This is a genomic window from Bradyrhizobium sp. SZCCHNRI3052 (assembly GCF_032484895.1).
Classification (GTDB): domain Bacteria; phylum Pseudomonadota; class Alphaproteobacteria; order Rhizobiales; family Xanthobacteraceae; genus Bradyrhizobium.
Window position 1 is genome coordinate 1 of the sequence record NZ_JAUETW010000006.1, and the last position, 115,343, is coordinate 115,343.

Annotated in this window: 98 protein-coding genes and 1 tRNA gene (1 of these 99 running past the window's edge); 51 read left to right on the forward strand and 48 right to left on the reverse strand. The window is 66.3% G+C overall.

The window, feature by feature from the left end; all coding sequences use genetic code 11:
* Nucleotides 1–526: 526 nt before the first annotated feature.
* Complete coding sequence (gene flhA, locus QW887_RS17765) at nt 527–2,653, forward strand: flagellar biosynthesis protein FlhA (RefSeq protein WP_315714040.1); 2,127 nt, start codon at nt 527–529, stop codon at nt 2,651–2,653.
* 372 nt (nt 2,654–3,025) lie between these two features.
* Nucleotides 3,026–3,226, forward strand: a complete 201-nt coding sequence (locus QW887_RS17770) for a hypothetical protein (protein WP_315714039.1) — start codon at nt 3,026–3,028, stop codon at nt 3,224–3,226.
* A 131-nt stretch (nt 3,227–3,357) separates the two neighbouring features.
* Here the strand turns inward: QW887_RS17770 and QW887_RS17775 are convergent, their stop codons facing one another.
* The 4 genes from QW887_RS17775 to fliI all read right to left on the reverse strand — a co-directional run bounded on the left by QW887_RS17775 (nt 3,358) and on the right by fliI (nt 6,955).
* Complete coding sequence (locus QW887_RS17775) at nt 3,358–4,350, reverse strand: anti-sigma factor domain-containing protein (RefSeq protein WP_315714038.1); 993 nt, start codon at nt 4,348–4,350, stop codon at nt 3,358–3,360.
* A 51-nt stretch (nt 4,351–4,401) separates the two neighbouring features.
* Nucleotides 4,402–4,950 (reverse strand): sigma-70 family RNA polymerase sigma factor, encoded by a 549-nt coding sequence (locus QW887_RS17780; protein ID WP_315714037.1) that lies wholly within the window; start codon nt 4,948–4,950, stop codon nt 4,402–4,404.
* A 153-nt stretch (nt 4,951–5,103) separates the two neighbouring features.
* Nucleotides 5,104–5,523 (reverse strand): flagellar export protein FliJ, encoded by a 420-nt coding sequence (gene fliJ / locus QW887_RS17785; RefSeq protein ID WP_315714036.1) that lies wholly within the window; start codon nt 5,521–5,523, stop codon nt 5,104–5,106.
* Nucleotides 5,524–5,632: 109 nt separating this feature from the next.
* Nucleotides 5,633–6,955 (reverse strand): flagellar protein export ATPase FliI, encoded by a 1,323-nt coding sequence (gene fliI / locus QW887_RS17790; protein ID WP_315714035.1) that lies wholly within the window; start codon nt 6,953–6,955, stop codon nt 5,633–5,635.
* Between the two features lie 423 nt (nt 6,956–7,378).
* Between fliI and ctrA the strand changes: the two genes are divergently transcribed.
* The 5 genes from ctrA (at nt 7,379) to QW887_RS17815 (ending at nt 13,245) form a co-directional block, all read left to right on the forward strand.
* Nucleotides 7,379–8,080 (forward strand): response regulator transcription factor CtrA, encoded by a 702-nt coding sequence (ctrA, locus tag QW887_RS17795; RefSeq protein WP_012046382.1) that lies wholly within the window; start codon nt 7,379–7,381, stop codon nt 8,078–8,080.
* A gap of 953 nt (nt 8,081–9,033) precedes the next feature.
* Entirely contained in the window at nt 9,034–9,387 is a 354-nt protein-coding gene (locus QW887_RS17800) for a hypothetical protein (RefSeq protein ID WP_315767794.1), read from the forward strand.
* Between the two features lie 50 nt (nt 9,388–9,437).
* Complete coding sequence (locus tag QW887_RS17805; RefSeq protein ID WP_315714033.1) at nt 9,438–9,842, forward strand: hypothetical protein; 405 nt, start codon at nt 9,438–9,440, stop codon at nt 9,840–9,842.
* A 697-nt stretch (nt 9,843–10,539) separates the two neighbouring features.
* A complete protein-coding gene (locus tag QW887_RS17810) occupies nt 10,540–12,231 on the forward strand; it encodes an alginate export family protein (RefSeq protein WP_316194764.1) in 1,692 nt (563 codons plus the stop codon).
* A 12-nt stretch (nt 12,232–12,243) separates the two neighbouring features.
* Complete coding sequence (locus tag QW887_RS17815; RefSeq protein WP_316194765.1) at nt 12,244–13,245, forward strand: SDR family NAD(P)-dependent oxidoreductase; 1,002 nt, start codon at nt 12,244–12,246, stop codon at nt 13,243–13,245.
* Nucleotides 13,246–13,444: 199 nt separating this feature from the next.
* On the opposite strand, the gene QW887_RS17820 is transcribed toward QW887_RS17815, so the two are convergent.
* From QW887_RS17820 to QW887_RS17845, 6 genes are all read right to left on the reverse strand, one after another.
* Nucleotides 13,445–15,592 (reverse strand): phospholipase D-like domain-containing protein, encoded by a 2,148-nt coding sequence (locus QW887_RS17820; protein WP_316194766.1) that lies wholly within the window; start codon nt 15,590–15,592, stop codon nt 13,445–13,447.
* Nucleotides 15,593–16,189: 597 nt separating this feature from the next.
* Nucleotides 16,190–17,668 carry a dihydropyrimidinase gene (gene hydA, locus QW887_RS17825; protein ID WP_316194767.1) on the reverse strand — a complete coding sequence of 493 codons (1,479 nt, stop codon included), beginning with the start codon at nt 17,666–17,668 and terminating at the stop codon, nt 16,190–16,192.
* A complete protein-coding gene (locus QW887_RS17830; protein WP_315752686.1) occupies nt 17,619–18,347 on the reverse strand; it encodes an aspartate/glutamate racemase family protein in 729 nt (242 codons plus the stop codon). The genes hydA and QW887_RS17830 overlap by 50 nt, the downstream gene beginning before the upstream one ends.
* Nucleotides 18,348–18,584: 237 nt before the next feature.
* Nucleotides 18,585–19,361 carry an ABC transporter ATP-binding protein gene (locus QW887_RS17835; RefSeq protein ID WP_316194768.1) on the reverse strand — a complete coding sequence of 259 codons (777 nt, stop codon included), beginning with the start codon at nt 19,359–19,361 and terminating at the stop codon, nt 18,585–18,587.
* Nucleotides 19,362–19,363: 2 nt separating this feature from the next.
* Complete coding sequence (locus tag QW887_RS17840) at nt 19,364–20,173, reverse strand: ABC transporter permease (protein WP_315767806.1); 810 nt, start codon at nt 20,171–20,173, stop codon at nt 19,364–19,366.
* A 1-nt stretch (nt 20,174) separates the two neighbouring features.
* Nucleotides 20,175–21,176 (reverse strand): ABC transporter substrate-binding protein, encoded by a 1,002-nt coding sequence (locus QW887_RS17845; protein ID WP_316194838.1) that lies wholly within the window; start codon nt 21,174–21,176, stop codon nt 20,175–20,177.
* Between the two features lie 204 nt (nt 21,177–21,380).
* Here QW887_RS17845 and QW887_RS17850 point away from each other — a divergent pair, with 204 nt between their 5' ends.
* The 6 genes from QW887_RS17850 to QW887_RS17875 all read left to right on the forward strand — a co-directional run bounded on the left by QW887_RS17850 (nt 21,381) and on the right by QW887_RS17875 (nt 26,176).
* Nucleotides 21,381–22,136 carry a GntR family transcriptional regulator gene (locus QW887_RS17850; RefSeq protein ID WP_315767808.1) on the forward strand — a complete coding sequence of 252 codons (756 nt, stop codon included), beginning with the start codon at nt 21,381–21,383 and terminating at the stop codon, nt 22,134–22,136.
* 69 nt (nt 22,137–22,205) lie between these two features.
* A complete protein-coding gene (locus tag QW887_RS17855; RefSeq protein ID WP_315714024.1) occupies nt 22,206–22,610 on the forward strand; it encodes a DUF350 domain-containing protein in 405 nt (134 codons plus the stop codon).
* A gap of 2 nt (nt 22,611–22,612) precedes the next feature.
* Nucleotides 22,613–23,005, forward strand: a complete 393-nt coding sequence (locus QW887_RS17860; protein WP_316194769.1) for a hypothetical protein — start codon at nt 22,613–22,615, stop codon at nt 23,003–23,005.
* A gap of 339 nt (nt 23,006–23,344) precedes the next feature.
* Nucleotides 23,345–24,508 (forward strand): glutathionylspermidine synthase family protein, encoded by a 1,164-nt coding sequence (locus QW887_RS17865; RefSeq protein ID WP_316166475.1) that lies wholly within the window; start codon nt 23,345–23,347, stop codon nt 24,506–24,508.
* Between the two features lie 117 nt (nt 24,509–24,625).
* Complete coding sequence (locus QW887_RS17870; RefSeq protein WP_315714020.1) at nt 24,626–25,018, forward strand: hypothetical protein; 393 nt, start codon at nt 24,626–24,628, stop codon at nt 25,016–25,018.
* A gap of 36 nt (nt 25,019–25,054) precedes the next feature.
* Nucleotides 25,055–26,176, forward strand: a complete 1,122-nt coding sequence (locus tag QW887_RS17875; protein WP_315826146.1) for a DUF2252 family protein — start codon at nt 25,055–25,057, stop codon at nt 26,174–26,176.
* A 13-nt stretch (nt 26,177–26,189) separates the two neighbouring features.
* Here QW887_RS17875 and QW887_RS17880 read toward each other — a convergent pair whose 3' ends face one another.
* From QW887_RS17880 to chpT, 9 genes are all read right to left on the reverse strand, one after another.
* Nucleotides 26,190–27,677: an HWE histidine kinase domain-containing protein gene (locus QW887_RS17880; protein ID WP_316166474.1), complete on the reverse strand. Its 1,488-nt coding sequence runs from the start codon at nt 27,675–27,677 to the stop codon at nt 26,190–26,192.
* 11 nt (nt 27,678–27,688) lie between these two features.
* Nucleotides 27,689–27,985, reverse strand: coding sequence for a circadian clock KaiB family protein (locus QW887_RS17885; RefSeq protein WP_012046401.1), 297 nt, complete (start codon nt 27,983–27,985; stop codon nt 27,689–27,691).
* Nucleotides 27,982–29,736 carry a circadian clock protein KaiC gene (gene kaiC / locus QW887_RS17890; protein ID WP_316166473.1) on the reverse strand — a complete coding sequence of 585 codons (1,755 nt, stop codon included), beginning with the start codon at nt 29,734–29,736 and terminating at the stop codon, nt 27,982–27,984. Before kaiC ends, QW887_RS17885 begins: the two co-directional genes overlap by 4 nt.
* A gap of 223 nt (nt 29,737–29,959) precedes the next feature.
* Entirely contained in the window at nt 29,960–30,829 is an 870-nt protein-coding gene (locus QW887_RS17895; RefSeq protein WP_315752677.1) for a protein-glutamate O-methyltransferase CheR, read from the reverse strand.
* Nucleotides 30,826–32,016 carry a chemotaxis response regulator protein-glutamate methylesterase gene (locus QW887_RS17900; RefSeq protein WP_316193546.1) on the reverse strand — a complete coding sequence of 397 codons (1,191 nt, stop codon included), beginning with the start codon at nt 32,014–32,016 and terminating at the stop codon, nt 30,826–30,828. Before QW887_RS17900 ends, QW887_RS17895 begins: the two co-directional genes overlap by 4 nt.
* A 74-nt stretch (nt 32,017–32,090) precedes the next feature.
* The gene (locus tag QW887_RS17905; protein WP_006613312.1) at nt 32,091–32,456 is read right to left on the reverse strand and encodes a PleD family two-component system response regulator; all 366 of its coding nucleotides are present in this window, start codon (nt 32,454–32,456) and stop codon (nt 32,091–32,093) included.
* A gap of 68 nt (nt 32,457–32,524) precedes the next feature.
* Entirely contained in the window at nt 32,525–32,995 is a 471-nt protein-coding gene (locus QW887_RS17910) for a chemotaxis protein CheW (RefSeq protein WP_316194770.1), read from the reverse strand.
* Nucleotides 32,996–33,021: 26 nt separating this feature from the next.
* Nucleotides 33,022–35,790, reverse strand: a complete 2,769-nt coding sequence (locus tag QW887_RS17915; protein WP_315714011.1) for a hybrid sensor histidine kinase/response regulator — start codon at nt 35,788–35,790, stop codon at nt 33,022–33,024.
* Between the two features lie 243 nt (nt 35,791–36,033).
* Nucleotides 36,034–36,696 (reverse strand): histidine phosphotransferase ChpT, encoded by a 663-nt coding sequence (chpT, locus tag QW887_RS17920; RefSeq protein WP_315752676.1) that lies wholly within the window; start codon nt 36,694–36,696, stop codon nt 36,034–36,036.
* 232 nt (nt 36,697–36,928) lie between these two features.
* Here chpT and cysQ point away from each other — a divergent pair, with 232 nt between their 5' ends.
* Nucleotides 36,929–37,762, forward strand: a complete 834-nt coding sequence (cysQ, locus tag QW887_RS17925; RefSeq protein ID WP_315714009.1) for a 3'(2'),5'-bisphosphate nucleotidase CysQ — start codon at nt 36,929–36,931, stop codon at nt 37,760–37,762.
* A 15-nt stretch (nt 37,763–37,777) separates the two neighbouring features.
* Here the strand turns inward: cysQ and QW887_RS17930 are convergent, their stop codons facing one another.
* Nucleotides 37,778–38,284, reverse strand: a complete 507-nt coding sequence (locus QW887_RS17930) for a YHS domain-containing (seleno)protein (RefSeq protein WP_315714008.1) — start codon at nt 38,282–38,284, stop codon at nt 37,778–37,780.
* A 119-nt stretch (nt 38,285–38,403) separates the two neighbouring features.
* Between QW887_RS17930 and QW887_RS17935 the strand changes: the two genes are divergently transcribed.
* The 11 genes from QW887_RS17935 to QW887_RS17985 all read left to right on the forward strand — a co-directional run bounded on the left by QW887_RS17935 (nt 38,404) and on the right by QW887_RS17985 (nt 49,742).
* Entirely contained in the window at nt 38,404–39,030 is a 627-nt protein-coding gene (locus QW887_RS17935) for a DUF1134 domain-containing protein (protein ID WP_315714007.1), read from the forward strand.
* A 144-nt stretch (nt 39,031–39,174) separates the two neighbouring features.
* Nucleotides 39,175–40,461, forward strand: coding sequence for a hypothetical protein (locus tag QW887_RS17940; RefSeq protein ID WP_316194771.1), 1,287 nt, complete (start codon nt 39,175–39,177; stop codon nt 40,459–40,461).
* 238 nt (nt 40,462–40,699) lie between these two features.
* Nucleotides 40,700–40,774: transfer RNA gene (locus QW887_RS17945), tRNA-Val, on the forward strand.
* Between the two features lie 171 nt (nt 40,775–40,945).
* The gene (locus QW887_RS17950) at nt 40,946–41,311 is read left to right on the forward strand and encodes a hypothetical protein (RefSeq protein ID WP_315714375.1); all 366 of its coding nucleotides are present in this window, start codon (nt 40,946–40,948) and stop codon (nt 41,309–41,311) included.
* Nucleotides 41,312–41,406: 95 nt separating this feature from the next.
* Nucleotides 41,407–41,799 carry a FixH family protein gene (locus tag QW887_RS17955; RefSeq protein WP_315714005.1) on the forward strand — a complete coding sequence of 131 codons (393 nt, stop codon included), beginning with the start codon at nt 41,407–41,409 and terminating at the stop codon, nt 41,797–41,799.
* A gap of 76 nt (nt 41,800–41,875) precedes the next feature.
* Nucleotides 41,876–43,300 carry an efflux RND transporter periplasmic adaptor subunit gene (locus tag QW887_RS17960; protein WP_316194772.1) on the forward strand — a complete coding sequence of 475 codons (1,425 nt, stop codon included), beginning with the start codon at nt 41,876–41,878 and terminating at the stop codon, nt 43,298–43,300.
* Nucleotides 43,297–46,467 (forward strand): efflux RND transporter permease subunit, encoded by a 3,171-nt coding sequence (locus QW887_RS17965; protein WP_315714003.1) that lies wholly within the window; start codon nt 43,297–43,299, stop codon nt 46,465–46,467. Before QW887_RS17960 ends, QW887_RS17965 begins: the two co-directional genes overlap by 4 nt.
* A gap of 153 nt (nt 46,468–46,620) precedes the next feature.
* The gene (locus QW887_RS17970; RefSeq protein WP_315714002.1) at nt 46,621–47,337 is read left to right on the forward strand and encodes a Spy/CpxP family protein refolding chaperone; all 717 of its coding nucleotides are present in this window, start codon (nt 46,621–46,623) and stop codon (nt 47,335–47,337) included.
* Between the two features lie 217 nt (nt 47,338–47,554).
* Nucleotides 47,555–47,833, forward strand: coding sequence for a metal/formaldehyde-sensitive transcriptional repressor (locus QW887_RS17975; protein WP_315714001.1), 279 nt, complete (start codon nt 47,555–47,557; stop codon nt 47,831–47,833).
* A gap of 7 nt (nt 47,834–47,840) precedes the next feature.
* Nucleotides 47,841–48,911, forward strand: coding sequence for a nickel/cobalt efflux transporter (locus QW887_RS17980; protein ID WP_315714000.1), 1,071 nt, complete (start codon nt 47,841–47,843; stop codon nt 48,909–48,911).
* A 276-nt stretch (nt 48,912–49,187) separates the two neighbouring features.
* The gene (locus QW887_RS17985) at nt 49,188–49,742 is read left to right on the forward strand and encodes a hypothetical protein (RefSeq protein ID WP_315713999.1); all 555 of its coding nucleotides are present in this window, start codon (nt 49,188–49,190) and stop codon (nt 49,740–49,742) included.
* 119 nt (nt 49,743–49,861) lie between these two features.
* On the opposite strand, the gene QW887_RS17990 is transcribed toward QW887_RS17985, so the two are convergent.
* Together QW887_RS17990 and QW887_RS17995 are read right to left on the reverse strand one after the other, a co-directional pair.
* Complete coding sequence (locus QW887_RS17990; protein ID WP_315713998.1) at nt 49,862–50,377, reverse strand: hypothetical protein; 516 nt, start codon at nt 50,375–50,377, stop codon at nt 49,862–49,864.
* Nucleotides 50,378–50,507: 130 nt separating this feature from the next.
* On the reverse strand, nt 50,508–52,055 hold the full coding sequence (locus tag QW887_RS17995) for an acetolactate synthase large subunit (protein WP_315713997.1): 1,548 nt from the start codon (nt 52,053–52,055) through the stop codon (nt 50,508–50,510).
* Nucleotides 52,056–52,333: 278 nt separating this feature from the next.
* Between QW887_RS17995 and QW887_RS18000 the strand changes: the two genes are divergently transcribed.
* Nucleotides 52,334–52,906, forward strand: a complete 573-nt coding sequence (locus QW887_RS18000) for a L,D-transpeptidase (RefSeq protein WP_315713996.1) — start codon at nt 52,334–52,336, stop codon at nt 52,904–52,906.
* A 21-nt stretch (nt 52,907–52,927) separates the two neighbouring features.
* Entirely contained in the window at nt 52,928–53,770 is an 843-nt protein-coding gene (locus tag QW887_RS18005) for a DUF2927 domain-containing protein (protein ID WP_315713995.1), read from the forward strand.
* Between the two features lie 267 nt (nt 53,771–54,037).
* On the opposite strand, the gene QW887_RS18010 is transcribed toward QW887_RS18005, so the two are convergent.
* The 3 genes from QW887_RS18010 to QW887_RS18020 all read right to left on the reverse strand — a co-directional run bounded on the left by QW887_RS18010 (nt 54,038) and on the right by QW887_RS18020 (nt 57,671).
* Entirely contained in the window at nt 54,038–55,183 is a 1,146-nt protein-coding gene (locus QW887_RS18010; RefSeq protein WP_315713994.1) for a M48 family metallopeptidase, read from the reverse strand.
* Entirely contained in the window at nt 55,158–56,291 is a 1,134-nt protein-coding gene (locus QW887_RS18015) for a DUF898 family protein (RefSeq protein WP_315714374.1), read from the reverse strand. The genes QW887_RS18010 and QW887_RS18015 overlap by 26 nt, the downstream gene beginning before the upstream one ends.
* 207 nt (nt 56,292–56,498) lie before the next feature.
* Nucleotides 56,499–57,671, reverse strand: coding sequence for an isovaleryl-CoA dehydrogenase (locus QW887_RS18020; protein WP_315713993.1), 1,173 nt, complete (start codon nt 57,669–57,671; stop codon nt 56,499–56,501).
* A 217-nt stretch (nt 57,672–57,888) separates the two neighbouring features.
* Between QW887_RS18020 and QW887_RS18025 the strand changes: the two genes are divergently transcribed.
* The 10 genes from QW887_RS18025 (at nt 57,889) to QW887_RS18070 (ending at nt 69,259) form a co-directional block, all read left to right on the forward strand.
* The gene (locus QW887_RS18025; RefSeq protein ID WP_315767816.1) at nt 57,889–59,184 is read left to right on the forward strand and encodes a cytochrome P450; all 1,296 of its coding nucleotides are present in this window, start codon (nt 57,889–57,891) and stop codon (nt 59,182–59,184) included.
* 183 nt (nt 59,185–59,367) lie between these two features.
* On the forward strand, nt 59,368–60,639 hold the full coding sequence (locus QW887_RS18030) for a cytochrome P450 (protein ID WP_315713991.1): 1,272 nt from the start codon (nt 59,368–59,370) through the stop codon (nt 60,637–60,639).
* 276 nt (nt 60,640–60,915) lie between these two features.
* Nucleotides 60,916–61,455, forward strand: a complete 540-nt coding sequence (locus QW887_RS18035; protein ID WP_315752662.1) for a thiamine pyrophosphate-binding protein — start codon at nt 60,916–60,918, stop codon at nt 61,453–61,455.
* Nucleotides 61,455–62,036, forward strand: a complete 582-nt coding sequence (locus tag QW887_RS18040; RefSeq protein ID WP_315713989.1) for a thiamine pyrophosphate-dependent enzyme — start codon at nt 61,455–61,457, stop codon at nt 62,034–62,036. The genes QW887_RS18035 and QW887_RS18040 overlap by 1 nt, the downstream gene beginning before the upstream one ends.
* A 162-nt stretch (nt 62,037–62,198) precedes the next feature.
* A complete protein-coding gene (locus QW887_RS18045; RefSeq protein WP_315713988.1) occupies nt 62,199–63,365 on the forward strand; it encodes an acyl-CoA dehydrogenase family protein in 1,167 nt (388 codons plus the stop codon).
* A 9-nt stretch (nt 63,366–63,374) separates the two neighbouring features.
* Complete coding sequence (locus QW887_RS18050) at nt 63,375–64,487, forward strand: CaiB/BaiF CoA-transferase family protein (RefSeq protein WP_316194773.1); 1,113 nt, start codon at nt 63,375–63,377, stop codon at nt 64,485–64,487.
* 2 nt (nt 64,488–64,489) lie between these two features.
* Nucleotides 64,490–65,338, forward strand: coding sequence for a MaoC family dehydratase N-terminal domain-containing protein (locus tag QW887_RS18055; protein ID WP_316194774.1), 849 nt, complete (start codon nt 64,490–64,492; stop codon nt 65,336–65,338).
* 175 nt (nt 65,339–65,513) lie between these two features.
* Entirely contained in the window at nt 65,514–67,136 is a 1,623-nt protein-coding gene (mdlC, locus tag QW887_RS18060) for a benzoylformate decarboxylase (RefSeq protein WP_316194775.1), read from the forward strand.
* Nucleotides 67,137–67,179: 43 nt separating this feature from the next.
* Nucleotides 67,180–67,455, forward strand: coding sequence for a hypothetical protein (locus QW887_RS18065; RefSeq protein WP_316194776.1), 276 nt, complete (start codon nt 67,180–67,182; stop codon nt 67,453–67,455).
* Between the two features lie 4 nt (nt 67,456–67,459).
* Complete coding sequence (locus tag QW887_RS18070) at nt 67,460–69,259, forward strand: hypothetical protein (RefSeq protein ID WP_316194777.1); 1,800 nt, start codon at nt 67,460–67,462, stop codon at nt 69,257–69,259.
* A gap of 395 nt (nt 69,260–69,654) precedes the next feature.
* Here QW887_RS18070 and QW887_RS18075 read toward each other — a convergent pair whose 3' ends face one another.
* The 4 genes from QW887_RS18075 to trhA all read right to left on the reverse strand — a co-directional run bounded on the left by QW887_RS18075 (nt 69,655) and on the right by trhA (nt 74,452).
* Entirely contained in the window at nt 69,655–71,349 is a 1,695-nt protein-coding gene (locus QW887_RS18075) for an outer membrane beta-barrel protein (protein WP_315713982.1), read from the reverse strand.
* A 285-nt stretch (nt 71,350–71,634) separates the two neighbouring features.
* A complete protein-coding gene (locus tag QW887_RS34935; protein ID WP_410052613.1) occupies nt 71,635–72,288 on the reverse strand; it encodes a hypothetical protein in 654 nt (217 codons plus the stop codon).
* A 649-nt stretch (nt 72,289–72,937) separates the two neighbouring features.
* Nucleotides 72,938–73,732, reverse strand: a complete 795-nt coding sequence (locus QW887_RS18085; protein ID WP_316194778.1) for an SDR family oxidoreductase — start codon at nt 73,730–73,732, stop codon at nt 72,938–72,940.
* Between the two features lie 24 nt (nt 73,733–73,756).
* Nucleotides 73,757–74,452, reverse strand: a complete 696-nt coding sequence (gene trhA / locus QW887_RS18090; protein ID WP_316194779.1) for a PAQR family membrane homeostasis protein TrhA — start codon at nt 74,450–74,452, stop codon at nt 73,757–73,759.
* Nucleotides 74,453–74,643: 191 nt separating this feature from the next.
* On the opposite strand from trhA, the gene QW887_RS18095 reads away from it, so the two are divergent.
* Together QW887_RS18095 and QW887_RS18100 are read left to right on the forward strand one after the other, a co-directional pair.
* Nucleotides 74,644–76,107, forward strand: coding sequence for a YcjX family protein (locus QW887_RS18095; RefSeq protein ID WP_316194780.1), 1,464 nt, complete (start codon nt 74,644–74,646; stop codon nt 76,105–76,107).
* Nucleotides 76,104–77,129 carry a TIGR01620 family protein gene (locus tag QW887_RS18100; protein WP_316194781.1) on the forward strand — a complete coding sequence of 342 codons (1,026 nt, stop codon included), beginning with the start codon at nt 76,104–76,106 and terminating at the stop codon, nt 77,127–77,129. Before QW887_RS18095 ends, QW887_RS18100 begins: the two co-directional genes overlap by 4 nt.
* A gap of 6 nt (nt 77,130–77,135) precedes the next feature.
* Here the strand turns inward: QW887_RS18100 and QW887_RS18105 are convergent, their stop codons facing one another.
* The gene (locus QW887_RS18105) at nt 77,136–78,641 is read right to left on the reverse strand and encodes a glycosyltransferase family 39 protein (protein WP_316194782.1); all 1,506 of its coding nucleotides are present in this window, start codon (nt 78,639–78,641) and stop codon (nt 77,136–77,138) included.
* Between the two features lie 224 nt (nt 78,642–78,865).
* Here QW887_RS18105 and QW887_RS18110 point away from each other — a divergent pair, with 224 nt between their 5' ends.
* From QW887_RS18110 to QW887_RS18120, 3 genes are all read left to right on the forward strand, one after another.
* Nucleotides 78,866–80,593 carry an adenylate/guanylate cyclase domain-containing protein gene (locus QW887_RS18110; RefSeq protein ID WP_315713976.1) on the forward strand — a complete coding sequence of 576 codons (1,728 nt, stop codon included), beginning with the start codon at nt 78,866–78,868 and terminating at the stop codon, nt 80,591–80,593.
* Nucleotides 80,594–80,845: 252 nt separating this feature from the next.
* A complete protein-coding gene (locus QW887_RS18115) occupies nt 80,846–81,046 on the forward strand; it encodes a cold-shock protein (RefSeq protein WP_315713975.1) in 201 nt (66 codons plus the stop codon).
* 252 nt (nt 81,047–81,298) lie between these two features.
* Nucleotides 81,299–82,507, forward strand: coding sequence for a CoA transferase (locus QW887_RS18120; protein ID WP_315713974.1), 1,209 nt, complete (start codon nt 81,299–81,301; stop codon nt 82,505–82,507).
* A 1-nt stretch (nt 82,508) separates the two neighbouring features.
* Here the strand turns inward: QW887_RS18120 and QW887_RS18125 are convergent, their stop codons facing one another.
* Both QW887_RS18125 and QW887_RS18130 read right to left on the reverse strand, forming a co-directional pair.
* On the reverse strand, nt 82,509–84,083 hold the full coding sequence (locus QW887_RS18125) for a hypothetical protein (RefSeq protein ID WP_409977922.1): 1,575 nt from the start codon (nt 84,081–84,083) through the stop codon (nt 82,509–82,511).
* 128 nt (nt 84,084–84,211) lie between these two features.
* Entirely contained in the window at nt 84,212–86,143 is a 1,932-nt protein-coding gene (locus QW887_RS18130; protein ID WP_315713973.1) for a hypothetical protein, read from the reverse strand.
* A 1,003-nt stretch (nt 86,144–87,146) separates the two neighbouring features.
* On the opposite strand from QW887_RS18130, the gene QW887_RS18135 reads away from it, so the two are divergent.
* Together QW887_RS18135 and QW887_RS18140 are read left to right on the forward strand one after the other, a co-directional pair.
* Nucleotides 87,147–87,452, forward strand: coding sequence for a hypothetical protein (locus QW887_RS18135; protein WP_315713972.1), 306 nt, complete (start codon nt 87,147–87,149; stop codon nt 87,450–87,452).
* Complete coding sequence (locus tag QW887_RS18140; protein ID WP_315713971.1) at nt 87,449–88,006, forward strand: hypothetical protein; 558 nt, start codon at nt 87,449–87,451, stop codon at nt 88,004–88,006. The genes QW887_RS18135 and QW887_RS18140 overlap by 4 nt, the downstream gene beginning before the upstream one ends.
* Nucleotides 88,007–88,123: 117 nt before the next feature.
* On the opposite strand, the gene QW887_RS18145 is transcribed toward QW887_RS18140, so the two are convergent.
* Entirely contained in the window at nt 88,124–88,768 is a 645-nt protein-coding gene (locus QW887_RS18145; protein WP_315713970.1) for a glutathione S-transferase family protein, read from the reverse strand.
* An 86-nt stretch (nt 88,769–88,854) separates the two neighbouring features.
* Here QW887_RS18145 and QW887_RS18150 point away from each other — a divergent pair, with 86 nt between their 5' ends.
* Nucleotides 88,855–89,823 (forward strand): YafY family protein, encoded by a 969-nt coding sequence (locus QW887_RS18150; protein WP_315826052.1) that lies wholly within the window; start codon nt 88,855–88,857, stop codon nt 89,821–89,823.
* A 120-nt stretch (nt 89,824–89,943) separates the two neighbouring features.
* Here the strand turns inward: QW887_RS18150 and QW887_RS18155 are convergent, their stop codons facing one another.
* The 6 genes from QW887_RS18155 to QW887_RS18180 all read right to left on the reverse strand — a co-directional run bounded on the left by QW887_RS18155 (nt 89,944) and on the right by QW887_RS18180 (nt 94,997).
* Nucleotides 89,944–90,441 carry a TPM domain-containing protein gene (locus tag QW887_RS18155; protein ID WP_315713968.1) on the reverse strand — a complete coding sequence of 166 codons (498 nt, stop codon included), beginning with the start codon at nt 90,439–90,441 and terminating at the stop codon, nt 89,944–89,946.
* Between the two features lie 17 nt (nt 90,442–90,458).
* Complete coding sequence (locus QW887_RS18160) at nt 90,459–91,361, reverse strand: YgcG family protein (protein WP_316165732.1); 903 nt, start codon at nt 91,359–91,361, stop codon at nt 90,459–90,461.
* A gap of 15 nt (nt 91,362–91,376) precedes the next feature.
* A complete protein-coding gene (locus QW887_RS18165; RefSeq protein WP_315713966.1) occupies nt 91,377–91,988 on the reverse strand; it encodes a LemA family protein in 612 nt (203 codons plus the stop codon).
* Nucleotides 91,989–92,277: 289 nt separating this feature from the next.
* On the reverse strand, nt 92,278–93,294 hold the full coding sequence (locus QW887_RS18170; protein WP_315713965.1) for an ABC transporter substrate-binding protein: 1,017 nt from the start codon (nt 93,292–93,294) through the stop codon (nt 92,278–92,280).
* A gap of 40 nt (nt 93,295–93,334) precedes the next feature.
* Entirely contained in the window at nt 93,335–94,201 is an 867-nt protein-coding gene (locus QW887_RS18175) for an ABC transporter permease (protein ID WP_316169448.1), read from the reverse strand.
* A 16-nt stretch (nt 94,202–94,217) separates the two neighbouring features.
* Nucleotides 94,218–94,997: an ABC transporter ATP-binding protein gene (locus QW887_RS18180; protein WP_315713963.1), complete on the reverse strand. Its 780-nt coding sequence runs from the start codon at nt 94,995–94,997 to the stop codon at nt 94,218–94,220.
* 119 nt (nt 94,998–95,116) lie between these two features.
* Here QW887_RS18180 and QW887_RS18185 point away from each other — a divergent pair, with 119 nt between their 5' ends.
* The 3 genes from QW887_RS18185 (at nt 95,117) to QW887_RS18195 (ending at nt 97,710) form a co-directional block, all read left to right on the forward strand.
* Nucleotides 95,117–95,782 (forward strand): response regulator transcription factor, encoded by a 666-nt coding sequence (locus tag QW887_RS18185; RefSeq protein ID WP_315713962.1) that lies wholly within the window; start codon nt 95,117–95,119, stop codon nt 95,780–95,782.
* Nucleotides 95,757–97,181 carry a sensor histidine kinase gene (locus QW887_RS18190; protein WP_316194783.1) on the forward strand — a complete coding sequence of 475 codons (1,425 nt, stop codon included), beginning with the start codon at nt 95,757–95,759 and terminating at the stop codon, nt 97,179–97,181. The genes QW887_RS18185 and QW887_RS18190 overlap by 26 nt, the downstream gene beginning before the upstream one ends.
* Before the next feature lie 211 nt (nt 97,182–97,392).
* Nucleotides 97,393–97,710, forward strand: a complete 318-nt coding sequence (locus QW887_RS18195; protein ID WP_315713960.1) for a multidrug efflux SMR transporter — start codon at nt 97,393–97,395, stop codon at nt 97,708–97,710.
* A 12-nt stretch (nt 97,711–97,722) separates the two neighbouring features.
* Here QW887_RS18195 and QW887_RS18200 read toward each other — a convergent pair whose 3' ends face one another.
* From QW887_RS18200 to QW887_RS18220, 4 genes are all read right to left on the reverse strand, one after another.
* The gene (locus QW887_RS18200; RefSeq protein ID WP_316194784.1) at nt 97,723–98,841 is read right to left on the reverse strand and encodes an amidinotransferase; all 1,119 of its coding nucleotides are present in this window, start codon (nt 98,839–98,841) and stop codon (nt 97,723–97,725) included.
* A gap of 241 nt (nt 98,842–99,082) precedes the next feature.
* On the reverse strand, nt 99,083–100,111 hold the full coding sequence (locus tag QW887_RS18205) for a linear amide C-N hydrolase (RefSeq protein ID WP_316194785.1): 1,029 nt from the start codon (nt 100,109–100,111) through the stop codon (nt 99,083–99,085).
* Between the two features lie 419 nt (nt 100,112–100,530).
* Nucleotides 100,531–102,870 carry a xanthine dehydrogenase family protein molybdopterin-binding subunit gene (locus QW887_RS18215; protein WP_316194786.1) on the reverse strand — a complete coding sequence of 780 codons (2,340 nt, stop codon included), beginning with the start codon at nt 102,868–102,870 and terminating at the stop codon, nt 100,531–100,533.
* A 277-nt stretch (nt 102,871–103,147) separates the two neighbouring features.
* The gene (locus QW887_RS18220; RefSeq protein WP_316165739.1) at nt 103,148–104,023 is read right to left on the reverse strand and encodes a dihydrodipicolinate synthase family protein; all 876 of its coding nucleotides are present in this window, start codon (nt 104,021–104,023) and stop codon (nt 103,148–103,150) included.
* A 491-nt stretch (nt 104,024–104,514) separates the two neighbouring features.
* On the opposite strand from QW887_RS18220, the gene QW887_RS18225 reads away from it, so the two are divergent.
* Both QW887_RS18225 and QW887_RS18230 read left to right on the forward strand, forming a co-directional pair.
* Nucleotides 104,515–105,585 carry a J domain-containing protein gene (locus tag QW887_RS18225; RefSeq protein WP_315713954.1) on the forward strand — a complete coding sequence of 357 codons (1,071 nt, stop codon included), beginning with the start codon at nt 104,515–104,517 and terminating at the stop codon, nt 105,583–105,585.
* 93 nt (nt 105,586–105,678) lie between these two features.
* The gene (locus QW887_RS18230; protein WP_315713953.1) at nt 105,679–106,815 is read left to right on the forward strand and encodes a GGDEF domain-containing protein; all 1,137 of its coding nucleotides are present in this window, start codon (nt 105,679–105,681) and stop codon (nt 106,813–106,815) included.
* Between the two features lie 16 nt (nt 106,816–106,831).
* Here QW887_RS18230 and QW887_RS18235 read toward each other — a convergent pair whose 3' ends face one another.
* On the reverse strand, nt 106,832–107,761 hold the full coding sequence (locus tag QW887_RS18235; protein WP_316169454.1) for a GTP-binding protein: 930 nt from the start codon (nt 107,759–107,761) through the stop codon (nt 106,832–106,834).
* Nucleotides 107,758–109,251, reverse strand: coding sequence for an amidohydrolase family protein (locus QW887_RS18240; RefSeq protein WP_315826045.1), 1,494 nt, complete (start codon nt 109,249–109,251; stop codon nt 107,758–107,760). Before QW887_RS18240 ends, QW887_RS18235 begins: the two co-directional genes overlap by 4 nt.
* A 216-nt stretch (nt 109,252–109,467) precedes the next feature.
* On the opposite strand from QW887_RS18240, the gene ggt reads away from it, so the two are divergent.
* Nucleotides 109,468–111,141, forward strand: a complete 1,674-nt coding sequence (gene ggt / locus QW887_RS18245) for a gamma-glutamyltransferase (protein WP_316169455.1) — start codon at nt 109,468–109,470, stop codon at nt 111,139–111,141.
* Between the two features lie 3 nt (nt 111,142–111,144).
* Here the strand turns inward: ggt and QW887_RS18250 are convergent, their stop codons facing one another.
* The 3 genes from QW887_RS18250 to QW887_RS18260 form a co-directional block, all read right to left on the reverse strand.
* A complete protein-coding gene (locus QW887_RS18250) occupies nt 111,145–112,695 on the reverse strand; it encodes a GMC family oxidoreductase (RefSeq protein ID WP_316194787.1) in 1,551 nt (516 codons plus the stop codon).
* Nucleotides 112,696–112,781: 86 nt separating this feature from the next.
* Complete coding sequence (locus QW887_RS18255) at nt 112,782–114,116, reverse strand: acyclic terpene utilization AtuA family protein (protein WP_316169457.1); 1,335 nt, start codon at nt 114,114–114,116, stop codon at nt 112,782–112,784.
* Nucleotides 114,117–114,229: 113 nt separating this feature from the next.
* Nucleotides 114,230–115,343 carry the 3' portion of a GGDEF domain-containing protein gene (locus QW887_RS18260; protein ID WP_316194788.1) on the reverse strand. Its footprint extends 11 nt past the window's final position, so 1,114 of the gene's 1,125 nt are visible here — the last part of the coding sequence; its start codon lies off the right edge, out of view; the stop codon is at nt 114,230–114,232.

The following is a 115,343-nucleotide window of genomic DNA, read 5'->3' on the forward strand; positions in this document are numbered from 1 at the left end:
CCCGCGTTGACCGTTTCTTTCGAATGCCCATCGCAACCTCCTCATCGAGTGTTGCGACGACCAATTGAATCCGCCGGGTGATTCGGCCAGACCTGTGGTGACTGCCGCCTGCTTTTTTTGCTGCAGGCGGGCCACGGGCGCGGCCAGCGCCCGGCCTTCCCTGCGCCCTCCACCTGATTTGAGGGCAGACCTGACGCACAACTCGGGCGCGCGGCGCCGCGAGACCGCGGGCGCACGCCAACCAAGCCGATGCAGGAGACCGACCGATGCAGACCAGCGCCTAGCTTGCCAAGTGCGCCCGCTCTCCTGCCCCCGCAACCCTTTGTTAACCGCCATTAACCGAACGCTAACCAACCACCGGGCAAAAATTGCCGGGTGGAATGTGCGTGTCGTGGTTGGGTGCAGTTGACGGAGGAGACCTTCCGTGGACGCCGGCGCGGTACCTCAGTTTCGGAACGGCGGCCCTGCGGCCGTCGCGCAGTCGTTTGGGGCCGGCACACGCGGCCCGCGGGAAGGGGCGAAAGCCATGGTCGACGTCACGGCGGGTCAGGGGGTCGGATCTCCGGCCGGCGGGTTCTCATTCGCTGACCTCAAGACAGCCGTCCTGCGCGGCGACATCGCGCTGGCGCTCGGCATCCTCACCATCCTGGTGGTGCTGATCCTGCCGCTGCCCTCGCTGGTGCTCGATCTGTTCCTGGCGATCTCGATCACCCTGTCGATCCTGATCCTGATGACCGCCTTGTTCATCCAGGCGCCGCTGGAATTCTCCTCCTTCCCGACCATCCTCCTGATCTCCACGATGCTGCGGCTGTCGCTCAACCTGGCCTCGACCCGGCTGATCCTGTCGCGTGGCCACGAGGGCACCGATGCCGCCGGCCACGTCATCGAGGCGTTCGGCAACTTCGTGATGAGCGGCAATTTCGTCATCGGCATCATCGTGTTCGCGATCCTGGTGACGGTGAACTTCGTCGTCATCACCAAGGGTTCGGGCCGCATCGCCGAGGTCGCGGCGCGCTTCCATCTGGACTCCATGCCCGGCAAGCAGATGGCGATCGACGCCGACCTCTCCGCCGGCCTGATCGACGAGAAGGTCGCCAAGATCAGGCGCAAGGAGCTGGAGGACGAAAGCGGCTTCTTCGGCGCCATGGACGGTGCCTCCAAATTCGTCCGCGGCGACGCGGTCGCCGGCCTGCTCGTCGTCTTCATCAACATCATCGGCGGCATCATCATCGGCGTCGCCCAGCAGGGTCTCGGCTTTGCCGAGGCCGCCCGCACCTACACCACGCTGACCGTCGGCGACGGCCTCGTGACCCAGGTGCCGGCGCTGATCGTCTCGACCGCCGCGGGCCTCCTGGTCTCCAAGGCCGGCGTCAGCGGTGCCGCCGACAAGGCGCTGATCAAGCAGTTCTCGGGCTATCCGCAGGCGCTCGGCATGTCGGCTGCCGTGATGCTGGTGCTGGCGCTGCTGCCGGGCATCCCGACCCTTCCGTTCCTGGCGCTCGGCGGCGGCGCCGCCGCGCTCGCCCTCAAGGCGCGCAAGCAGAAGGAGGTCGCGAAGGCCGAGGAGGTCGCCGCGGCTGCAGCGCCGGCAGCGGCTGCCACCGCCGCGGCCGCCGAGGAGCCGATCTCGGCCGCGCTCAAGATCGACGACCTCAAGATCGAGCTCGGCTATGCGCTGCTGCCGCTCGTGAACGCACCCGACGGCACCGACCGCCTGACCGACCAGATCAAGGCGCTGCGCCGGTCGCTGGCGATCGAGATGGGTTTCGTGATGCCGTCGGTGCGCATCCTCGACAACGTGCAGCTCGAGGCCAACACCTACATCATCAAGATCAAGGAGGTCGACGCCGGCTCCGGCAAGATCTGGCCGAGCCAGTTCATGGTCATGGACCCCGGCGGCAACCAGGTCGCGGTGCCCGGCATCCACACGACGGAGCCGACCTTCGGCCTGCCCGCCACCTGGGTCGACGCCGGCCTGAAGGAAGAGGCGACGCTCAAGGGCTACACGGTCGTCGACGCGGCGACCGTGCTGTCGACGCACCTGACCGAGCTGCTCAAGGCCAATATGAGCGACCTGCTGTCCTACGGCGAGGTGCAGAAGCTCCTGAAGGAGCTGCCGAAGGAGCAGAGCGAGCTGGTCAAGGACATCGTGCCGACGCAGATCACGATTTCCGGCATCCAGCGCGTGCTGCAACTGCTGTTGTCGGAGCGCATCTCGATCCGCGACCTCTCGACCATCCTCGAAGGCATCGCCGACGCGCTCGCGTTCTCGCGCAACCCGGCAACGATCGTCGAGCACGTGCGCGCCCGCCTCGCCCGCCAGATCTGCGCCCAGAACACCTCGCCGATGGGCTACCTGCCGCTGATCGCGCTGTCGGCCAGGTGGGAGCAGGCGTTTGCGGAATCGCTGATCGGCCAAGGCGAGGAGCGGAGCCTCGCGATGCAGCCGTCGAAGCTGTCGGAGTTCATGACCGCCACGCGCGATGCCTTCGAGCGCGCCGCACGCGAAGGCGAATCGCCGGTGCTGGTGACGTCGGCGGCGATCCGGCCGTTCGTCCGCTCGCTGGTCGAGCGCTTCCGGGCCCAGACCACGGTGCTGTCGCAGGCCGAGATCCATCCGCGCGCGCGGCTGAAGACGGTGGGGAGCGTGTGACGGCTGACGTTGCGGAACCGCAGAATTCCGGGCGCGTTTGATCGGCGGGGCCGGCGCGAGGCGTCGGCTTTTGCCGTTTTTACCGGCGGACCACCCCTTGCTTTACCGCCACAGGCAAACGAATTCTTAATTTTGCGTTAGGTGGCTGAAATTTCATCCGCATACCGAACAACCAATCAAACCTTTGATATAACTACATGAATTTGGATTTCATCGACTTTCGATCGCGAGACATCACGCCTTATCACACACTTGTGATGTGGTCTACGAAACAGAATTGAGGTTTCCTACGTTAGTTCACGCGAGACGATGAACCGGAAAGCCCCCGGCTCACACGAATCAGCGAAGGACGGAAGACGGCAGGAGGCTTCCATGAACCACTCGATTTACAGCGCGGATCGTACGACCCACCTCAAGATTGTGGTGGTTGCGCTCGTGGCTGGCATCGCAGTGGCCGGCCTCGGCATCTCCGCCCGACTGAATGCGGAGCCGAACTACGCGCAGACGGCAAAGGTCCTCAAGGCCGGCAAGCCGGTCGTGGTGACGAGCTCGGAGATGTCGGTGGTTCGCTGACAGGAATTCCCGGAATTCACGCGGTTCTCACAGCCCCCCAACTGGCCGCGTGGATATGTAGTAGACCCAACCCCAAGTCGACTACTGAAAACGCCCGCTCCCCACGGGCGTTTTCTCTTTTGGGCGTTGAATCACCGCGCCGACGGCACCGTCTCGATCAGCTTGCCGGTAAAAACGATCGGCCCGGTCGCCTGCCCGGTCGGCGACCCGCCCTCCGGCTCGACCGTGACGGCGTAGGTCGCGCGGTTGACTGTGTCGGCGTCGTAGGACGAGAGAACGGGACGGCTGGTGAAGTCGCTGCCGCCGATCACGCCGAGCGAGCGCGGCTTCTGCAGCTTGTCGGACACGAGCCACAGCTCGAAGCTCTTGCCCGGCTCCGGCGCGGCGCCGACCCGGCGCACGGTGTAGCTCTTGCTGGCGGCATCGACGGTCAGGATGAACGCCGGCGACGCCGCGTCCTTCTGCAGGAGGGCAACGAACTGGGCGGAGGGTTGCGCGACCGGCACCTTGACCTCGACAGTCTGGATCCGCGGCTTCGGCTGCAATGGCCGCGGCAGGAGGTCGGGGCGGTAAACCTGGACAACGACCAGCGCGAGCAGCACGGCCGCGAGCGCGGTCATGATGTTGGCGACCGCGCGCAATTGCCGGACCTTGGACGAGAGCTGAACGACATTGGTGTCGTCGTTCGCGATCTCGCCAGCCGCGGACGTGCTGCGTGTCGGCGTGATGACCGGCGCCGCGACCTCAGGCTCTGGTTCGCTGACGGGAGACGCATGGATCGGCGCAGCTTCCGCTTCGACAAGCGGGACCTCGGGAGGCGCGGGCTCGGGCTGAGCGGCAACGACCGGAGCCTCGACGATCGTCACCTGTGCAGCCGGCGCGCTCTCGGCGTTCGCGCGCAACCGCGCAATCTCGGCCTTGATGCGCTCCCACAGTTCGGGACGCGGCTCGACCAGCCCGACCATCTGATTGAGCGGACCGAGGCGAAATTCCCACGCGTGGACCAGCGCGACAAAATCCTTGTCGACCGCCATCATGGTCTCGACCTGCGCCCGTTCGGCGGCGTCGAGCGTCCCGAGCGCGTATTCCGCCGCCAGCGCGATATGGTCTTCGCTATACGCCATCACAGGTCCAGGTCACGTCCTACAAGGTCTCTCGCCGGTCCGAACAGCACCTCATCCGAGACCGAGGCATTGGCGGATGTCCATCATGCTCCGCCTCAGCCAGGTCTTCACCGTGTTCACCGGCGCCTCGAACTTGGTCGCCAATTGCTCGCGGCTCCAGCCGTTATAGTAGGCAAGCAGCACGAGCTTCTGGCGGTCGGGCTCGAGCTGGCCGACGCATTCCAAAAGACGCTTGAGCTCCTCCGACATCTCGCGGCGCGCCAGCGGATCCGGCGTCTCGGCCGCAACCTCCAGCGCGGAGGGCTCATCCTCCAAAGACAGCTCACCGCGCTTGCGCACCAGATCGATGGCGCGGTTGCGGGCGATGGCGGCCATCCAGGTGATCGGGGAAGAAACGGCCGGGTTGAACTGTGCGGCGTTGTTCCAGACCTTCACATAGGTCTCCTGGACGACCTCCTCGGCGAGGTCCTGTCGGTGCAAGATACGGAGCACGACGCCATAGAGTTTCGCGCGCGTCGCCGCGTAGAGGCGCTCGAAGGCAGCCTCGTCCCCTTTGGCAACAGCGGCAAGCAACCAGACCAGCTCTGCCGGCGTCAGCATTCAGCGTCCCCGAAAATCGCCCCACTCCCTCGTTCGAGCCTACGTCCTCCCGTAGCACAAGTCCTGGGCAACTCTCCACCGGGGTGGGCACGACGAAAAACCCGGACCTCGCGGCCCGGGTTTTCGAAAGCGACAGCCGTGACGGCGACAGGCTCAGGCGATGACGCCGAGCCGGGCGCGCATCAGGCCGATAGAGTCCATGTCGGCCTGCTCGCGGGCGCTCTCCTCGGCCTTCTCGCGGGCCTGGTCACGCTCGTCGAGCAGCTCGACCTTCTTCATTTCCTCGAACGCCTCGGACAACGCGGCCTTGGCGTCCTCGAGCTGGGTGCGCAGCTCGTCGGCCGAGCGCGTCAGGTTTTCCCGGCGCTGGATCGCGGCCTTGGCGTAGGTCGGATAGGCAAAATGGGTCGGGTCGTTGATGCCGGCCCGCTCCTGCTCGGTCTGGATCTCCCGCTCGAGCTCGGCCGACATGCGCTGGAAGTCAGCGATCATGCCCTCGATCTGCGTCACCCGGCGGCGTTTCTCATCCACCTGAAATTTCTTCAGACGGATCAGCGTTTCGCGCGACTTCATCGACTCATACTCCCCAGAAGTCCCGTGTACGGCGCGGGACAGGGCCGGCCGCCCTTGCTGGGCTCGCCGACTAGGCTCATTACATGGAGGGGATGATTACCCGACAAAGTTAGCTTTCCGTTTCCAAGCGCCCCAGGATCTGTTCCAGCTCCCGATACCCGTTCTGCAGCGTCGAGACCTCGTCCTTGCGCTGGCGCAGGAACGCCTCCAGCGGCTCGTGCAGCCGGATCGCCTCGTCGACCTCCGGACTGGAACCGGCGCGATAGGCACCGAGCCGGATCAGTTCCTCCATGTCGGCATAGGTCGCCATCACCTGGCGCGCGCGCATGATCGTCGGCAAGAATACGGGGTCGGCCGATTTCGGCATCGTGCGCGATACCGATTTCAGGACGTTGATCGCCGGATAGCGGCCGCGTTCGGCGATCGAACGCTGCATCACCACGTGGCCGTCGAGAATGCCGCGCACCGCATCCGCCACCGGCTCGTTGTGATCGTCGCCATCGACCAGCACCGTGAAGATCCCGGTGATGGTGCCCTCGCCGCTGCCCGGCCCCGCCCGCTCGAGCAGCTTCGGCAGCTCGGTGAACACCGTCGGCGTGTAGCCCTTCGCGGTCGGTGGTTCGCCGGCCGACAGCCCGATCTCGCGCTGCGCCATCGCAAAGCGCGTGACCGAGTCCATCAGACAAAGGACATCCTTGCCCTCGTCGCGAAAATATTCCGAGATCGCGAGCGTCAGATACGCCGCCTGTCTTCGCATCAGCGCCGGCTCGTCGGACGTCGCGACCACGACGACCGAGCGCGCGAGGCCCTCCTCGCCGAGATCGTCCTGCAGGAACTCCTGCACCTCACGGCCGCGCTCGCCGATCAGCCCGATCACCGACACCGCCGCGTCGACGTTGCGCGCCAGCATCGACAGCAGCACCGATTTGCCGACGCCGGAACCGGCGAAGATGCCGAGTCGCTGGCCGCGGCAACAGGTGAGAAAGGTGTTCAATGCGCGGACGCCGAGATCGAGCGGCGAGCCGACGCGCCGGCGCGAATGCGCTGGCGGCGGATTGTTCCGATAAGGAACCGGTGAGGCGCCCTGCGGCAGCGGCCCCTTGCCGTCGATCGGCTCGCCCATCGCATTGATGACTCGGCCGAGCCAGGCCGGCGACGGCCGCACCTGATTGGCGGCATTGGCGATCACGGCGCGGCAGCCGCGGCGCACGCCCTCCAGCCCGGCGAACGGCATCACCACGGCATTCTTGCCGGAGAAACCGATCACTTCGGCAGGGATGTAATTGTTGCCGGTCTCGATCACGATGCGCGCGCCGACCGACATCGCATGAATCGGCCCGGCGATCTCCACCATGAGTCCCTTCACGCCGACGACACGCCCATAGGTGTTCACGGCGTCGATGTCGCTGATCTGCTCGGCCAGAGCCTTCATTGCCAAAGCGCCTTCATTGCGAGAGAGCTGTCATTGGGCCAGAGCCTTCATTGCGAAAACCTTAAGTAGGGGCAGATTCGCGTCGTCGGCTTAACTCTGTGTTTACTCGCATCATTAATCATTACGTCATGGTCTGGAGTGACTGACGTGCTTCGCTTTGCCGCCCTCAAAAAGCGGTGAGATCCGAGAGTCGGTTAGGTCCATCTCTTAACATGGAGCTTGAACGAGAGCGGCTAAGAAAAACTGCTTCATCGCAACACCTTACGGCGATTCGATAAAAATTGCACGGATAGAGCTTGCGGAGGGGAATCAGGATTTGTTAACCATCTCTCGTCAGGATCCGAATCAGTTGTTCAAAGGCGTTTTGAGTGCCGCAGATGGCGGCCGACCTGACGCCCGGAGCGGCGACTATGGGGAACTGGCATGCGCGTTTTGCTGATTGAGGATGACAGCGCCGTCGCGCAGTCGATCGAACTGATGTTGAAGTCCGAAAGCTTCAATGTCTACACGACTGACCTGGGCGAAGAAGGCGTCGACCTCGGCAAGTTGTACGACTACGACATCATCCTTCTCGACCTCAATCTGCCCGACATGTCCGGTTACGACGTGCTGAAGCAGCTGCGTGTCTCGAAGATCAAGACGCCGATCCTCATCCTGTCCGGCCTCGCCGGCATCGAGGACAAGGTCAAGGGTCTCGGCTTCGGCGCCGACGACTACATGACCAAGCCGTTCCACAAGGACGAGCTGATCGCCCGCATCCACGCGATCGTCCGCCGTTCCAAGGGCCACGCCCAGTCGGTCATCCAGACCGGCGACCTCGTCGTCAACCTCGACACCAAGACGGTCGAAGTCGGCGGCCAGCGCGTGCATCTGACCGGCAAGGAATACCAGATGCTGGAGCTGCTCTCGCTGCGCAAAGGCACCACCCTGACCAAGGAGATGTTCCTCAACCATCTCTACGGCGGCATGGACGAGCCCGAGCTGAAGATCATCGACGTCTTCATCTGCAAGCTGCGCAAGAAGCTCGCCAACGCCTCCGAAGGCCGCAACTTCATCGAGACCGTCTGGGGCCGCGGCTACGTGCTGCGCGAGCCGCACGACATGGACGAGCGCATCCCCGCCTGAGCTTTCACTGGGTCCACCGGCGAGCCTCACGGCTTGCTCCTCCCAGACTGGGCCCCGCCGCGAATGGCGGGGTTTTTGTTTGTGGGCTGGGTCGATCGAGGCGAAGAACGTCGCGCACAGGCTGCGGCTTCGCGAACATTGCGCTCCCTTCTCCGGCGGTTGCGGCGCATCGCCTGTCCCGGCAGGGCAAGCCTGGCAGTCGGGCGCGATCTGCTGCCCCCCATCTCCGTCATTGCGAGGAGCGAAGCGACGAAGCAATCCAGAGTACCACCCTGGCCCCTGGATTGCTTCGCTGCGCTCGCAATGACGCCCGGGGGCGACGTTCAACCCGAGAAGCACGCACGACATCTACGGATGCACCTTATGCGACCCTGCGGACAAACCCTCGCGATCTCGCGGCGCCCAGCGCCCGAGCTATGTGCCATTCTCACCGCCCTCTCCTAACCGAGGGCGCAGGGAAGGCCGGGCGCTGGCCGCGCCCGTGGCCCGCCTGCAGAAAAGAAAGCAGGCGGCAGTCACCACAGGTCTGGCCGAAACACCCGGCCCTCCCTGCGCGATGGCTTTACGATTTATACGCGATCTCCCTGGGGACCGGCTGTCTTGCCCCCATCACCCGCAGGCAGCTCATCAGCAACGCCCACAGGCTCGACCTCAGCACCGGGAGGCCAGGACCACGCGACTTCACCGTGCGCCCGGGATCGTTCGTCGGCACGGCGAACCATGCTGCGATCCCAAGCGCCCATCGCATCCCACACCCGACGTCCGTGACGACCGCGAAGCGTCCCCTCGTTGGGGCGGGACGCGCGGAGTAAAGCACATTTTTCGTAAAAACAAAATAGAATTTCGATAAACAGAAATCATATTTCTTCCAGCCGTTCGAACGGCCACCGTCAAGGCTTGCGTTCCCGATCGAGACTCTGTCGAACGCTCCTGTTTCGGATCGACGATCTGCCATGTGCGGCTTCGCGCAAGTCACCTGCGATGCCCATGCGGCGCAGAGATCGGTCCCAATTCTGATCACCACGCTCGGCGGGGTGGTGTCGACCAGTTGCCGGAACGTGCTGAGCGGCGATCGGCTTCTGGTCGACATGACGACCGGCGTTTCGCAAGTCGAAGTCGATAGCGGTACGGTGAAGGCATCGGTCAAACCCGTCGTCAGAGGCATGTTGCGGAGCGACATCGGCTCCGCCGGGCACCGCACCAGAGCCGAAGAAATGATGCCAAAAGTTGTGCGGACCGTGACGTCGCACCCGCCTTATTACCTTGAGTTGCATCAAAGACGGTCAACAATTTCCGTGGCAGGCTAGCATTGACGGCGTATCCGTCATCAATGGTCCTTCAACGTGAGGAGTTCACTATGGCTAGAAGCATTGCTGTTGGTCTTGCTATTCTCGCCGTCTCTACATCTGCGGCCTTGGCAGGACATCGTACTCATCATGCAAAAGGTACTCATGCAAAAGCCAGTGCGGCTCAGCAGGTCGGGGCGAGCAAAAGTGATCGCGACCAATATGGAAATATGCAGGTCAATCCCGGAACTCCGGGCCTGAGCGGCAGCAACGCTGCCCTACATGCAAAAACGCATCGCGATTCCGGCTACGGGCCGAAGAGTGACTACAATGCAGACGGGACCATGCGGGTTGATAGCGGAACTCCGGGCGTAAGCGGCAGCAACGCTGCCCTACATCGTAGAACGCACCGCGATTCCGGTTACAATCCCAAGAGTGACTACAACGCGGACGGGACCCTGCGGGTGCATCAATAGTCGTTTCTTGCGACCACGTGATTGGCCCGGAGCGTTCCGCGCACCGGGCTTTCACGTCCACGAAAACTAGCGGTCCTTGCATTGACCGACAGCGATTACGGTGACGCTGCTCGACTGCACAAAACTATCATCTCGGTCGTTGTGTAACGGCGGGCCCATGAGTCTGGCCGGTCGCGCTGGCGGCACCGTACGCGCGGACGCCATGTAGGAGCTAGTCGCAAAGATACTGTTCCTGCTGTCGTCCGAGGCGTCGAACCTGACCGGCGCGTTCTACGCGACGGACGGCGGATGGACGGCCTATTGAACCCGCTTCCAGTCCGCTGAGGACTGGAACGATCGTTCACCCACGATCAGCTTCGAGCAAAGAGACGAGATCATGATGCGATCCCGCGGACCCGCATCATGATCTCAGAGTCTCGGAAGAGCCGCGGACCTAGCGGCACTCCTTGATTACGGTGACGCTGCAGAAAACTATCGGAAAACTACCGCGCGATCCTCCTCCAACGGCGAGCCTCGCCAAAAGCACGTCCATGAGTCCGTCCGGTCGCTCTCGCTGCAGCGGCGCGGACCGGATGGGTGGCCTGCGGCACATTTCGCTCTGGTTGATCAAGATCAATCGCGCTACCTTGGCCTCGCCGATCATCGGACCACGCAATGAGCTGGTGGCAGAGCCATGCCGGACGGCAGACGTCTCCCAATGCGCGGAGGCCTCGGTCCGCACCTGGCGGCGTGGCTGTTCTCGCTGCTGCTCGTTTCTGCCGCCGGCGCCCAGGCACTGGGGCCCACGTTCGAGAACCGGCCGATCGAGTCGGTGCGTCTGGTGCTGTCGGGCGTGGTGCCCAGTGGGGCGCAGCGGGTCGCGTTCGAGGATCGCATTCGGCGGGCACTCAACATCTATCCGGGGTCGCAGCTTCACGACCTGATGGTCGATTTCGGGCTCGGCAAGGTGAAGCGCATCCCCGGCGTGGCCACGGCCTCGATCAACTACGTCGACGGCAACACCGGCGGCGTTGCGGTCGAGCTCAGCGTCGTCGTCGGCGACCGGCTGCAGGCGGATCCGGGCCGCGTCGATTTCCCCTATCTTCATCAGGGCGACGACAGCCTGCTGAAGCTCAAGCTGACGGCCGCGACGCTCGGCTACGCCAATCACGATGCCTGGTATGGCCGGCCGCAGGCCTTCGTCGGCGCCAATCCACTCGCCAAGGGACCGGCCGGCGCCGGCTGGTCGTCGTTCGGCGAAGCCGCGCTGGAGGGCGGGCTGCAGGGCATCGGACCGGTCGGCAACAACATCTATGCCTATGGCAGCCTCTCCTATCTGGCCAGCGGCTCGACCGGCACGGACCTGTTCGTCACCGGCCCGCGCCGCCATGGCGCGATCGAGGACGCCTATGCGGGCCTCGTCACGGGGATCACGGGCGACGACGGCTCGCGGCTGGTGATCAACCTGTCCGGCGGACGGCAGCCGTTCCAGATTGCCGACGGCATGCTGATCAGGATCACGGCAGCCAACGGTTTTGACCGCGCCGCGCTGCAGCTCAATCCGCGCTGGGCTGCCGACAGTTTGTTCCTCGCGCAGGCTCGCTACAACACCACGAAATTCGAGGCCTTCCGTCTCGCCCCCGACGAGCTGCCGGCGATCGATACCCACACCGTCATCGCCGGTGCGAACCTCGAGACGGGCCTGGGCACGCCGCATCAGCTCGGACTGACCTATCTGACCGTGCCGCGCTCCGACTACGGCTGGTACACGGCGACGGCGCAGGGCACGCGCCAGGGGCTGCAGGTCGCCGACGTGCGCTATTACTGGACGCCGGCCATCGGCGCGTCCGGTCCCTATGCGAAGACGGAGCTGGCGTTGCAATGGAACGACCGCAACGCGTTTCCGATGCGCGCCTGGGGCGGCTATGTCGAGGCGGGCTACACCTTCAACGAGGCGCTGTGGCGCCCCACTTTGAGCTATCGGCTGTCCGGATTCAGCGGCGACAATCCGGCGACGCGGACCTATGAGCGCTGGGATCCGCTGTTGTCGGGCGGCACCGGCGAGGAATGGGTGCAGGGGCTGAACCACTACAAGCTGTTTCAGGACACCAACCTGATCGCCCATCGCCTGCAGGCGATCCTGCGGCCGGCGCCGCAATGGGAGCTCGTGCCGCAGGCCTGGCTGTTCCAGGCGCAGCAGCTCAACAATATCGGCGGCACCACCTCGACGCTGGCCGGGCATCTGCTCGGCTACGAGGTCAATTTGACGGTGAAGTATTTCATGAGCCGCAACGTGATGTTCCAGTCGGGCGTCGCGCTGACGGCGCCGCTGTCCGGCGTCAGCCAGGCCGTTGCCGGCAACACCCGCCCGTGGTTCAGCGCGATGTCGCTGGCCCGGATCAGCTTCTGAGGGGAGATGTCGATGGATCGCCGCAGCATGTTGCAGAGCCTGGGTTCGGGGGCCGTGACGATTCCGCTGGCGCAACTGCTTCCGGGAGGCGCTGAGGCGGCTGAGCCCGTCGGCCCGGCCAACCTCGCGATCAGCCCGATCGATCCGGACTACTTCATCAAGGATCGCTTCAAGTCACGCACGATCGCCATCACCGGATTTGCCCGCGGCATGGGCCGCGCCGCCGCGCTGCGGGCGGCGCGCGAGGGAGCGAACATCGTCGGGATCGACTGGCTGCCGGACATGGCGCGCGACACGGCGGCCATGATCCAGCGCGAGGGTGGCGCGATCGAATTTCTCGTCGGCGATGTCGCGAAGGGCGACACCTGCGACATGATGGTCAGGCGGGCGGTCGAGAAGTTCGGCGGACTGGATTTTGCCATCAACAATGCCGGCGTCATGGACGGCGTGTTTTCCGGGGAGGCATTCGACTACGACAAGCAGAAGGATCTGCTGTTCGCGCCGATCCACGAAGCCTCCGATGCCTATTGGGACAATGTCCTCGCCACCAACGCCACCGGCGTGTTCCGCGCCATGCGGGCCGAGCTGCGGCAGATGGTCGCGCAGAAGCGCGGCGGGGCGATCGTCAACGTGGCCTCGATCGCCGGCCTGACCGGACTGGCCGGCAATCCGGCCTATGTCGCCAGCAAGCACGCCGTCAACGGATTGACCGCCAACGCCGCGGTCGACTACGCGCCCCACGGCATTCGCATCAACTCGGTCAACATGGCGGCGACGGACACGCCGATGATCGCGCGGGCCGCGCAGGCCGTCGCGGCCAAGATGCAGCGGTCGCCGGCCGACGGCGGCATGGGACGGCTGAAGACAAACTCGATCCTCAGCTATGCCGATCCCAGGCATCGTCCGGCCACCGTGTGGGAGCAGGTCGCGGTGATGCTGTTCCTGCTGTCGCCCGAGGCGTCGAACCTGACCGGCGCGTTCTACGCGACGGATGGCGGATGGACGGCCTACTGAGCCCGCTTCAAGACGGCTAGAGCATGATCTTTTCGGAAAACCGGTTTCCAATTTTTTGGATCATGCTCTGAGGACTGGAACGCTCGTGTGCCCGCGATCCGCTTCGGGCAAGAGACGAGATCAGGATGCGATCCCGCGGACTCGCATCACGACCCCATGGCCTCGTCTGCGCGGCGACGGTTCAGCGCGGGCGCAACGCTCAGCGCCCTTTCCTCTTGGCGCTCGTCTTGGCTCGCCTGGCGGTCTTGGTCGCGGTCTTCTTCGCCGGACGCTTGGCCGCCGTCTTGGTCGCCTTGGCCTTCGCCTTCTTCGCTGAGGCGGCACGCTGGCTTGCCGTTTTCGACGCCTTCTTCGCGACCTTCTTTGTCGTGCTTGTCTTGCGGCCGGCCGAGGTCTTGGCTGCAGCGGCGGTCTTCTTTTGGGCCTTCTTGGCCGGCTTGGTCGACGGCCTCGCGGGCTTCGTCGTCGCAGCCGGTGTCTTGGCCGGCTTGGTGGTGCCGGTTGGCTTGGCGGGCTTCTTCGGCGTCGGTGGCGTTTCGACCGCCCCGCCGCCACCCGCCGCCGACAGCCAGAACCGCAGCTCCGGCGATTTCTCCTCGGCGCCCTTGATGTAGCGGTCCTGCCAGCTGTCGTCGGATTGCAGCGGCTTGCCGAAGATCTCCGGGTGCTGCTGCAACAGGAAGCGCCAGGCGTAGTGGTCGTAGAGGTCGAGGACGTGGCAGGCATAGGCCTCGGCGAGGCCGCGGTGGCCGCGGATGATCAGCATGTTCTCGTCGTTGTTGTGCGAGGCGCGGAAGCCGAGATTGTGCGAGCCGGTGACGACGACGCAGTCGTCGCTGAACGGATCGATCACCACGATCTTGCTGTGGATGATGGCGAAGCCGTATTTGCCGAGCTCCCTCTCCCACTTGCCGAACGCGTCCTGCACCGCGCCGGCCGGCACGGCGCGGAAATCGATGCTGCCCTTGGCGCCCGGCTTCTTCGGCTTGCCGGCCTCGCCGACCACCGTCACCTGGGGCGCGGTGTCGTCCGCTCCCTCCTCCGCCGGCACCTCCGAATGGCCGCCGGAATGCAGCGCGGCGGAGAAGTTCGTCGCGCGCACCGGGCTGGTCAGCGCGCCCCGCACGAACAGATCGGGCTTGTCCTTGAGCAACTGGCCGGCGACGTCGAGGATCGAGTTGTTGCCGGGATCGAAGGCCAGGAACAGCACGGCGTGCTTGGCCGATCGCATCAGCTCGAACACGCGGCCCATGTCACCGGGCGTATCGGGATTCTTGCCGAGCTTGCCCGGCGTGTTCGGCGAGAACATCGGCTCGATGGTGACGCCGTGGCCGAGATCGATCGGCGTCGCGATCGAGCTGGCATTGTTGGCGCGGGCGAAGTCGCGCAAGGTCTTCGACTGCAGCGCCGACTTGTCGCCGGCGGCGGCGTCGACGTCAGCCTTCAGCGCGTTCCAATAGCCGACATAGCGCTGCGCCAGCGCTGGGCTCTCCACCACCAGCGCGTTGTTGGTCTGGGTGCACAGGCCGGTCGAGGTCCAGTTGGTCGAGCCGGACAGCACCGCGCTCGGCTCGCCGTTCTCGGTGAGCACCATGAACTTGTTGTGCGGGATGCTGCCCTTGCCGAGGATGCGGTCGATCACGGCGACGCCGGCCGCCTTCAGATTGGCGCGGTTCTCGGCGTCGGCATCGTCAGAGTCCTTGCCCTGCTCGTTGCCGAGGATGACCGTGCGGCTCGCGGGGTTCTGGTGGAGCTGCTTCTCCAGTCCGTCGGGATCGTTGAGCTCGTAGAGGGCGGCATGGATGGCGCCGCCGCCGGCATCGGCACGCGCGAGCAGCGAGGTCAGGCCGTCTTGAAGCTGGCCCATCAGGCGGATGCGAATGGGATCGGCAGGATCGAGGATGTGCGGGGCCAGCGCCGACACGCTCGGCTTGTCGTTCAGCGCATGGCTGAGCGCCTGGGTCGCGGTGATGCCGCGGTTGAAATAGACCTGGAACGGCGGCCGGTCCGGCGTGAGGGTGACGGCGTTGCTTTCCAGCGGATCGACACCGGCGAGCGGCGTCAGCGGCTGGCCGGGTGTCCCACCCATCGGCACCACGCGATATTTGTAGGTGTGGCCGCGTTTGGCGAACAGGTCCTTCCACCAGAATTTCTGGATCGGCGCCTGCGCGGTGGTGAGCTTGTCGGCGGTCTGCCCGGCGAACCGCGCCAGCGCCGGCAGCACGGTGTCGGTGCCCGCGGTGATGTCGATCTGGTGGATGGCGAAGCCGAGACAGCCGTCGAGGCGGCGGTCGAAGGTCCAGGCGACGACGGCCATATCATTGTTGGAAAAGGCAAGCGCGGGCATGGCGGCACTCCTTGTCTGACAAGGATATGTCGTGCGGTTGTGACAAGGGTTCGACACATCCAGAACAGGAAGTGGATCGTCGGAGGTCGCGAGGGAAGATGGTGCGGTGCGGGAGGGCAGTGGCTCGACCGGATCGCTGCTCACCCTCCCCCGGAGAGCCGGGGCGGGGGACAGACTACCCACACATGAGGTGAATGAGATGGATTGGCGAGGAAGCTTTCCGGATGGACGACGCGCGTAGCCTCACCCTCCCGGGCAGAGCGATCGCATATGGCCCCCTACGTACTGCTCTCGTCTGTTTCCACGTCGTCATGGCCGGGCTCGTCCCGACCATCCACGTCGTCCGGCGCCCTGGGAGCAACGTGGATGCCCGGGACAAGCCCGGCCATGACGGAGTAACTAGCCGGCAGGCGTCGCTGCCGCGCTTGTCGCATTCGTCATATGCGATCGCCCTGCCGTCCAGGGGAGGGTGGGCACCCGTGTCCAACTCGTCATTGCGATGAGCGCAGCGACGAAGCAATCCAGAGTCCCGTTCACGACTCTGGATTGCTTCGCTTCGCTCGCAAATGACGCGTCGAGAGAGCGCGCTCAGGCCGCTCAGGCCAGGCCGCCCGGCTTGCCGCGGGTGACGTAGCGGCCACTGCCCTTGGCGCCGATCAACTTGCCGTCGCGCACGACGAATTTTCCGCGCAGCATGGTCGCCACCGGCCAGCCGGTGATCTCGATGCCTTCATAGGGCGTGTAGTCGGAGCCGTGGTGCAGGCCGGACTGGCTGATCTTCGCGGTCTTCGCCGGGTCCCACAGCGCGATGTCGGCGTCGTAGCCGATGGCGATGGAGCCCTTGCCCTTCAGGCCGTAGGTCTTGGCATGGTTGGTGGCGGTGAAGGCGACGAACTGGTTCAGGGTGATGCGGCCCTTGCTGACGCCTTCGGAGAACAGGATCGGCAGCCGGGTCTCCACGCCGGGGATGCCGTTCGGTACCCAGCGAAAGCTGGTGCGGCCCTTCGGCGTCAGCTTGCCGGCCTCGTCGTCGTAGCGGAACGGGCAGTGGTCGCTGGAGAACAGCGAGAACACGCCCTGCTGCAGGCCCTCCCAGCAGGCCTCCTGGCTGGCCTTGTCGCGCGGCGGCGGCGAGCAGACATATTTGGCGCCTTCCATGTTGAGGCCCTGCATGTCCTCCTCCGTCAGCACCAGATATTGCGGGCAGGTCTCGCCATGGATCTTCAGACCCCGAGCCTGCGCGCGGCGGATCTCCTCCATCGCCTCGCGGTTGGAGACGTGGACGATCACGATCGGCACGTCGATCAGCTCGGCCAGCGAGATCGCGCGATGCGTTGCCTCGCGCTCGACCGGAATCGGGCGCGACTTGCCGTGATAGTACGGCGCGATGTGGCCGGCACGCTCGAGGCGATCGGTGAGGAAGCGGATCGCGTCGTAGTTCTCGGCGTGGATCTGCACCAGGGCCCCCCGCTCGCGCGCGACCTGCAGCACGCCGAGGATCTCGTAGTCGTTCAGCGCGAGCCCCTCATAGGTCATGAAGATCTTCAGCGACGAATAGCCGTCGGCGACCAGCGCCGGCAGCTCCTGGCCGAGCACGGCGTCGGTGGGATCGGCGATGATGAGATGGAAGGAGTGATCGACGTAGCAGGCGTTGTCGGCGAGCGCGTGATAGTCCTTCAGCGCTGATCGCAAGGGCTGGCCCTTCTCCTGCAGGCAATACGGCATGACGAACGTGTTGCCGCCGAAGGCGGCGGCGCGCGTCGCGCTCTCGAAATCGTCGGCCATGACGATGCCGGGGCCGGAGGGCTGGCTGATATGGACATGGCTGTCGATGCCGCCCGGCAGCACCAGCAGGCCCGTGGCATCGACGATCTCGTCGGCATCGGTGATGGCCTCGCCGATCGCGACGATGCGGCCGCTCTTGATGGCGACATCGGCCTTGAACGTATCGCTCGCGGTGGCGACGGTGCCGTTGCGGATGACGGTGTCGAAGGCAGCCATGTGACGCGCTCTCCCTAGTCCAGATTCAAGCGAATTTCTGAAACAGCGATCCCCACCCGCTGACGCCGCTGACATCGACCCCTGCCAGTTTCAGCGATTTCCATACCACGGTGGCGATGGTGTCGAGAATGGGAATGCCGGTCTCCAGCTCGAGCCGCGCGACCAGCGGCGCGGCGCGCATGTTGGTGCAGACCACCGCGATCGCATCCGGCTTCTCGCGCGCGACCTCGCGGATCATGGTCTCGATCTCGGACGGCGTCACTTCCGCGAAGGAGAAATTGTCCTGCAGGTTGAGGTGCCGGTCGCCGCGGCAGGCGATGCCGAGCCTGTCGTAGTTGGCGATGATGCGCGCCTGGACGTCGTCGCGGTAGGGCGTGACGAGGCCAAGCGAGGTGACCTTCGCCGCCGCCAGGATCTCGTTCAGCGCCAGCATCGAGGTGGTCGCAGGGATGCCGGTGGCTGCGGTGATATGCTCGCACAGTTTCACGTCGGCCTCGAAGCCGAGCCAGCCCGACGAGGTGCCGTTCCAGCCGATGACGTCGACCTTGGCATGCGCCAGCAGCTCGGCGGCGCGCAGGATGTTGGAAATGTCGAACTGCGCGAGCGCGTCGGACGAGAGCGCGATCTCGGTGACCTTGAAGCGCGAGAAATGCGCGGAGACGTTGGGCAGGCTCGCGACCATCGCCGAGGTGATCGGCTCCAGCGCGGTGTTGGACGACGGCGTGAGCATGCCGAGCAGCGTGCGTTTGGTCATGGGTGAACGACCTCGTTCGATCGCGGATGGCGAGCGGGAGAGCCTCCCCCGCTTGCGGGGGGGCCGGATCGCATCGCAGATGCGATCCGGGTGGGGGAACTCTCTCCGCTCGGGCAGCGCGCCGTGCGGCGCCCCCACCCCAGCCCTCCCCCGCAAGCGGGAGAGGGGGCGCACTGCCGTTGTGGCGAGGGCTGGACCTGAACATGCAGCGCTTGGGCGGGCGCGATTGAGCAGCAATCATGCACTCGCCCCCTGCTCCGCCCGCTCGCCACGCAACAACGCCAGGATATGCCGCTTCAACTCATTGAACTGCGGTGACGTGATATCACGCGGCCGCGGCAGATCGATCGGGATGATCTCGACGATGCGCCCCGGCCGTGCGCTCATCACCGCAACATGCGTGCCCAAGGTCAGCGCCTCGTCGATGCCATGGGTGACGAACACGATCGTGCCCTGGTGCTGCTGCCAGATCCGCACCAGCTCGGTCTGCATGTCCATGCGGGTCTGTTCGTCGAGCGCGCCGAACGGCTCGTCCATCAGGATCACCTGCGGATTCATCAGCAGCGCCCGGGCAATGCCGACGCGCTGGTTCATGCCGCCCGACAGTTCCGACGGATAGTGGTTCTCGAAGCCGGTCAGCCCGACCATGTCGATATAGACCTGCGCCTTCGCCCGGCGCTCGGCCTTCTGGCCTCCGCCGAGCAAGAGATGAAAGGCGACGTTCTCCCACACCGGCAGCCACGGCATCAGATTGGCATGCTGGAACACGACGCCGCGATCGGCGCCGGGCGCGGTCACCGGCCGGTCGTCGACGGTGATGTTGCCGGCGCTCGGCTTCTCGAAGCCGGCAATCATGTTGAGCAATGTCGACTTGCCGCAGCCGGAGGGACCGAGCAGGCAGACGAGCTCGTTGCGGGCAATGGACAGATTGATGTCGGCGAGCGCGGTGACGTCGGCGTTGCGCTTCTTGTCGGTGAAGATCTTGGTGACGCCGGAGATCTCGATCGTGGCCATCGTCATTCTCCGCCACGAAGCGTGGTGTTGCGCTGCCAGTGCAGCACACGCGCCATCACGAAGCGGATGGCGAGATCGCTGCAGAAGCCGAGCAGGCCGATACTCGCCATCGCCGCCAGCACCAGATCGTAGCGCAGGAAGTAGTAGGAATCCCACAGCACGTAGCCGAGCCCGCTCTTCACCGCGACCATTTCGGCCGTCACCGTCAGCATCCACGCCGAGCCGATGCCGATGCGAAGCCCTGCAAAGATGCTCGGCATCGCCGCGGGCACGACGATGTAGCGCAGCAGCTTGCGCTCGCTGCCGCCGACCATGGCGCCGGCGCGGATCAGATTGCGGTCGCAGGTCTTCACGCCGTGGATGGTGTTGAGCAGGATCGGAAAGAACGCGCCGAGGAACACCAGGAAGATCGCCGGCTTGTTGGCGATGCCGAACCAGATGATGGCGAGCGGGATCCACGACACCGGCGGGATCGGCCGCAGCATCTGAAGCGTCGGCTCGATCACGATCTCTATCTTGCGCGACCACCCGATGGCGACTCCGAGCGAGACGCCGAGCACGGTGGCAATCGCAAAGCCGGCGGCAACGCGCGACAGGCTCGCCAGCATGTCGGCGAGCCAATGGCCGCTGTAGGTCTGGGTGTTGCCGTCGGTGCCGACCAGCCAGTCCGCCCATGCCCACACGACCGTCGACGGCGCCGGCAGCAGCGCTGCCGGCAGCGCGCCGGAGCGCGAGAACGCCTCCCAGCCGGCGAGCACGAGCACCGGCACGACATAGCGGTCGAGCTTCCTGAGCTGGGCGAGCGCCGTCATCTCAGTAGCCGAGCTCGGTCTTCGGCTTGCCCGTGGCCGCTTCCAGGAAGCGGTAGTCGAGGTTCTTCTCGACGGCGGCCGTGACGTCCGAGTTGATGTATTTCAGGTCGCGCATCATCGCGGCGATGGCGAGCGCCGAGGCGCGGTACATCTTCGGGTCGGGATCGAGATTCTCGACCGCGCCGGTCGCGATCGCCTTGTCGAGGCCGGTGATCTTGGAGATGACCTCGATCAGCGCCGGCTTGTCGGCGGCGATGTGCGCATCGACCTTGACGACCGCGCGCACCACGCCCTCCAGCGCCTTCGGGTTCGACGCGATGACGTCGGAGCGGGTCAGGATCAGGTTGGTCAGCTTGCCGGCGGCCTGGTCATAGGGGAAACCGAAGAACTTCGCCGCCTTGGCCTGCATGATCTGGGTCGCGAACGGCTCGACGGTGCAGATCAGCTCGACCTCGCCGCGGCGCAGCGCCTGCAGATGGTCGGACGGATTGGGGATGTTGACGAACTGCACGTCCTTGTTGATGTCGATGCCCTGCTTGGCGAAGGCGCCGCGCATGTGGATGTCCTGCGCATTGCCGCGCGAGGCGGCGACGCGGAACGGCTTTCCGTCGGCCTTGTATTTGGCGATGAGCGCCTTCAGCGCGCTCCAATCGCCCGGCGCGACCTCGAGATCGTTGCCGAGCAGGATCGCCGAGCCGCCATTGACCTGGCCGGAGATCGCGACCACGTCGAAGCCTTTGTCGAGCGCGATGGCGTAATGCAGATAGGTCACCTGCGCGACGTCGATGTTCTTCGAGACCAGCGCGGTCAGCGCGTCCGTGCCGGTGTTGAAGCTGACGGCATCGATCGCGACGCCTTCCGCGAATTGCGGCGTCAGCGACATCGGCGTGCAATGCGCGCATTTGGCGTAGCCGAGTTTGATCTTGGCGGCGTCGTCGGCGAAGCTGAGCGAGGGCAGCGCGAGCAGGGCGAGAATGAGCAGCACGAAACGTTTCAAATCCATCTCCAGGGCAGGTCGATCCACGGGCTTGTCTCTCATGGCTTGTGCTCTCATCAGCAAGCGGCATGCCAACTGGATGCGATATGCAATATTGCTTTTATACAATAAAATCAGTATCTAACGACCATTCAATCTTGAGGGATCTGCCTGATCCGCGGGCGCATCGCCCGAATTTCAGGCATCTCGCAGCGGAGCAGCCGCGCCCACATGACCCCACCAGCACCCCGGCCCAGACTGAAGACGCGCTTCAAGCCGGCGCGGCTGAAGCTGTCGTCCGACCACTCCAAGCGGCCGCTCGAGCGGCTGTCGCTGCACGATCAGGTCGTCGCCAGGGTGCGCGAGATGATCGTGGACGGCGAGCTCGCCGCCGGCGCTGCCTTGCCCGAGCGCATGCTATGCGAGACTTTCGGCGTGTCGCGCACGCCGCTGCGCGAGGCCTTCAAGATCCTCGCCGCCGAGGGCCTCATCGAGCTGCGGCCGCATCGCACGCCCGTGGTGGCGCCGATCGACGCCCGCGAGATCGCCGAGATCTTCGACGTGATGGTGTCGCTCGATGCCGCCGCGGGCCGCGCCGCGGCCGCGCGTGCGACGGCGGACGACCTCGCCAGGCTTGACGCCATGCATGCCGAGCTGGTGGCGCTGCATCGTGCCGCCGAGCGCGCCGCCTATTTCCGGCTCAACCAGCAGATCCATGCCGAGATCACCAAGCTCGCCGGCAACGCCGTGCTGCTCAACATGTGGGGCACGCTGCACGCGAGCGTCTTCCGCGCCCGCGCCGTGGCCAATTACGATGCGCGGCGCTGGGACGAGTCGATCCGGGAGCACGAGGCCTTCATGGCGTTGCTGCGGGCCCGAGACGGCGACGGCTTCGCGCAGGCGCTCTCCGAGCACACCCGCAAGACCGGGGATTCGGTGCTGCAGATGCTGGACCAGGCCAGCCAGGAACTGGCGAAGGGCGGATAGACTTTGTTCACGTCGAACCGGGCATGCTGGCATCGCGACAGATGAGAGCTCCACACGCTTGGCCTGATCATGATCCTGCAATCGCTCGCCGGCCTGCCGGCCTTTCTGGTGTACTTCTGTACCGCGCTGGCCGCGGTGACGGCTTACCTGTTCGTCTACACCCGCGTCACGCCCTACAATGAATTCCAGCTGATCCGGGACAATCACCCCTCGGCCGCGATCGCGCTCGGCCTCAGCCTGCTCGGCTTCACCCTGCCGCTGGTCAGCGCCATCGCCCATTCCGCCAACGTGCTGGACTGCCTGGTCTGGGCGCTGGTCGCGCTGATCGTCCAGGTGATCGTCTATTACCTCGTCCGCATCCCGGTGCCGGATCTCGCCCAGCGCATCGTCGCCGGCGAGCTGGCTTCGGCGATCTGGCTCGGTCTCGCGTCGCTCTCGGCCGGCGCGCTGAACGCCGCCTCGATGATCATCTGACCATGGCCGAGAAACGCCGCGAATTCGGCAAGCGCCGGCCGATGCCGCCCCCGCCCGCGACGCCGCCGGTGAAGCGCTCCGGCCATGTCGCGCTGCTCTTGATGGGCACGCTCGCCGTCGGCAGCACTGCCTATGCGCTGATGCCGCGGCAGCAGAGCTGCCCGCAGCCAGGCGCCGAGACGCCGACCATGGCCGGCCAGCCGCAGACGGGCGAATGCACGACGCGCCGCTCGAGCGGCGGTGGCGGCGGCAGCGGCTCCGGCCGCTGGGGATTTTCCAGCGGCGACAGCGATTCCAGAAGCAGCGGATCGAGCCATGTCGCCGAGGCCTCCTCCGCACATGTCTCGCGCGGCGGCTTTGGCTCGTTCGGACACGGCTTCGGAGGCGGCGGCTGATTTTCGTCGCGCCGGCGCCGTGAAAACACCGCGTTCATGCTGTTATCTCGGATTCGGATCTTTGACACAGACTCAAAATCATAAAAAACTGGCCTACCTACTGATCGGAAGCGATCCGATGCAATGTCGGCACCTGATGGTGCCGGCGACGATGAGGGCTGCGGCGACCGCCGCCGCCTCGCAGCAATCTGCTGGCAGGCGATCGCGTGGTCGCCGGCGCGGGATGGCGCCGGGACCGCGCGGACGTGATCATGGCCGCATCATTGATGGCGGCCGCGGTCGTGCTGCGCCCTGTTGCCACGGGCACGGCTTGTTCGCTGCTGCCTTAGGCTGACGCCGATGCAGCGCATCCCCTGTCCCGAACGTGACGACTGGCGCGAGACCGCGGCACGATGCGGATTCGACTTCTACGAACTCGACGGCGAGCGCTATTGGGACGAGCGCGCCTACTACGCATTCACGATCGCCGAGATCGAGCTCGGCATCGAGGAGCCGACGGCCGAGCTCGAGCAGATGTGCCTCGCGCTGGTCGCGCGCGTCGTCGGTGACGAGGCGCTGCTGCGCCGGCTGAAGATCCCGCAAGCGGTCTGGCCGCTGCTGGCGGAGAGCTGGCGCCGGAGGGACGGCAGCCTCTATGGGCGGTTCGACCTCAGCTATCAGGGCGGCCGTACGCCAGCGAAGCTGCTCGAATACAACGCCGACACGCCGACGTCGATCTTCGAGGCCGCGGTCTTCCAATGGACGTGGCTCGAGCAGGCGATCGAGCGCCGCATTCTGCCGGGGCGCGCGGACCAGTACAACTCGATCCATGAGCGCCTGATCGAACGCTGGCGCGCCCTCGGCAAGCGGCGCCGCGTGCATCTGGCCGGGCTGACCGCCAACGCCGAGGACGCCACGACCCTGGCCTATCTGGCCGACACGGCTGCCCAAGCGGGCCTGTCGACAACCATCCTTGACGTCGCCGACATCGGCTGGCGCGAGAGCGGCGGCGGCTTCGTCGATCTCGAGGACGGCGACATCGCGCTCGCCTTCAAGTTGTATCCCTGGGAATGGATGTTTCGCGATGCGTTCGGCGTCAAGCTCGCGCAGGCGCCGACGCAATGGATCGAGCCGCCGTGGAAGGCCATCCTGTCCAACAAGGGCATCCTGCCCCTGCTCTGGCAGATGCACGAAGGCCATCCGAACCTGCTGCCGGCCTATTTCGAGGACGATCCGAAGGCCGCCGGCCTCGGCCCGAGCTTCGTGCGCAAGCCGATCTACTCGCGCGAGGGCGCCAATGTCAGCCTGGTGTCCGACGGCGTCGCCGTCTCTACGCAGGAGGGTCCCTACGGCGCCGAAGGCTTCATCCGCCAGGCGCCGGCGCCGCTGCCGGATTTCGGCGGTGTGTTCCCGGTGATCGGCAGCTGGCTCGTCGACCATCAGCCCTGCGGCCTGTCGATCCGCGAAGACACGAGCCCGATCACGGGCAACCGCTCGCGCTTTTTGCCGCACGCAATCCTGTAGGATATTAACGACCGCCGACGAAAACGCCTCGACACGCCGGTCGAGAGGATTAGATAGACCGAGGGTGAACTCCCTGCGCGATGGGCGCGCATGACCGGGACATGACCGGGACGAGGCATGGCGACGGACAAACCCGAACTCGAAGGCTTGCGTATCCTGGTCGCCGAGGACGAGGGCCTGATCGCGCTCGAGCTGGAAACGGTGTTGCAGGGATTCGGCTGCGAGGTGGTTGGTCCCGTCTCGCGCGTCGGCGACGTGCTGCGCGAGGCCGAGCGCGGCGGCCTGGACGGCGCGCTGCTCGACGTCAACCTGCGCGGCGAGCAGATCTTCGCCGTCCTGCCGCAGCTGATCGCGCGCGAGCTCAAGATCGTGATCACCTCCGGCTATGACGATGCGACGCTGTTTCCGCCGGAGTTCCGCAGCCTGGCCCGGCTCGCCAAGCCGTTCGACGAGCGCGCGCTGCGCGCGATGTGCGAGGCCACGTTCGTTCGGCGTCAACGCAACTCATAACGCCTCGCTCACGCCCGGCGCATCGGGAGGCATCGCGTGTCCATCATCGAAGATACCGCGGCCTACGAGGCCTGGCTTCGCAGCCAATGCAAAGTGGTCGAGGACGACCTTCTCGCCAAGCACCAGCGGATGCGAAAGTCTCCGTTCGCCCTGCTGCGCGCCACCTATTATCGCTGGGCGCGGCGCATCGAGGAGATCTGCCCGGAGCTGGCCGAGGCGCCGGTCGCGCTGTGCGTCGGCGACATCCATCTGGAGAATTTCGGCACGTGGCGTGATGCCGACGGGCGCTGGGTGTGGGGCGTCAACGATTTCGACGAGGCTGCGAGGATGCCCTACGCCTTCGATCTGGTCCGGCTCACGACCAGCATCGAGCTCGCGCCCGACATGGCAATCGACAGCCGCGACGCCGCAGACGCGATCCTCCAAGGCTATCGCGACGGTCTCAAACACCCGCGGCCGGCGCTGCTCGACGAACACGAGATCTGGATCAGGCCCTACGTCAAATGCTCGGATGATTGCCGCCGCGCGTTCTGGGAGGAGATCAACGGCCTCGCGGCCGCCGATGCGATTCCATCCGCGGTGCGGAAGCTGCTCACCGCCAGCCTTCCGGAGCAGGCGAAGAATGCCGCATTCTTCCATCGCTTCGCCGGCGGCGGCAGCCGCGGACGTCCGCGCTACGTCGTCGTCGCGACATGGCGCGGCGGCCGCGTCGTCCGCGAGGCCAAGGCGCTGGTCCCTTCGGCCTGGACCTGGGCCAAGAACAGGACGAAGGGCAGGATGCAACCAAAGCCGGCGCCGCCGCACAGATTCGTCGAGCTGTCGACCGGGACCTATCGCGCGCCCGATCCATTCCTGCACGTTCACAGAACCAATGACGGGGACTACGTGGTCCGACGCCTGTCGGCGGATTCACGCAAGATCGATCTCGGCGAGGAAGCCGGCGCCGATCTCAAGCTGGAGCTTCTGCGCGGCATGGGCACCGACCTCGCCTCCATCCATGCCGCCGACCGCCGCGCCGGCGCCGGGATCGCGGCGGACCTGAAGCAGCGCGGTTCAGGCTGGCTGCGCCGAGCAGCGCGCGCCGCGCGTGAGGCGACGGAAAGGGACCACGACGTCTGGCGCCGCAAGGCGGCACGCTCCGTTCCGATCGCGCGCTGAGGCGGGCATCCGATCAGTCCGGCTGCACGGCCGATGCCGGCAGATGCTCGGGGGTCGTCTCCGCGGTCAGCGCAAAGGTCAGCGAGCAGCGAATGCCCGCGGGCTCGAAGTCGAGCAGGGCTTCGCCCTCGAGATCGAAGCGGACGACGCGGTCGATCAGCGTGGTGCCGAAGCCGCGCCCGCCGCCGCCTTCGATCAGCGGTCCGCCGCGCTCGAGCCAGACCAGCTCCAGCCGGCGGCCATCGTCGCGCAGGCGCCAGGAGATCGTGACCTGGCCGTGGGAGGCGGACAACGCGCCATATTTGGAGGCGTTGGTCGCAAGCTCGTGCAGCACCATCGAAAGCGGCAGCACCAGCCGTGCCTCCAGCAGCACCGGAGGGCCGTCGATGGCGATCCGCCCTTCGCCGATGCCGTAGGGCGCCAGCACGGTGGTGAGCAGTTCGTTCAGTCCGATGCCGATCCAACGGGTCTGCGTCAGGATGTCATGCGCGATCGAGACCGCCTGGATGCGCCCGGAGAACGCCTTGTTGAAGGCCGGCAGCGACGGTGAGGTCCGCAAGGTCTGCCCCGCCACCGACTGCACGATCGCCAGGATGTTCTTCACCCGGTGATTGAGCTCGGCGACCAGCACGGTCTGCTGCTCTTCCGCGCGCTTGCGTTCGGTGATGTCGGTCAGGGTGACGATCGAGCCGACCGTCTCCTTGAGATCGTTCACCAGGGGCCCGCCGGACAGCAGGAACGACCGCCCCGACGCCTGCGCGTTGCGCAAGGCGACCTCGACGCCATGGAAGGGCTTGGTCGCCAGCGCCTGATCAAGGCTCTCGCGCGAGAAGCGCGTCAACGTGCCTCGCTGGCTGGCGCTCTGCCCATCGAGCGGGAACGCCTCAGAAAACAACTGGCCGACCGGCGGTCGTTCCGCGAGCTGCTCCGCGACCCAGCTCGCATGGGTGATCCGGCCGTCGAGCGCCAGCACCACGACCGCATCGGTCGCCTGCTCCAGGATCGAGCGCGCAAAGCGCTCGGCATTGGCGACCTCCTCGGCGCGCCGCTGAATCGACATGTCGGTCAGCGTCACGAGCGTGGCCACCACGCCGCCCATCGCCATCTGGCGCATCCACACCGACACCGGCAGCTGGCCGCCGTCAGCGCGGCACAGTTGAGCGTCGGTTGCCGCATCGTCGGCGCGCTGCTCGGGCACCGCTCCCGCAAACAGCGAGGCAAAGCTGCGTCCCACCAATTGCTGTACGCCGAGGCCGGTCAGCGCGCACAGCCTGGAATTGACATAGACGATGCAGCCGTCGGCATCGAGCGTCAGCGCGCCGTCGCTCATGCGCTCGACCAGAACATGATAGGGCGCGTCCGCGCCCTGCAGCATGATGACCTGGGGTCCGGCCGGGCCCTGCACCACCACGGCATCGACGTTGCCGCGATGAATGGCCTCGACCGTCTCCTCCGCCTCGTTACGCGGCCGTCCCGCCTGCATCGCGTCTGTTGATGCCACGCGTCCTCCGTTCAGCTCGGTGCGATGTCCAGACCAACCAGCACCTTCTCCGCATTGGAGAGATCGCCGATGATTCGCTTGAGGGGCTCGGGCAGTTGACGGATCAAGGTCGGGATTGCGACGATCTGATCTCGTTGTGCGAGGGCCGGATCCTTCATCAGGTCGATCACCTCGATCGTGTAGCGGCCCGGCAGATGCGTCTCGCACAGCTTCTTGAGGTTGGCGAGCGCCGCCAGCGATTTCGGCGTCTGACCGGCGACATAGAGCCGGAGATTGTAGCCATCCTGTTCCATCGGAGCCGCCGTCATTTGCTGGATGTCAGCGGGTTGGCTGGGGAGCTCGGACGAGGCCTGGACGAGCGGCTCTCGATCTGCGCGAGGCGAGCGGCTGCGCGCTGATCCTCGCGGGCAGCGCCTTCCAGATTGATGAGCTCCATCTCGCTCTCCTCGTTGGCCAGCTGAGCCTTGAGCGTTTCGATCTGAGCCGCGAGGTCGCGGCGGCGACGTTCGATCTCGCGCGCGCGTCGTTCCGTATCCTGCATGCGCAGCAGGCGCTCGACGCGATCTCTCGCCTCCTGCGCCACCCTGGCCGATCCCGTGAGCACGCCCTCCGGGCCGACATAGACCTCGCGCAGCGAGATGCCGTCGGCACTCATCAGGAATTCGCGGACCTGGTTGGAATGCGCCATGCCGCGCGACTTCAGCAGATAGAGCTGGCGGTTGTGCTCGCCGTTGCTCTCGCGATTGTAGAGCAGCAGCCAGGTGTCGGTGAGCGACGAGATCTGCATCTCCGTGGTCGCCGTCTCCGCGCTGCCGGCGCCGAGATTGGTGAACAGCGCCGTGACGCCGCGCGCCTTCAGGAAATCGATGAGGCGCAACGTCATCGAATGCACGTCGCCGGCAATGCCGGCGCCCATGAGCGCCGAGATGGGATCGACCACGACGGCGGCGGGATCGAACTCCTTGACCTCGCGATGCATGGCGGCGAGATGCGTTTCCAGTCCGTACAGATTGGGGCGCCGGGCCGAAAACCGCAGCAGGCCGCGATCGACCCATTGCTGCAGGTCGAGACCGACCGACTTCATGTTGCGGATGATCTGCTGCGGGGATTCCTCCAGCGCGAAATAGATGCAGCGTTGCCCGCTCTTGCAGATCGAATTGGCGAAGTGTGCCGACACCGTCGACTTGCCCGAGCCGGCCATGCCCGAGATCAGGATGCTCGACCCTTTGTAGTAGCCCTGGCCTTCGAGCATGTCGTCGAGATCGGCAATGCCGGTGGAGACCCGCTCCGTCCACGCATCATGCGCGAGCCCCGACGAGGTGATCGGCATCACCGTGATGCCTTCCTGGTCGATGATGAAGGGGTATTCGTTGGTGCCATGCGCCGTGCCGCGATACTTCACGACGCGCAGCCGGCGGGTCGAGAGCTGATCGTGCACGCGGTTGTCGAGCAGGATGACGCAGTCGGCGACGTATTCCTCGAGGCCGTAGCGCGTCAGCGTACCATCACCGCGCTCGCCGGTGATGATGGCGGTGACGCCCTTGCTCTTCAGCCATTCGAACAGCCGGCGCAACTCGGAGCGCAGCACCGCCTGATTGTCGAGGCCGCCGAACAGGGTCTCGATCGTATCGATCACGACGCGCTTGGCGCCGATCGAATCGATCGCGAAGCCGATGCGGATGAACAGGCCGTCGAGATCGTAGTCGCCGGCCTCCTCGATCTCGTTGCGATCGAGATGGATGTGATCGACCACGATCTTCTTCTGCTCGATCAGCCTATCGATGTCGTAGCTGAGCGAGCCGACGTTCTTGATCAGGTCCTCGGGCTGCTCCTCGAACGCGATGAACACGCCCGGCTCGTCGTAGGCGACCGCGCCATTGTAGAGAAACGTCATCGCAAACAACGTCTTGCCGCAACCGGCCGCGCCGCACAGCAGCGTCGGCCGCCCTTGCGGCAGGCCACCGAAGGTGACCTCGTCGAGGCCGTCGATCCCGGTCGGCGATTTGGCGATGACAGGGAGATCCCGCGTCACGATTCGAGGACGCACACTCGTTTTCATCCAATCCCCCGCCACCAATTCAACACGCGTGAGTCCACACCAAGGCGTGAATAGACGCGTCAGGAACCGAAAAGTTCCATGGGTCGGCGAGATTTGCTTCGGAAGGAGGCCTGCGGGCGCAGAAAGGACCGGCCGCCCGCGCGGGACGGACGCAAGCGGGACGGAACGGCCGACCGCCCGACCGGTCGAAGCGCCCCCCGGTCACAGACGGCTCCGGCCGGCGTCAGCGCGCCGCGACCACCTTGAGGCCGGGCAGCAGCGCCGCGCCGCCGCGCGGGCTGCGCACCGGATTGATCTGGTACAGACCCCGCCGCTCCTGGTTGGGCCGGAACGCGTCGGTGATGCCGACGACCGATTCGGCGGCTCCCAGCAACAGCGTGCCGTCCGGCTCCATCACCTTGGCCATTCGCTCGAAGATCGAGGCCTTGGTCTCCTGATCGAAATAGATCAGCACGTTGCGGCAGAAGATGATGTCGAACTTGCCGAGATGCGAGAAGTCCTGCAGCAGATTGAGCTGGCGATGCTGGACCATGCCGCGGATGTCGGCGCTGAGCTGCCAGAGCTCGCCGAGCTGCGTGAAATATTTCACCAGCAGCTGGATCGGCAATCCACGCTGCACCTCGAACTGGCTGTAGAGGCCGGCCTTCGATTTCTCCAGCACCTCCTGCGACAGGTCGGTGGCAACGATCTCGATGCGCCAGCCCGCCAGAGCGGGACCGAATTCGCGCAGGCACATCGCGATCGAATACGGCTCCTGTCCGGTCGAGCAGGCGGCCGACCAGATGCGCAGGGAACGACGATTGGCGCGCGACTGGATCAGCGCCGGCAGGATGCCCTCACGGAGATGATCGAACGGAATCTTGTCGCGAAAGAAGAACGTCTCGTTGGTGGTCATCGCCTCGACCACCTGCGTCGTGAGCTGCTCCGCGCCGCTCTTGATCTTCTGCACCAGCTCCGTGATGCCCGGCAGGTTGGAGCGGCGGGCCAGCGGCAGCAACCGGCTTTCGACCAGGTACTGCTTATCGGCCGACAGATCGAGGCCGGAGCGATCCTTCAGGACCTTACGCAAGAACTCATAGTCCAGGGGTGTCACGAACGGTCTCCAGCAAACAGACGAACCAGCTTCGGTCCAATCTGATTCAAGGGAAGGACGGCCGCGCAGATGCCGGCATTGGCTGCTGCGCCCGGCATGCCCCAGACCACGCTGGTCGCCTCGTCCTGCGCGATCACGCTGCCGCCGGCGGCGACGATGTCCTTGCCGCCGCGCATGCCGTCGGATCCCATGCCGGTCAGGATCACGGCCAGGGTCGAGCCCTGCCAGACCTCGATCGCCGACATGAACAAGGGATCGACGGCGGGCTTGCAGAAATTGACCGGAGGACCGTTGTCCAGCGCGATCACCACATCGGCGCCATGGCGCGCCACACGCATGTGGCGGCCGCCGGGGGCAAGGTAGATCTGACCCGGCTTCACCACTTCACCGTCGACGGCCTCATGGGCCGGCCTGCGGCTCGAGCGCGCCAGATGCTCGGCGAGGATGGTGGTGAAGGTCGGCGGCATATGCTGGGTGATCAGCACCGGAAAGCGGTCGATCACGGGACCGAGCTCGGTCACCAGCGACATCAGCGCCTGCGGGCCGCCGGTCGACGATCCGATCAGCAGCACCTTCGGCATCTGCGTGCTGAAGGAGCGGCGCGCCAGCTGGGCCGGCGCGGCGGGCGCCACGGGAGCGACCATCGGCCGCGCCGTTGGCGCAGGCCGGAGCCCCTGGACTTGCGGGACGATCGGCGAGGCGGCCGGCGCATGCGGGGCGGGAGCGGCGCGGCGCGCCTTGGCGCCGAGATTGCGGATCTTCTGAATCAAATCGTAGTGGAAATTGTCGGCCGCCGACGCCTCGCGCGTGCTCTCGGGTTTCGGAATGTAGTCGGCCGCGCCGAGCGACAGCGCCTTGAAGCTGATCTCCGCGTTGCGGCGGGTCAGCGTCGACGCCATGATGACGGCGAGGTTCTTCTTCTTGGCAAGCAGCTTCGGCAGCGCGGCGATGCCGTCGAGCTCGGGCATCTCGATGTCGAGCACGGCGACGTCGGGATTGACGCGATCGATCTGGTTCACGGCTTCGAGGCCCGTGCGCAGCGACGCCGCCACGACCATGTCGGGCTCAGACGCGATCCAGCGCGAGATCATGCCGCGAATGACCACGGAATCGTCCACGACCATCACGCGGAGAGGTTCCTGCCTGGTCGAACTTGGGATCGAAGAACTGGCCAACGCGACGCTCATAGTTCACCAACAGGACAGAGGCACGGGGTGACGGCAAGCCCGGACGACCACGGGACCGACGCACGCGACGGAGATCAGATCAGCCCGACTTCCTGAAACTTCGCCGTCACGATGTCCTTGTCGAAGGGCTTCATGATGTACTCGTTGGCGCCGGCGTGCAGCGCGCGCGCGATGTGCGCGACATCGTTCTCGGTCGTGCAGAACACCACCTTCGGCGCGTCGCCGCCGGGCATGCGCCGGAGATTGCCGAGGAACTCGTAGCCGTCCATGACGGGCATGTTCCAGTCGAGCAGCACCGCATCCGGGAGGCCCCGCTTGCAGATCTCCAGCGCCTGCTCGCCGTCCTCCGCTTCCACGATCTGGAAATCCAGACCTTCCAGAATCCGTCGCGCCACCTTTCGAATGACGCTGGAATCGTCAACTACCAGACACGTTCTCATATCAGCCTCACGAGATCAGGATCCAATGCAACGACGCATGATGCGCCGCTGCCCGCACGTTGCAGTGTTCAGGCCGCCATCTTGTCGGCGGCGAGCTCGAGCACGCGATCGACGTCGAGAATGACCATCAGCTGGCCGTCGAGGCGGTGCACGCCGCCGGCAAGCTTCGCCATGCGCGGGTCGAGATTGACGGGGTTCTCCTCCCGGCCCTCCTCGGACAGCCGCAGCACCTCGCCGATCTGGTCGATCAGGAGACCGTAGGACTCGCCGCGCAGATCGACGCCGACCGCCATCGGCGGCTTGCCGTCCTCGGCGCGGGCAAGGCCGAGCCGCGCCCGCATGTCGACGACGGTCACGATGCGGCCGCGCAGGTTCAGGACCCCGGCGATCTCCGCCGATGACAGCGGCACCCGCGTCACCCGCTCCGGCATGAACACGTCCTGTACCCGGGAGATCGGCAGGCCGAACAGCTGGCCGCCGATCATCGCAGTGACGTATTCGACGGCGGCGCCCTCGGTGGTTTCGATCTTGCTGCTCATCGCACGCTACTCCTGTCCGCTTGCTGTCACGCGGCCCGCCGGTTGGCTTCGGCGCGGGCCCGTTCCTCGATCTGTTCCTTCAGCGCCGCGATCAGGCCTGGCCGGTCGAACTTGGCGATGTAGTCGTAGAGGCCCGCCTGGCGGCCGCGCTCGATCGCCGCCGGCGACACCAGCGACGACACCGCGATGACCGGCATCTGGCTCAGGTTCTGGTCGGCGCGGATCGCCTCGGTGAACTCGAAGCCGTTCATCTCCGGCATCTCGATGTCGGTGACGACGATGTCGAAGCTGTGCCCGGAGCGCAGCGTGGCCAGGCCCTCGATCGCCGAGGCCGCCGTGCGCACCTTGTAGCCGGCCGACTTCAACACCGGCGCCAGCATGTTGCGGAAGAACGGCGAGTCGTCGACCAGCAGCACCGACTGCGTCTGCGCGTCGGTGTGCATCTCCTTGCGGATGAACCAGTCGGCGAAGGCCATCGGCAGGAAGTGGCCGACGTCGATCACCTCGGTCGCCTGGCCCTTGATCACCGCCGAGCCGAGGATGCCGTCCTTGGCGCCGGAGACCTGGATGTTGAGCCGCTCCTCGACGATGTCGATGATCTCGTCGACCACGAGGCCCATCGCGCGGGTCTCGTCGGCGAACACCAGGATCGGCTGCGAGCCCGACGTCTGCACCGACACGCCTTCCATCTGCACCAAGGGCATCAGCTGGTCGCGGTACTGCACCATGTAGCGGCCGTTGGAGATCTCGATCTTGTCGGCCGCGATCTCCTCCAGGCGCGTGACCAGCGCCAGCGGCACCGCCTTGGGCTGCGCCGTGCCGGCGCGGAACACCAGCAGCGAGGTGAGCTGCTCGCCGCCGATGGCGTGATGCGCGGCGTGCTCGTCGGACACCGCCTGCGAGGCCGAGCCGGCGGCGCCGAGCGCTTTCGCAATGCCGTTCGGATCGATGATCATGATCACGGCGCCGTCGCCCAGGATGGTGTTGCCCGAGAACATGTCGATGTGACGCAGCTTGGTCGACATCGGCTTGACCACGATTTCCTCGGTGTGGAACACGCAGTCGACCACGATGCCGAAGGTCTGGTTGCCGACCTGCGTCACCACGATGAAGCCGTTCTCCGGATCGGTCGACGAGCCGTCGTCGATCTTCAGGAGCTTCTTCAGATGCATCAGCGGCAGCAGCTTGTTGCGCAAGCGCAAGACCGCGGTGTCCTTGATGCGCTCGATGCGATGCTCGGAGTTGGCGCGCGCACGCACCAACTCGACGACCGACAATTGCGGGATCGCGAAGCGGTCGCCGCCGGCTTCGACGATCAGCGCCGAGACGATCGCGAGCGTCAGCGGGATCTTGATGGTGACCGAGGTGCCCTCGCCGAGCACCGACTTGATGTCGATGGTGCCGCCGATCTGGTCGATGTTGGTGCGCACCACGTCCATGCCGACGCCGCGGCCCGAGACCGAGGTGACGGCGGCCGCGGTCGAGAAGCCCGGCTCGAAGATGAACTTGTGGATCTGCGCTTCCGTCATCTTCTCGAGCTCGGCCTCGGTGACGAGGCCGTTCGCCAAGGCCTTGGCCTTGATGCGCTCGGTGTTGAGGCCGCGGCCGTTGTCGGCGATGCAGATGATGATATGGCCGCCTTCGTGATAGGCGGACAGCCGGATGGTGCCCTGCTCGGCCTTGCCGGCCGCGGCGCGCTCGGCCATCGTCTCCAGGCCGTGATCGGCGGAGTTGCGCACCATGTGGGTGAGCGGGTCCTTGATCAGGTCGAGCACCTGGCGGTCGAGCTCGGTGTCGGCGCCGTGCATCTCGAGCTCGATCTGCTTGCCGAGTTCGGTGGCGAGGTCGCGGACGATGCGCGGCAGCTTCTGCCAGGCATTGCCGATCGGCTGCATGCGCGTCTTCATGACGCCCTCCTGCAGCTCGGCGGTGACGTTGGACAGCCGCTGCAGCGGCACCTTGAACTCGGTGTCCTCGTTGCGGCGGGCGATCTCCAGGAGCTGGTTGCGCGTCAGCACCAGCTCCGAGACCATCGTCATCAGATGTTCGAGCGTGTCGACGTTGACGCGGATCGACTGGTTGGCGACCTTGTCGTTCTCGTGCACCTCGCCGTCGGCATTGACCTTCGGCCGCGCCGCCTTCTTCGGCTCGGCCTTGGCCTCTGCTTCCGCCTTGGCAGGCCCGGCCTTGGCGACCGGCGCCGGGGCAGCGGCCTTGGGCTCAGGCGCCTTCTCATGCGCGGGCGGCAACTCGATCGCGGTCTCGCGGAAGGCCCGCTCGAGCTCGTCGAGCGACACTTCGCCCGGACGCAGCGGACGCTCCAGCGTCTGGTCGATCAGCGAGCCGTGCGTCACCGCGGGGGCGGGCGGCGCGGCCGGCACCAGCGGCGGGGCCGCCTCGCCGGCGGCCATCGCCGCCATGCCGCGCTCGACCATCGCCTCGAGCTCGCTGATGAGGTCGCGGTCCTCGCCCTCGGGCTCGGCCTCGTTGGCCTCGAGCTGTCCCAGGATGTCCTTGATGCGGTCGATCGTGGTCAGGATCAGCGTCACGGCCTCGCCGGTCACCGGCATGCCGTCGCGGAATTTGCCCATCAATGTTTCGGCGGCGTGCGCCAGCGCCTCGAGCCGCGGCAGGCCGAGGAAACCGCAGGTCCCCTTGATCGTGTGCACCAGCCGGAAGATGTTATCGAGGATCTTGGCGTTGTTCGGCTCCTGCTCGAACCGCACCAATTGATTGTCGACGGTGTCCAGGCTCTCGCTGGTCTCCGTCAGGAACTCACGCAACAGATCGTCCATGAAACTGGCCTTCGCACGCAACGGAACGCGACATGACGCGCCCTTCAAACCGTGGCCAGTTTCGGTGCAAAGCGTTTAATATTAGTTGAGTAAGCGCAAATGAACGGACTCAACAAAGAGATAAGATGCATCCGGACAAGTTCGGACACATCGGCAAGGCTTGATTAACCATGGTGAATGGATTGTTGCGTCTGTCCCACGACACGAGGTCGCAGGGACTGACGCGGCAGGACGTCCGCCCGATCAGGCCGCCTGCACGACCATCGCATTGCCGTCGGCGGTGAGCGTCACCTTGAGGCCGCAGGCATCGGCGAGCAGACGGGTGTAGTAGGGCTGCACCGCGTGGGCATCGATGGTCGATTGCAAGTCGCCACCGAGCAGATTGACGATGTTCTGCGGCAGCCGGGCATTGAGCCCGGTGGCGGCGACGCGGAAGCTCATGGTCTCGCCATCGCCGATCGGGTCGACCGTCAGCATGCCGCCGCGCGGGATCGTCTGCTGCGCCACCACCATCATGTTGAGCAGCAGCTTGACCCGGTTCTTGGGCAACAGCAGCCGCGGCAGATTCCAGGTGATCGAGGTCTTGGCGTCCTCGATGTGGCCGCGCGCCATGGTCTGGGCGTCGCCGAGATCGATCTGCGCGCCCGCAGAGCCGGCCGCACCAAAGGCGAGGCGGCAGAATTGCAGCCGGGCCGACGCCGTCTTGGCGCTCTTGCGGATCAGCTCCAGCGCGAAGTCGCGATCCTCCGGCTTCGGATTGTCGTCGAGCACCTCGAGCCCATTGACGATGGCGCCGACCGGACTAATCAGGTCGTGGCAGACCTTCGAGCAGAGCAGAGCGGCAAGTTCGAGCGTATCGGGAGCGGGAATCGGATTGGCGATCTCGGGAGAGGACGTGCCGGACATTCGATGTTCCTGAAATCCGCGAACCTGGGCGAATCATGCTTGCGTTAACGCTTGATACACTGCGAAAGCATGGACCGCCACCGAACTGAGAGCGGGACACGGGAAAGTACGTAGCGGTTTTCCCGGCAGCCGCAATGAACGTGCGAACGGCCGTACCCGGATGCGCCGGGCGCCAGAACAGGGATACGATGATGCCAGCTGCGTACGGAACGGCCGGAAGGAGCACCGCGCAATGACGACGGCACCGACTGCAGGAACCGTCGGGGTCGAGGCCGCCGCGGCGCTGATGACGCCCCTGACGGAGCTCGTCGTCGAGGCGGCCTACGCGATCCTCGCCGTCAACCGGCGCGCCATGGCCGTCACCGACAAATCCGACGGCTCGCCGGTCACCGAGGCCGATCTTGCCGCCGACCGGGTCATTGCCGAGGGGCTGGCGCGGCTGGCGCCCGCGATCCCCGCGCTGTCGGAGGAGCGGGTCGGAACGAGCGCAGGACCGTTCGAGGGCAGCTTCTTCCTGATCGATCCGCTCGACGGCACCAAGGAGTTCGTCGCCGGGCGCGGCGAGTTCACGGTCAATCTGGCGCTGGTTACCGACGGCAGCCCGCTGCTCGGCATCGTCTGCGCGCCGGCCATCGGCCAGATCTGGCGCGGCCTGGTCGGCCGTGGCGCCGAGCGGCTGTCGTTCACGGAGGCGGGTCTGGCGGCCGCCGAGCCGATCCGCACCCGGCCGATGCCGCCGCAAGGCGCGGCATGGGTCGCCGCGGTCAGCCGGTCGCATGGCGATGCCCGCACCGAAGCCTTCATTGCGGCGCGTCCGGGCGCGGTGCGCCTGCCGCTCGGCTCGGCCGTGAAGTTCGGGCGGCTCGCCGAAGGTCTGGCCGACATCTATCCGCGGCTCGGCCCGACCTCGGAATGGGACGTGGCGGCAGGCCATGCCGTGGTCGCAGCCGCCGGCGGCACCGTCACCAGCGAGACCGGCGCGCCGTTGCGCTATGGCGAGCGCCCCGACGGCTTCATCGTGCCGTCCTTCATCGCCTGGGGCGACCCGGCTGCGGTGAAGGTTTGAGACAGCGCTGCCGCGCTATTGCGGCAGGTCGCCCTCGAGCGCCGGCCAACGGGCCTCCGCACCCGGCAGATAGCGGCTCGGGTCGGCCGCGAAAGCGTCGCGGCTCTCTTCTCGGTTGAACAGGAACAGCCGTTCCTCGACCACGACGAAGAAGCGCGGGTTGCCGGCCACCGTTACGCCGCGAGCCACATCGGTCGGGTCGTAGCCGCCGAATTGCGGGCCGTAGACCTCCGGATGGGCCAGGAACGAGGCGCGATTGCCCTCGTTGCGAAACCGCCAGACCACTCCACCCTGGGACGCCTCGAAATCCGGCAGCCCCGGCATGGCCCTGCCATCCACGAAATAGGAAACAGGGTCGAAGCCGTCGATCGCCAGCCCGCTGAAGCGGTCGGAGATGATGCGCTGCGTCGTGGCCGCCGGCGCGCCGACCGGCGGCAGCCCAGCGAGCGCGATAGCGGCAATTACAAGGCGAAACAGCGACTTTGACCCGGTCTGGGGCGGTTGTTGCCGTTGTGCGGTCATAGTTGGTGCCGATAACATGAGAGTCGCAGGGGCATCGCCCCTCGCCCGACAATCGCCCGATGTGGTTGGCGTCAGGTTAAGGCGAGGCTCGGGCAGCCGATAGCAGGGGATTTCCATCGATGAGTTTCGCATCCCGCCTTGCCGCCACGACGTTCGCGGCCGTGCTGGCCATGACCGCGTCGGTCGCCGCGCAGCAGGCGCCCCCGCCTGCCGCGCCGCCGTATCAGCAGCCCGCACCCCCGCCGCGCCCTGCGCCGAGCCCGGACAGCTTCAACCCGGACGAGCTCGTCAATGCCGGCCACCGCTTCTTCGGCAACGTTTCGCGCGGCCTCGCCTCGGTGATCGAGCGCGCCGTCAGCCAATGGGGCCTGCCGAATGGCTACATCCTGGGTGAGGAAGGCGCCGGTGCCTTCGTCGCCGGTCTCCGTTACGGCGAAGGCACGCTCTACACCAAGAACGCCGGCGACCTCCGCGTCTATTGGCAGGGCCCCTCGCTCGGCTTCGACTGGGGCGGCGACGGCGCCCGCACCATGACGCTGGTCTACAATCTGCCGGCCACCAGCGCGATCTACCAGCGCTTCGTCGGCATCGACGGCTCGGCCTATATCGTCGGCGGCTTCGGCATGACGGCGCTCACCGCCAACAACATCGTGCTGGTCCCGATCAGGTCCGGCATCGGCCTGCGGCTCGGCGCCAATGTCGGCTACCTCAAGTTCACGCCGAGCGCGACCTGGAACCCGTTCTGAGGCCGCCGCCGATACCGCCAATTGATGCCGCGAGGACACGTTCTCCCGTGACGGATCAAGGTTAACACGGCATTGGGCTGGCGTTGAATCAGCCCGCCGTGCATTGTGATTCCGTTAATCATTTCTGACCGGGAGTTGTGCGTCATGGTCGAGCCGATCATGTATTTTGCGATCGGTTTTCTGATCGCCATGCTCTGTGCGCTGATGATCGTGCCGCTGGTGCACAATCGTGCGGTGCGGCTGACGACGCGCCGGCTCGAGGCGGCGACGCCGCTGTCGATGGCCGAGATCCAGGCCGACAAGGACCAGCTGCGCGCGGAGTTCGCGATGTCGGCGCGGCGGCTGGAGATGAGCGTCGACGCGCTCAAGAACAAGGCCACCGGCCAGCTCGCCGACCTCGGCAAGAAGACCGACGCCATCAACCGCATGAAGATCGAGCTCGGCGAGAAGAACGCCGCGATCTTTGCGCTGGAGGCGCGCGAGAAGGCGCTGAAGGATCAGCTGCGCGCCACCGAGGAAGAATTCGCCGCCAAGACGGAGGCGCTGCGCGCCGCCGAGCAGGCGCTGAAGGAGAAGCAGGCCGAGCAGGTGCGCCTGACTGCCGAGCTCAACGACAAGGCTCTGCTGGCCGACAGCCGGCAGGTCGAGCTGGTGTCGGTCAGGACCCAGGTCGAGGAGCTGCGCAGCCGCGTGGCCGACGCCGAGAAGGAATTCTCCGCGACCCAGACGCGGCTCGCGCTGGAGCGCGACGAATCCGACACCGCGACCAAGGCGCTCAACGACGCCCGCGCGCGGGTCGAGAATCTCAGCCAGCGCGTCACCGAGCTCGACCGCCAGCTGATCGTCCAGGTCAAGGAAGCCGAGATGCTGGCGAGCCGCGTCGCCGACCTCGAGGGCCGGCTGTCGACCCAGGGCAAGCTGCTTGCCGAACGTGATTTCGAGAACAACCAGCTGCGCGAGGCCAACGTGGCCGCCGACCGCGCCTTGAAGGAGCTGCGCGAGGAGCTGGCCGGCATGGGCAGCGGCAAGTCGGCCGCGTTCGAGCGGCTCAAATCCGAGAAGGCCGCCCTCGAACAGCAGCTGCAGGCCGCCCGCGACGAGCGCACCAAGCTGCAGCGCGAGATGAACGCCATCCAGCAGCATGCCGAGAGCACCTGGGCCCAGGAGCGGATGGAGAACGCGCTGTTGCGCGAACGTATCAACGACATCGCCGCCGAGGTCGCCAAGCTCGCGATGCAGATCGAGGGCCCGAACTCGACGATCGAGGCCATGCTGGCCGCCGAGCCGGCCCCCGCCAAGCCTGCCAACGCCAATGGCGTCGCCGCGGCGCCGGCTGCTGCGGCCGGCGGTGCGCCCCAGGGCGGTACCCTGGCCGACCGCATCCGCGCGCTGCAGTCTCATGCCTCGCGAGCACGGCAGCTCGGGGCCTGAGGCCGCCGGATCGGAGCCGAGTGCGGCGGATATCTGCCCCTCGCTTCAGTATGGAGGCTGGCCCGCGAGAGGGCCGGTTTCGGCCCCGATCGAGGACGGGCCACCGCACCCCGGCAGTTTTCCTCGCCATCTCCGCCGCAAATCCTTGACACCCCCTGCCCGCGCTTCGTAAATCGCGGGCTCCGACGGACTGCTTCGGCGGCTCGCTGGCTCACAGCCACGACCGCCACCGGCAACCGGGCGCATAGCTCAGCGGGAGAGCGTTCCCTTCACACGGGAGAGGTCCAAGGTTCGATCCCTTGTGCGCCCACCATTTGCCGTCGCCATCCTTTTCCTTTCATGCGATCGCTTGTGCTGGTCTGGCCCGTCGTCATGCCTCCGGCGACGCGATGGTCACGCAGGATTGAGCGGGATCAACGACTGCGTCGGCGCCTGGCTTATGTTAGCTGTCTTGCTCTGCGACCGGAAAGGTAACTCCATCTCGATGCGGCTCGTCCGTACCATCCTGGCGTTCGCGATTGCCCTGTCCGTGGCGATGCTGCCGATCGGCGCATCGGCGGCTGTGATGGCGTCGTCGGACGAGATGCAGACGAGCATGCAGATGGACGACGGGGCCGGCATGTCGATGGACGAATGCTGCCCCGACGACATGAAGGGCACCGGCTCCCCGTCGCACAACACCAAATGCAGCATGGGTTTCTGCTGCGCGGGAGGGACGGTTGCGCTCGGCGATGTCAGGACCGTTGCCTTCGCGCCCCTCGCCGTGAGCGCGACCAGGATCGCCATTCCCGCCGATCAGGTCGCTTCTCTTCACAGCGGCAGTCCTCCGTTCCGACCTCCTCGAGTCTGATCTCGCACGAGCCGACGCGCACAATGTCTGCGCGCCGATGACTGACGTGCGCGCCGCGGGCGCCACGGCCGAGATCCATTCATGAGGACAGGACCATGCTTTCCAGAATCAGCACCGCGGCCCTCGCCGCCACCCTTTCGCTTGCCGCACCGGCCGCCATCGCCGGCGCCGCCGACTACAGCTTCGAGCCCGTCACGGCCGAGATGAAGAAGGGCGACGACGTCACGGTCGCCGTTCGTCTCACCCATAAGCAGACCGGCAAGGCCGTAACTGACGCGGTCATTTTCAAGACACGCGTCGACATGGCGCCGGATGGGATGGCCGACATGGTGTCGGAGGTGGCGCCGCTGCCGTCCAAGGAGCCCGGCGTCTACGCCTTCAAGACCGACCTGCCGATGGCCGGGCGCTACCAGGTCACACTCTCCGCGAAGGTGCAGGGCGAGCCGGAGACGGTCACCGGCAAGGTCGTCGTCAAGGCGACGAAGTGAGCCTGCGGGGCGCTCCCCGACGAGCGCCCCGCCCTTCCCAACGGATCGCGCGCGTCGCGCGCCTCACGGTGATGTCATGAACACATTGCGTCTGCTCGCGGCCGTTACGCTCGGCGCCGGCCTTGGTTTGGGTGGTCTCTGGTCGATCCAGACATCGCCGCCGTCGCTCCGCCCCCATCTTGCCGCCACGGCGGCGGAGCGGATGCCGCTGTATTATCGCGATCCCAGCGGCGCCCCTGCCTGGTCGGCAGGCCCCAGGAAGGACGAGCGCGGGCGGGACTACCTGCCGGTCTACGACGACGATCAAGCCGCGCCCGCCCCCGCCAAGCCGAAGCAGCAGGCGGACTCCTCGCGCCGGATTCTCTACTACCGCAATCCCATGGGCCTACCTGACACGTCGCCTTCTCCGAAGAAGGACCCGATGGGAATGGACTACGTTCCCGTCTACGAGGGCGACGATGCCGAGGATGGCGTGGTGAAGCTGTCGCCCGGCAAGATCCAGCGGACGGGCGTGAGATCCACGCCGGTCGAGCGGCGCACGCTCCGCATCGCCGTCAAGGCACCGGGAACGATCCAGCTCGACGAGCGCCGAGTCTCCGTGATCGCGATGCGGGCCGAAAGCTTCGTGCAGAAGGTCGCCGACGTGACCACGGGCACGCGCGTGAAGGCGGGCCAGCCGCTGATGGAGATCTACAGCTCGGCGATGGCCGCGGCCGCAGCCGAGTATCTCTCCACCATCAATTCCAACATCGTCGGCGGCAACGCAGCCTACGGCCGCGGCGCGCGCCAGCGCTTGACCAATCTGGACGTCCCGGAGCCGGTGATCATGGCGATGGAGAGGTCGCGCGTCGCACCGATCACGGTTCAATGGTCAGCGCCGCGCGATGGCGTCGTGCTGGAGCGCAATGCGACCGAAGGCATGCGCGCCAATCCGGGCGACGTGCTGTTCCGGATCGCCGACATCTCGACGGTCTGGGCCTTGGTCGATGTCGCCGAACGCGACCTCGGCAGCATCGCCGTCGGACAGCCCGTGACGATCCATGCGCGCAGCTTCGCGGGCCGAACCTTCGCCGGCACGATCGCAGTCGTCTATCCCCAGGTGAACAAGGACACGCGGACGGCGCGCCTACGGATCGAGCTCGCCAATCCGGACCTCGCGCTGCTCCCCGACATGTATGTCGATGCCGAGATCGACACCGCGGACCCGGCGCCGCTCTTGGCCGTGCCCGCTGGTGCCGTGCTCGACACCGGCAGGCGCCAGGCGGTCCTCATCGACAAGGGCGGCGGCCGCTACGAGCCGCGCGCCGTGACGCTCGGCCGGCGCGGCGCCGGCTATGTCGAGGTGCGCGATGGCCTGTCGGATGGCGAGGCGGTCGTCACCTCGGCCAACTTCCTGATCGACGCCGAAAGCAACCTGAAGGCCGCGCTGAAGAGCTTCGCGGACTCCGACGAAGCGCAATCCGCCGGCAGCGACCACGCCGGCATGGGAGACCACAAATGATCGCCCGCATCATTGCCTGGTCGGCGCGCAACCTGCTGCTGGTCCTGTTCGGGACCGGCTTCGCCGCAGCAGCCGGGCTCTACGCACTCATTCACCTGCCGCTCGACGCAATTCCCGATCTGTCGGACACCCAGGTGATCGTCTACACCGAGTATCCCGGTCAGGCGCCTGAGGTCATCGAAGACCAGGTCACCTATCCCCTGACGACCGCGATGCTCACGGTGCCGAAGTCGAAGGTCGTGCGCGGCTTCTCGTTCTTCGGCGTGTCGTTCGTCTACGTCATCTTCGAAGACGGCACCGACATCTACTGGGCGCGCTCGCGCGTGATGGAGTTCCTGAACAGCGCCGCCTCGCGGCTTCCGGCGGGGGTCACGCCGACGATCGGGCCGGACGCGACCGGCGTCGGCTGGGTCTATCAATACGCCGTCATGTCGAAGGAGCTGAATCTCGCCGACACCCGCACGATCCAGGACTGGAACCTGAAGTTCGCGCTCGCCAAGGCCGAGGGTGTCGCCGAGGTCGCGAGCATCGGCGGCTTCGTCAAGCAGTACAACGTCGTGCTCGATCCGCAGCGCATGCGCGACCGCGGCATCAGCCTGCAGAAGATCCGCGACGCGATCCGCGCCAGCAATGCCGATGTCGGCGGCCGGACGGTCGAGCTGTCCGAGTTCGAATACGTCATCCGCGGCAAGGGCTATCTGAAGAGCATCAACGATCTCGGCAACATCGTGCTCAAGAGCTCAGGCGGCACGCCCGTGCTGCTGCGCGACGTCGCCAATGTCGAGCTTGGCCCCGACGAACGGCGCGGCATCGCCGAGCTCAATGGCGAGGGCGAGGTCGCCAGCGGCATCGTACTACAGCGCTTCGGCGTCAACGCGCTCGACGTGATCGAGAACGTCAAGAAGCGCCTGCATGAGATCGCGAGCAGCCTGCCCAAATCGGTCGAGATCGTTCCGGTCTACGACCGCTCGAACCTGATCTATGCCGCCATCGACACGCTGAAGCACACGCTGCTCGAGGAGAGCATCGTCGTCGCCTTCGTCTGCATCGTGTTCCTGCTGCACGTCCGCAGCGCCCTGGTCGCCATCCTGATGTTGCCGGTCGGCGTGCTGATGGCGTTCGGCGCGATGAAGCTGCTCGGACTCGGCTCGAACATCATGAGCCTGGGGGGCATCGCGATTGCGATCGGCGCCATGGTGGATGCCGCGATCGTCATGATCGAGAACGCCCACAAGCATCTGGAGCGTGCCGAGCCCGACGCATCACGCGTCCAGATCCTGATCGACGCGGCCGCGGAGGTCGGTCCCGCCCTGTTCTTCAGCCTGCTGATCATCACCGTGTCGTTCATGCCGATCTTCACGTTGGAATCGCAGGAAGGCCGGCTGTTCAGCCCGCTCGCCTTCACCAAGACGTTCTCGATGGCGGCAGCGGCGCTACTCTCGGTGACGCTGGTGCCGGCGCTGATGGTGATCTTCGTGCGCGGCAGGATCGTTCCCGAGCATCGCAATCCGATCAACCGCTTGCTGATCTGGATCTACCGGCCGGTCATCAAGGGTGTGCTGCGGGCCAAGACGCTCGTGATCCTCGCCGCGGCCGCCGTGCTCGCCATCACCGTCTGGCCGGCACGCCAGCTCGGCACCGAATTCATGCCGAGCCTGAACGAGGGCACGCTGCTCTACATGCCGACCACCCTGCCCGGCATCTCCGTCACCAAGGCCGCCGAGCTGATGCAGATGCAGGATCGGATCATCAAGTCGTTCCCCGAGGTCGCCTCTGTCTACGGCAAGGCCGGGCGGGCGGCGACCGCCACCGACCCCGCGCCGACCGAGATGTTCGAGACGGTCGTCAACCTCAAGCCCAGGGAGCAGTGGCGTCCCGGCGTCACGATCGACAGCCTCGTTGCCGAGATGGACAAGGCGCTGCAATTCCCCGGCGTCTCCAACGCCTGGACGATGCCGATCAAGGCGCGCATCGACATGCTCTCGACCGGCATCCGCACGCCGATCGGCGTCAAGGTAATAGGCACGGACCTGACCGAGATCGATCGTCTGGCCAAGCAGATCGAGCGGGTGATCAAGACCGTCCCCGGAACCTCCTCGGCCTATGCCGAGCGCGGCATCGGCGGCTATTACCTCGAGATCACCCCCGACCGCGAGGCCCTCGCCCGCTACGGACTCCTGGTCCAGGACGTCCAGGATACGATCGCGGCCGCGCTCGGCGGCCAGACGGTCACCACGACGGTGGAGGGCCGGCAGCGCTTCAGCGTGAACATGCGCTATCCGCGCGATCTCCGCGACAATCCGAAGGCCATCGCCAGCGATGTCCTGGTGCCGATGCCCTCAGGCGGCGCCGTGCCGCTCGGCGAGGTCGCGAAGGTCGAGCCGGCCAGGGGCCCCACCTCGATCCGCACCGAGAACGGCCAGCTCGCGACCTACATCTATGTCGACATCCGCGACCGCGACATCGGCAGCTACGTCGCGGACGCACAGCGCGCCGTCACCGAGAGCATCCAGTTTCCGGCCGGCACCTATGTACTCTGGAGCGGGCAGTATGAGTATCTGCAACGCGCGACTGCCCGGCTCAAGATCGTCATTCCGGTGACGCTCACCATCATCTTCCTGCTGCTGTATCTGAACTTCAGGGCCATGACCGAAACCCTGATCGTGATGCTGTCGCTGCCGTTCGCGCTGGTGGGCGGCATCTGGATGATGTGGTGGCTCGGCTTCAATCTGTCGGTCGCCGTCGCCGTCGGCTTCATTGCGCTTGCCGGCGTCGCCGCAGAGACCGGCGTCGTGATGCTGATCTATCTCGATCACGCGCTGGCCGCGGTGAAGGCGAGGCGCAGCGTCGAAGGCTGTCCGGTGAATCGGCAGGATCTCCAGGACGCGATCATGGAAGGCGCGGTCGAGCGCGTGCGCCCGAAGATGATGACCGTTGTCGCGATCATGGCGGGCCTGCTGCCGATCATGTGGAGTACGGGCACAGGGTCAGAGATCATGCAGCGCATCGCCGTGCCGATGATCGGCGGCATGATTTCGTCGACCCTGCTCACCCTGATCGTGATTCCGGCCATCTTCGGTCTGGTCAAGGGACGCAGCCTGTCGACCAGAACCGGGACGGCGGCAAGCGCTTCGAGCGGGTCGCAGGACGTGCAAAGGGCAGCTTGATCCACCGACAGCGAGAGGAGAGACGATGAGAAATTTCGCGACAGGAGCTCCGGTGGTCGCGGCGGCGCGGCGAAGGCGCCCGATCACGGTCAGCGACTAGCCGTACCGGCGCTGACAACGAACGATCGTCACCCCTGAGCCCGCCGACCGTTGATGTGGATCAACCTGAATGGCCCACGTCTGGCCATTGTTGATCGCCCCCTGAAGGAGGACTTGGTCATGCAAAAATTGCCCCTGGCTTTTCTGTTGGCGTTTTCTGCTTTGGCGCATCCCGCCTTTGCTCAATCCTCTAGTGACCATTCGGCCCATCATCCTGATCAGAAGGAAGCGCCAGCAACTGATGCCGGCAAATCGACCAGCGGGGCGAGTTCGTCACAGACCATGATGGGCGGCGGCATGATGAAGATGATGGACGGCATGCCGATGTCCAACATGATGCCGATGATGTCCGGCATGACGCGGCCGTCCGACGATTGTACGGGCTGCATGGAGGTGCTCGATCATGTGGAGGGACGAATCGCATTCCTGCGGGCGGAGCTCAAGATCACGGACGCCCAGATGCCGGCATGGAACGGCTTCGCCGACGCGTTTCGCGCGCGTGCGAAGACGCTCGGCGATCTGCGGACTGCGATGATGTCGCAGGCCGGCTCGGAGACGGTGCTCGACCAGCTGACCGCACAGGAAAAATCGCTATCGGCTCGCCTCGACGCCACGCGAGCGATCAAGACCGCCCTGAGCGACCTCGTCGCAACCTTTTCCGACGAGCAGCGAAAGGTGGCCGACGAACTGCTCGCGCCCAATCTCGGCATGCCGCCGATGGGGATGCGGGGCGGCCGAATGAGCTCCATGCGGATGCAGCGGGGCCATTAGGAGAGGACCTGCTCCATGAAGCCGTCGACTCCGCCTCCGCCTGGCAGTCGTCAATCCGAACGGGGGATCCGCGGCGCTCGTCGGTTTCGTGCAATGACCGGTACGACGGGGCTGCCGGGGGCCGATCGGCAAGCGGATACGCCGCGAGCGTCGCATTCGACGTCTGCGGTCGACATGGGAAGTTGACCTATATAGGGTACCCCCCTATATTATTCCGATGTCGCACACCATCAAACACAAGTCCAAGCTCCTCGCACGGGTCCGGCGCATCAAGGGCCAGATCGATGCGGTGGAGCGCGCGCTCGAAGCGGAGTTGGGCTGCGCCGACGTGCTCATGCTCGTCGCGTCGGTCAGGGGCGCAATCGGAGGCCTGACCACCGAGCTGCTGGAAGATCACATCCGGCACCATGTCGTGGACCCCGCCCACGAAAGCGATCCCGACAAGGCCAAGGGCGCCGCCGACCTGATCGAAGTGGTCCGGACCTATCTGAAGTGAGACTGGCATGACCGATCTGTCTCAACTGCTCCAGCAAGGCAGCGCGCATGCGTGGCTGTTCGTGCCCAGCGCGATTGCCCTGGGTGCGCTGCATGGCCTGGAGCCCGGTCATTCCAAGACCATGATGGCCGCCTTCATCGTCGCAATCCGCGGCACCGTCCTGCAGGCCGTGCTGCTCGGCCTCTCGGCGACCATCTCCCACACCGCGATCGTATGGGTGATCGCACTCGCCGGTCTTCACTTCGGTCAGGAGCTTTCGGGCGAGCGCAGCGAAGCCCTTCTGCAACTGATCTCGGCCGTCGTCATCATCGGCATCGCGGCCTGGATGGTCTGGCGCACCTGGCGGGACCAGAGTGGACACCATGACCATGACCATCATCACCATCACGACGCGCTGCGATCGGTCGCGCTTGCCGGCCACGCGCTGTCGGTGGAGATCTTCGAAGATGGCGTGCCGCCGCGTTGGCGGATCCGGAATGAGACCGGCGCACTCCCACCCGCCGATACGCTCCACGTCACGACCGTTCGTGGAGACGGCCACGAGCAGCAGTTCAGTTTCCGGGCCAGCGGCGACGCCTTGGAGAGCATCGAGGAGATCCCGGAGCCGCACGCGTTCAAGGCACGCATCACGCTTGCTGGCGCCTCCGTCGAGATTCTGTTCGAGGAGCACACCCACGATCACATGGACCTCGGCGACGAGGACGATGCCCATGCGCGCGCCCACGCCGACGACATTCGACGGCGCTTCGCCGGCCGTACGGTCACGACCGCACAGATCGTCCTCTTCGGACTGAGCGGCGGTCTGATCCCTTGCCCCGCCGCCATCACGGTCCTGCTGTTGTGCCTTCAACTGAAGCAGTTCAGCCTGGGCTTCATCCTGGTGCTCTGCTTCGGCATCGGCCTGGCCATCACCATGGTGTCCGTCGGTGTTCTGGCCGCACTCAGCCTTCGGCATGTCGAGCGCCACTGGTCCGGCTTCAGCCGCCTCGCGCACCAGGCGCCCTATCTCTCGGCTGCTCTGATCGTACTGGTCGGGACCTATACGGGTTGGCTGGGACTGCACCAACTGATGACTTGAGGCGAAAGCGCGACCTAAGCCGATGCGGCGCCACAGAGGATTCATGGGCGAATTTGTCCCTGAATGTCGGCCGGACTAGCCTCTCATCGGCAGATCGAACCGCCGCCGATCGATCGCCTCGCGCTCCGACAGTCCCGCCGCCCGCGCAGAGATCCGGCGCGTAGATCTGACAGCGGCGCTCCTGGCTCTCCGTAGCGGCGTCGATGCGAGATCATCGATGTCGCGCGCAGCTTCCAGGCAGCGCCCGAGCTTGGCGGGAATGCCGAGGTCCTGGTCGTGGGCTCGAGCGACCTCCGCCAGGATCTCGGCACCGCGCTGAGGCCGATTGGCATGACATTCATTCCCATGACGCCGCGAGCCCACCGCATCGCGATGAGAGCCCGAAGCTCGCAGCCGCAGTTGGAGGCTGCTGCGTCGATGCACTGGGCCAAATTGGCCTCGCTCACCCGCGCATGGGCTCCCTGCGTCCGGCACAATCGTCACAGAATGCCCTCGCCGCTGCCCGTGCCGCCGGTGCAAGTCGGCTTTTGCGGGGCGGAACTCTCACGTTTTCCTGATTCCTGCGTCAGAACGCCGCTGGTCGAATTCGCCTATGGTCCGGCGCGTTTCCAACCCACGGAGGTTTTCCGCATGCGTAAACTGATCATCGCTACCGCCGCCCTCGCGTTCGTCTCGTCGGCCGCTCTTGCCCAGTCCACCGAGAAGCCGATGACGACCACCGGCCAGTCGGCGAAGAGCGGCGACGCCATGGGCGGGGGCGACGACATGAAGATGAGCAAGACGAAGAAGAAGTCGGCGAAGAAGTCGTCCGGCGACGCCATGTCGAAGTAAGGCGTGGGAGCGCCTGTCCGCAGGCTCCACATGCGCGACGAGATCGGGCCGCTCCTCTCAGGGGCGGCCCTTGTTCATTCGCGTCGACCGGCGATCGCGCACCTCTTCTGCGAGATGTCTCAGCCGGCGGCGAGTCCCATCTGCTGCAATCGCCCCGCGAACCAGGCCGACAAGACCGGATCGATCCGGGCGCCGACATAGACCTCCGGCGTGATCACGCTGCGGCGGTCGAGAATCACCAGCACGCCGATCCAATAGGCGAACCACAGATGCGGATCGGTCAGCGCCATCAGCTTGTGGCGGTCATGCGCCAGCGGCTGGTGGTTGCCGGCCTTGCGGACCTCGATCGCCAGCAGATTGTCGGGCACGGCACGCTTGTGCACGACGATGTCCGGGTAGACCGATTTTCCCAGCTCGTCGTCGGTCGAGACGATGGTGCCACGCGGCAGCAGCATGGCGCGGTCGCCGAGCCGGTTGTAATCGCAATCGACGTCCCACCCCAGGAAGTTGCGTTCGAGATGCACCGCCAGCCGATGCGTCAAGGCGCGCTCGCCGAGATCACGGTCGAGGATGAAGCGCTCGCGCGCATAGAACTCCTGCAGCGCAGAGATCAGCCGGTTCAATTCACTGTGCATGCCGCTCAGATACAGGAGAGAAGGACACCTCACCATCAACACGCGATCGGCGTGAGTCGCCAACCCCATAAATGAGGCGATGCGCCTTCCCTCGGCCGGCGGCCGTTTTGCGGCCGCCAGCGTTGCGGATTTACATCTGCACTTCGATCAGGCGCGGACCGTATTCGGCGTTCGCCTCGGCCAGCGCGGCGTTGAACTCCTCGGCCGTGGCGACGGCGCGGCCGGGGACGCCCATGCCCTTGGCCATGGCGACGAAGTCGAGCGTCGGACGGTCGATCTTGAGCATGTCCTGGGCGCGCTGGCCGGGCTCGCCGGCGCCGACGCCGTCGAACTCGCCGCGCAGGATCTGGTAGATCCTGTTGGCGAACACCACCGTGACGACGTTGAGGTTCTCGCGCGCCTGGGTCCACAGCGACTGGATCGTGTACATCGCGCTGCCGTCGCCCACGAGGCACATGACCTTGCGGTCCGGGCAGGCCACCGCGGCGCCGGTCGCGACCGGGGTCGAGAAGCCGATCGAGCCGCCCATGTTCTGCAGCCAGTCATGCGGCTTGGCGGCCGCCGTCGGCGGGAAGAAGCCGCGGCCCGTGGTGATGGATTCGTCGACGACGATCGCGTTCTCGGGGATCGCATAGGCGATCGCCTGGGCGATGGTGGTGTGGTTGAGCGCCCCTAGCGGCTTGATCAGCTCGGCGAGCGGCTGCGGCTTCACGTCGGCCGGCTTGGCGCCGAGATGGCCGGCCAGCGCCTCGAGCGCCGCAGCCGAGTTCTCGCCCCAGGCGGTCATGCGGTGTACCTCGGTGCCCTCGGCCTTGAGCATGCTCGGCTTGTTCGGATAGGCGAAGAAGGCGACGGGGTCGTTGGCCTCGACCAGCACGATGTGCTTGTAGTTCTTCAGGATCGGCAGCGCCTGCTCGATCACGTAAGGAATGCGGTCGATCGAGAAGCGGCCGGCGCCGCGCGCCATGCGCGGGTGATAGGTCTGGCCCATCACGCGGCAGCCGGTCTTGCCGGCAATCTGCTGGGCGAAGGTCAGCGCCTGCTCGGTCAGCGCGCCCGCCGTCATCAGCACCAGGGTCTCGGGGCCGTGGGCATGCAGGATCTTGGCCGCCTTCTCCACCGCGTCAGCCGAATAGCTCGGGCGCTGCGCCTCTCCCGGAACCTGGGCAATGCCGTCGGCCTCGTTCCAGGCGGTGTCGGCGGGCAGGATCAGGGTGGCGATCTGCGGCGGCGCGCTCTTGGCGGCGGCGATCGCGGCGGCGCCGTCGGCGGCCACGGCCTTGGCGCTCGGCGAGGTCCGCACCCAGTCCGACATCGGCCGCGCCAGGCCCTCGATGTCCGAGGTCAGCGGCGCGTTGAAGCCGATGTGGTAGGTGGCGTGCTGGCCGACGATGTTGACGATGCCCGAGCGGGCCTTCTTGGCGTTGTGCAAATTGGCAAGGCCGTTGGCGAGGCCGGGGCCGAGATGGAGAAGCGTCGAGGCCGGCGTGCCCTTCATGCGGAAATAGCCGTCGGCGGCGCCGGTCACCACGCCTTCGAACAGGCCGAGCACGCAGCGCATGCCCTCGACACGGTCGAGCGCGGCGACGAAGTGCATCTCGGAGGTGCCCGGATTGGTAAAGCAGACGTCAACGCCGCCCGCGACCAGGGTCCGCACCAGGCTTTCCGCACCGTTCATCCTATTCTCCTGCTGATTCCGCGCGCCATTTGCAATGCTGGGCAGATCAATCATTGTTCGCCCGCGGCGTCAAAGGGGCTGGCCGCATTGCTGCCATCGCCGCGGTGCTCATGCGCGGGCTTGGCTAACAGGATGTTGGTCCAGGACGCGCGCGATTTTCCGTGGGATTTGGGTCACGGACCGTCGCCACATACCGGCCTCACGCCGCCGTGGGTTGCGAAGTGCAACCGTTTATGGCCTGTCTGCGAACGGAATTTGATGTTTGCCAGGGGATGGAAATGAAGCGCTGTTTGGCTTTGGGAATTGCTGCGGTCGCGTCGGTGGCAAGCGCCGGGATGGCGCGGGCGGAAATGTTCGACACCAGGGACCTCTTCGGCGGCGGGCCGAACTTCTACCAGAGCGGCGTGAGCCCGATTCCGCGCCAGACCGTGATGTTCCAGAGCCAGTATGCGCCCGGCACCATCATCGTGAACACCAGCGAGCGCCGGCTCTATCTGGTCCTGCCCGGCGGCCAGGCGTTGCGCTACGGCATCGGTGTCGGCCGTGACGGGTTCCGCTGGAGCGGCGTGCACCGCATCACCGCGAAGAAGGAATGGCCGGCCTGGACCCCGCCGTCGCAGATGCTGCGGCGCCGGCCCGACCTGCCGCGCCACATGGCCGGCGGCATCGAGAACCCGCTCGGCGCCCGCGCGATGTATCTCGGCTCCACGCTGTACCGCATCCACGGCTCGAACGAGCCCGAGACGATCGGCCAGGCGGTATCGTCGGGCTGCTTCCGCATGACCAATGACGACGTCGCCGACCTCTACGACCGCGTCTCGGTCGGCGCCACCGTGATCGTCAAGAACTGAGAGCCGCACGCGACCACGACGATGAGGCAATGTCACAGCGCGCATCCTCGCCGGCAGCACCGGTGCTCCGGGCGTCCCCTGCGGAGCGCGGTGGCAGCCGCGCTGGCTGCGCTCGTAACCGTGGTGGTCCCGCTGCCGACGTCGGCCGCCGAAATTCCGGCGATCGCCGCCCGCCAGCGCATCGAGAAGAAGAGCTTCACCGACGCCGAGATCACCGACGGCTTCTTCAAGACCGCCTTCGGCGCCGAGTATCACCTGGCGGGCCGGGTTGACCGCATCCGGAAGTACAGCGCGCCGGTGCGGGTGTTTGCCGACGGCCGCCGCGCCGACCGCAAGGCGCAGCTCGCCAAGGTCGTCAAAGATATCGCCGCCCGCATCCGCAACCTCGACATTGCGATGACCGAGACCGACGGCGACGCCAATGTCCGCGTCAAGCTGGTGCGCGACCGCGACCTCTACCACACCATCAGCCAAGCCTATGGCAGCGAGCGCGCGCGCGAGATCAAGACCTCGCTGGATCCGCAATGCCTGTCCGGCTTCCGCAAGAACGAGGCGTTCGAGATCGAGCGCTCCGACGTCATCCTGACCGTCGACAACGGCGATTTCGTCTTCCTCGATTGCGCCTATGAGGAGCTGCTGCAGTCGCTCGGGCCGATCAACGACACCTCGAGCGTGCCCTGGACGATGTTCAACGACAACGTTTCGATGGGCTATTTCGACGTCTACGACCAGTACATCCTCAACCTGCTGTACGACCCGCGCGTCAAGGCCGGCATGACGCTCGCCGACGTCAAGGCGGTGCTGCCGGACGTGCTGGTCGATGTGCGGGCCTGGGTCAGGAAGACCAACAATCTGGCGGAGTGAGCGGTCGGTTGATCCGAACGCGCTTGTGATCGCCTCATTGAGAGCCCGGACGCCGCCTCAGCCTCCGCTGTCGTCCCTGCGAACGTAGGGACCCATACGCCGCGGCCTCTGCAAGTGGCAAGCTGAGCGACGCCCGCTTCCAACAACAAGGTTCGGTGGTTATGGGTCCCTGCGTTCGCAGGGACGACAACGAATGTATGGCAACGCTGTCGGCACAAATCGACGCCAAGCGCAGCCGTCGCCCGAACGCCAAACGCGTCCCAATGCCTAGCGACAAATCCCCTTCAGCGCCTTCCACTCCTCCGCACTGAGCAGCGGCGGGCCGCTCGGCGGCCGGTCTTCGGCACGCATGCGGGCGAGACGGTCCTCGCTGAGCGGATGGCTGGCCCACAGCGACGGGCGCTTGCCGTCCTCCTTGCCGGTGATGCGGAACAGCAATTCACCCATTGGGCGCGTCGGCCGTCCGAGCTTATGCATCACCTCGATGGCGAAGCCGTCCGCGGCCGCCTCCGCCTCGCGCGAATAGGACGCGTTGATCATGGCCCGCGAGGCGAAGATCGCCGCACCCGCGCCGGTGACGTCGCCGAACAGCAGGCCGATCAGGAACGAGCTGCCGCCATTGTGGATCATCTGCCGCAGGTTGTCGCGATGCTTGAGGTGGCCGAGCTCGTGCGCCAGCACGCCGGCGACCTCGTCGGGGTCATTGGCCTTGTCGAGCAGCCCCCTGAACAGGAAGAATCGCCCGCCCGGCAGCGCGAAGGCGTTGGGGATCGGCGTGTCCAGCACCTGCGACGCGATGCTGTCGTCGAGGCCGGCGGGGTGGCGCAGCGCCGTCACCAGCTTGGCGAACGCGGCCTGCCCCGCCGCCTCGCTGCAGAGCTTGTCGCCGAACACGGTCTGGATCTGCACCACGGCGGCCTCGCCGAGATGCCGCTCCATGGTCGGCGGCACCAGGGGCGTCAGCCGGTCGGAGGCGAACGGAATCACCACCAGCACGACGGCGACGATCGAGGCGGCGGCGGCCAGCGACCAGCCGACGATGCGCGTGATGGCGCCGCGGGTCATCCTGTTCTGGTCGATGTGGCTGCAGCGCGCGATCAGCTCGGCCGACAGCGCTGCGTCGCGGATCTCCAGCCGCGCCAGCGGCGACGCCGACAGGCAGCTCATGCGCAGCGTGCCGCTCGGTCCATCGACGCGGCGGATGTCGGCATAGGGCCAGGAGACGAAATTGTCGGCGCTGCGCATCACGAGCTGATTGGCAAAGCCGATCGTGACCACCTGCCGCCGGTTGGACAGGCCGTCGAAATAGACCGCAGGGCCGCCGAGCGGAGCGGCAGGCTCGACCGGCGTGGCGGCGGCCGGCGCAGCAGCGCCCGCCGGCCCGGAATCAGAATCCGGCGACGTCGAGTCCATCGGCAAATCCTTCGCCGAGCGCGCTGGCCAGATCGCCCTTGGCGGCGACATTGGCCATGGCCTCGATGCCATGCACTTGAACCGACTGCAGCACGGTCGCCCACATGTCGCGCACCAGATAGAGCCGCATCACGACGTTGAGCGCCAGGATCCAGGCGACGTAGCCCAATCCGACCAGCACCAGCATCGGTATGTTGTCAGACAGCGCCTGCACCTGAGGCAGGCCGTCGCTTCCCGGCCCCAGCAGTTTGATCATCAGCGCGGCGACGCCACTGAAATAGGCGCCGGAGGCGACCGACAGCAGAAACCACCAGCCGATCACCTTCCAATACAGACCATAGAACGCGTTGCCGGGCAGGTCCGATTCCAGACGCACGCCGCCGAAGCGGATGCCCGACAGCCACCAGCGCCACTCGATCGCTTTGAACTGCGCATAGACGAACGGAAACAACGGAAACAGCAGCAGCGCAAACGGCGCGATGACCCACAGATACCAGGCGCGCTTGAAGAACTCCCAGCCGCGTCCCTCGAAGTCGCCGCTGAGATCGCCATAGTGCGAATGCCGCATCTTGTAGCGCTCGAGCGCGGCGGCGCGCCACGGCCAGGCCAGCCCCAGCGTGACCACCGTCAACAAGGTCCACAGCATGGCGCGCCCGGCATAGGCCCAGCCCGAGCCGGTCATCCAGAATCGGATGCCGCGCCAGACCGTGCGCGTCAGGCGGTAGCGGCGCGCGCGGAAGATCGCGAACTGGCCGAAGGCGTAGAAGGCGATCACCAGCGGCACGCTGGCGAAGGCCTTGAAGCGCTCGGCCTCGACGCCGACGAGGAAGTAGGCAAGGTAGATCGGGACCAGGATCGCCATCGCGAACAGGAAGCCAATCAGGAGCTCCTTGCCGCGGCCGGTATATTCGGCGGCATCACCGTCGACGGCCGTGTTGACCCAGAGATGACGGCGGATGTCGGTCGCGAGCCAGAACCGGTAGAAGCCCAGCGTGATCAGTTCGATGGCCGCCCCGCGGCTGACCAGCCGGAAGAACTCGCCACGCGCACCCGAGAAGGTGGCGGTGAGAGGCGGAAGCGGCGGCGGCTGCTCCGGAACGTAGCTCATCTGGTTCACGGCTCAAGCCTCCGACACCCGCAAAAGATCTACAATATACCTCGATGGTTCGTCGCCGGGACGACTTCGAGGTTCGACGTATTTTCTACGCAAGTCGGCCGAAAAAAAACACCGGCCTCGACGAGGATGACTAAAATATCTGCATCCGGCCGGTTGGCGAACGCATGTCCCGCATACGCCAACCGCTTGGTCTGCGCCTCAAGACGTCTTCTCGAACAATTCCCGCCCGATCAGCATGCGGCGGATCTCGCTGGTGCCGGCGCCGATCTCGTAGAGCTTGGCGTCGCGCAGCAGCCGCCCGGTCGCATAGTCGTTGATATAGCCGTTGCCGCCGAGCAGCTGGATCGCATCGAGCGCACATTGCGTCGCCTTTTCGGCGGCGAACAGAATCGCGCCGGCGGCGTCCTCACGCGTCGTCTCGCCCCGATCGCAGGCCTTGGCCACGGCATAGACATAGGCGCGCGCGGCATTCATCGTCGTGTACATGTCGGCAACCTTGCCCTGCACGAGCTGGAAGGTGCCGATCGGCTGGCCGAACTGCTTGCGCTCGTGCACGTAGGGTAGCACCGCGTCCATGCAGGCCTGCATGATGCCGAGCGGACCTGCCGCGAGCACCGCGCGCTCGTAATCGAGGCCACTCATCAGCACGTTGACGCCGCGGCCGACCTGCCCCAGCACGTTCTCCTCCGGGACCTCGCAATCCTCGAACACCAGCTCACAGGTGTCGGAGCCGCGCATGCCGAGCTTGTCGAGCTTCTGCGCGGTCGAGAAGCCCTTCATGCCCTTCTCGATGATGAACGCGGTGATGCCGCGCGGGCCTCCTTGCGGATCGGTCTTGGCATAGACCACCAGCGTCTCGGCGATCGGACCATTGGTGATCCACATCTTGTTGCCGTTGAGGACGAAGCGGTCTCCCTTCTTGTCGGCGCGGGTCTTCATCGACACCACGTCGGAGCCGGCCTGCGGCTCGGACATCGCCAGCGAGCCGACATGCTCGCCCGAGATCAGCTTCGGCAGATATTTGCGCTTCTGCGCCTCGTTGCCGTTGCGGCGGATCTGGTTGACGCAGAGGTTGGAGTGGGCGCCGTAGGACAGGCCCACCGAGGCCGAGGCGCGCGAGATCTCTTCCATGGCGATGCAGTGCTCGAGATAGCCGAGGCCGGCACCGCCATACTCTTCCTCCACCGTGATGCCGTGCAGACCGAGCTCGCCGATCCTGGGCCAGAGATCGCGCGGAAACTGGTTGGAGCGGTCGATCTCGGCAGCGCGCGGCGCGATCTGCTCTTGCGAAAAGCTCGCCACCGTCTCGCGAATCGCGTCTGCGGTCTCGCCGAGATCGAAATTGAACATGCGCTGCGCGTTGGCGATCATGGGGCGGCCTCCTGCTAGTCTTCTGCTTTGCAACAATCGCCCAAAGCCATATTCCGTGACGTGGCGCTTGTCACGCCCGACGTCCGGACAAATACCAGCGTTGCGACGCAAGACCGGCCCGGCGGCCCCACTCCGCGCTTGCCCCGCGCTCCCGGGCAGGATGTAATCGCACCCAACATCGCCGGACAGCTCAAATCCGGCCATCAGGGAGACGTCCATGCACGGGACCACCACGACGGCCGAGGCACAGCGACACGCCGCAGCAGGCGAGCGCGTCGACGACACGGCCGCCAGCCGCGCCGCATCGTTGCCGCTCGCCGAATTCGACCCCGGTCATCCGGAGTTGTTCCGTACCGACACGCACTGGCCCTATTTCGACCGGCTGCGTCGCGAGGATCCGGTGCACTACTGCAAGGAGTCGATGTTCGGTCCCTACTGGTCGATCACCCGATACGACGACATCATGGAGATCGAGACAAACCACGCGGTGTTCTCCTCGGCGTCCGCGCTCGGCGGCATCACCATTCGCGACGTCGATCCTGACCTGCGCCGCGAGAGCTTCATCGCGATGGATCCGCCGCGCCATGCCGCGCAGCGCAAGACCGTGGCACCGATGTTCACGCCGACACATCTCGACGAGCTCGCGATCAACATCCGCAAGCGCTCCGCCGAATGCCTGGACAATCTGCCTGTCGGCGAGGTGTTCGACTGGGTCGATCGCGTCTCGATCGAGCTGACCACGCAGATGCTGGCGGTGCTGTTCGACTTCCCCTGGGAAGACCGCCGCAAGCTGACGCGCTGGTCGGATATCGCGACCACGATCCCCGGCCCCGATGGGCTTGTCGCGACCGAGGACGAACGGCAGGCCGAACTGATGGACTGTGCGCGCTATTTCGCCCGGCTCTGGCAGGAGCGCGTCAACCAGCCGCCGAAGAGCGACCTGCTGTCGATGATGGCCCACAGCGAGGCGACCCGGAACATGGACCCGAAGAACTTCCTCGGCAATCTCGTGCTCCTGATCGTCGGCGGCAACGACACCACGCGCAATACCATGTCCGGCAGCATCTATGCGCTCAGTCAGAACCCTGATCAGTACCGCAAGCTCAAGGACAACCCCGCGCTGATCGACAGCTTCGTCCCCGAGGTCATCCGCTGGCAGACCCCGCTCGCCCACATGCGCCGCACCGCGCTGGAAGACATCGAGTTCCGCGGCAAGCAGATCAAGAAAGGCGACAAGGTCGTGATGTGGTACGTCTCGGGCAACCGCGACGAGGCCGCCATCGAGCGTCCCTACGACTTCATCATCGACCGTGTCAGGCCGCGCCAGCATCTGTCATTTGGCTTCGGCATCCACCGCTGCGTCGGCTTGCGATTGGCCGAACTGCAACTCAAGATCATCTGGGAGGAGATCCTGAAACGATTCGATCATATCGACGTGATGGACGAGCCGAAGCGGGTCTATTCGAGCTTCGTGAAGGGATATGAGACGTTGCCGGTACGGATTGCAGTGTGAACTGATTGCGGTGCAGATCAACTTTGCCGTCATGCCCCGCGCAGGCGGGGCATCCCGTATTCCGGAGAACGATATTGCAATATGATTGACGTCTCGACGTACTGGATCGTCCGCCTTTGCGGAGGATGACGTGAGTACGATCGGTACGGCAGCAAGAAACAGCAGCAAGCAAAGGACCACCCCATGACCGTCCAGGCCGCGCTTCGCTCCGATAAGGCCGATCTGCTGCGCGACGCGCGCCTCGAGGCCTACTCGACGCCGATCGAGGACTTCCATCCCGGCGCGCCCCGGCTGTTCCAGAACGACACGATCTGGCCGTGGTTCGAGCGGCTGCGCAAGGAGGCGCCCGTGCACTACTGCACCAAGGCGCCGATCGAGCCCTATTGGTCGGTGACGCGCTATCACGACATCATGCATGTCGATACCAACCACGCGGTCTTCTCGTCGGACGTCAGCAATGGCGGAATCATGATCCGCGACGTGCCGCCGGGCTATGAGTGGCCGAGCTTCATCGCGATGGACGAGCCCCGCCATGGCGAGCAGCGCAAGACCGTGCAGCCGATGTTCACGCCGGACCATCTCGACGAGATGGCGGTGCTGATCCGGCAGCGCTCGGCCAAGGTGCTGGATTCGCTGCCGCGCAACGAGACCTTCAACTGGGTCGAGAAGGTCTCGATCGAGCTGACGACACAGATGCTGGCGACCCTGTTCGACTTCCCGTTCGAGGAGCGCCGCAAGCTGACGCGCTGGTCGGATGTCTCCACCGCCCTGCCCAAGAGCGGCATCGTTTCGTCGGAGGAGGAGCGCCGCCGCGAGCTCGGCGAATGCGCCGAGACCTTCGGCCGGATGTGGAAGGCGCGTCAGGCCGAGCCCGGCCGCGACCTGATCTCGATGATGGCGCACAGCGAGGCGACGCGGCACATGACGCCGGACAATCTGATGGGCAACCTGATCCTGCTCATCGTCGGCGGCAACGACACCACCCGCAATACGATGACGGCATCGGTGCTGGCGTTGAACGAGAACCCGGCCGAGTATCAGAAGCTGCGCGACAATCCGGCGCTGATCGAGACCATGGTGCCCGAGGTGATCCGCTGGCAGACGCCGCTCGCCCACATGCGCCGCACCGCGCTGGTCGATACCGAGCTCGGCGGGAAGACGATCAAGAAGGGGGACCGCGTCGTGATGTGGTACGTCTCGGGCAACCGCGACGGGGAGGTGATCGAGAACCCCGACGCCTTCATCATCGACCGCAAGCGGCCGCGCATTCATCTCTCATTCGGCTTCGGCATCCACCGCTGCGTCGGCATGCGACTCGCCGAGTTGCAGCTGCGCATCGTCTGGCAAGAGATCCTCAAGCGTTTCGACCGCATCGAGGTCGTGGGCGAGCCGAAGCGGGTCTATTCCAGCTTCGTCCGCGGCTATGAATCGCTGCCGGTGCGGATCCCGGGGTGAGTTCCTGTTGCTCCCGCCACTCCACATGACGATCGCGTGGTCGGCCGCATGGGGCCTCATGGTTCGAGACGCGCCGCGAGCGGCGCTCCTCACCATGAGGGTGAGGAGCCGCGCAGCGGCGTCTCGAACCATGAGGCCTCCCAAGCCGGACCACGAGGCCCTAGGCTGCCTATGAGAATCCGGCATGGCGGGTTGAACGAGATTCAATGGGCTTCGACGGTCGTTTCTGGCTAAATCATCCGCTGCACCATCGGTGCTCATGAACCTCAGGACGCCATGGCCGCTTCCGACACGCCCACCACCGACTGGCCGCTCGCCATCTACGAGGCGCTGAAGGCGGCCGACGTCCGTCAGCTGTGCTACGTCCCCGACGCCGGCCATTCCCGCCTGATCGGCCTCGCCCATGACGATCCCGCGATCGCCACCACGGTCCTGACCACCGAAGAGGAAGGTGTCGCGCTCTCCGCCGGCGCCTGGCTCGGCGGGCAGCGCGCAGTGCTGCTGATGCAGTCGAGCGGCGTCGGCAATTGCGTCAACATGCTGTCGTTGCTTCAGAGCTGCCGCTTCCCGTTCCTCGCCTTCGTGACGATGCGCGGCGAGTGGGCCGAGTTCAATCCGTGGCAGGTGCCGATGGGCAAGGCGACGCAGGCGGCCTTCGAGATCATGGGCGTCACGGTGTTCCGGCTGGAACGTCCCGAAGACGCCGGCGAGATGGCGGCCGCTGCAGCGAGGCTCGCGTTCGACAGCGATCAGCCGATCGCGGTGCTGATCTCCCAGCGCATGATCGGCGCCAAGAAGTGGACGGAGGCGAAGTGATGGGAGCACCGCTCGACCGCCGCACCGCCGTCAAGGCGCTGCTGCAGAACCGTGGCGACCTGCTGGTCGTCAGCGGCCTCGGCTCATCGTCCTACGACGTGTTCGCCGCGGGCGATCACGACGCCAACTTCTATCTCTGGGGCGCGATGGGCGGCGCGGCCATGATCGGCCTGGGTCTCGCACTGGCGCAGCCATCGCGCCCGGTCGTCGTCATCACCGGCGACGGCGAACAACTGATGGGGCTCGGCAGCCTCGCGACTGCAGCCGCGAAGAAGCCCAAGAATCTCTCGATCGTCGTGCTCGACAACGCCCATTTCGGCGAGACCGGGATGCAGATGAGCCATTCCGGGCTCGGCGCAAATCTCGAGCTGATCGCGACCGGAGCCGGCTTTCCCTCCGTCAGCACGCTCGAGGACAGCGCGGCGCTCGACGCCTTCCGGCCAAAGCTGCACGCGTTCTCCGGGCCGCACTTCGCCCGCGTCGCGATCTCGACCGATCACGTTGACCGCGCGCTGCCCGCACGCGACGGTGTCTTCCTCAAAAACCGTTTCCGCGGTCATCTCGGATTTCCCGTCAGCTAGAACGTCGCCGCAGGCGGCCTGCTCTGTCGCTCCGGCAAGGCTGCTCGGCTGCAACGCTGGCATTCCAAGCTTGCCAAGCGTGACCCGCTTGGTCATAGGCTATCAGGAAACAAGTCCAGGGAGAGAGCCCAGGCCGCGTCACGGCGGCCGGCGGAGCAACACATGACAGACCAGCATCAGCACGACGATTACGCCGATATCCGCGACGCGGTGGCCAAGCTGTGCGCGCAGTTCCCTGGTGAATATTGGCGCAAGCTCGATCGCGAGATGGCCTATCCCTCGGCCTTCGTCGATGCGCTGACCGAGGCGGGCTATCTCTCCGTGCTGATTCCCGAGGAATATGGCGGCGCGGGATTGAAGCTGTCGGCCGCTGCGGCGATCCTCGAGGAGATCCAGCGTGCCGGCTGCAATGGCGGCGGTTGTCACGCCCAGATGTACACGATGGGCACGGTGCTGCGCCACGGCTCCGCCGAGCAGAAGGCGAAGTGGCTGCCGAAGGTCGCCAGCGGCGAGTTGCGGCTGCAGGCTTTCGGCGTCACCGAACCCACTTCGGGCACCGACACGACGTCGCTGAAGACGGTCGCGAAGCGCGACGGCGACAGCTATGTCGTCAACGGCCAGAAGATCTGGACCAGCCGCGCGGAGCATTCCGACCTGATGATCCTGCTCGCGCGCACTACGCCGAAAGAGCAGGCGCAGAAGCGCACCGATGGTCTCTCCGTCTTCATCGTCGACATGCGCGAGGCCAAGAAGGCCGGGCTCACCATCCGCCCGATCCGGACGATGATGAACCACGCCACGACGGAAGTGTTCTTCACCGACATGCGGGTGCCGGCGGAGAACCTGATCGGCGAGGAAGGCAAGGGCTTCCGCTATATCCTCTCCGGCATGAACGCCGAGCGCATCCTGATCGCGGCCGAATGCGTCGGCGACGCCAAATGGTTCATCGCGAAAGCCACCGCCTATGCCAAGGAGCGCGTCGTGTTCGGCCGCCCGATCGGCCAGAACCAAGGCATCCAGTTCCCGATCGCCAAGGCCTATGCGTCGATGCGGGCCGCGGAGCTGATGGTCAAGGAGGCCACGCGCAAATACGAGGCCGGGCTCGACTGCGGCGCCGAGGCCAATATGGCCAAGATGCTCGCGGCCGATGCGTCGTTCGAGGCGGCCAATGCCTGCATCCAGACCCATGGCGGCTTCGGCTTCGCCGAGGAATACGACGTGGAGCGCAAATTCCGCGAGACGCGGCTGTATCAGGTGGCGCCGATCTCGACCAACCTCATTCTCTCCTACGTCGCCGAGCACGTGCTCGGCATGCCGCGCTCGTATTGAGGTCGGGCCATGCTGCCGCTTGAAGGGATCATTGTCGTCGCCGTCGAGCAGGCGGTGGCCGCGCCGTTCTGCTCGTCGCGTCTCGCCGATGCCGGCGCTCACGTGATCAAGATCGAGCGGCCCGAGGGCGATTTCGCCCGCGGCTACGACGCCGCCGCCAAGGGTCAGAGCAGCTATTTCGTGTGGCTCAACCGCGGCAAGGATTCCGTCGTCGTCGACCTTTCAAGACCGGAAGGTCGCGCCGAGCTGGAGAAGCTGATCGCCGGCGCCGACGTGCTGCTGCAGAACCTGAAGCCCGGCTCGATGGACAGAATGGGCTTTGCCCGCGAGCGGCTGCGCAAGGACTATCCGAAGCTGATCTGCTGCACCATCACCGGCTATGGCGACTCCGGTCCCTACGCCGATCGCAAGGCTTATGACCTGTTGATCCAGGCCGAGAGCGGGCTGGCCTCGATCACCGGCGGGCCGGACGGCCCCTCCCGCGTCGGCATGTCGATCGTCGACGTCGCGACCGGCGCGACGGCGCATGCCGCGATCCTGGAGGCGCTGATCAGGCGCGGCCGCACTGGCGAAGGCGCCGACATCAGGATCTCGATGTTCGACGTGATGGCCGACTGGCTCACCGTGCCGCTGCTCAACGCGGAAGCCGGCAATGCGCCGAAGCGCATCGGCCTCGCCCACCCCTCGATCGCGCCCTATGGCGTGTTCACCTCGAAGGACGGCAAGGACATCCTGATCTCGATCCAGAGCGAGCGCGAGTGGAAGACGCTGTGCGCCAAGGTGCTGGACCAGCCCACATTGCCGGACGATCCGCGCTTCGCCAACATGGTCGAGCGCGTGCGCAACCGTGCGCTGACCGACGGCATCGTCGCGGAGCGCTTCGCGGCGCTGTCGCGCGACGAGCTGCTGGCGAAGCTCGCCGCCGCTGATATCGCCTTTGCCGAGGTCAACAGCATGGCCGACCTCGCGGTTCATCCGCATCTGCGGCGGATCGAGGTGAACACGCCGAACGGCGTCGTCAGCTATCCCGCACCGGCGGCGATCGTGGTCGGCGACGACAGGTGTTACGGCGCCGTGCCCGCGATCGGCGAGGCGGCCTCGCCGCATCAGCGAAAGGGATGATCATGACGGACACGCTCGATCTCGATCACCTCCGGCAATGGGTCGGCCGCAGCGCCGAGGCCACCGACCTCGTCACCCCGCAGCTCACCAAGGGGCTGCGCGCGACGCTGTTCCAGGAGATCGGCGAACCGACAACCGGCGACATCGCGCCCTACACCGTGCACTGGTGTTTGGGCCAGCCGGTGTTTCCGCACGATCAGCTCGGCCCCGACGGCCATCCGACCCGCGGCGGCTTCCTGCCGCCGGTACCCTTGCCGCGCCGCATGTGGGCGGGCGGCGAGGTGCAGTTCATCGATCCCTTGCGCGTCGGCGATGTCGCGACGCGCCTTTCGACCATCACCGACGTCACCCTGAAGAGCGGCTCGACCGGCCAGCTCTGCTTCGTGTCGGTGGAGCATGTCGTATCGACGCCGCGCGGCGTCGCGATCCGCGAGCGCCAGGACATCGTCTATCGCGACATGGGCGGCGCGCAGGCTGCGCCGGCAAAAGCGCCGCCGCCTCCGCCGGTCGCGCAGCACAGCGAGACGCGTGTCTCCGATGCCGTGCTGCTGTTTCGCTATTCCGCCCTGACCTTCAACGGCCATCGCATCCATTACGACCGCGACTACGTCACCAGGGTCGAAGGCTATCCGGGCCTGATCTTCCACGGACCTTTGCAGGCCGCGCTGCTGGTCGAGTTCGCCGCCAGACTCAAGGGCAAGCCGCCGGCCAAGTTCGCCTATCGCGGCGTGCAGCCATTGTTCGAGGGCAGCGCGTTCTCGGTGAATGCGAATGACAAGGATGGCGGCCTGGAGCTGTGGACCGCCAACGCCGAGCGGCAGCCGACGATGAAGGGCATCGCGAATTGGTGACATAGACTCTGTCGTTCCGGGGCGGTGCGTCGCGACAGAATGGCGAAGCCATTTTGGCGCAGAGCATCGAACCCGGAACCTCGAGGTGAGGGAGAAGAACCGCTCGAGATTTCCGGGTTCGATGCTTCGCATCGCCCCGGAATGACGACCCACAAAAGCACCCGAGGGAACGCCTTTGGCCAAAACAACGAAAACAACAACCAAACCCGTCACCGTCAAGCAGGCCACCTTCGAGCTGCTGCGCGCCTTCGGCATCAAAAAGGTGTTCGGCAATCCCGGTTCGACCGAGCTGCCGTTCCTCAGCGACTGGCCCGAGGACATCGACTACGTGCTCGGCCTGCAGGAGGCTTCCGTCGTCGGCATGGCCGACGGCTATGCTCAGGCGACGCGCAATGCCGGCTTCGTCAACCTGCATTCCGCGGCCGGCGTCGGCAACGCGCTCGGCAACATCTACACCGCGCACCGCAACCAGACGCCGCTGGTCATCACCGCCGGCCAGCAGGCGCGCTCGATCCTACCGCTGCAGGCCTTTCTCTATGCCGAACGCCCGTCCGAATTCCCGCGCCCTTACGTCAAATACAGCGTCGAGCCGGCGCGGCCCGAGGACGTGCCGGGCGCGATCGCCCGCGCCTACTACAGCGCGATGCAGCCGCCTTGCGGGCCGACCTTCGTCTCGATCCCGATCGACGACTGGATGCATCCGGCGCAGCCGATCACCGCGCGCAAGGTGAGCCGCGAGCTCGGCCCCGATCGCGCCGCCATGGACGAACTGGTGAGCGCACTTGCCGCCGCGAAGAATCCCGCGCTCGTGGTCGGCCCCGGCATCGACCGCGCCGGCTGCGTCGAACTGATGGTCGAGGTCGCCGAGAAGGCCAAGGCCGCGGTCTGGGTCAGCCCGTTCTCGGCGCGCTGCTCGTTTCCCGAGCGCCATCCGCAATTCCAGGGCTTTCTGCACGCCTCGCCCGGACAATTGTCCGACGCCCTGAAACCGCACGACCTCGTCGTCGTGATCGGCGCGCCGGTGTTCACCTTCCATGTCGAGGGCCACGCCGCGATCTTCGACGGCGCCACCACGCTTTATCAGGTCACCGACGACGCCGAAGGCGCCGCGGTGCCGCCGGTCGGCACCAGCATCATCGCCACGATGCGGCCGGCGCTGTCGCTGCTGCTGGAGCTGCTGCCGGAGACCGGGCGCGCGGCGCCGAAGGGCCGCGTGCTACCCGACGCGCCGAAGCCATCCGATCCGATTCCGGTCGACTATCTCCTGCACACGCTGGCGCAGGCGCTGCCGGCGGGCAGCGCCGTGGTCGAGGAGATCCCCTCGCACCGGCCGGTGATGCACAAGTACATGCCAATGCCCGGCGCGGAGTCGTTCTACACGATGGCGAGCGGCGGGCTCGGCTACAGCCTGCCGGCGGCGGTCGGCATGGCGCTGGGCCGTCGCACCGGCCGCACGGTGTGCCTGATCGGCGACGGCTCGGCGATGTATTCGCTGCAGGCGCTGTGGACCGCCACGCAGCGCAGGCTGCCGCTGACGGTCGTCGTCATCAACAATTCCGGCTATGGCGCGATGCGCTCGTTCAGCCAGGTCATGCAGGTGCGCAACGTGCCCGGGCTCGAGCTGCCCGGCCTCGATTTCGTCAAGCTCGCGGAAGGCATGGGCTGCGACGCAGTGCGCGTGAACCATGCCGCCGATCTCGCCGGTACGCTGACGCGAGCCCTCGCCCATGCCGGCACGAGCCTCGTCGAGGTGATGGTCGACGCCGCGGTCCCGCTGCTCTACGCCCAGAAGGGCTGAGCCGCCGTTCGCACAGCGGACGACTTTCACGGCATATGCGACAATGCGTCGCATCTTCAATGGCGGCGGCATAGCTCGCCGCGAAATGCTCATCGGCCCGCCGCAACCGTGCAACCGGCGTTCCGACTGCAACCGTTTGTTTCAAAAGCTTTCTGTTCCCCTGCGCCATCTCGTCGCGGCCGGCTTGCCGCAAACATCGCGAAATCCTGCCGTCAGCTTGCAGGCAGACGCCTTGCTGCTTGCAAGGTCCGACCATTCTGCAAGCCAAAATCATTTTCAAAAGGTTCCATCATCCAATCCAGCGTACCAAGGGAGTTGAGCTGATGGCGGATAAGAAGAATCTTCAAACCGCGGCGTCGAGGACCGATCTCTATCGCCATGTCAGCGTGCTGGCCCTGATGTCCGCTCTGGCGGTGACGGCGCTGCCGCATCAGGCCCATGCGCAGGCCATGACCACCGCCCTTGCCACCTCGGCCACCACCAACGCCGCCGCGAAGGCGGCGCAGGAGGCGGCGGCGAAGGCCGCAGCCCAGGCAGCCGCCAAGGCGGCCCAGGATGCCGCTGCCAAGGCTGCAGCCGCTGCCGCCGCCAAGGCCGCGCAGGACGCCGCCGCCAAGGCTGCGGCAAACGCTGCGGCAAACGCTGCCGCCAAGGCTGCAGCGAACGCTGCCGCGAAGGCGGCGACCGACGCGGCAGCGAAGGCCGCAGCCAGCGCCGCTGCGAAGGCCGCGGCCGGCGCCGCCGCCAAGGCTGCGAACACCGCTGCGACCACGGCAGCCACCACCGCCGCGGCGACCGCGGCGAGCACCACCACCAAGACGGCGGCCGTAACGACCGGCACGGCTGCGGCCAAGCCCGTCGCTGCCGCCGCCACGGCCGCGACGACCGCCGCCAAGCCCGCCGCTGCCGCCACCGCCGCAACGACGACGACCGGTATGGCCAAGACCGCAGCCGCGACCAGCACCACGACGAGCGCGGCGAAGCCGGCCGCTGCGGCCGCCGCGGCAGCGACCACCACCGTCGCGGTCGCCAAGGCCACCGCGACACCCGCAGCCGCAGCGACGCCGGCCAAGGCGGCTGCCGCGGCGTCGAGCAGCACCGATGCCGTCGCCAAGGCCAACGCAGCGGCCGCGGCCGCCGCGCAGACCGCCGCCGCCGCCGAGGCGCAGGTCGCTGCCGACCGCAAGGCTATCGACGTCGCGCGTCAGGCCGAGCAGAACGCACGCGGCGCCGCGATCGAGGCCCAGGAGCAGGCCGAGAAGAACCCGACCGCCGCCAACCAGGCCGCGGCGACCGCGAACGCTGCGAAGCTGACGGCAGCCTCGGCCGCGCTGCAGGCCGCGTTCCAGAAGCTCGACAAGGACATCGACGTCTCCAACGAGGCCAAGGAAGCCGCCAACGCCGCCAAGGACACCGCGCGCGAGACGGCCGAGGCCGCCGGCAAGGCGGCCCAGCAGGCCGGCCAGGCGGCCGGCAACGCCAACAATGGCGGCAATGCCAACAATGGCGGAGCGGCGGCCGGCAACGGCAACAACAACAATAACAACAACCAGCAGAACCAGGCGGCCCAGGAAGCCGCCGAGCAGGCCGCGCTGCAGGCGGCGTTGAAGACCGGCGAGCAGGCACGCGCGGTCGCCCAGCAGAAGACCCAGGCCGCGCAGGCGGCTGCGACCCAGAACCAGAAGACGGTCGAGGCCGCGCTGAACCAGAAGATCGGCACGATCGATGCGACGGTGGAAGCGGCCGAGCAGAAGGTGAACGCCGACCGGCAGGCGCTGGAGCAGGCGCGTCAGGCCGCGCAGCAGGCCAAGCAGGACGCACAGGAGGCCGCCGAGGTCCTCGAACGCGCCAACAATGCGGCCAACCAGGCCGCACTGGCGGCGGCCCAGGCCAAGGCGCAGACCACCGCCAACGCCTTCAACCAGGCCAATGCGACGCTGAATGCCGACAATCAGGCCCTGACCCAGGCCCGCGAGACCGGCGAGCAGCAGGAGCAGGCGCTGCGGGCCGCGGCTCAGCAGCAGATCCAGGCCGGCTACACCGCCGCCCAGCAGGCCACCCAGGCTGCCTGGGCCGAGGCGCAGCAGATCGGCAACGCTGCGCTGGCCGCGCTCGAACAGTGAGACCGCTGCGCTCCGCGCCGCCTGTCGGCTTACGCCGGGCGGCGCGGACACGGATAACGATAACAAGACCATCACCAGCCGCATGCCGAACCAATCCGGGACGACCCACGCGTCGGCGACCTGACCTCATCCCGCCGCGTGAGACGCCCGGGTCCCCCCACCCGACCGGCATGCATTGCCTTCAAGCCCCGTCCCCTGCGGGGCTTTTCTTTTGCGCGCGACAGACCAGCCGGTTGTGGTCGATGCAGACCAGCCGCGTCGTTCGCAATCCGGTCAGACATCCGTCGCGGCGTCTGGATCCCCGTCGGCGTCGCACCCGCGCTGTCGCGCGGCTTGCCCGGGACGACGGCGGAGATGCAGGGCGGCGAAGGTGCGCCACCGGACCCGGCCGCTGCTCAATATTGGAATCGCACGCCGACGACGCCGACCACCGTCATGAAGTTGTTGAGAGCGATGTTGGAGCGGGTCCATTCGGTCCGGACCTCGCTCTTGAGCTGAACGTTGCGGTTCATCTTGTAGGTGCCGCCGGCGGCGACGAACATGCGCTGGTCGACGCGGCCGATGCCGACGAACTGATCCTGGCCGTAGCCGCCGCGCAGCGTGCCGATCAGCCACGGCTCGAACTGATGGTCCATCTGCAGGATCACGTCGCGCGACAGGATGCCCGAGACGTTCATCGCCGGCGTCTCCGAGGCCTGCGAGCGCGCCACCAGCACGAAGGTCGTGGCGTCGGTCGCGGCCCAAGCGAGCGTCGCATCCGCGATCACGCCGTTGATGTTCGGCATCAGCGGCGAGTCCATGCGGCGCGAGAGATAGCCGACCGAGGCCTCGCCGGTCAGCGATCCCATGTTGACGACGGCGCCGCCGCGCGCGGTGATGCCGCTGGAATCGCGGCGCTGGCCGTTGAAGTCGACCTGCAGATCGTGGTTGCGCCGATCGAAGCTCATGTCGACGAACGGCGAGATGTTCGGCGTGAGCACATAGGTGACGCGGACCTGCGCGCCCGGCTGGGTGTAGTTGCGGTCCTGCGTCCGCAACGGCACGTTGGCCAAGATCAGCGCGTCGTTGAACATGACGCGGTCGGCCGATCCCTTGAATGCGATCTCGGCGGGACCGATCTTCTGCAGCACGCCGGCGCTGCCGCCGAACGTCGTGGCGCGCGGCAGCTTGAGCGCGCCCGGAAGCGCCAATGCATCGTTGACGAAACGCGCCTCGCCGGTGATCGCGGTGCCCTCGGTGACGTCGTAGCGCCCTTGCGCCCGCGCCTCGAACGTCGGATGGCTGAGCGAGCGGACGTTGCTGTCCTCGGTGTAGGCGCCGCGGAAATCGGCGTTGAGCTGATGCCGCTCCCATTGCGAGCGGACCGCGACCTCCGTCGCCACGATGGCGACCGGTGAGCCCTGCCCGCCGTTGCGCCGCGTGGGATTGGTGTCATAGCCGGCCTGGATCTCGACGGCCGGTTTCACCAGGAACGACCCGACCGTCACGCCCGTCGGATCATAGGGCTTCGCGTCGGCGGTCACCGGCTGCGGCTTCACCGTATTCAGGTTGCGATCGGGAAGAACGTCGCGGTTGCGCAGCACGGCCGCGGGCTGGGCGGTTGCCACGGTCTCGTCTGGCTTGGCCGGCGGCGCCTCGGCGGCTGCCGCGGGCTTTGCCGCGATCTGCCGCGCAGCCGGTTGCGGCGCGGCGCGTTGAGCGTCTCCTGCCGGCTCGGCCGTGGCCACGCGCGCGCCACGGGCGGGCTGAAACGCGGAGAATCCGAAGCTGCCGACCGGCGCGCCGGGCCTGCCCGGCGCGGCCAGCGACGGCGCACCGGCCTCGCGCACCGGACGCAGCAATGCGCTCACGCCACGCGGGTCCTGGCGCATCATCAGCGTCCGGCTGTCGTTGGTGATCCGCGGAACGTTGTAGTAGATGCTGCGCGCCGTCACGTGACGAAAGAACAGCCGGTCGGCGCGTCCCGGGACGACGTCCGTCGGCTTGGCCTTGATGGTCTGCTGCGCGGACGCGCCGTCCACCACCATCACGGTCAGCAGCAGCACCTCGACGAGCGCGAGCGTGACCCCGCGGTGGGATCGCGTCACCATGAGCCGCTTGGTCCGCACCGCGAACGCGCCGGTCTTGTGTGGTGAATGAGCCTGCAAAGCAATGCCGGGGGTATGCCAATATCACGCGACGAGGTCGGGTCAGGGCGCCGTCGCGATGAATACGCAGCGCATGCACGCGACGAAGCCCCTTGCCTTGGAGATAGCCGGCAAACGTCGGCGGAAGTTTTGCCGAGCTGGGAACATTTCAGGCGAGATTGAGAGCTGTTCGCAACGAGCCGCCGCGGAGCGGCGCCGAAGCATCTTCACGTTCGTAGAAAGCACTAATTAGTTGAAACGGTGACGATCGCTGCGCGGCTTCGCGGAAGCCGGCGAAATTCGGACTTCAGCATGAAGCTGCTTCGACCACGATCGCTCGCGTTCGAGACCGCTCGGCGATCGCGGGCCTTGCGCCATCGGCGACAGCCGACGCCTGTCAGATTCAGGACGCGAGGAAGCCGCCGTCGGCCGCCAGGACGTGGCCGACGACGTAGCACGACGCGTCTCACCGCGATGCAGCTCGGCGCGGTCCCGCACCTGGAAAAATCCAGCGTCAGCCGCATGGTCCGCAAGCTGATCGACAGCGGCGAGTTGCAGGAGGCAATCGATGCCGGCGACGCCCGCATCAAGCCGCTCTGCCTCACGGCCAAGGGGACGGAAGACGCTGGCCACGCTGCACGCCTTCGGCCGCCAGCAGGTCCGCGGCGCCCTGTCGGCCCTGTCGAAGGCCGAGCGGCGCACGGTGCGCGAGGGCCTGTTGCTGTACGCCCGCGCGCTCGAAGCCTGGCGCGCGGCAGAGCAGGACATGCAACCGTCGGAGCCATGAGAGCGCCCGACGAGCAGATTGCGCATACACACCATGACGAAACTGCCCGTCGTGTTGAAATGCCGCAGCACGCGGCCTTGCACCGTCGGGCAAATCAGGACGATCTTTCCGCGCATCCCGCCTCACCACGGAGGGGCGTTGCGCGCGATCGTCACGACACGCGAGGCGGGATGCGATGGCCGTGGCCATGCCGCAGCGTAGCTTGCTACGCGGACGAACGGCGTGGCCGCGGACGTGAAGTCGCAGCGTCCTGACACCCCGATGCTGGTGTTACGTTCGCGATGGCGCTGATGCGCCGCGCGGACAATGGTGGCCAACAGCCCGGCGCACCAGGGAGACTGCGTATAAGCGTGAAGACCATCGCGCAGGGAATGCCGGTGATCGGCTGCACCTGTGGTACCTGCCGCCTGCATTTTTTGCTGCAGGCGGGCCATGGGTGAGGCCTTCACCCGGCATTCCCTGCGCCCTTCGAATCTTGAAGGGACAAGTCAACTGTACAGCTCGGGCATGATGTGCCGCGAGACGGCGCAATGATGTCTATCGATGTCTGATCAAGTCCGCTGCCCATGATGTCCGCACGATCTCTCCTTAGCGTCATTCCGGCGAACGCCGGATCCATACGCCGCGGTCGAAAACCTCGAGCGAGATGGTCGACGCGCGTGGCTCGAACTGCACCCTGGGACTATGAGTCTCCGTGTTCGCGGGGACGACCGCGCAGGGCGTTGAGGCCGTGCGCCGTCACGTCGACTGACGATGGTCGCAGACCTACTTCCCGAACTCCTCGCGCATCCTTGCCTGGATCTTGGCCATGCCGCCGAGCCAGCGGTCGTAATTCTCGGTCTTCTTGCGCATGTAGCCGAGGACCTGCGGATGCGGCAGGATCAGGAAGCTCTCCTCGGCAAGGCCTTTCAGCACGTCCTGCGCGACCTGCTCCGGGCTCAGATCGCCGTCGCCGGATTGCGGGCCCTTCGGAATCGATCGCAGCATGTCGGTGTCGACGCCCTGCGGGCACAGGATCGAGACCTTGATGTTGTCGGCCTTGTGCGAGATCGCGAGATTCTCCGCAAATCCCACCGCGGCATGCTTGGTGGTGGAGTAAGGCGCGCTGCCGACCTGCGACAGCAGGCCGGCCGCGGAGATCGTGTTGAGGAAATAGCCGCCGCCGCGCGCCTTGTAGCGCGGGATCAGATGCCGCGCCGCGTAGACATGCGCCATCACGTGAATGGCCCAACTGCGCGCCCACGGCTCGTCGGAGGTGCCGCCGACATTGACCGACAGCGGGTCGAAGCCGCCGCCAATGCCGGCATTGGAGCAGAACAGCGCAATGGGCCCGAACTGCCGCTCGGTTTCCTCGATCACGTGCCGGATGTCGGCCTCCTGGGAGACGTCGCATCTGAAGGCGGCGCCGCTGATGCCATCAGCGACGGCCTTGGCGCCGGCTTCGTCGAGATCGGCTACGATCACCTTGGCCGCACCGGCGGCCGCGAAGGCCTCGCACAGCGCCTTGCCGATGCCGCGGGCTCCGCCGGTGACCACAACAATCTTGCCGGTCACCTGCATGCAAAGCCCTCCTCGTGGAATTTTCTAGGTCAAGACCAGGTCGAGCACTGCGGTATAATGAAAGCCGGCGCCCAGCAACACGAAACCATGCCAGATCGCGTTCTGGAAGCGCAAGCGCCGCCACGAGTGGAAGATGACGCCGAGGCTGTAGAGGATGCCGCCTGTGAGCACGAAGGCCAGGACCGAGGGCGGCATCACCGAGATCACCCGGTCGTACATCATGACGCCGCTCCAGCCGAGCGCGAGATACAGCCCGATCGAGAGCGCGTCGAAGCGGCCCGGCCAGCGCAGCTTCAGCACGATTCCGAAGATGGCGACGCCCCAGACCCCGAGCAGCAGCGCGGCCGAGAACACCGTATCCTTCAGGGCGGCGATGAACGGCGTATAGGTGGCTGCGATCAGCACGTAGATGGCGGAGTGGTCGAAGCGGCGCAGCACCCATTTGGTCGGCGACACCGGCCACAGATTATAGGTTGCCGACAGCGTCAGCATCGAGAGCAGTCCCGCGACGTAGATCGACACCACCACGATGTCGACGGCGCTGGCATAGATCGAGGTCAGCACGACGAGCACGGTTGCGGCGACCAGCCCCGCGGCGATGCCGACGACGTGGACGACGCCGTCCGCGATCATCTCGACCTTGTCGTAGTTCCAACGCATCGCGCCGGTGGCGGCATGGACGGAGGTCGAGGCGAGCTGCTTCAGTTGAAATACGGTCATGTCAGAACCTGGTGCCGGTTTTCCGGGACAATTGTGCCGGAAGGATTATGGTTTCCAGTGGTCAACGTTCCGTTCAAAGTCTGGTTCTATCCGGAAACGGGCCGGAATTGTGAGCTTGAATCCGGCGTTTTGCATCGCCACCTGTCAAAAATCGCTCACGCCCTTTTCAACTGGCGAATTCCCCTCCTCCCATGGTGACCTTTTCCGAACTCGTCGAGGAAGCGCGGCTCTCGGCCCGTGCCCTGCTCGATTATGGCGAGAGCTTCCTCAACCCGACCGTCCGCCTTGGCGTCACCGGGCTGTCGCGGGCCGGTAAGACCGTGTTCATCACGGCGCTGATCCACGACCTCGTTCGCGGCGGGCGCATGCCGGTGTTCGAGGCCTTGGCATCGGGCCGCATCGCCCGCGCATATCTGACGCCGCAACCCGACGACGGCGTGCCGCGCTTTGCCTATGAGAGCCATATGCGGGCGCTGGTCACCGAGCGACGCTGGCCGAGCTCGACCGTCGACATCAGCGAGCTCAGGCTGGTGATCGAATTCCAGCGCGCCAATGGCGCCGAGCGGACGCTCACGCTCGACATCGTCGACTATCCCGGCGAATGGCTGCTCGACCTGCCGCTGCTGAACAAGAGCTATGAGCAGTGGGCGCGGGAAAGCCTCGCGCTGTCGCGCAGCGAGCCGCGCGCGCATGTCGCCAAGGACTGGCACGCGCATCTTGCGACGCTCGCCCCCGAAGGCCGCGAGGACGAGTCGGCGACACTCGAGGCCGCACGCCTGTTCACCGACTACTTGCGTGCCTGCCGCGACGAGCGCTTCGCCATGAGCCTGCTGCCGCCCGGCCGCTTCCTGATGCCGGGGAATCTCGCGGGCTCGCCGGCGCTGACCTTCGCGCCGCTCGATGTCCCGGCCGACGGCCAGGCGCCGGCCGGCTCGCTATGGGCGATGATGGCGCGCCGCTACGAGTCCTACAAGGACATCGTTGTCAGGCCGTTCTTTCGCGACCATTTCGCCCGGCTCGATCGCCAGATCGTGCTGGTCGACGCGCTGGCGGCGTTCAATGCGGGCCCCGAGGCGCTGCACGATCTCGAGGCCGCGCTGACCGGCATTCTCGATTGCTTCCGCGTCGGACGCGGAAACATGCTGACGGCGCTGTTTCGGCCGCGCATCGACCGCATCCTGTTCGCGGCGACCAAGGCCGACCATCTGCATCACACCAGCCACGACCGGCTCGAAGCCGTGCTGCGGCGCGCGGTCAACCGCGCGGTGGCCCGAGCCGAGAGCACGGGCGCCGCAATCGACGTGGTGGCGCTGGCCGCCGTCAGGGCGACGCGCGAGGCGCTGGTCGCCCGCGGCCGCGACAAGCTGCCGTCGCTGCTCGGCACGCCGGCGGCCGGCGAAAGCGCCAATGGCGAGATCTTCGACGGCGACACCGAGGTGGCAACCTTTCCGGGCGAGCTGCCGGCCGATGCGGAGGAGCTGTTCAAGGGCGGCGCCTATCGCGGCCTGTCGAGCGCTGCCGCCGACGGCACCGACTTCCGCTTTCTTCGCTTCCGTCCGCCTTTGCTGGCCCTCGATCCTAGCGGCGAGCCCGCTTTGCCCCATATCCGCATGGACCGCGCCCTTCAGTTCCTGATCGGAGACCGGCTGCAATGAGCGAACGCGCCAAGCATCGTCGTCCCCAGACCTTCCGGCTCGATGATCCCGACGTCGTCGTGGTCGATGCCGAAGAGGCCGTCCGGCCGGGCCGCGGCACCATCCAGATCACGCCAGAGGCTGATCCGGCGCAAATGCCGGTGCCGGTCGAGACCGTCCTGCCGGCGCGGCGCAGCTTCGGCTGGGGCGCACTTTTCTGGGGCTCGGTCGCAGGCCTCGTCCTGCTCGGCCTCGGCCTCGGCGTCGTCAGACTGATCGAGGATCTGTTCGCACGCAGCGAGGCCCTCGGCTATGTCGGCGCGGGGTTCGCGGCCGCAGCCGCGATCGCATTGGCGGCCGTCATTGCCCGAGAGACTTACGGGCTGGTGCGTCTCGCCACCATCGAGAAGCTGCACCAGCGCGCGGCCGCGGTGCTGCTGTCCGACGATCGCGCCGAGAGCCGCGAAGTGGTCGCCGAGCTGTTGCGGATCGCACATGCCAATCCCCGCCTGGCGCGTCCGCGTGCCGCGCTCGCCGGCCACGCCGACGACATCATCGACGGCGGCGACATGATCAAGCTTGCCGAGCGCGAGCTGATGACGCCACTCGACAGCGAGGCGCGGCGTCTGGTGTCGGTTGCGGCGCAACGGGTTTCCGTGGTCACGGCCGTGAGCCCGCGCGCGCTGATCGACGTGCTGTTCGTCTTCGTGGCAAGCTTGCGGATGATCCGGCAGCTCGCGCGGCTCTATGGCGGCCGTCCCGGCGCGCTTGGCATGATCAGCCTATTGCGCCACGTCGTCGCGCATCTCGCCATCACCGGCGGCATGGCCGCGAGCGACAGCCTGATCCAGCAGGTGCTGGGCCATGGCATCGCGGCAAAACTGTCGCAGCGGCTCGGCGAAGGCGTGCTCAACGGACTGCTCACGGCGCGGCTCGGCCTCGCGGCCATCGACGTGACGCGGCCGATGCCGTTCGCCGCGCTGCCGCGGCCGGCGCTGGCGGATCTCGCCAAGGATCTGCTGCGCAAGCAGGACGACCAGTAATGAGGCTCAGGCCCGCGGCGTGGAATCGAGGACGCCGGCGAGCCAGCGCCATTGGTACAATGGCGAGTCCGGTGGCGGCGCCAGTTCGGGAGTCCAGCCCGTCAGCCTGCCGAACGCGTAACTGTCCATGACGCGGCCGCGCCAGCTCCGCTCGACGTGTCCGAGCGGCTCGCGGTGCGCGGTCGTGTCCGCCAGCAGCGGGCCGGTATTGTTCGGCTCGCGCACGACATAGAGGCCGGCATGTCCTGCGATCAGGTCCATGCCAGGATCACGGAAGCCGATGAAGCGGGCCCGCTCGTTGATCTGGAGCACCGGCACGCGGCCGCGAAAGAACCACCGCATCATCGCATAGGTGCGATAGTCGGAGGTCGCGATCCAGGTCGCGCCGGTCTTTTGCAGCTCCTGCTCGACCCGCGCCGCCACCTGCTGATAGCCCGCCTCGGCGCCGATCGGATCGGCCCGCCCGAGAAAATTCCACGGCGCAACGACGTAGTAGAGAAAGATCAGGACCACCATGGCAATGCCGCTGACGACGGCGATCCGCGCCCAGCGCACGGTCGATCGGACGAACCAGGCGGACGCGCCGTCCTGCGGCAGCTTGACGATGTTGATCGCGACCGCCGCAAACCCGATCGGCCACATGAACATCGGCCAGGTGTCGCCGATCCGCAAGGTGAACGATTTCCAGAGGAAGTAGAGAAACGGCACCAGCACCGCCGTCGACAGCAGGATGGCGACCGGCTCACGCGTGCGGTAGCCGCGCCAGGCCGTGAAACTCAGCGCCGACAATGTGACCGGCAGCAGGACGAAGCCGACCTGTCCGAACTGCAATCCGAGATAATCGCCAAGCGTCCGCAACGAAAACTCATGCGGCGCGGTGGCGCGAACGAACTGGAAGCGGAACGAGGCCCAGTCGTGCTGCGCGTTCCAGATCAGCACCGGCGAGAACAGGGCCAGCGCAATCAGTGCTCCGCACCATGGATAGGGACTGAGAAGCCAGCGGCTGCGCCATGCCGGAACGAGCAGGAACGCCGCCACGCCCGGCAGCAGCATGACCACCGTGAATTTGGACAACAGCGCCAGTCCGCCGAACAGTCCGGCGGCGAGCCACCAGCGTTCATCGCCGCTCTCGGCGAGGCGCACCAGCGCCCAGATCACCGCGAGTGCAAACGGGATCGCCGCGACGTCCGGCGCCACCTTGGCCATCAGCAGGCCATAGTAGAGCGCTGCCTCGGGCAGCAGCACCGCGAGGATCACGGCCCGCATATCGTGAGTGGTACGGCGAACGATGTCGGCGAGCAGGAGCTGCGTCACCCCCATCGCGAGGATGCCGGCAAAGCGAACGCCGAGATTGGTATCGCCGAACAGGGCAGTGCCCAGCCGGATGAACCAGGCGATCATGGGCGGATGATCGAGGAAGCAGAGCTGCAGCTCCTTCGACCAGGTCCAGTAATAGGCCTCGTCGGTGCGCAGATCGAGCGTCCCGGCATAGACGATGCGGATGATCGTCATGCTTGCGATCACGGCCGCAGCCATCAGCCACGCAGCGCGCGTGGATCGAGACTTTGGGCTGTCGATGCCTGGGGAAATGGCCGTCACGCGGTGCTTTTCCCCGACTCCGCCGGGCGAGTCAACGTTCGCGCGCAGCTCGCGCCGCCGGATGACCGCCGCCACCAGCCCTCTAGGACAACAGGGAATAAATCTCTAGCATTGCGGCTCCAGATCATACGGACCACATGACCATTTCGATTTACCATCGTTTGCGGTCGACCTGTCGCGGCATCGGTGTGCGGCAGGTGCGGCTGATCTGCGGCTTCATACTCTTCAGCTACTTGCTCAGTCATTTTTTCAACCATGCGCTCGGCAACATCTCGCTGCAGGCGCTCGCCGAGGGCGTGTCCTATCATGTGGCGTTCTGGCAGTTTCTTCCGATCGCCGTGCTGTTCTATGCGGCCGCTCTTACCCATGGCGGGCTCGGCGTGTGGGCGCTTTATCAGCGCCGGCAATTCAGCCGCAACACGATGGAGCCGCTGCAACTGCTGCTCGGCCTAAGCATTCCGGCGCTGATCTTCAGCCACATCGCCGGCGTCCGCATCGGACAGACCCTGTACGGACAGGAGAAGCTGTACCCGCAGGTCCTGTACTCGTATTGGACCGGCCCGTCCTGGCGGATCTGGTTGATGTCGGCAGCCCTGCTGACGTCATGGACGCATGGCTGCATCGGGCTGCACTTCTGGCTGCGGCTCAAGCCGTTCTACAAGCGCGCGGCGCCGTGGCTGCTCGCCTGCGCCGTGCTGCTCCCGGCGCTGGCGCTGCTCGGCTTCTATCGTGGGGGCCGAGACGTCATCGCCGCCAACGCAACACCGCAGTGGCGCGCCGAAAATCTTTCGTTGAGGCAGACCGGCACGCCATCTGAACAGGCGGTGCTGGAGACCATCATGAACGGCTTCCTGATCGGCTATGGCGGCCTGATCGGCTTGGCGCTCGCCGCGCGCGGCGTGCGAGCAGTCCATGAGCGACGTGGCGGCATGGTCACGCTATCCTACAACAATGGCCGCTCCATCCGGGTGCCAAAGGGTTTGTCCGTGCTCGAGGCCAGTCTGCGCAACAACGTACCGCATGCCAGCATGTGCGGCGGCCGCGCACGTTGCTCGACCTGCCGCATCAGGGTGATCGGAGATCCCGGCGCGCTGCCGCCGCCCTCGCCTCGCGAGGCCTTCGTGCTCGCGCAGATCGGCGCGGCGGACCCGTCGGTCAGGCTGGCCTGCCAGTTGCGCCCCACCGGCGATCTTTCATTCTTCCAACTGTTCATGCCGAACCCGACACCCGGCGAGCGCGGCAGCTCGCGCGCCGGAATCGGGCAGGAGCGCTACCTCGTCAGCCTGTTCGTCGACATGCGTGGATCGACCGGCCTCGCTGAGAAACGGCTGCCGTTCGACGTGGTGTTCATCGTCAACCGCTTCCTCAGCGCCGTCTCCCAGGCCGTGCTGGCGAATGGCGGGCAGCCCAATCAGTTCGTCGGTGACGGTATGCTCGCGCTGTTCGGACTAGCCACCGATTCACATGTCGCCTGCGGCCAGGCGATCCAGGCGGCGCGTGACATCGCGGCCAATATCGCCGAGCTGAACGCGTTCCTCAGCCATGATCTGCATGACCCGATCCGCTTCGGCATCGGCATTCACGGCGGCGAGGTGATCGTGGGCGAGATCGGTTATCGCGACCACATGGTGTTCACCGCGCTGGGCGACGCCGTCAACGTCGCATCACGACTGCAGGACATGACGAAGACCCTCGGCTGCCAGGTCATCATCTCGGACGAGGTCTACGCGCGGGCGCGACTCGGCTCCGACGTGCTGCCGGAGCGCGAGGTCGAGATTCGCGGCCGCGCCGAGCCGATGCGCGTCAGGACGGCCATGGACGCCGCTGAACTCGCGATGCTCTCGGACGAGGGGACGGCTGCGTGACGAGTTGCGTTGAACCTGTTTGCAGCCTGCGCTGTCATACCGAGAACGGTTGCAGCGGGTCCGCGGTGACTGGCGGAACGGTGGCACTGCGGTCAAAAGCCGCAAAGTCGCCACGATATCGATCATTTCGGGCCAAAACCGCCCGCTGTTTGCGCTATCACGCCTGTCACAACCGCAGTAGTCTCGAATTCCGGGCCTGACGGTTTGCGGGGACCGCGGCTCGTACTCGGATTGGTCCCGCGGAGGCGACGTATGGCTAAAGGTACGGTCAAGTGGTTCAACCCGACCAAGGGCTATGGCTTCATCCAGCCCGCGGCCGGGGGCAAGGACATTTTCGTTCACATCTCCGCAGTGCAGAAGGCCGGGCTGGCGACCCTCAACGAGGGCCAGACCATCGAGTACGACGAGATTGCCAACCGCGGCAGGAGTTCGGCCGAGAACCTGAAAGTGTAGCGGATCAATTGGCGCGCCATTCCGCCTCGCGGCTTTTCGGCGCGATCGTTTCCCTCACCAAACCAGCATGATTGTCGACACGTCGAAATAGACAGGAGCGGTGCCCGCTCCTGATCACATCTTTGCGTTTGTTTGTAGTTTCAGCTCCCTCCCCGCCATTGCCTCGCCCGCCCGACCCGGGTCAAATGCGCCTCGAACCGCGCCGTCAACGTAATTCCAGCGCGCGGAAACAAGCGACGGGAGCGACGCAACATGGACGACAAGGGCATTTTCCATGGCCTGAAGGTGCTGGACTGCGCGAGCTTCATCGCGGCCCCCGCAGCCGCCACCGTTCTTTCCGATTTCGGCGCTGACGTCATCAAGATCGAGCCGCCCGGCGCCGGCGATCCCTACCGCAACCTGCCGAACCTGCCGGGCTATCCGCGCAGCGAGCATAACTACGCGTGGTATCTCGAAGCCCGCAACAAGCGCAGCCTCGCACTCGACCTGTCGAAGCCGGAAGCGCAGACCGTGCTGCAACGGCTGGTAAGTGAAGCCGATGTCTTCATCACCAATTTCCCGCCGTCGGTCCGCGCCAAGCTCGGCCTCACCCACGAAAAGCTGGCGCCGCTCAATCCGCGGCTGATCTATGCGTCGTTTACCGGGTATGGCGAGAAAGGCGAGGAAGCCGACAAACCCGGCTTCGATAGCAATGCCTATTGGGCGCGCTCCGGACTGATGGACCTGGTCCGTGCCGACGAGAGCACGACACCCGCCCGCTCCGTCGCCGGGATGGGCGACCACCCCTGCGCAATGGCGTTCTATGGCGCGATCGTCACGGCGCTTTACCAGCGCGAGAAGACCGGCAAGGGCTGCCACGTCGCCTCCAACCTGATGGCCAACGGGGTCTGGGCGGCCTCCGTGCTTGCTCAGGCCAAGCTTTGCGGCGCGACCTTCGTCGAGCGGCGGCCGCGCGAACGCGCGCTGAACGCAGTCGCCAATCACTACAAATGCCAGGACGGCCGCTGGATCATGCTCTCGCTCCTCAATGAGGAGAAGCAGTGGCCGATCCTCGCCCGCTGCCTTGGCCGAGAGGAGCTGATCGACGATCCGCGCTTCGTCACCAAGGCCGATCGCCACGCCCGCTCGGTCGAACTGATCCACGAGTTCGACGCGGTGTTCGCGACCAGGCCGCTGGCCGAATGGCGCCGGATCCTCGACGGCAGCGGGCTCGTGTTCGGGGTGGTCGGGATTCTCGACGACATTCCAAACGACAGGCAGATGATCGAGAACGAGGTGCTGGTGCCGTTCGAGAACGACACCATGCTGACGGTCAACAGCCCGATCTTCATCGACGGCCAGCGCAAGGTCACCCCGCGCAAGCCGCCCGGCATAGGCCAGCACAGCGACGAGATCCTGCGCAGCGCCGGCTTCGACGACGAGGCCATCCGCGACCTGCGCGCGCGCGGTGCGGTGGCCTGAGCTAGCGCGTCGCGATGAAGCACATGCCGAACCGCGTCGCCGGGCCGGTCTGACAGGACAGGTTCGCGGCGCAGGTCCAGGTCGAGAAGCTCTTGTCGTTGTCCGCGGCCGCGGCGTGGCTCGCGTAGCAATGCCCGCCCCAGCCGTCGTTGTAGACCGTGCCGGCGAGCTCATCGCTGCCGCGCAATTGCGGGCGGCTGGCGAAGCCGCGCGAGAAATCCGGAGTCCGCCCCTCGGCAAAGGCGGTGAGGATGTCGCGCCGGCGGACCTGGTCGCCGAAGAAGTGCGGCGAGCCCGGCACCACGACGGTGTTGGACGGCTTCTCCGCCATCCAGTCGACGCCGGGAAAGTGAAAGCCGCCGATGCCGCGGGTCTGATGGCAGCCGCCGCAGCTCGAATCGTTGAGGCGTCGCTCGAAGCCCGCGACCGACCGGATGTTCTGCAGCACGATGCCCTGCGCGGCCGCCTTCTCCAGCGCACCGACCACGTCGGCCTCGGTGAACACCGCGCCCTGCCCGGCCGCGCTCCCCTGCACCAGCCCGTAGGCCGGCAGCAGATCGGAATTGACGAATCCGACCGGGGTCGGCGCCACCGCAACCTTGGCCAGGAACTGCTCGGGGATCACCGCGGTGCCGCGGTCGAGCTCACCGAGATGGACGGGGTCGAGCAGCCAGGCCTTGAACTCGCGCGCCAGCGCGGCATCCGCCAGCAGCCGGTCGCGATCGACCTGATCCTCCAGCACCGCCTCCTCGAACGTCCCGCTCGCGGCCTGATAGTCGAACACCTTCATCATGTAGTCGGTGCGGAAATCGCGGATCGCCGATTTCGGCGCATGCGCGATCTGCAGGTTGGTCTCGATGCGATGGATGTTCTCCGACCTGATCAGCGCCAGCGGGCCGTCCGGCGCCGTCAGCTTCGCGGCAAGCTCAGGCCCGGTCAGTTGCAGATCGGACGTCGCCAGCCACCGCTTGGCGATCTCGGCACAACTCGGCGAATTGCTCTTGGCCTCCGCATCGCTGCGCGCCTTGAGCACGATGTTGAGCGTCATCGGCAGCCGCGGCGAGGCGACCTCGCCATCTTTGGCCTCGGGCGGCGTGGTCCGCGTCAGGCGGTACAGCAGCCGCACCTCGCCGCAATGGTCGGGATCGACGAAGGCGCGATCCATGCGATTGACGACGCCGGCCAGCACGAAGCGGGCATCGGGCGAATCGAGCACAGTGCGGTCGAACAGCTGGAACGCGTAGGACGTACCGATGCCGATGCTCTCGTTCGGCAACGTCGTCTTGTGCTTGTCGACGTAGCGGTCGAACTCCGTGTCGAGCGCCTTGCGTACGGGCATCATCGACGGCAGCGCAAACAACGCCGCGTCGGTCAGCGGCGCATCACTGGCGTGCGCAAGCATCTTCCCGAGGCCGAACGCGCCGTTGTCGAGCTCACGCAGCGCGAACGGCTCGAGGATGGCGGCGCCGCGCTCGACCGGCGGGCTCTCGTCCGCATGAGCGAGCGGGCCGCAGCACAGCATGACAAGGCCGAATACCGACAGTCGCAAGACGCGCCTCCTCACTTCCACGAACATGCAATTGAGGGCCTGCTAGTCCTCGAAGATAGCCGAAAGGCGGGCGGCTTCGGACAATTGTGCGACGAGGCGCCTCACGTCGCGGTGAGGCGCCTCGTCCAGATTCGTCTCCAAAAACAGATGGTCCGTCAGCGCGCGACGACAAGCCCCTTGGTGGTGACGACCACCCAGCGACCGTCCTGCTTGCGAATCGCGTCGACCTTGCCGAGGCCCGGCACGGGATCGCCGGCATAGACCTCGTAGAGGCCACCGCGGCCCTCGATCAGCGCGCCGCCACGACCGACGTCGCGCAGCACCCAGCCCTCGACGACCTTGGGCTTGGTGGCCTCCGTGCGGTTCGGCTCGGGGCGAGCGGTCTCCGCCCTGGCCGGCTCGGCCCGGCTCGCCTCTGCCCTTGCTGCTTCGGTCCTGGCTGCCTCGGTGGTCCTGGCCGCGTCGGCCCGGCTCGCCACGCCCGCGGGCGGCGCCGCCGCATTGATCGCCCCCACCGCCTGCGGCGCGGACGCGGCGCTGTCACGCGCGGGGGCTTGCGCGGTCGCGGACGCCTGCGCGGCGCGCAGCCGGTCCACGGCCTCGCTCAGACGCTGCAACTCGCTCGGCTTGGCCGACGATTTCGTCGACAGATCACCGAGGATCTTCTCGAGCCGGTCGAGACGCTCCGCGGACTTGTTGAGCTCGACGAGGCTCGTCTGATTGGTCTGGTCGAGGCTCGCCTTCAGCGCGGCGACATCATTGTCGATTCGCGCCACGGTCGCGCCAAGCGTGGAATCCGCAGCCTCGCCGGCCGTCGCATCGGCCGCGTCGCCGCCGCCGGAGCGCGTGACGAATTTGGCCGTGACCAGACCACCGGCAACGCCGCCGACAACCATCGACAGCAGCAGGATCGCAGCCATGGCCGGTAGGCCGAGCCTGCCGTTCACGGCATGCGGCGGCGGGGTCTGGCCCGGCTGCGGAGGTGGCAGCGTCGCTCCCGCAGCGGCCGTGCTGGCCGCCGTTGCGGCAGCGGCCGCCGGCTTGGACGCCGCATTGAACTTGAAGGGCTCGGTCTTGAACTTCGCTTTGGCCCAGGCCGCGGCCTTGTCGACCGCGGCAAAAGCACCCGCCCTGGTCGCCGGTCCGGCATCCGCCTGGACTGGCGTGACCGGGCGCGTCGCGGACGCCCCGGGTTTGGCCGCGGATGCCTGCTTGGCAACGGGCTCCGACTTGGCATCCGGTTTGGCATCCGACTTGGCAACAGTCTCCGGCTTGGCAGCCGGCTCAGGCCGAACGACGGCTTCTGTCTTGGTGGCAGCCACCGACTTGATCGGCGCGTCCGGCTTGATGGCCGTCTCCGGCTTCGGCGCGGCCGCTGCCATCGGGCCGACTTTCGGCGCATTGGCCGCGAGCATCGACAGCTTTGGTGTCTCGACCTTGAGGAGCTCACCGGCCGCAGCCGTCTTGATCGGGTCCGACTTGACCGGCTCCGTCCTGATCAGATCCAGGATCGTCGAGGGAGGTTTCGCAGCACTCGAGGCTACTGCAGCTTCGACTTTGCCCGGCGCCGCAACGTTGCCCCCCACCGCCTGGGGCTTGGTCAGCTCCGGCTTGACCTTGTCGGATTTGCCCTTGTCGGACTTGACCAGGTCGAGCCGCGCGGGCTCGGGTTTGGCTCGCTCCGGCTTCACCGCTTCGATCTTGGAGGGCTCGATTTTTTCCTGCTCGGCCGTGAGGGTTTCGACCTTGACCTGCTCGGGCTTGACCGGCTCGACCTTGGTCGTCCCGATCTCGGTGTCGGCCATCACCTCGGTCTTGATCTCGGACTGGCTGGCCTCCGGCTGTGGCTCGGGCGCGGTCACCGCTTCCACGATCTTCGCCTTCGGGTCGATGCCCGGACGGTCAGCCGCCGGCGCTTCGTGATCCGGCGCGATCATGGGCGGGGCGACGGTCGCGATCGCAGGCACGGCCAGATCGACTGCATCGGGGACTGCGGATGTCTTCGGCATCGGGTCGACACTCGCACTGGCCTTGCCAGTGGTACCGGCCACGCCAAGGCTGGCCCGTTCGGGCTTTTGGTCGCTCACGTTCAGAGTCTCCGCATGACGTTGAGCACTTGGTAACCTTAGTTAGCGTTCGATTGATTGCCAAAATCTTACTTTTGGAAGGCTTACCTGAGTTTTAGGGATTCATACGGGGCGGATTTGCGCCGACAAAGTGGAGCAGATGTGGCGGACGTTGCCCGATTATTCAGCTCTGGCGGACGCGCCCGGGGGCAGCAAGCTCGATCGGCACGCGGCGCAGCGCGGTCGACGCGGCGTCAAACGGAGCCGCTCTCGCGGCGCGATTGCGCCCGAGCTTTGCCGATCATTCCCTCCTCGTCAGTCGGAGGGCGCAGGGAAGGCCGGGTGCCGACTGGCACCCGTGGCCCCCGTGCGGAAAGATTGCACGGGGCAGGAACCACAGGTTCAGCCGGAGCGACCCAGCCTTCCCTGCGCGATGGTGTTACGGCTGCTTCGTAGTCTCCCCGGTGCGCCGGGCTTTCTGGTCACCGTCATCCGCACGAGGCGAAGCCTGCATGCGAACTTGGCATCGGCGTCGGGATGCCAGGACCCTACGACTTGACCGTCCGTACCTCGCTTGCTCGCCGGCCCGCTCGCGCAGAGCCCCAAGCCTGATACGGCCACCGCTCCCCGCTGCTACGCCTCGTGACGATCGGCCGAGCCGCCCCTCCTCATCGCGAACGGGATGGCCGGGATCATCGTCGTGATTTGCCCGACGCTGCAAGGCGGCACACATGCGACAAACTGGCTCGACGGGCAGTTGGCGCATGGACGGATTGCCGGAATTGCCCGTCGGGTGGGTGGGCGATGGGCGACTGCAGGCTCGCGAATGTTGTAGTCCTGCAATGCAATCGACAGATGGAAGGCGTGCACCGTCAGCGAAATCACCTCCGGCCGAAGCGGCAACCACCGATTGCATAATGTCCCGTACAGCCCGCCGTTTTCGATGAACGCTCTGGTTGCTTTCGTAGACTAACACTCTGCGTTCGGGCTATTTTTCATTTCCAGCATTTCAAGGGGAGCGCTCATGCGAAAGCTCATTTCTTCGATCGGATTTTTGTGCGCCGCGTTTTTGATCCTTGCCTCGCCAGGGGCTCACGCGCAGGCGACGCGGACCTGGGTGTCCGGCGTCGGCGACGACGTCAACCCGTGCAGCCGCACGGCGCCCTGCAAGACCTTCGCCGGAGCGATCTCGAAGACCGCCGCGGGCGGTGAGATCGACGTGCTCGATCCCGGCGGCTACGGCGCCGTCACGATCACCAAATCGATCACGATCGACGGCGGGGGGACGATGGCCTCGATCCTGGCATCGGCGACCAACGGCACAACGTGAATGCCGGCGCCAACGACGTCATCATCCTGCGCAATTTGAGCATCAACGGCGCCGGCACGACCCTCGGCCTCAATGGCGTCAATTTCCTGGCCGGCCGAAAGCTCGTCGTCGAGAACTGTACCTTCGAGAACTTCTCGCAAAGCGCGATCTCGGTCGCGCCGACCGGTGCGGCCCAGGTGGTGATCGCGGACTCCTCGCTCAAGGCGTCCGCGTTCGGCGTCACGGTCTCGACCGCGAATTCGAGCAGCGCGATCAGCGTGCTCGTCTCGAACACCAAGGCCATCGAAAATGGCAATGCCGGGATATCCGCCACGGTCCCGGCCGGAAAGCCGGGGATGGGCGTGTTTCTCGACCGGCTGACCTCCGAGTTCAACAACACCGGCGTTCTGGCGAGCGGCAGCGGCGCCATCGTGACGTTGGGAAATTCCGTCATCCAGGGCAATTCCAACGGCGTCGTCCAGACCGGCGGCGGCTCCGTCTCGTCCTTCAAGAACAACGCAATCAGCAACAACGGCGTCGACGGCACGCCGCTCACGGGGATCAGCCTGAACTAGCGACGCCGCCGCGGGAAACCCGGCATTTGGCGAGCTGCGCCTGCCGGACAACGTGCAATCACATCAGTGAGGTCCCGTTGCCGGCGGGACCTCGCTCGATTGCGTCAATGCTGGCGCTCAAACGCCGGTGGCGGCCGCGTGCTGGGCCGCCATCTCGGCATCCGCGGCGGTGACGCGCTGGAACGCCGGACGCTGGGTGATGCGCTCGGCGTAACGCGCGAACACGTCCTTGCGCGGCACGACGCCGAACATCATGGTCCAGTTGAAGGCGACGCCCCACAACACGTCGGCGGCGGTCATGCGCTCGCCGAGGAGATACGGCCCCTTGGCGAGCTGCTGCTCCAGCGCGCCCAGCATCGTATCGTAGTCGGCATAGGGTGACTGCGTGATCGGGGCCGGTTCGCGCTTCATGAAATGGTCGATCACGGCGGGCTCGAACGACGCACCGTAATAGGCGATCCAGCGCAGATAGGGCCCGCGCATGGCATCATCGAGCGCCGGCGTCAGGCCCGCTTGCGGAAACAGATCGGCGAGATAGATGAAGATCGCGACCTGCTCGGTCACGATCTGGCCGCGATGTCCGATCGTCGGCACCTTGCCGAGCGGATTGACGGCCAGGAACTCCGGCTTGCGCTGCTCGCCCGCCTTCATGTTGAGGACATGCAGATCGTAGGGCGCGCCCAGCTCCTCGAGCAGGACGCGGGTGCCGGCGGCGCGGGTCTGCGGCGAGTAATACAGCGTGATCTTGTCGTCGGCGGTCATGATGGTGTCCTCCCATTGCCGGCTGCGGTGCTGGCTTGTCGCACACCATACCTGACAAGGTGTGTCAGGTATGTTTAAAGAAGGGCATGCGCGCGAGCCGGCTGCTCTCCATCCTCACCACCTTGCAGGCCAAGGGACAGGTCACGGCGCCCGAACTCGCAGGCGCCTGCGAGGTCTCGGTGCGCACGATCTATCGCGACATCGACGCGCTCGCCGCGGCGGGCATCCCGGTCTATGCCGAGCGCGGCGCCGAAGGCGGATTCCGCCTGCTCGACGGCTATCGCGTGCGGCTGAACGGGCTGTCGCCGACGGAAACCGACGCACTGTTCATGGCGGGCCTGCCGGGCCCCGCCGCCGCGCTCGGGCTCGATGGCGCGATGAGCGCGGCGCAGACCAAGCTGGTGGCGGCACTGCCGCAAAGCCTGCGCGCCAATGCCGGCCGCATGCAGGCGCGCTTCCATCTCGACGCGCCTGGCTGGTTCGGCGAGTCCGAGGAGCCGACGCATCTGCGCGCCATTGCCGACGCCCTGCTCCGCGACGTCATGGTCGACGTCCGCTATCAGACCTGGCGTGCCGAGAAGCGCCGCCGCGTCGCGCCGCTCGGCCTCGTGCTGAAGGGCGGCAATTGGTATCTCGCCGGGCAGGTCGAGCGCAGCGTGCGCACCTATCGCGTCGCGCGCATTCTCGACTGTGCCGTGACCGACGAGTGCTTCGCGCGACCTGCAGACTTTGACCTCGCCGCCTATTGGCGCGCCGCGACGGAGCGGCTGGAGGCGGAGCTGCATCCGAAGCAGGCGACGGTGCGCCTGTCAGCGCTCGGTGTGAAGCTGCTGGAGGTGTGGAGCCAGCCTTACGTGCGCGCCCGCACGCGCCTCGCCGACGACACCGATGCCGACGGCTGGCGCATCGTGACGATCCCGATCGGAACGACGCTGTGGCATGCCGCCGGCGAGCTGCTGCGCTTCGGGCCCGAGGCCGAGGTGCTCGACCCGCCCGAGCTGCGTGCGAAAATGGCCGAGCTGGCGCGGGCGATGGCGGAACGCTACGGCGCATGAGCTGCGACGGCGTGAGTTGCGGACGTATTTTCCATCCGCATCATTGGCGAGAGGGGTGCGCGCTCACGTCCAGCCAGGATGAGCGCGACCGGCAAGTGAGCGCGACCGGTATGATCGGAGCTAAAGCACCACTGGTGTGTCGGGCAGCTCGTTGGGATCGCCGGCATGCGGCGGGTAGTGCCTGGCGAGCTCGCGTGACACCGCGGCAATGCCATCGACCACGCCCCGCTCAAAGCGGCCTGCGCGAAACTCCGCTTCCATCGCGCGGCAGATCGTCTCCCAGCCTTCGGCGCCGACATGTCGATGAATGCCGCGATCGGCGATGATCTCGACGTCGCGATCGGCCAAGAGCAGGTAGATCAGGACGCCGTTGTTGTGCGCGGTGTCCCAGATCCGCAGGTTGGAAAAGATGTCCAGCGCGCGCTCGCGCGGCGGCTGGTCGCGCCACAACGGCCGGCCGTCGAGCGCGCCCTCGACGACGAAGCGAAGCTGGCCGGCATGGGTGCGCTCGCCGTCCTTGATCGCCTGCTCGATGCGTGCCAGCACAGCCGGCGTGAAGATGCGCTTCAGCTGCCAGTGATGATGCAGGAGATGCCGGCCGATCCGCCTGATGCTCATGGTCGCGCGCCTCGTCCTCACCAGTTGCCCGAGGCGCCGCCGCCACCAAAACTGCCGCCGCCGCCCGAGAAGCTGCCGCTGTCGCTCGAGCTGCCGCTGCTCCAGCCGCCGGATGACGAGCCGCTCGACCAGCCGCTGCCGCGGCGCCCGCCCGACGTCGGCATCGACGAGGACAAGCCGCCGGCGATGAAGGCAATGACGATGCCGGCCACGCTGGACAGCAGCGCAAGCGTGGTCGATCCCACAAGCACCCAGGTCAGAATCCCCAGCGCGCCGCCGGTCGCAAGCGAACCCAGCAGCCGCCCGAACAAGGCCCGCAGCGCGCCACCAATAAAGATCGCACCGAAGAAGGCGACAGGTGCGAACGAGGAGATGGTGTCGATATCAAGATCCGTGCCGTGCGAGGCCTGCGGCTGCGGCACCGGCAGACTCTCGCCATTGATCACGCCGATGATGCGGTCGACGCCGGCGTCGATGCCGCCGGCGAAATCGCCGCTGCGAAATCTTGGCGTGATGACCTCGTCGATGATGCGCCGCGCGGTGACGTCGGTGAGGCTGCCTTCGAGGCCGTAGCCGACCTCGATGCGCAGCTTGCGGTCGTTCTTGGCGATCACCAGCAGCGCGCCGTCGTCGACCTTCTTGCGCCCGATCTTCCAGGCCTCGGCGACGCGGAGCGAAAACTGCTCGATGGTCTCCGGCTGCGTCGTCGGCACGATCAGCACCGCGACCTGGCTGCCCTTGCGGGTTTCCAGGTCCTTCAGCTTCTGCGTGAGGCCTGCGATCTCCGAGGAGGACAGCGTGCCGGTCTGGTCGACGACGCGGCCGGTGAGCTGCGGCACCGCGACGTCCGCCAGCACGATCGTCGCGAGGCAGACGAACAGCGTCGCAAGCAGCGCCTTGAGGACCGGCAGCGCGCGCACGATTCCCTGCTCCGGCTATTTCGACGGCGCAGGCGACGGCGCGTTGAAATCGACCTTCGGCGCGACCGATATCTCGCGCTCGTTCTCGACGGTGAAGTTGGCCTTTTCCTTGTAGCCGAAGACCATCGCGGTCAGGTTGTTCGGGAAGGTGCGGATGCCGACGTTGTACTCCTGCACCGCCTTGATGTAGCGGTTGCGCGCCACCGTGATGCGGTTCTCGGTGCCTTCGAGCTGGGACATCAGGTCGCGGAACAGCGCGTCCGATTTGAGCTGGGGGTAATTCTCGGTGACGACCAGCAGCCGCGACAATGCTCCGGTCAGTTCGCTCTGCGCCGCCTGGAACTTCTGCAGCGCCGCGGGATCGTTGACGACGTCGGGCGTGGCCTGCACGCTGCCGACCTTGGCGCGGGCGTTGGTGACGCCGAGCAGCACGTCCTTCTCCTGCTGGGCAAAGCCCTTGACGCTGTTGACCAGGTTGGGCACGAGGTCGGCGCGGCGTTGATACTGGTTGACGACCTCGGACCAAGCCGCCTTGACCTGCTCGTCATTGGTCTGGATGGCGTTGTAGCCGCAATTGGTCAGGCTCAGCGTCATCAGTGCCGCCAGCACGGTCAGCAATCTCCGCATCGCGCGTCCCCCTCTTCATCCGGTTGTACCGCCTTCACACAGCACAGCTTTGGCGACGGCGCAATGACGGCAGCCGGCCGCCGGACATGGGTCGCGGCGGCCGGTGCGTCGGTTCAGGGAGGTTCCGGGTCTGCCGCGGATGCGGGTCATTCGCGCGGAATGACCGGCGGAGAGAGGCAATGTCGTCTTTGCAGCGGGACTCGCGGCTGGATGATGGGCCTGCGCCAACCACACACCCCGTCATTCCGGGGCATCCGCGCGCCCCGGACGACACCATAGGCGCTTACGCTCAACTGCCCTTGCGGTCGCGTAGCTGGGTCACGAACATGTCCTGCCAGCTCGCCGGTTTGACCTTGATCGAGCCGACGCCGTGCATGAACTCGGCGATCTTCAGCACGCCCTCCGGCGTCGACGAGAACCAGGTGTCCTTGTCCTGCAGCATCTCCAGCACGTCCTCCTTGGTGGTCTTCACCTTGGCGGTGCGGGCATAGATCTCGGCTGCGGCAGCCTTGTCGTTGGCGATCAGCGTGCAGGCCTCGTCGAGCGCATCGAGGAACGCCTGCACGACCTTGGGATTGGCGTCGACGAAGCGCTTGGGCGCGAACACCACGTCCATCGTCATCCGTCCGAGCACGTCGGCGGAATTGGCAACGCGGCGAATCTTCGAATCCTTCAGCTCGATGTAGGAGAACGGCGGCGAGGTGAAATGCGCCGTGATCTCGGTCTTGCCCGAGGTGAGCGCCGCCAGCGCCTCCGGATGCGGCAGGCCGACGGTCATCGGATCGAGCTTGGCGTAATTCTCCTTGCCGAACTCCTGCGCCGCCATCATCTGCAGCATGACCGCCGACAGCGAGGTCTTGATGCCCGGCAGGGCGATCTTGTCGCTCGGCTTGAAATCCTTCAGCGACTTGATCTCAGGATTGTTGGTATTCATCCACAGCGAGGTCGAGCTGAGGCCGCTGACGCCGACCACCTCCACCGCCGGAATGCCCTTGGCCTTGGCCCACAGCGTGATGAAGCCGGGGGCGCCGGTGCCGGCGATGTCGAGCGAGCCGGCCATCATCGCGTCGTTGATGATGTTGCCGCCGTCGAGCATCTGCCAGTTAACCTTGAACGGACCGAGCCCGGCCTTCTCCGCCTGCTTCTCCATCAGCTTCTGATCCTCCATCACGATCAGCGGCAGATAGAGGATGCCGTAGCCCTTGGAGAGCCTGATCTCCTTGACCTCGGCCTGCGAAGCACCGGTGGCGCCGAGCAGCGCGGTGAGGCCGAGCGCGGCGGCCGTGAATGATTTGCTCCAGGACATGGTCGTCTCCTTCCCTGTTGTTGTGCTTATAACTCGAAATTCAGTGCTGCATGCCCCAGCGCCGCACCGTCTTGCGCTCGATGGTCGCGAACACGACGTTCTCGACGACGAGGCCGATGAAGATCACGGTGAACAGGCCGGCGAAGACGTTGGCCGTCTCCAACTGGTTGCGGTTCTCGAAGATGAACCAGCCGAGGCCGCCGGACCCCGAGGACACGCCGAACACCAGCTCGGCCGCGATCAGGGTGCGCCAAGCGAAGGCCCAGCCCACCTTCAGGCCGGTGAGGATGGCCGGAAATGCGGCGGGGATCAGGATGAAGCGCACCAGCTTCAACCCGCGCAGGCCGTAGTTCAGGCCGACCATGCGCAAGGTGTTCGACACCGAGCGGAAGCCGGAATGGGTGTTGAGCGCGATCGCCCACAACACCGAATGCACCAGCACGAAGATGATGCTGCCCTTGCCGAGGCCGAACCAGATCAGCGCCAGCGGCAGCAATGCGATCGCCGGCAGCGGATTGAACATCGAGGTCAGCGCCTCCAGCATGTCGGCGCCGATCCGCGAGCCGATCGCGATCGTGGTCAGCACGGCCGCCAGCGCGATGCCGATGCCGTAGCCGATCAGCAGCGTCTCCAGCGACACGAGGGTGCGCGCAGGGATGATGCCGTTGCCGATGTTCTCGAAGAAGGCTGAGAGCGTGTCGGTGAAGGTCGGAAACAACAGGGGATTGCCGAGCCACAGGCCATAGGCCTGCCACAGCGCGGCGAGCGCCACCAGGATGATGGCCTTGCGGACCGCACCGACGTGGTAGATGCGTTCCAGCCAGGACAGGCTCGCCTCGACCTTGACGTCGCCGAGGGGCGTGTCTGCATTGACGATTTCGGGGCGCAGCGCCAGCGTCTCGCTCATGGATGCTCTCCTCGTCTCAGTGTTGGCCGAACAGCATGTCGTTGATGCGCCCTTCGAGGGCGACCTGTTCGGGCGAGCCCATCGTGCCCGGCGGCACGCTGTTGAGCTCGGCGCGGACGCGGCCGGGATGCGGCGACAGCAGCAGGATGCGGGAGCCGATCTTGATCGCCTCCTCGATCGAATGCGTCACGAACAGCACGGTGAAGCGGGTGTCCTGCCAGAGCTGCAGCAGCTCGTCCTGCATCTTGCGCCGGGTCAGCGCGTCCAAGGCGGCGAACGGCTCGTCCATCAAGAGCACGTCGGGCTCCATCGCCATGCCCCTGGCGATCGCGACCCGCTGCTTCATGCCGCCGGAGAGCATATGCGGATAGGAGTCGATGAACTTGGTGAGGCCGACCTTGTCGATATAGGACTTGGCGCGCTCGTTGGCTTCCGCGGTGCCGAGCCGGCCGCTGGCGGTCAGCGCGAACACGACGTTCTCGCGCACCGTCTTCCACGGCAGCAGCTGGTCGAACTCCTGGAATACCATCATGCGGTCCGGGCCGGGCTCGCTGACATCGTGGCCCTTGAGGCGGATGCGGCCCTCGGTCGGCTTCAGATAGCCGCCGATCGCCTTGAGAAGCGTGGATTTGCCGCAGCCGGAGGGGCCGAGCAGCACGAAACGGTCGGAATCGAAGACCTTGAAGTCGACGCGGTAGGTCGCCGTGACCAAGGTGTCCGGCGTCTTGTACTGGAGCGTCACGCCCTCGACCGAGAGCAGCGGCTCGAACTGAGATGGCGATTGATGGACGGTCATCGTCCTCCCCTCCTTTATATTGCAATGCGAAATTTCGCTCGGTGCACTTCGGCGCCCTTATTCGAAGTGATAGAGGAGGAGACTGACGCGAACCTGACTCCGAGGCGGACAACAAGACCTTGCGCATCCTGCTGGTGGAAGACACGCCCGAGATCGGCGCCGCCGTGACCAGCCGGTTCGAACGGATCGGCTATGCCGTCGACTGGGAAAAGGACGGCCGCACCGCGAGCGAGCTGATCGAGGTGCAGACCTATGACCTTATCGTGCTCGACGTGATGCTGCCGAACATGGACGGCTTTGCCGTGCTCAAGCACCTGCGCAAGCGCGGCCTGCGCACGCCGGTGCTGGTGCTGACCGCGCGCTCGGCGGTCGACGACCGGATCGGCGCGCTCGACCTCGGCGCCGACGACTACCTGATCAAGCCGTTCGACTATCGCGAGCTGGAGGCGCGGGCGCGGGCGCTGCTGCGCCGGGCCGCCGGCCAGTCCGACAATCTGCTGACCCTGGGGCCGCTGGTGATCGACCGCGCCGGGCGCACCGCCAGCGTCGCCGGCCAACCGCTGGACCTGACGCGGCGCGAGCTGACCGTGCTGGAAATCCTCGCCGCACGCCCTGGGCGTTACGTCGCCAAGGAGGAGCTGGTCGAGCAGCTCTTCAGCTTCGACCAGGATCCGAGCCCCAACGCCGTCGAGCAGTTCGTCGCGCGTCTCAGGCGCAAGCTGGCGGCGACATCCGTCGAGATCAAGACCGAGCGCGGCCTTGGCTATCAGCTCCACGCTTCGTGACCTCAGGACCTCGCTGCGCGCGCGGCTGCTGATCGCGATCGGCGCGATCCTGGCCGTCGGCGCCGTCGTGCTGAGCCTCGCCGCCTGGCAATATGCAGCCACCGCCGCGCGCGACGCCTATGACAAGCTGCTCGCCGGCGGCGCCGTGCAGATCGCCGAGAACATCTACATGCAGGGTGGCGTCGTGACGCTGGATCCGCCGGCGGCGGCGTTTGCGACATTGTCGGCCTATGACCTCGTGTTCTATCGCGTCACCGATCCGCGCGGCGTCGTCGTCGCCGGCTATGACGATCTCGCCGTCACCGCGCCCGCCAGGGCGCTGCGTGAGGGCGTCGTCCTGCGAGACGGCATCTATCGCGACCAGGCGGTGCGCATCGCGGCCGTGGCGCGCAAGCTCGACGGCGCGCCCGGCGACGGCTGGAGCGAGATCGTGCTGGCGCAGACCCTGCGCGCCCGCGACGCGCTGACCTGGGATCTCGCCTCCAAGGCGATCGGCCTGATCGCTGCGATGAGCCTGCTGGCGCTGGTGGCGACTGCGCTCTGCCTGCGGCTGGTGTTCGCGCCGCTGACGCGGATCGAGGCCGAGATCGTCAAGCGACGGCCGGACGATCTCAGCCCGATCGCGATCACGCCGCCGCGCGAGGTGCGCGCGCTGGTCGGCGCGATCGACGGCTTCATGCAGCGCCTCGCCGAGCGCATCGCGCTGATGCAGCGCTTCATCGCCGACGCCACCCACCAGCTGCGCACGCCGCTGGCGGCGATCGATGCCGAGGTCGAGCTGCTGAGCGATCAGACCAAGGACCCGAGGGCGCTCGACAGGCTGCGCGGCCGCATCGCGGATCTCGCCCGCCTCACCAGCCAACTGCTCGATCACGCCATGATCCAGCACCGCGCCCAAGCACCGCGCTTCGCCGCGGTCGATATCAACGCGCTGGCGAAATCGGTGCTGTCGCAGAGCGTGCCGCTCTCTCTCGATCGCGAGGTCTCCGTCAGCTTCGTGCCATCGGAGGACGAGGTGATGCTCGCCGCCGACGCCATCAGCCTGCGCGAGGCGCTCGCCAATCTCATCCACAACGCACTGGCGCATGGCGCGCGGACCCGGCTGATGGTGACGGTGGAAAGAACCGCGACGCATGTTGCGATCATGGTCTGGGACGACGGACCTGGGATCGCAGCCGACGCGCAGCAACGCCTGCTGACCCCGTTCCAGAAGGGCGACGGCTCCCACGGCTCAGGCCTTGGCCTCGCCATTGCGAGCGAGGTCGCGCAGGCCCATGGTGGCCGGCTGCGGTTCAGCGGAGTGGCAGGCGACTTCAGTGTGCGACTGGAGCTGCCGGTGGATCGGTCGACAGCAGTCGATCCACGTCCAGATTCACAGCTCAAACAGCAGCGGACATGACGTCGTCGTCCCGCGGCGGATCACGCCCGGGTCTTGCGATCGACATGCCCTTTCGAAGATCGAGAGCGCGCAGGGAAGGCCGGGAGCCTTCCAGCGTGCACTTGCAAAGTGTAAGGGCTTGGCGGAATGAGTTGGCAGAATAGCGAGACCGTGGAATTCTGACACGAACTCCGTCGAGGATCGTTAAGCCCATCTTTTGGGAGAACCTCTCATGGCCTGGGTGATCTTATTCATTGGCAGCCTTTGCGAGGTGGGTTGGCTGATCGCTCTCAAATATTCCGAAGGTCTCTCGCGCCTGCCGTCGATCCTGGTCACCGTGGGTTTTATGGGCGCCAGCGTCGGTTGTCTTGGCCTCGCCGTGAAGACGATCCCGATGGGCACGGCCTACGCCGCGTGGACCGGCGCGAGCATCGCCGTCGCCACTCTTTTCGGAATCTATCTGTTCGACGAGCCGACGACCGCGACCCGGCTCGCCTCGATTGGTCTCATTGTACTTGGCATCGTCGGACTGCGCCTCGAGTCCGGATAGGCGTGCCAATCCTCAAAAATAGCTCTCGAGCGTCCCGCGCCGCCTGATGTCGAGTGTCGCGCAATGGAATGCTCCGCCAAATGCGGCGTAATGCAGGAATTCGCAGGGGATCGGCTCGAAACCCCATTGCTCGATCGCACGCATCGTTCGCACATGATGCGGATCAACGATGATGCGCTTTTCGTCCACCATCAGTACATTCATGTTGAGCCATTTTCCGCAGAGCGACGTGATATTGAGCAAGCGATCGGTGATCGGATCAGGCTCGGGAGCGACGAGAATGTCCCATTTCTTCAGTATGTCCGGGAGGCGGCTGACGTCGATGTATTCGGGATTGATCAGAAGCCTGCCCGGCCCCAGCGGCAAAATGGTCGTGTCGATGTGCATCGGGCTACGACAGCGGCTCTCGATCTCGTGGATGCGATAGCCGTCGCCGAGATGGCGGCGCAGCCATTCGATGCCGGATGCATTGGTGACATTGCTGAGGGTTACAAACAGATCGCGCCCGCAGCGGACGAAATCGGCAGCGTCGAACACCGGTTCGAATTCAGTCAGAATATATGACATCGGCTCACCGTTTTCGGGCCGTCTGAAATCGGCGTTATACAGTTCGTCCGTGAGTTGCGGCCGTGGCGCGGCAGTCCAGCGGGCGCCGCGACGGAAATAGTCCTTCAGGACCGGACGAAAGGAATGGGTCTCGAAATAGCGGCTGGGCCACGCCATAGGCGTTTCAATGATTTCGTCTCCGATCACCAGCATGCTATCGCGCGGGCAGGAGTTGCAAAAACCGCGCGAAGACCATTCGGGCGTGCTGAAGCGCTTCTTGAAATCAACCGGTTCCGGCCGGGTGACCACCACGCCAAGCGACTGCAACAGCGCAATAAAGCCATCGAGCTCGCGCTGAGCCAGTTCAATCATCATCCTTGGATAGCGAAAGCCCCCGAGCAGCGCTTGCGCCCGTGCAGCCATTCCCGGAATGTTACAGGCGACGACCGGATGAGCGGATGGAATCGTCGCGCCTTCGAGCCTTCCGACAATCACTTCCTCGAGTGGATCCCACTCATTGTGCGAGTTGACCGGAGAAATCCTTACCTTGCGGTCGGCATCCGGGCCGCTGTCGTGCGTGATCATGGCATGACCAAAGCAAGAGGTGCAGATGTGGCACGAATACTCTAATGCGGTAGCATCGCCGGCGCATAGCCTCAGTGCAGCAATGCACCACAATCCGTCCTTAACAAACGGCGCGGCGCTTCCAGCCCAGTGCGGTGGCAGGGCTTCACGGCGAGCGCTCCGCAGTCATGTCGCGCGGCGTGCGAGCGCCACAACGCGGATATAAAGATGACGTTGTATCTGTCCGTAGGGCTCTGCCCTGTCAGGAGCCGCCTTTCTTGAATTCCAGCGGCGCGGCCGGCTTGAACTGGCTGCTCACCTCGCCGACCAGATCCCTGTCCGCCCCGGACAGGTCGAGCTTGCGGATCGGAGCGCCGACGGAAAGGTCCAACAGCGGCAAGTTGACCCAGACGATGTTCGGGCTGAGGGTCGATTCGAAGAAATAGAGCCGGTCGGTCGAGTCGGCGACGGCGCACCAGATCGTATGCGACGCCTCCGGTCGCTTCGGGTCCGGCCGCACGAAAGGCTGCGCCACGTTGCGCATGACGGACAACATGCGGGCCACGGTCTGGCGAGTGTCCGACGGCTTGGTCTGGTTCTGGATGTAATAGGCGGCGCGGACGAAGCGGTCGGCCGCTTCGCTCGTCCCCGGCAGCGCTTCGGTGCCGCCAAAGACGTGGTATTTTTTCAGATTGGCGAGCTGCTCGGGGAAGGGCGGCGAGTTCGTCATGACCAGATAGCGGCGGTCGTGATGAACGCGCACCTTGCCGCCATCGACGATCTCGATGATCGCCGAATCGCCCGTCGCGTCCGAAAGCGACAGATGCACGGTCGCCGTCGCGTATCCGGGCATGCCGGCGGCGATGAGTTGATAGCGACCGGTTTCGATGTCGGCCACCGCCTCGGCAACGGTGGCAAAGTTGTCGAGGTTGTATTGCGCCCATAGCGACAGCGCGAGGCCGGGGCGCTTGAGATCGCGCTTTCCGTAATCGCTCTCGGAGAGCCACAGCAGGTTGGCGACAAGACCTTTTTCATTCATGCCGTCGGCGATCGCCAGATTATAAACCGCCCCGCCGACGCTGCCGTATTTCGACGTCCAGCTCAGTTCGTTGTCGTCGCCGCTCTCGCCTTTGCGCGCAAGGCCGCGCGGAAAGGCCCAGAGATCGGTGCGCATGTCTTCGGGCCAATCCATGTTGCGCCCGGTGACAACGGCCTGACCATTATCGGCCCAGAGGACGCGCGAACACGCGTCCGCCAGAGATGATCCAAACGCGACGATTGCCAGAGCCATCGCCCCGCTCATCACACCTGCACACCGCCGCATGGTCGCGCTCCTCGTTGTGTTCAATACAATCTAGAGGCGAGTGCGAGTCGGCGACCTTGATCTGGGTCAATCATCGTCGGTCGCGACGCCGCGACGATTCGCATGAGATCGTTGTCTTGCCTGGCGCGGCGGGGCGATCCGACAGCATCGTCCCCTCAGATGCACAATTGCACCGAAAATCTCGAGATTCCGGATTCAGCCCTGACGGGCTGGCCCGGAATGGCGAGCTATGACGCAGCAAGATCAGTCGCCGCTGCGCATGCAGGGGCGCGACCAGATGCGGGTGTAACCCTCGCCGCCCTCGTCACCGAACAGCTCGGCGCAGATCGGCGCGTTGAGCGACGCAACAGGAGCACGTCCGGCGCGGAAGCGTCCCGCGCGCTCGCTCAGGCCGACGCTTTGACCTTTGCCGCCTTCGCCTCGGAGATCGCCGCCCACACCTTCTCCGGCGTCAGCGGCGTCTGCAGGTTGGTGATCCCGAGCTCGAACAGCGCGTCCATCACGCCGTTGGTGACGCAGGGCGGGCCGCCGATGGCGCCGGATTCGCCGCAGCCCTTGGCGCCCAGCGGGTTGGTCTTGCACGGCGCGGAATCGTCGAGAGTGACCACGATCGGCGGCACGTCGTCGGCGCGCGGGATGCAGTAGTCCTGATAGGTGGCGGTCAGGAGCTGGCCGTCGGCATCGTAGGCGACGTTCTCGTACAGCGCCTGGCCGATGCCCTGGGCGACGCCGCCATGGATCTGGCCCGCCACCAGCATCGGATTGACCGCGACGCCGACGTCGTCGACGGTGGTGTAGCGCACCACGCGGCTGACGCCGGTCTCCGGATCGATCTCGACCTCGCAGATATGGGTGCCGTTCGGCCAGCTCGGACCGTCGACCTCGCCCTCGCTGTCGACCGACAGCTTGGCGCCCTGCTCCTTCCCGGCGATGTCGAACAGGCTGATGCGGCGGTCGGTGCCGACGACGGTGAGGAAGCCGTCGCGATACTCGATGTCCTCGACCGCGGTCTCCAGCAGGTTCGACGCCTTTTCCCGCGCCTTCGCAATCAGGTCGTTCGACGACACCGCCACCGCCGTGCCGCCGACGAACAGCGAGCGCGAGCCGACGCTGCCGAAGCCGGTGGCGAGATCGGTGTCGCCCTGCACGACGTCGATCTTGTCCAGCGGAATGCCGAGCGTGTCGGAGATCATCTGCGTATAGGTGGTCTGCAGGCCCTGCCCCATCGCCATGGTGCCGGAATGCAGGATGACGCGGCCCTCGGAGGTCGCGTGCAGCGACACCTTCTCGGTGTGGGCGCGGCCGCCGGTCCATTCGATATAGCTGGTCAGGCCGCGGCCGTAGAGCATGCCGCGCTTCTTCGCCTCGCGCTTGCGCGCGTTGAAGCCGTCCCAATCGGCAAGCTTGGACGCGCGCTCCAGCATGTGGGCAAAGGCACCGGAATCATACACCTGGCCGACGGCGTTGGTGTAGGGGAGCTGCGCCGGCTTGATGTAGTTGGTCTTGCGGATGGCGCGCGGATCGATCCCGATCTGGCGCGCGGCCGCATCGAACAGCCGCTCGACGATGAACACCGCCTCGGGGCGTCCGGCACCGCGATAGGCGCCGACCGGCGCCGTATGCGTCATCACGGTCTTGATCTCGAAATGCACCAGCGGCAGATCATAGACGCCGGTCTGCACGAATGGCCCGAGCACCAGCGGGATGATGTTGGCCGCGCCCGACGAATAGGCGCCGGTGGCGCCGATCGAGCGCACGCGATAGGCCAGCACCCTGCCCTTGGCGTCCAAAGCGAACTCGGCGGTGGAGGTGAGGTCGCGGCCATGCGTGCCGCCGACGAACTCGTCGGTGCGCTCGGCGCGCCAGCGGATCTTCTTGTTAAGCTTGGTGGCGGCATAGGCGACGATGCCGTCCTCAGGATAGAGGTTGGTCTTCTGGCCGAAGCCACCGCCGATGTCGCCGACCAGCACGCGCACGCTCTCCTTCGGGCGCTTCAGCACGGCTTCCGCCAGCACGTCGCGGGTCGAGGCCGGGGTCTGCGACTGCACGTGCAGCAGCAGCCGGCCGGTCTTCTTCTCGATCTCGGCGATGGTCGAGCGCGGCTCCATCGCCGAGGGCACCAGGCGCTGGCTGGTGATGTCGAGCGAGACCTTGTGCGCAGCGCCGGCGAACGCCGCCTCGACCTTGGCGGCATCGCCATAGCTCATCGCGGCGACGACGTTGTCGGGCGCCTCCGCCCAGACCACGGGCGCGCCGGGCTCGATCGCCTTCACCGGATCGGTCACCGCCGGCAGCACCTCGTAATCGACGACGATCGCTTCCGCGGCCTCCTGCGCGACCGTGCGCGAGGTCGCGACCACGGCGGCGACCGCCTCGCCGGTGAAGCGGACAATCTCATGGGCAAGCAAGCGGCGCGGCGGCACCGTCATCGGCTTGCCGTCGGGACGCTTGAAGATTGCCAGGGTCGGAATGGTGCCGACATCGTCAGCGACGAGGTCCGCGCCGGTGTAAATCGCCTGCACGCCCGCGATCTCGCGGGCAGCGGCGGTGTCGATCGACAGGATCCTGGCATGCGCATGCGGGGAGCGCAGCACGTAGAGCCACAGCGCGCCGTCCTCCGCCTTGTCGTCGATGAACTGCCCCTTCCCGGTCAGCAGCCGCTGATCCTCCAGACGCTTGAGGGGCTGCCCCGCACCAAACCGCATATTGTTGGGAAGAATGTTCATTCGTCAGTCCTTGGTCAGTTCAATGAATTTGGCAGGGTCTTAGCGGATCGGCGTTGCGGTGGCCAACACGTGTTTAAGCTGATGCGTCATGACGAACCGTCATTCCGGGGCGCGCGCAGCGCGAGCCCGGAATCCATAACCACGACCGGTAGTTTGGAGGCTCGATGTCTCCCGGTCTGCCCACCCGAGAGGTCGCGGAGTATGGATTCCGGGCTCAGCCCTTGGGCTGCCCCGGAATGACGATGAGGAGAGAGCGGGGGCCAAAGCCGGGGCTAGCTCACCCCAGGCTGCGCAGTACCTCTTCGACGACCTTGCGCTGCTCGGGCGAGAGCGGGGCCTGCGGCGGCACGGGATCGCCGACGTCGTAGCCCTGGATCGACAGGCCGGCCTTGATGCAGGCCGCGAGGTTGAAGCGGGCGAAGGCCTCGTTGACGCGCCACAGCTTCTTCTGCAGCAGCATCGCATCGTCCCAGCACGACGCCTTGCAGAGATTGTAGAGCTCGACGCTCTGGCGCGGGATGATGCAGGCCGGCCCGGCCATCCAGCCCTTGCCGCCGATCAGCATCACCGCGGCCGGAATGTGTGAGGACGCCGCGAACACCTTGATGGCGTCGCCGCAGCGATTGATGATCGACAACAGCCGGCCGGTGTTGGTCGAAGCGTCCTTGATGTAGTTGATGCGCGGATGCTCGGCGAGGCTCGCGATGACGTCGAGCGACAGGTCGGAACGCTGGAACTGGGGATTGGTGTAGATGACGACGGGAACGTCGACGGCATCGGCAATCGCCCGGAAATACGCCTCGATGCCGGCGTCGTTGACCGGGAAGTAGGCTTCGAGCACCGCCAGGATGCCGTTTGCGCCGCGCTTCTGGTAAGCCTTGGCCTGCGCCACCGCGTCAGCGATCGCAGTCGAGGCCACGCCTGCGATCACGGGAACGCGGCCCTGGGCGGCATCGATAGTCGTCTCCACGACGGTCATGCGCTGGGCACGATCGAGATAGGCGAACTCGCCGGTGGAGCCGAGCGGCGTCAGGCCGTGCACACCGGCAAGGATCAGATCGTCGCAAAGACGCCCCAGCACCTCCGTACGGATCGTTCCATCCGCGCCGATCGGCGAGGCCAGGTAGGGAAAGACACCATGAAATTCAGTCATGCGGCCGGTATAGCGGCCGGGTCGCTGGTTCCGCAAGGCGGCCGCCGAAGCGGGAGGCGCCCTTCTCAGGCCCGGCCTGTTGCCCGCAGCGACATCTGCCTCAGGGACCTGACACCAGCGGACAAGAGCCGGTGTGTAGCAGCGCCACACTGCCGCGATGGAATGCGGGGTGTTGCCGCAAACCGAGCTGCCAATCAGCTCACGTTAAATCCGGCTTCAAACTTTCTCTTCACCATAGGTGCATGTCCCGCGGCGGAGGCGGTCAGAGGGCAGCGATTCAATCTGGGATTGCGCGCACCGTGGCGAAGAAGGACGAGCGCGATGACCTCAAACACGGCAAAAATGGCTACGAACTTCGCCATTTTCAGTCATTTTTCCGCCGGATTGACCAACCATCATGCGAAGCGGAAAGAGTTAGTACGAGTGCTCCAGCGTAAATTCGCCGTAGGAATTTCGATCGGAGACGAGGGAAGCCTGCAGCGAGAACGACGATGAAGACGCTTTACGATTTACTCGGAGCTCTTCCGGACGATGACGCTGACGATATCCGGGCGGCCTTCCGCAAAGCGGTCAAAGAGAGCCACCCCGACGTCAATCCCGGCGATCCGGATGCCGCGCTGCGGTTTCGACAGATCATCCGCGCCAACGACATTCTCGGCGACAAGGAGCAGCGCACGGCCTATGACCGGCTGCTCGGCGCCGCGCAGGACGAGCATCAGCAGGATTCCAAGCTGGCCGTCGTCGCCAAGGTCCACAAGGTTGCGTCCGGCGTGATGGCGCTGGCCGGTGCGTCCGCCGTGGCGCTAACCGGCTACCTGCTGTTCACCCACATGTCGTCGGCTTCCGTCGCGCCGCTCAAGCCGATCGTGGTTGCGACCAACAAGGTCAAGCCGAACGAGGTTCCCGCCAAACCGATCGATAGCGCCACTGAGGCGGCGACGGCCGGCGATGCGGCCGCGAATTCCGGCGGCGAGACGGCTGCCAGCGCAACGGTCGGCAGCGCATCGGGCAGCAATGCCTCGGTATCCGCCGATCCGCTTCCGCTACGCGTCAGCAAGATCGACACGGTCTATTCTGCCGAGCAGGAGCGTGCGCCCTGCGCGGCAGGCGCGACCGCGCCATGCACGGCGGATGCAATGCTCGCCGGGGGTACGGCTTCGAACGAGGCCCAGGCCCATCACGATCGCGGCATGGCCGCGTTCCAGAAGGGCGACTTCGCGGCGGCGCTGGCCGATCTCGACGCGGCGATCCAGCTCGATCCCCGCTACCATGAGGCCTATATCGACCGCGGCATCGTGTTCTATCGCATGCGCAAGTTCGACCGCGCCTTTGCCGACGTTGCGGCCGCAAAGCGCATCGAGAAGACGAACCGCGCCGTACTCGACGCGATGGCGAAGCGTCAGCCGCTGCGGCCGCTGAAGCTCGAGCCGCCAAAGTCCGACATCAAGGCGGAGACGCCGAAGGCAGAGGCGCCGAAAGTGGCGGCGGCGGCGCCGATGCCCTCGCGGATGTCGACGGCGACGCCGGTCTATCCAACCACCGACCCCAGCCGCGCCCCCTGAGCGATTGACGAAGATTTAAGGTAACTCCGAACCTTCGTCGCGCGAATCGTTCGCGCCCATCAACTGTTAGGAAAGGTGTCCCATGGTGTTCCCATGGGACATGGGCTGCTTTCCAGATTCATCCATCCGAACCCGGCGATCCGGCGCGAGCTCGTCGATCTGCTGTACACGTCTCTGCCGCAGGTCATGTCGATCAACGCGGCCGCCATCACCGGCTCGGTCACGCTTGCGGTCCTGCACGGCGATCCCGGCTACATCGCGATCACGTTCGCGATCATCGTCAACGCCATCGGTCGCGTGGTCAGCCTGCTGCGCTACAAACAATATGCGGGACGCCTGTCCGATCGCGACGTGATCCTCTGGGAGAAAGTCTACGCCGCGGGCGCCGCCGCCTTCGGCCTTGCGCTTGGCGCTCTCACCTTCCGCGCGTTCCAGCTCAACGATGCTCCGGGCGCATGGATCGCCTTCGGCCTGTCGATGTCCTATTGCGTCGGCATGGTGTCGCGCGCGGCGATCCGCCCGTGGGTCGTGCTGACGACAACCGCCGTGCTGCTCGCCCCGACGCTCATCGCCGGATTGATGCGCCCGGAGCTGCCCTATCAGCTCGGGGCCGTCCTGCTGGTGCTGTTCTGGTTCTCGATCCGCGAAGCCTCGCGCCATCTCAGCACCGCGTTCATCGAGCGGCTCGAGGCCAAGCACGCGCTGGCCCGCCAGGCCAACCATGATTTCCTGACCGACCTGCCCAACCGGGCGGCCTTCCTGGCTGCGCTCGAACGCACGACCCGGACTGTCGCGATCATTGCCATCGATCTCGACGGCTTCAAGCCCGTCAACGACCGCCATGGCCACCACGCCGGCGACGACCTGCTGCGTCAGGTCGCAGCCCGGCTGTCGAGCTGTGTCGGCCAGGGCGGTCTCGCCGCGCGCTTCGGCGGCGATGAGTTCATGCTGCTGAAGCCGGTGACGGGCGGCGCGGACGGACGCGACGAGGCGCTGGCGCTGGCGCGCGAAGCAATCCGCTCGCTGTCGATGCCATTCCTGCTGTCCGACATCCCCGTGGTGATCGGCGCCAGCGCCGGCCTGCTGGTGAACGACCGGCCGCTCACGGACGAGTCCATGGACGAGGTGCTGCGCCAGGTCGACAGCGCGCTCTATGCCGCCAAGCGCGCCGGGGGCGGCTGCTGTACCTGGGCCGAGGCCGCGGACGGCGCATTGCGGCAGGCGGGCTGACGCGCGGCCTTCGATCTCAGGCGACGATCACCTCGTGCAGCAGCGCGTCGATCTCGCCGGCGTCGAGCTCACCTTCGCGTCCGATCAGCACGAGCTGGGCCGTGAGGCCATCGGCGGGCGACACCGGCGACGGCGCCAAGGTGCCGCGCGTCGCCACCGACTGAAACAGGATCGGCTGTCCCGGATGGTCGGTGAACAGCAGGATGCCCTTGATGCGCAGGGTGCGCGGCGCGAGCTTTCCGATCACCTGCTGAAAGCGGGCCAGCGACAGCGGAGCACGGGAGGTCCAGGTGAGGGTTGCGAAAGGTTGCGACATCGTCGGCACCTGCTTGGGCAGCTCTCGCGGCGCGCGAATGTCGCGGCTGAACAGCAGGTCCGGCGCGACGACGCCATGCGCGATCTCGAAGATCGCCGATTGCGGCTTGGTGCCGCCGACGACGGCGCGGGCCGCATCGAGCGCGGCGCGGTCGAGCAGATCGGCCTTGGTCAGCAGCACGAAATCCGCGGCCCGCAACTGCGAGCGCCACAGCACATCCTGTTCGATCTCGGGATCATCGCGCAGCCGCTGCGGGTCGACCAAGGTGACGACGGTCTCGAGCGGCGCCACCTTGAAGATCACGGGATCCATCAGGCTGCGGATGATTTCGGCGGGATCGGAAATGCCCGATGTCTCGATCGCAATCGCGTCGGGTGCCGGATCGCGCTTGATGACGGAGGACAGCGTGCGCAGCAGGTCGCCCTGCAGCGAGCAGCAAATGCAGCCGTTCTTGAGGCTGATCACCTCCGCGGTGACGGAGCCGAGCAATTGCGCGTCGATGTCGACCGCGCCGAAGTCGTTGACAACAGCCGCGATACGCCGTCCGTCCGGATTGGCGAGCAGATGATTGAGCAGGGTCGTCTTGCCGGCACCGAGCGATCCGGCGACCAGCAGGACCGGGACGATCATGACAGGACCGGACGGCGTACCGCCTGCCCCGGCCTGACGTCGCGAACGAGCTCGCCATCAGTGATGACGGCGCGGCCATTGACGAGCAGATGCCGCACGCCCTCGGACGGCCGGTTCATGTTGAGGAAGTCGGCGCGGTCACGCAGGCTGGCGAGATCGAGCACGGCGATGTCGGCGTCGCAGCCGGCCTGCAGCCGTCCCTTCTTGCGCATCGCGGGCGTCGACGGTTCCAGAATCCGGGCCGGGATCAGCGTGCACTTGGCGAGGCCCTCCATCAGCGGCACCGCCTTGCGGTCCAGCACCCATTCGCGCAGGAATTTGGTGAACGTCGCCGATGAGCGCGGATGCGACACCGCGTCATCCGGCAGCGGCCAGGCGTCGCCGGTGTAGTCCGTGCCGTTGGACAGGATCCACGGCATCGCATCGGAGGCGATGGCGCCGCCCGGAAACAGCACGGAGACATCGAGCAGGTCGCGGTGGCGCTGGTTGACGGCGACATCGAGGAAATGGATCAGCACCAATGCGCCGGGATCGTCCTGCTGCCGCGCCAGCAATTCGTCACGGCTGCCGAGCCGATGGCGCTCGGCGACCATCTCGATTGCGTCATAGCCGGTGCCCATGCGCTGGCAGAACGCGGGATCGGCGAAGAAGCCGGCGCCGACCACGGTCGAGCCGGTGCCGTAGGGATAGGCTTCGGTCGTGACCTTCAGGCCTTGCTTCTGCGCGGTCTGCACCAGCTCGGCGCAGCGCTCGACATCCTGCAGGCTGGTGCTGTTGAAATGGCAGATGTGCATGTGGGCGCCGGTCGAGCCGGCCAGCCCGATCAGCCGCGTGTAGGCATCGACTGAGCTGCGCGGATCGACGTTCGACATATAGGCGATGTGCGTGTAGGTCGGCACGTCGTGCTTGGCCGCCAGGCTGCACAGCTCCGACAGCTCCTTCATGCCGGTGCCGGGCGCGTAGGCGTTCGGGAAGGCAATGCCGAGACCGCCCTGCTCCAGACCCTGCCGCGTGCGCTCGACGATCTCGGCGGTCTCGGCAGCCGTGGCGACCTCCTCGACCCAACGCTTGTCGCGCATCGCCTCGCCCATGCCGGCGATGTTGGACGCGGTCTGCTGCGTCGTCATCGTCGCGATCCGCGCGAACACCCAGCCCGACGCTGCGCCGTAGTTCAGAAGGCGGCCGATCGCCGCCTGCTCGTCATACCAGCGCGCCACCGGCATCACGCCGATCTCGAGCTCGAGCGTGGTGGTGACGCCGTCGAAGGCCTGCATGCGGTCGGCCGGCAGCGACTGGCCATGCGCGTGCAGATCGATGAAGCCGGGCACGACGGCGAGGCCGGCCGCATCGACCACCTGATCGGCGGCCCCGCCGACATCGCCCACGGCAGCGATCGCGCCATCCTTGATGGCGACATCGGCCGTGGCGTCGAGCTTCGTTTCCGGGTCGAGCACGCGACCGCCGCGAATGATCAGATCGTAGTGAGGCATGAAATCAGCTGGGCTCGCGAGGTGGAACTGCGCCCAGGCCTAACACAGATGCGCGGCGATGAGAACGCGGCGGGAGAGATCGATGCTCTCCGAGCCATGCGTGGCGCACTTATCAGTTCGTCGAGCTGGGGCGCCGCTCTTCCCCTTGCGCAAGGGATCGGGCAGGATTGCGAAAGACGACCTCTCGGCATCCGCCGTTCGACAGAGGAGACCCGAATGGCTTCGCACATACGGCGCATCGCCGACTTCACCTGCGAGAAGCAGCCGGCGACGGGCTCGCGCGGCATGGTGGTGACCAATCATCCGCTCGCCTCCAGCGCCGGTGCCGAGATGCTGATGCGTGACGGCAACGCGATCGATGCCGCGGTCGCCGCGCTGTTCGCGCTGACGGTGGTCGAGCCGATGATGGTCGGCATTCTCGGCGGCGGGCTGTCGCACATCCGCCTTGCGGATGGACGGCACATCGTGCTCGACGGATTGAGCACCGCGCCGCGGCGCGCCACGCCAGGAATGTATGATCCGGTCTCCGACGAGATCACGCTGGCGCGCGAGACCCGCGGCCGCCGCAACGTCGCAGGCGCGCTCGCGGTCGCCGTGCCCGGCGCGCTGAAGGGATGGTGCGAGGCCCTGTCGCGCTTCGGCCGGCTGCCACTGGCCGAAGTGATGGCGCCGGCGATCCGGCTCGCTGAGCACGGCTTCATCGCCAGTCCCTATCTCAACGATTGCGTGCGGCTGGTCGCGGACGACCTCGCGCGTGACCCGCATCTGTCGACGCTGTTCCTGCCGGGCGGCGAGCCCGTCAGGCCAGGCACGCGCGTGATCCAGACCGACTATGCGGCATCGCTGCGGCTGATCGCGGAGCAAGGACCGGACGCTCTCTATGGCGGGCCGCTCGGGATCGCGCTGGCCGACTACACGGCCGACAATGGCGGGCTGATCGATGCGAGCGACCTCGCCGCCTACAAGGTGATCGAACGCGCGCCGATCCGCGGCCACTATCGCGGCCATGAGATCATCGGCCCGCCGCCGCCCTCCTCCAGCGGCGTGCACATCGTGCAGATGCTGAACATCCTCGAGGGTTTCGACGTCGGCGGGCTCGGCTTCGGTTCGGCCGATGGCGTGCACGTGCTTGCCGAAGCCTTGAAGATCGCCTTTGCCGACCGGGCGGTCGCCACCGCCGATCCCGCTTTCGTCGACGTGCCGGTCGAGCGGCTGACGTCGAAGGCCTATGCCGCGCAGCGGCGGGCGCAGATCGACATGAGCCGGGCCCGGAGCTTCGGCCCGGGCCTTGCGCCGACGGAGTCCGCCAACACCACCCATGTCACGGTCGCCGATGCCGAGGGCAACGTCGTCGCGGCGACCCAGACCATCAACGGCCTGTTCGGCGCCTGCGTGCAGATCCCGGGCACCGGCATGACCGCCAACAACTACATGTACAATTTCGATCCGCATCCGGGCCGCGCGCTGTCGATCCAGCCGGGCAAGCGCGTCTTCACCTCGATGGCGCCGATGATGGCGCTGCGCGACGGCCGCTTGCGCTATGCGCTCGGCCTGCCCGGCGGCCTGCGCATCTTTCCCTCGGCCTTCCAGGCGCTGGTCAACCTGATCGACCACGGCATGTCGCTGCAGGAGGCGGTCGAGGCGCCGCGGCTCTGGACGCAGGGCGGCGTGCTCGAGCTCGAGCCGGCGTTTCCCGACCATGTGGCGCGGGAGCTCGCCGCACGCGGGCACGAGATCAAGCGCGAGCCGGTCGTGGCCGGCGGCATGAACGCGATCGCGTTCGGCGACGACGGCACGCTGACAGGAGCCGCGTGCTGGCGCGCCGACGGCACCCCGATCGCGATCTCCGGCGGGCGCGCCCGCGCCGGGCTTCGCTTCGCCATCGCGTGAGCTCTACAGGCGCTCTCGCATCATCCGCGCGATCGCCTCGCCGATCACGACGGTGGTGAAATGCGTGTTGGCGCGGCAATCGGACGGCATGATCGAGGCATCGGCGACGCGCAGGCCGGCAATGCCCTTCACGCGGCCGTCCGGATCGACCACGCCGTCGCCATCGTCGAATCCGCTCATGCGGCAGCTCCCCGCCGCATGCTGGATGTCGCCGGTGACCTGCCGCAGCAGCGCATCGAGCTCGGCCTCGGGCAGCGCAGCCGCCTGCGGCAGCGTGAACTCCGTATCGCCGAGGCGAATCCAGTCGGCGATGTCGCGCAGCGCCGGCTGCACCGTGATCACGGCCAGCCGCTTCACCGCGTCCCGCATTCGCGCCACGTCGCGCGGATCGGCCAGCATGTTCTCCTCGACGATCGGATCCACGCTCGGATCGGTCGAGGCGAGCCTGAGCGTACCGCGCGAGAAGGCGTTGAACAGTCCGGCGCCGATCGCGCCGGGCACGCCGATGCCCCGATGGTTGAACGCGATCAGGATCATGTCGCGCTTGCCGCCGCCGGCGAGGCCCGACGAGTAGGTGACGCAGCAATTGGTATGGCGCGTGTCGCGGTCGGTCGGACGCAGCGCCTCGCGGAGCTGGATGGTGGTGCGGAACAGCGGATGATCGAAGAAGTGCCGGCCGACCGGAAGATCACGCACGACCGCAATTCCCATCGCCAGCAGATCGGTCGCAGGGCCGATACCCGAGCGCAGCAGGATCGCGGGGCTGTGGATCGCGCCGGCACACAGCACGACCTCGCGCGCCGCGACGTTTTTCACGCCTTCACCTTCGATGTGGACGCGCACGCCGGTCGCCCTGCCGTCGCTGATCAGCAGCCGATCGACCAGCGCCCGCCCCCGGATCTCCAGGTTCGAACGGCCGCGGGCGGGCTCGAGATAGCCCTCATTGGTGGAGATACGGCGGCCGTTGCGGCTGTTGATCGGATAGCAGGCGACACCCTCGCCATCGGGCCCGTTGAGATCGTCGCACCAGCGATAGCCGCTCGCCAGCGCGGCATCGCGCAAGCCACGATCGATCGGGCCCCATGTGTCAGGCGGTGCGCGAGTGACTGGAAGCGGGCCGCCGCGACCGTGCCCCTCGCGATCACCGAATGCGAGATCGTCCTCGATCACCGCGAACAGCGGCATGATGTCCTTGGCCGACCATCCCTTGCAACCATTGGCCGCCCATTCATCGAACGCATCGGCCACGCCGCGGATCGCGATCTGGCCGTTCATCATCGAGCTGCCGCCCAGCCCCTTTCCGCGCCAGTAGAAACGCATGTCCTGCCCGGCGACGCGGCGGGACATCAACTCCGGCCACTGCCATTTCTCCTGGAAGGCGCGATCATGGATGATCGGAATCGGGTTGGGCGTCACGATCTCCCACGGCGCGTCGTCCGCGCGCCAGTCCGCGCCGGCTTCGAGCAGCAGGACCCGCGTCCGGGGGTCTTCGGACAGGCGCGCAGCGACGACCGCTCCCGCGGAGCCGCCGCCGACCACAATGACGTCATACATGGACTGAATTCTCGCTTGTTCTCAGGCACCGCAACCATGACGGCCAGCTTGCGCTGCCGAGAGCGATCCGTGAAGCCCTTGAAAACTCAGGCCGTCAGCATGCCGACGCAGAGCTGCGGCGCATCCTCGGCAACGAGACAGGAGGCGACGGCGATCACCTCGCGCGCCGATTTCCAGGCGCCGCCGCCACCTGCCGGGCCATTGGTGTAGAGCGTCTCGACCTCGTTGCCGATACGGATCGCCTCCGCCATCGTCTCGGTCCGCCCGGCGACGCGAACGCGCACCTCGTAGGGCTCGGTACCCTGTGCGCGATCGTCGCCATGCAGCGCATTCAACCCGATCAGGTCGCAGCGCAGCTCGTTCACCGCCACGCCGGTGAGCGCGAGGCGCTCCCTGACGACATCGAGCGCAAGGCGGCCGCGCGTGACCGCGCCAGGGCCGGCATAGGAGATCTGACCCTCGCCGACATAGGAATCGAGATAGCCGACCGAGGTCTTCAGCAGTCCCGTCTTCGGCCGGCCGCGACCGCCGACCACCCTGACCCGGTCCGGACCAAGCTCCTCGACGGTCACCTGCGAGAAATCCGCCACGACGTCGGGTTGGAAATATTGCACGGGATCGTGGATCTCATAGAGCAGTTGCTCCTTCACGGTCGCCGGCGTGACGCAGCCGCCGGAGCCCGCGACCTTGGTCACGATCAGTTCGCCATCCTCGCGCACCTCGCCGATCGGAAAGCCGAGCCGGGCGAGATCGGGAACATCCTTCGCTCCGGGATCGGCGAAATAGCCGCCGGTGATCTGTCCAGCGCATTCGAGCAGATGACCGACGACGGTGCCCTGCCCGAGCCGGTCCCAATCATCCAGGGCCCAGCCGAACTCGTGGATCAGAGGTCCGAGAAACAGCGCCGGGTCGGCGGCGCGCCCGGTGATCACGACATCCGCGCCGGCCGCGAGCGCCTCCGCGATCGCGCCCGCCCCGACATAGGCGTTGGCCGAGACGACCCGATTGCCGAGGGCCCGGATCGTGTCACCGGTGTCGAGCACGACATCCGCTGTCTTCAACGGCTCCAGAACATCGTCGCCGGTCACGGCCGCGATCTTCAGCCCCGTCAGTCCAAGCCGGCGCGCGATGGTGCGGGTGGCTTCGGCCGCGGCGACCGGATTGGCCGCCCCCATGTTGGTGATGATACGGACCTTGTTGGCGCGGCAGATCGGCAGCACGGCCTGCATGCGCGCCGCCAGCAGCGGATCATAACCGGCGGCCGGATCCTTCATGCGCGCCTGCTGCGCCAGCGCGATCGTGCGCTCCGCCAGGCACTCGAACACGAGATAGTCCAGGCCGCCCTTCGCCGCGAGCTCCACCGCAGGCTCGATCCGGTCACCGGAATAGCCCGCTCCGGCGCCGATCCTGATGCTCCGCATCGGCCGCTCCTCCTGACATCGTGCGCCGTTCGTCGGCTTCTGCCGGCCACATTAGCGGCCGCGGTCCGAGCTTGCCAGCGTCCGCGTGGAACGGTCAGGCTGCCATCGTGCTGCTAGTCCGCGAGCGCCAGCGTCGGCGCCTCGCTGCTCGCCGTGCATGCGACGGCAACGGCCATGTATTCATCGGCCCAGCACCAACGCTGGCCGCCGGCACGCTTGGCCGCATAGAGCGCGCGATCGGCCTGGTCGAGCAGCGCCTCGGTGTCCGCCTGCCGATCCTCGGTGACCAGGATGCCGGCGCTGGCGCCGATCTGAACGCGCGTTCCAGCCAGCGTGAAGGGTTGCGACAGCGCCGTCACCGCCGCTTGCGCGAACACGAGAGCGGCGTCACGTCCCACCGCGGGCAGCAGCAGCATGAATTCGTCGCCGCCGAACCGCGCCGCCAAGCCCGTTTCGCCGAGGCAATCCTGCAGACGTGCGCCGACCTGGCACAGCAGCTCGTCACCGGCCTGATGGCCGAACCGGTCGTTGACGAGCTTGAAGCCATCGAGATCGACCGCGATGATGGCGACGGGGCGATCGCACCGGCCGAGCGCGGCGATGAACGCGGCGCGGTTCGGCAGGCCGGTGAGGAAATCGCGCAGCGCCTGCCGCGCCAAGGCCTGCTGCGCCGTGATCCGCTCGGTGAAGGCGGCCGTGAGTCGATACGACGTGCCGCGCAGCGTGATCCAGAACAGCACCACCATGCCGGCGCCCATCCGGTACACCGGCTCGGGCTGCATCAGGCAGGCCACCACGGTCGGAATCAGCAGCACCGCCGAGGAGGTCATGACGATCCATGGGCTGACACGCGACACGATGCCGACGCAGAAGGCCATCGACAGGCCGAAGCACATCCAGATGCCCGGCCCGTCGCCGATCTGAAACGCGCGTGCCGACAACGCACCGACGGCCAGACCGAAGACGGCGGCGCCGAGGCCGTAGAGGCGTTCCCAGCGAATGATCGCATCGTGATCGAGCCGATCGAAGCGCGCGGCGAACATCCGTAGCTTGAGAACACGAAGGGCGCCGATCACCAGCAGCACCACCGTGATCGCGGCGTAGCCCGGATCGCGCGCAACCCAGGCCATCACGCTGCCGATCACGACGGCGGCGGCCGAGATCGTCCCGACCAGCGGCATCGAGCTGTACAGCAGATGCGCGAGATCGCGACGAATGTCCGGGTCC

Bases quoted from the DNA above. Each gene is read 5' to 3' on its own strand.
- QW887_RS18045 (WP_315713988.1), top strand. From the start codon at position 62,199: ATGACAGACCAGCATCAGCACGACGATTACGCCGATATCCGCGACGCG.
- QW887_RS18000 (WP_315713996.1), top strand. From the start codon at position 52,334: ATGAAGCGCTGTTTGGCTTTGGGAATTGCTGCGGTCGCGTCGGTGGCA.
- QW887_RS17900 (WP_316193546.1), bottom strand. From the start codon at position 32,016: ATGAGCGTCGCGTTGGCCAGTTCTTCGATCCCAAGTTCGACCAGGCAG.
- cysQ (WP_315714009.1), top strand. From the start codon at position 36,929: ATGACGACGGCACCGACTGCAGGAACCGTCGGGGTCGAGGCCGCCGCG.
- QW887_RS17830 (WP_315752686.1), bottom strand. From the start codon at position 18,347: ATGACCAAACGCACGCTGCTCGGCATGCTCACGCCGTCGTCCAACACC.
- QW887_RS17800 (WP_315767794.1), top strand. From the start codon at position 9,034: ATGTGCGGCTTCGCGCAAGTCACCTGCGATGCCCATGCGGCGCAGAGA.
- QW887_RS17955 (WP_315714005.1), top strand. From the start codon at position 41,407: ATGCTTTCCAGAATCAGCACCGCGGCCCTCGCCGCCACCCTTTCGCTT.
- QW887_RS18170 (WP_315713965.1), bottom strand. From the start codon at position 93,294: ATGTCCTGGAGCAAATCATTCACGGCCGCCGCGCTCGGCCTCACCGCG.
- QW887_RS18255 (WP_316169457.1), bottom strand. From the start codon at position 114,116: ATGCGGAGCATCAGGATCGGCGCCGGAGCGGGCTATTCCGGTGACCGG.
- QW887_RS18125 (WP_409977922.1), bottom strand. From the start codon at position 84,083: ATGTTCGTGGAAGTGAGGAGGCGCGTCTTGCGACTGTCGGTATTCGGC.
- flhA (WP_315714040.1), top strand. From the start codon at position 527: ATGGTCGACGTCACGGCGGGTCAGGGGGTCGGATCTCCGGCCGGCGGG.
- QW887_RS18070 (WP_316194777.1), top strand. From the start codon at position 67,460: ATGGCGGATAAGAAGAATCTTCAAACCGCGGCGTCGAGGACCGATCTC.
- QW887_RS18065 (WP_316194776.1), top strand. From the start codon at position 67,180: ATGCGTCGCATCTTCAATGGCGGCGGCATAGCTCGCCGCGAAATGCTC.
- QW887_RS18165 (WP_315713966.1), bottom strand. From the start codon at position 91,988: ATGCGGAGATTGCTGACCGTGCTGGCGGCACTGATGACGCTGAGCCTG.
- QW887_RS17870 (WP_315714020.1), top strand. From the start codon at position 24,626: ATGGCGACGGACAAACCCGAACTCGAAGGCTTGCGTATCCTGGTCGCC.
- QW887_RS17815 (WP_316194765.1), top strand. From the start codon at position 12,244: ATGGATCGCCGCAGCATGTTGCAGAGCCTGGGTTCGGGGGCCGTGACG.
- hydA (WP_316194767.1), bottom strand. From the start codon at position 17,668: ATGTCAGCGGCGTCAGCGGGTGGGGATCGCTGTTTCAGAAATTCGCTT.
- QW887_RS17960 (WP_316194772.1), top strand. From the start codon at position 41,876: ATGAACACATTGCGTCTGCTCGCGGCCGTTACGCTCGGCGCCGGCCTT.
- QW887_RS18025 (WP_315767816.1), top strand. From the start codon at position 57,889: ATGCACGGGACCACCACGACGGCCGAGGCACAGCGACACGCCGCAGCA.
- QW887_RS17855 (WP_315714024.1), top strand. From the start codon at position 22,206: ATGATCCTGCAATCGCTCGCCGGCCTGCCGGCCTTTCTGGTGTACTTC.
- QW887_RS18250 (WP_316194787.1), bottom strand. From the start codon at position 112,695: ATGTATGACGTCATTGTGGTCGGCGGCGGCTCCGCGGGAGCGGTCGTC.
- QW887_RS18010 (WP_315713994.1), bottom strand. From the start codon at position 55,183: ATGGACTCGACGTCGCCGGATTCTGATTCCGGGCCGGCGGGCGCTGCT.
- QW887_RS18040 (WP_315713989.1), top strand. From the start codon at position 61,455: ATGGGAGCACCGCTCGACCGCCGCACCGCCGTCAAGGCGCTGCTGCAG.
- QW887_RS18150 (WP_315826052.1), top strand. From the start codon at position 88,855: ATGCGCGCGAGCCGGCTGCTCTCCATCCTCACCACCTTGCAGGCCAAG.
- chpT (WP_315752676.1), bottom strand. From the start codon at position 36,696: ATGTCCGGCACGTCCTCTCCCGAGATCGCCAATCCGATTCCCGCTCCC.
- QW887_RS17820 (WP_316194766.1), bottom strand. From the start codon at position 15,592: ATGCCCGCGCTTGCCTTTTCCAACAATGATATGGCCGTCGTCGCCTGG.
- QW887_RS18225 (WP_315713954.1), top strand. From the start codon at position 104,515: ATGAAGACGCTTTACGATTTACTCGGAGCTCTTCCGGACGATGACGCT.
- QW887_RS17915 (WP_315714011.1), bottom strand. From the start codon at position 35,790: ATGGACGATCTGTTGCGTGAGTTCCTGACGGAGACCAGCGAGAGCCTG.
- QW887_RS17845 (WP_316194838.1), bottom strand. From the start codon at position 21,176: ATGGATTTGAAACGTTTCGTGCTGCTCATTCTCGCCCTGCTCGCGCTG.
- QW887_RS18055 (WP_316194774.1), top strand. From the start codon at position 64,490: ATGACGGACACGCTCGATCTCGATCACCTCCGGCAATGGGTCGGCCGC.
- fliI (WP_315714035.1), bottom strand. From the start codon at position 6,955: ATGAAGGCTCTGGCCGAGCAGATCAGCGACATCGACGCCGTGAACACC.
- QW887_RS17885 (WP_012046401.1), bottom strand. From the start codon at position 27,985: ATGACGGCGGCTCCGATGGAACAGGATGGCTACAATCTCCGGCTCTAT.
- QW887_RS18020 (WP_315713993.1), bottom strand. From the start codon at position 57,671: ATGATCGCCAACGCGCAGCGCATGTTCAATTTCGATCTCGGCGAGACC.
- QW887_RS17935 (WP_315714007.1), top strand. From the start codon at position 38,404: ATGAGTTTCGCATCCCGCCTTGCCGCCACGACGTTCGCGGCCGTGCTG.
- QW887_RS17990 (WP_315713998.1), bottom strand. From the start codon at position 50,377: ATGCACAGTGAATTGAACCGGCTGATCTCTGCGCTGCAGGAGTTCTAT.
- kaiC (WP_316166473.1), bottom strand. From the start codon at position 29,736: ATGAAAACGAGTGTGCGTCCTCGAATCGTGACGCGGGATCTCCCTGTC.
- QW887_RS18240 (WP_315826045.1), bottom strand. From the start codon at position 109,251: ATGCCTCACTACGATCTGATCATTCGCGGCGGTCGCGTGCTCGACCCG.
- QW887_RS17850 (WP_315767808.1), top strand. From the start codon at position 21,381: ATGACCCCACCAGCACCCCGGCCCAGACTGAAGACGCGCTTCAAGCCG.
- QW887_RS17975 (WP_315714001.1), top strand. From the start codon at position 47,555: ATGTCGCACACCATCAAACACAAGTCCAAGCTCCTCGCACGGGTCCGG.
- QW887_RS17950 (WP_315714375.1), top strand. From the start codon at position 40,946: ATGCGGCTCGTCCGTACCATCCTGGCGTTCGCGATTGCCCTGTCCGTG.
- QW887_RS18205 (WP_316194785.1), bottom strand. From the start codon at position 100,111: ATGGCTCTGGCAATCGTCGCGTTTGGATCATCTCTGGCGGACGCGTGT.
- QW887_RS17775 (WP_315714038.1), bottom strand. From the start codon at position 4,350: ATGGCGTATAGCGAAGACCATATCGCGCTGGCGGCGGAATACGCGCTC.
- QW887_RS17780 (WP_315714037.1), bottom strand. From the start codon at position 4,950: ATGCTGACGCCGGCAGAGCTGGTCTGGTTGCTTGCCGCTGTTGCCAAA.
- QW887_RS18180 (WP_315713963.1), bottom strand. From the start codon at position 94,997: ATGACCGTCCATCAATCGCCATCTCAGTTCGAGCCGCTGCTCTCGGTC.
- QW887_RS34935 (WP_410052613.1), bottom strand. From the start codon at position 72,288: ATGCGCGGAAAGATCGTCCTGATTTGCCCGACGGTGCAAGGCCGCGTG.
- ctrA (WP_012046382.1), top strand. From the start codon at position 7,379: ATGCGCGTTTTGCTGATTGAGGATGACAGCGCCGTCGCGCAGTCGATC.
- fliJ (WP_315714036.1), bottom strand. From the start codon at position 5,523: ATGAAGTCGCGCGAAACGCTGATCCGTCTGAAGAAATTTCAGGTGGAT.
- QW887_RS17940 (WP_316194771.1), top strand. From the start codon at position 39,175: ATGGTCGAGCCGATCATGTATTTTGCGATCGGTTTTCTGATCGCCATG.
- QW887_RS18145 (WP_315713970.1), bottom strand. From the start codon at position 88,768: ATGACCGCCGACGACAAGATCACGCTGTATTACTCGCCGCAGACCCGC.
- QW887_RS18015 (WP_315714374.1), bottom strand. From the start codon at position 56,291: ATGAGCTACGTTCCGGAGCAGCCGCCGCCGCTTCCGCCTCTCACCGCC.
- QW887_RS17865 (WP_316166475.1), top strand. From the start codon at position 23,345: ATGCAGCGCATCCCCTGTCCCGAACGTGACGACTGGCGCGAGACCGCG.
- QW887_RS17930 (WP_315714008.1), bottom strand. From the start codon at position 38,284: ATGACCGCACAACGGCAACAACCGCCCCAGACCGGGTCAAAGTCGCTG.
- QW887_RS17970 (WP_315714002.1), top strand. From the start codon at position 46,621: ATGTGGATCAACCTGAATGGCCCACGTCTGGCCATTGTTGATCGCCCC.
- QW887_RS18110 (WP_315713976.1), top strand. From the start codon at position 78,866: ATGACCATTTCGATTTACCATCGTTTGCGGTCGACCTGTCGCGGCATC.
- QW887_RS17810 (WP_316194764.1), top strand. From the start codon at position 10,540: ATGCGCGGAGGCCTCGGTCCGCACCTGGCGGCGTGGCTGTTCTCGCTG.
- trhA (WP_316194779.1), bottom strand. From the start codon at position 74,452: ATGACCGTATTTCAACTGAAGCAGCTCGCCTCGACCTCCGTCCATGCC.
- QW887_RS17905 (WP_006613312.1), bottom strand. From the start codon at position 32,456: ATGAGAACGTGTCTGGTAGTTGACGATTCCAGCGTCATTCGAAAGGTG.
- QW887_RS17805 (WP_315714033.1), top strand. From the start codon at position 9,438: ATGGCTAGAAGCATTGCTGTTGGTCTTGCTATTCTCGCCGTCTCTACA.
- QW887_RS18200 (WP_316194784.1), bottom strand. From the start codon at position 98,841: ATGATCACGCACGACAGCGGCCCGGATGCCGACCGCAAGGTAAGGATT.
- QW887_RS17770 (WP_315714039.1), top strand. From the start codon at position 3,026: ATGAACCACTCGATTTACAGCGCGGATCGTACGACCCACCTCAAGATT.
- QW887_RS18075 (WP_315713982.1), bottom strand. From the start codon at position 71,349: ATGGTGACGCGATCCCACCGCGGGGTCACGCTCGCGCTCGTCGAGGTG.
- QW887_RS18195 (WP_315713960.1), top strand. From the start codon at position 97,393: ATGGCCTGGGTGATCTTATTCATTGGCAGCCTTTGCGAGGTGGGTTGG.
- QW887_RS18235 (WP_316169454.1), bottom strand. From the start codon at position 107,761: ATGATCGTCCCGGTCCTGCTGGTCGCCGGATCGCTCGGTGCCGGCAAG.
- QW887_RS18030 (WP_315713991.1), top strand. From the start codon at position 59,368: ATGACCGTCCAGGCCGCGCTTCGCTCCGATAAGGCCGATCTGCTGCGC.
- QW887_RS18155 (WP_315713968.1), bottom strand. From the start codon at position 90,441: ATGAGCATCAGGCGGATCGGCCGGCATCTCCTGCATCATCACTGGCAG.
- QW887_RS18120 (WP_315713974.1), top strand. From the start codon at position 81,299: ATGGACGACAAGGGCATTTTCCATGGCCTGAAGGTGCTGGACTGCGCG.
- QW887_RS17980 (WP_315714000.1), top strand. From the start codon at position 47,841: ATGACCGATCTGTCTCAACTGCTCCAGCAAGGCAGCGCGCATGCGTGG.
- QW887_RS18115 (WP_315713975.1), top strand. From the start codon at position 80,846: ATGGCTAAAGGTACGGTCAAGTGGTTCAACCCGACCAAGGGCTATGGC.
- QW887_RS18230 (WP_315713953.1), top strand. From the start codon at position 105,679: ATGGGACATGGGCTGCTTTCCAGATTCATCCATCCGAACCCGGCGATC.
- QW887_RS17965 (WP_315714003.1), top strand. From the start codon at position 43,297: ATGATCGCCCGCATCATTGCCTGGTCGGCGCGCAACCTGCTGCTGGTC.
- QW887_RS18135 (WP_315713972.1), top strand. From the start codon at position 87,147: ATGCGAAAGCTCATTTCTTCGATCGGATTTTTGTGCGCCGCGTTTTTG.
- QW887_RS18215 (WP_316194786.1), bottom strand. From the start codon at position 102,870: ATGAACATTCTTCCCAACAATATGCGGTTTGGTGCGGGGCAGCCCCTC.
- QW887_RS17840 (WP_315767806.1), bottom strand. From the start codon at position 20,173: ATGACGGCGCTCGCCCAGCTCAGGAAGCTCGACCGCTATGTCGTGCCG.
- QW887_RS18085 (WP_316194778.1), bottom strand. From the start codon at position 73,732: ATGCAGGTGACCGGCAAGATTGTTGTGGTCACCGGCGGAGCCCGCGGC.
- ggt (WP_316169455.1), top strand. From the start codon at position 109,468: ATGGCTTCGCACATACGGCGCATCGCCGACTTCACCTGCGAGAAGCAG.
- QW887_RS17835 (WP_316194768.1), bottom strand. From the start codon at position 19,361: ATGGCCACGATCGAGATCTCCGGCGTCACCAAGATCTTCACCGACAAG.
- QW887_RS17860 (WP_316194769.1), top strand. From the start codon at position 22,613: ATGGCCGAGAAACGCCGCGAATTCGGCAAGCGCCGGCCGATGCCGCCC.
- QW887_RS18050 (WP_316194773.1), top strand. From the start codon at position 63,375: ATGCTGCCGCTTGAAGGGATCATTGTCGTCGCCGTCGAGCAGGCGGTG.
- QW887_RS18005 (WP_315713995.1), top strand. From the start codon at position 52,928: ATGAGGCAATGTCACAGCGCGCATCCTCGCCGGCAGCACCGGTGCTCC.
- QW887_RS18220 (WP_316165739.1), bottom strand. From the start codon at position 104,023: ATGACTGAATTTCATGGTGTCTTTCCCTACCTGGCCTCGCCGATCGGC.
- QW887_RS18095 (WP_316194780.1), top strand. From the start codon at position 74,644: ATGGTGACCTTTTCCGAACTCGTCGAGGAAGCGCGGCTCTCGGCCCGT.
- QW887_RS17910 (WP_316194770.1), bottom strand. From the start codon at position 32,995: ATGAGCAGCAAGATCGAAACCACCGAGGGCGCCGCCGTCGAATACGTC.
- QW887_RS18105 (WP_316194782.1), bottom strand. From the start codon at position 78,641: ATGACGATCATCCGCATCGTCTATGCCGGGACGCTCGATCTGCGCACC.
- QW887_RS18035 (WP_315752662.1), top strand. From the start codon at position 60,916: ATGGCCGCTTCCGACACGCCCACCACCGACTGGCCGCTCGCCATCTAC.
- QW887_RS17995 (WP_315713997.1), bottom strand. From the start codon at position 52,055: ATGAACGGTGCGGAAAGCCTGGTGCGGACCCTGGTCGCGGGCGGCGTT.
- QW887_RS18175 (WP_316169448.1), bottom strand. From the start codon at position 94,201: ATGAGCGAGACGCTGGCGCTGCGCCCCGAAATCGTCAATGCAGACACG.
- QW887_RS18100 (WP_316194781.1), top strand. From the start codon at position 76,104: ATGAGCGAACGCGCCAAGCATCGTCGTCCCCAGACCTTCCGGCTCGAT.